The sequence below is a fragment of the Nonomuraea muscovyensis genome, from assembly GCF_014207745.1.
Taxonomy (GTDB): Bacteria; Actinomycetota; Actinomycetes; order Streptosporangiales; family Streptosporangiaceae; genus Nonomuraea; species Nonomuraea muscovyensis.
Genome location: NZ_JACHJB010000003.1, coordinates 281,381 through 389,898, shown reverse-complemented (window position 1 = coordinate 389,898; position 108,518 = coordinate 281,381). Strand labels below are relative to the sequence as shown.

Below are 108,518 nucleotides of genomic sequence, written 5' to 3'. Positions count from 1 at the left end.
CCGTACGAGCGGCCCGGGCTGAGCTTCGCCCTGGGCGGGTTCGAGCTGCCGGTGGCCCGGCCGCCGGTGCTGGTGCGCGCCTTCAACGTGCTGCGCCAGTACGGCGAGGCGGAGGCGTGGCACTACTGGGACGTGCTGCGCGGGGCCCTGGCTCCCGGCGGCGTGCTGGTGGAGGGCACCTGTTCGGAGGTGGGCCACCGGGCCGTCTGGGTGGGCCTGTCGCGCGAGGGGCCGCGGACGCTGACCTTCTCGGCCCGGTTCGACGCCTTCGAGCGGCCGTCCGACCTGGCGGACCGGCTGCCCAAGACGCTGATCCACCGCAACGTCCCGGGTGAGCGGATCCACGCGTTCCTGCGCGACTTCGACCGCGCGTGGGCGGTGAGCGCCCCGTACGGCGCGCACGGGGCGCGCCAGCGGTGGCTGGCGGCGGTCACCGCGCTGAGCGGCTCGTGGCCCGTGCCGCGGCACCCGCCGCTGGGCGGGACGGCGCGCTGGCGGCTCGGTGAGCTGACGCTGCCCTGGGCGGCGGTCGCCCCTTGACGCCCCGGCCGCCGGCGTGAGGTCGATGTCACCTTTCCCGGATACGTGCTCGACAGGTCGTAGTACTACGCTGGTGCGTGTGAAGGGTCTTGGCGAGCTCGAACGCAGCATCATGGACATCCTCTGGGCGCAGAGCGGCGCGCTCACCGCCCGCGAGGTCGGCAAGCTCATCGCCGACCGCGACCTGGCCCCCACCACCATCATGACCGTGCTCGACCGGCTCACGCGCAAGGGGTTCCTCGAGCGCACCCGTGACGGCCGTGCGTGGCGCTACGCCCCGGCGGCGACCCGCGACGCGTACGTCGCCGAGCTTATGCTGGAAGCCTTGGACATGACGGGCGACCGGTCGGCCGCCCTGACCCGCTTCGCCCAGGCCGTGTCGGGGCGTGAGGCGGAGATCCTGCGCAGAGCCCTCACGGAGCTGGAGGACGAGTGATCACGGCAGCGGCGCTGGCAGCGCTCGCCACGGCGTGCGCGGTCGGCTCCTGGCGTTTCACGACCGCCCGGTGGACCTCCCAGGCGCCCCGGGTCGCGATCATCCTCTGGCAGTCCCTCGGTGTGACCTGGGGTCTGGCCACCACCGGCGCGATGCTGGCCTACGCCGTCGAGCCGTACGGGATGGGGGTCCTGTCGGGGCTGATCGCCTTCGCCGACGGCCGGACGCCGCGTGAGCCGTGGGACGCGCTCCACGTGCTCGCCATGGTCGCCGGGCTGACGGCGCTGACTGTGCTCGTCGCGGTCCTGCTCACCGCGGGCGTGCAGGCGTTGCGGGCGCGCCGCCGCCACCGCATGCTGCTCGCGCTGATCTCCCACGACAACCCGGTGCTGCCCGGCGTGCGGGTGCTCGACCATCCGGGCGCGGCGGCCTACTGCGTGCCGGGGCTGCGCTCGCAGGTGGTGGTCAGCGAGGGGGCGCTGAAGCTGCTGTCGCAGGACGAGATGGCGGCCGTGCTGGCGCACGAGGCCGCGCACGTGCGCGAGCGCCACGACCTGGTGCTCCTGCCGTTCGCCGCGCTGCGCCGGGCGCTGCCCTGGTCCAAGGTGGTGTGCGACGCCCAGGCCCAGGTGGAGCTGCTGGTCGAGATGGCCGCCGACGACCGCGCCCGCCGCTACTGCAGCCCGCGCAGGCTGGCGACGGCGCTGCTGAGGTTCGGCACGGCCGGCGCCATGCCGACCCCGCACGGGATGCTCGGCGTGCACGCCAACAGCCTCATGGCCAGGGTCGACAGGCTCGTGAAGCCGGCTCCCGAGCTGCCGATGCGGCTGCGCTACGGGATGCTCGCCCTTTCCGTGACATTGCTCACGTCCGCGCCGTTCCTGTGGGTCTACCAGCTCTGACTGCTTGCAACTGTTAGCCATTGCGTTTGCAATTGCAAGCAGTGCGAGGCAGACTGGAGGCATGGCACTACCGAAGGTCGGCTCGATCGGCGAGTACATCCGCGAGCAGCGGCAGCAGGCGAAGATCTCGCTGCGCCAGCTCGCCGCCGCGGCGGGGGTCTCCAACCCCTACCTGAGCCAGGTCGAGCGCGGTCTGCGCAAGCCGAGCGCCGAGATCCTCAACCAGATCGCCAAGGGTCTGCACATCTCGGCGCAGGCGCTCTACGTGCAGGCCGGCCTCATCGAGGACCGTGAGACGCCGAGCGACGTCGTCACCGCCATCAGGGCCGACACGCATCTCACCGAGCGGCAACGCCAGGTGTTGATCGATATCTACGAGTCGTTCCGCAAGGAGAAGCGCGCCGAGGATGAGCAGACCTCCCAGAACGCTCATCCTCGGAGCGACTCCGTCACGGACGACGAGCAGCCGCTGCCGAAGGATTTCCTCGCCGCCCTAGAGCCCTACGCGGCACCCGACGACAACGGCACCGTCACCCAGGAAACCAAGGAAGGTTAACCCATGACGCTCGCCACTGAGGTCAAGAAGCTCACCGACTCCAAGCCGTTCTACGCCGTCGCCGGTGTGGGCGACTACGCGGTCGAGAAGCTGCGCGAGCTGCCCGAGCAGCTCCAGAAGCTCCAGGCCCGCCGCGTCGACCTGGCCAAGGAGCTGCCTGTCAAGGCGCGCTCCTACGCCGACCTGGCCGAGGGCTTCGCCAAGGAGTTCCCGGAGAAGGCCCGCGAGGTCGCCGACCAGCTCAGCCAGCGCGCCACCCTGGCCTACGAGGACTTCGCCACCCGCGGCCGCAAGGTCGTCAGCCAGGTGAGCGGCGAGGCCGCGCTGGAGCTGGAGGAGGTGTCGGAGGCCGCCGAGCCGCCCGTCGCCACCCCGGTGACCCCCGTGAAGAAGACCCGCACCCCCAAGGCCGCGCCCAAGGCCCGGGCCTGACCCTCTCGCCGTGAGGCCCGTCCCCTGCCGGGGGGCGGGCCTTTCGTCGTCCGCGGGGTGCCCGCCGGACGGGACGGGCCACTAGGCTGGGGTCCGTCATCGCGAGCGTCGGGCGGAGCGAACTCATGGACCTGATCAACGGCGGGCTCAACCTTCTCTTCTTGCTGCTCGCCATCGGCATCTTCGGCATGGCGGTCTACGCGCTGGTGCACGCGCTGCGGGTGCCCGACAACGCGTTCATCTCGGCGGGCAAGCTGAAGAAGAACATCTGGCTGATCATCCTGGCGCTCGCCACCCTGTTCTCGGCCGGCGGGGCGTGGTCGTTCCTGCAGGCGTTCCTCATGCTGGGCGGGATGCAGTTCATCGGCCTCGGCGCGGTCAACATCTTCTCGATCGCCGCGGTGATCGCCGCCGTCGTCTACATCGTGGACGTCAAGCCCGCCGTGAAGGGCATGGGCGGCCGCGGCGGCAGCAGCGGCCCCTACGGCCCCTGGTAGGCCTGCCCGGCGACCGGCGCGGGCGCCCCTGCCGTCGGCCGGAGAGTCGCCCATCAGGGTGTCACCACCTCCATGTCCCCGGAGTCGCTGGTCAGCTGGATCGTCTGCCGGGCCGAGGGGGCGCTCACGGCCCTGATGTCCTTCTTGCCGGAGTCCGTCCTGGCCACGATGTTGTACGGCCCCTCGGGCACGTGGATCACGGTCCTCCCCGAATCCGTGGTGGTCGTGACCCGGTCGGGCCGCCCGGCGAAGGCCAGTTTCACAGCGCCCGAGTCGGTCCTCGTGACGACCTGCCTGCCCGTCAGCCCGCCGGCCTCGACCGCCCCGGAGTCGGTGGTGGCCTCCAGGTCGCCCGACAGGTTCTTCAGCGTCAGGTCCCCCGAGTCGGACCCCACCTTGACGCGGAGTCCCTTGGGCACCTCCACCCGGTAGCTCACGTCGCAGGACGTGCCGATGGCGCCCCACCCCCACGTGGCGGGACAGGCGAACGTCAGTTCCAGCGTGTCACCCCGCACCTTGTGGCTGGTCTGCGGCTTGTTCCTGCGCCAGCTCAGCCGCTCCGTCACGCGGATGCCCCGACGATCCGACTCGGCCACTTCGACGGTCCCGGAGTCGGCTTCGACGTGCAGCCCCGCCACCTTGCCGGCGACGTCGTACGACACGACGTCCGCATCCAGCGAGCCGCCGGCGCCGCACCCGGTCAACACCGCCACGAGTCCGAGAAGGCTGGTGGTCACGGCCGTTCTCTGCATCTTCATGGTGTCCAATTCTGAGTGATCCGGCCGTCCTGCCCGGTTCGAGGACCGGCTCACCGAGAACACTCAGAGGTAACCCCCCGGTCGAGATGCCACACAAGCGAACGACAACGAGGGGACACGCCGACATGAGCAAGCCGATTCTCGAACCAGCGGCACAGGAGATCGCGGACGCCACGTCCAACCCGCCCTTCCTCTACGAGCTGGGCCCGGAGGGTGCCCGCAAGGTCCTCGACGACATCCAGGCCGCACCGGTCGACAAGCTCGACGTCGACGACAAGTGGATCACCGTGCCCGCCGAGGTGGGCGACGTGCGGGTACGCATCGTCAAGCCGGCCGGGGCGACCGGTGCGCTGCCCGCCGTCCTGTACGTCCACGGTGGGGGGTGGATCCTCGGGAACGCCGGCACCCACGACCGGCTCGTCCGGGAGCTCGCCGTGGGCGCCGACACCGCGATCGTCTTCGTCGAGTACGAGCGCTCACCCGAGGCGAGGTATCCGGTCGCGATCGAGCAGGCCTACGCGACCGCCCAGTGGATCACCCGGAACGGCGCCGACGAGGGGCTCGACAGCTCACGCCTGGCGGTCGCGGGCGACTCGGTCGGCGGCAACATGGCAGCCGCGCTGGCCATCCTCGCCAAGCGGCGCGGCGACGTGACCTTCGTGCACCAGTCGCTCTACTACCCGGTGACCGACGCCGCCCAGGACACCGAGAGCTACCGGGAGTTCGCCGACGGCCCCTTCCTGACGGCCAAGGCCATGGCGTGGTTCTGGGACGCGTACACGACCGACCCGGCGCAGCGGGCGCAGAGCACCGCCTCGCCGCTGCGCGCCGGCCTGGAGGAGCTGGCCGGGCTGCCGCCCGCCCTGGTGATCGTGGACGAGAACGACGTGCTGCGGGACGAGGGCGAGGCCTACGCCCGCCGGCTGGCCGAGGCCGGGGTCCCGACGACCAGCGTGCGCTACAACGGCATCATCCACGACTTCATGATGCTCAACCCCGTCCGCCCGACCAACGCGGCCACGGCCGCCGTCGAGCAGGCGATCCGCACCCTCCGCAAGGCGCTGGGGACGGACTAGCCCGGTCCGGTGACCGTCTGTCGCCCGCCCGAGCCGACCTCCACAGCGGCCTGAGGACCGCTGGACGGGGGAACGGTTCGGGCGGCCTCGAAGCCGTGAAGCAGGGATTCGAGGGCGAAGTCGAACCGGGACCTCGCATCGGATTTCGCGACGGCCGCGAAGAAGAGCGGGTAAGCGTCGATCGTCAGGCCCCGCGACCGGCCGGGCGGGCAGTCCGGCCTGGGGCCCGGGTGTGCGGCGGCGTGTCCCAGGACGAATGCGGCCAGGGAGTGAAGCACGTCGTAGGCCCGTGTCAGCTCGAACCCCGCCGAGCGGAGCGACTCCAGCATGGCCTCCATCGTCCGCAGGTTGTGCGGGGTCATCGCGGGCCGGGAGGCGACCAGGGCGACCAGGTTCGGGTGGGCGGAGAGTGCGGCCAGGAACGCATGGGCGTACGCGCGGAGGCTCTCCTGCCAGGACGAGGCGCCGGGAGGTGGGGCGGTTTCGGATATGAGCTGTTCGACCATCCCGTCCAGGAGGGCGTTCTTGTTCGGGACATGGTGGTACAGCGTCATGGCCTCCACGCCGAGTTCGGCGGCGATCCGGCGCATGGACAGCGCCGTGAGGCCCTCCTGGTCGGCGAGGCGTACCGCTGCCTGAAGGATGGCCTGCCGGGTCAGCCCGGCCCGTTGCCCCCGCCCTCGGTTCGCTGTCACGACGTCCCCTGCTTGACGATTCTTATGGCGTAAGAATAGCGTGCCCTCAAAACGTACGTTGTAAGAATCGTGGGGGTCGCCATCATGCTCGATCGGGCCGTCAAGGCCTTCAAGAGTTGGCAGTACCGCGGGGGCCGGCCGCGCCGGTGGGCCCGGATCGAGAACCGGCTGTGGGCCCTCGCCTTCGCCGCGGGCATCATGCCGAACAGAGCGGCCATGCTCGAGATCCGCGGCCGCAAGTCGGGCCGCCTCATCTCCTTTCCGGTCGCCATCGCCGAGCACGACGGTGAGCGCTATCTCGTCGCCATGCTCGGCGAGAAGACGAACTGGGCCCTCAACGCGCGGGCCGGAGACGGGCGGGCGGTGCTGCGCCACGGGCGTCGCGAGGAGATCCGGCTGACGGAGGAGCTCTCCGACCGGCGCGCCGCGATCCTCCGCCGCTATCTGCAGGTGGCGCCCGGCGCGCGTCCCCACTTCCCCATCGACCGCCACGCCGCGCTGGAGGAGTTCGAGCGCATCGTCGACCGCTACCCTGTCTTCCGCATCACCTCCCCCGAGAATCGATCCTCTGCCACCTCGCCGTGACGCGGGCCCGGACCGCGCCGTGCAGGCGAATCCACGACCCCCTGATCCGAACTCGGAACAGGCCTCAGCCGGTGGAGAAGGCGGGCATCGACGCCTCGGCCGAGGGCATCCACCGGCTGCTGTGGGTGATGAACCCGGCCAAGCTCGACGCGTACGCACAATCCAGGACGCGAGGGCACGGCCGGTCCTGACGGCGGGCCGCCGCCCCGTGCGGGCCTCCGCCGCCGGGCCCGCTGTCCTACCGAACCGATACGCTTTGCGGCCATGACGGGAATCAGGCGCGTGCTCGCCGTCGTGGGCGCAGCCGTTCTGGCACTGACCTCCGCGCCCGCGATGGCGGGGGCCGGGATCACGGACGAGATCACCATGACCCTCCGCAAGGACGGCACGCTCCACGTGGTCGAGAAGATCACGGGCGGTTCGGGTGAGCTGAAGCGGACGTTCCTCACCCGGACCCGTCACGACGACGGCAACGACCGGCTCTACCGGATCGCCAACGTCAAGGGCGGCAAGCTGGCCGGCGACGTGCTCACCGTGACCGCCCCGGCCACCGTCGAGTACGACGTCAAGGGCGCGGTGACACCGGCCGGCCAGGCGCAGGAGCTGCGCTGGTTCGCGGTCAACGGCTGGAACACCCCCGTCGCCAAGGCCACCGTCGAGGTGAGCGGCCCCGGCCAGGTGCAGAACCTGTCGTGCTTCGCCGGCGACCTGACCTCCGTCATCGGCTGCACCGCCGCCTCCATGGACCACGGCGCCACCGAGGCCGTCTTCGAGCAGGACAACCTGGCGGCCGGCCAGGCGCTCACCGTCATCGTCGGCTACCCCGAGGGTTCCTCGTCCGGCGCGCCGATCCTCGAACGGCGCTTCTCGCTGGCCACCGCGTTCACCCTCGACACCGTCACCGGCGGCGCGCTCGCCGCGCTCCTGGCGCTCATGCTCGGCGGCCTCGGCCTGCTCTACTGGACGCGGGGGCGCGACGCCCGGGTCATCGACCACGAGAAGGGCGTGGTCGCGCCCGTCCAGAACGGCCATTTCAGCCCGCCCGACGGAGTGCGGCCGGGCCAGATCGGCACCCTGGTCGACGAGCAGGCCGACGTGATCGACGTGACGGCGACCATCGTGGACCTGGCCGTCCGCGGTTACCTCCGCATCGACGAGCAGCCCCGGCAGACCTACGACGCGCCCGACTGGGTGCTGGTCAAGCTGCCCACCGCGCCCCCCGGCTCGCTGCTGCCGTACGAGCAGGCGCTCCACGACGCGATCTTCGACGGGCGGGACGCGGTGCCGCTGTCGCAGCTGTCCGGCTCCTTCACCAGCCACCTGGGCGAGGTGCGCGACGCCCTCTACGACGACGTGGTGCGGCAGGGCTGGTTCGCGCGCCGCCCCGACACCGAGCGCACCCGGTGGACCACGCTCGGCGTGGTGCTCATCGTCGCGGGCCTGCTCGCCACGGCGGCGCTGGCCTGGATGACGACGTACGGGCTGATCGGGCTCGCGGTGGTCATCGGGGGCGGGGCGCTGGCCGTGGGCGGGCAGTACATGCCGGCCAAGACCGCCAAGGGGTCGGCCGCGCTGGCGCACACCCTGGCGTTCCGCGAGTATCTCTTCTCCGGCGACCTGGGCGAGGTGCCGGAGCAGCACCGCGTCGAGCTGTTCTCCCGCTACCTGCCGTACGCGGTGATCTTCGACGGGGTGGAGCACTGGTCGCGGGTGGTCGCCTCGGTCACCGGCAACGGGCGCCAGGCCGACAACCTCTACTGGTACCACGGGCCCGCCGAGTGGGACCTGTCGAAGTTCGCGGGGTCGATGCGCACCTTCACCACCACGACGTCGGGGGCCATCTCGGCGACGCGCCAGTTCAGGAGTCTGTGACCCACTCGGCGACGCCGCTGGACGCGGCGGGGCCCGGCGGCGGATGCTGTGGCTGGTGGCAGGTGCGGCGACCGGCCGGCGGCAGGTCGGCGGCAGGTGGTGCGGCGGGCGGCCGGGTGGGTAGCCGTCCAGGTGCGGGGCTGCCGGTCCGCGGCGCGCGGCCGCGGCCGCGGGGCCGGTGCGAAAGGACCTAGGGGTGCGCGACGAAGAGCTTCTCACAGCCGCCGCGATCGGCGACGCCGCCGCCGTGCGCGAGGCCGTGACCGAGGGCGCCGACGTGGAGGCGCGCGACGCCCGGCGGCGCACCCCGCTGCTGCTCGCCGCCGCCGCCGACCACGTCGAGGTGGCGCAGATCCTGGTCTCCGCCGGAGCCGACCCCAACGCCCTCGACTCCCAGCACGACACGCCGTGGCTGGTGACCGGGGTGACCGGCAGCGTGGCCATGATGCGGGTGCTGCTGCCCGCCGGCCCCGACCTGACCATCACCAACCGCTACGGCGGCGTCTCGCTCATCCCCGCCTGCGAACGCGGCCACGTCGACTACGTGCGCGAGGTGCTCAGGACCGGCATCGACGTCGACCACGTCAACGACCTGGGGTTGACCGCCCTGCTGGAGGCCGTCGTCCTAGGTGACGGGTCGGAGCCGTACCAGGAGATCGTCCGGCTGCTGCTGGCCGCCGGGGCCGACCCGCACCTGGCCGACGGCCACGGCGTGACCCCGTTCGAGCACGCGGTCGGCCGCGGACAGATGCGGATCGCCGCCCTCCTCCGGGACGCCACCGGCCCCCGCGCGTGACCCGATCGATGGTTGCGTCAGGCGCGCTGGAGGCGGATCTCTCCGACGACCCCGCCGCCGCCCAGGACCGGCGTGGCCGGCGGGTCCGGCACCTCGACGCCGAGCGATCCCAGGGCCGCCACCGTCACCGGGGTGCGTGCCCGCGACGCGCCGTCCTCGACCTTGACGACGCCCGCGCGACCGTCCCCGAGCGCGAACGCCTCGAACCCCTCCGCGCCGGCCTTCAGCATCAGCCCCGGCACGGCCCTCATCAGCGCCGTCTCCGGGCGGTGCGTGCCCGACGTCCACTCCGGGTGGGCCGTCATCGCCTCGTAGACGCGCCGCTCGGACGAGCCCGCCTCCCCCAGCGGGAACGCCCGGAAGGCCCTGGCCGTGCCGGCCATCGACACGAAGTGCAGCGGCGCGCCGCAGCCGTCCACGCCCGTGGCCGCCACCCGCTCGCCGGTCAGCTCCTCGACCGTGGCGCGGATCGCGCGCTGCAACGGGTGCGCGGGCTCCAGGTAGGTGGCGATCGGCCAGTCGTTGGCGGCGCAGGTGGCGAGCATGGCGGCGTGCTTGCCGGAACAGTTCATGTGGACGCGGGCCCGCTGGGTGACCGTGCGGTCCTCCGGGTAGTCCTCGGGACACAGCAGCGCCGACTCGTCCAGCCCGGCCCCGGCCAGGATCTTTCGGGCGCCGTCCAGGTGGAACGGCTCGCCGGAGTGCGACGCGCAGGCCAGCGCGAGCAACTCGCCCTCCAGGTCCAGCCCGCTGCGCAGCATGCCCAGCACCTGCAGGGGTTTCATCGACGAACGCGGCGACGCCGGAACGTGCACCGCCCCGTGCGCCTCCACCGGCCGGCCGTCCGCGTCGACGGTCAGCATCCGGACCTGGTGCCGCGACTCCACGAACCCGGACCGGACAACCTCCACCACCAGTGACATTTCTCGCCCCTTTCCGGCATGAGTCTACGAAGGCCGCCGGCTGCGCCAGAATGGGATCCCATGCGAGCAGTGGTACAGCGGGTCACGTCGGCTTCCGTGGTGGTGGACGGCCGGACGGTCGGGGCCGTCGACGAGCCCGGCCTCCTGGTGCTGGTCGGCGTCACCCACACCGACTCGCCCGCCGAGGCGCGCAAGCTCGCCGCCAAACTGTGGGGTCTGCGGATCCTGCACGGCGAGAAGTCCTGCTCCGACGTGGGGGCGCCGCTGCTGGTCGTCAGCCAGTTCACCCTGTACGGCGACGCCCGCAAGGGCCGCCGCCCCACCTGGCAGGCCGCCGCCCCGGGCCCCGTCGCCGAGCCGCTGGTGGACGCGGTGGTGGCCGAGCTGAGGGCTCTCGGGGCACACGTGGAGACGGGCAGCTTCGGGGCGGACATGAAGGTGTCACTCGTCAACGACGGGCCGATCACCCTCGTCGTGGACGTCTGACCCCGGCCCGCCACCATCCGGGCGGCGGGCGTAGATCATCAGACCCATGCGGCGGGCGTCTTCCCGGAGATCCTCAGCCCCGTGCGGCGGGTGGCGCCCTCCTCGGCCGTGCCGTGACGGCCGAGGCCCTAGCGCACCCGACGCCGCAGCGACGGGTCGATCTGGACGTTGCGGCCCGCGTCCGGCGGCACGATGACCTCCTGGCCGGCGGCGACGCCGCCGGCCAGAAGCGGGGCGTCGACCGGGACCGTGCGCTTGAGCACGACGAGCGCGATCGGGCCGAGCTCGTGGTGGCGGGCGGACGAGCCGACGACGCCCACCTCCTGTCCCTCGAACAGCACCGGCGCCCCGTGCGGCGGCAGCGTGTCGACGCTGCCGTCGAGGTGCAGGAAGGTCAGCCGGCGCGGCGGGTGGCCGAGATTGTGCACCCGGGCCACCGTCTCCTGGCCGCGGTAGCAGCCCTTGGTCAGGTGCACGGCGGTGCCGATCAGGCCCACCTCGTGGGGGATGGTCTTGTGGTCGGTGTCGAAGCCGAGCCGTGGCCGGTGCTGCTCGATGCGCAGCGCCTCGTACGCCCACAGCCCCGCCAGCGGCCGGCCCAGGTGCTCGGCCAGCTCGGCGCGCGGCACCAGGAAGTCTTCGGCGGCCGAGGAGAGCACCGCCAGGTCGTCGGCGCGCGAGACCTCGACGCGCAGCATGAACCGCATCCGGTCGAGATAGGCGACGAGGCTGTCGGCGGTGCCCGGCTCGACGTGGGCCAGCACGCTCTCCCCGTCGTCGACCAGCGTCAGATGGTGGAGGATGCGGCCCTGCAGGTCGAGGTCGAGCGTCTGGGTCCACTCACCGGGCGCGAGGGTGTCGAGCTTCTGGGAGGTCAGGTCGTTGAGCCATTTCAGCCGGTCTGCCCCGGAGATGCGGACCACCTCGCGGTTGCTGCGGTCGACGACCGCCTCCCCCTTGGCCAGCGCGCGCTGCTCGGCGAACAGGTCGCCGTAGTGCGCGGCTACGTCGGCGTCCGGAGCTTCGGCGGGGACGGCGCCGGGGAGATCGAGCAGAGGGCTACGCATGTCCTCCAGGTTATCCGCCCGGCCGCACGTCGCCGCCCCGCCCACCGCCTCTCGCCGCCGCATCGGGGCCGGAAGGCGGTCAGCGGCAGGAGCGGCAGCGGCCGAAGACGGTCAGGTGGTGCACGTCGGCGACGAAGCCCAGCTCGTCGTCGAGCCCCCTGACCAGCCCCTCGGCCAGCTCGGGCCGCACCTCGCCGACCTCGCCGCAGCCCCGGCACACCAGGTGGACGTGGTCGGCCTCGGCCGCCAGGTGGTAGGTCGGCGCGCCGTGGCTGAGATGCGTGTGCGTCACCATGCCGAGCTCCTCCAGGAGCTCCAGCGTGCGGTAGACGGTCGAGATGTTGACCCCGCGCGCGGTCTCGCGGACCTTGGCGCAGATCTCCTCCGGCGTGCCGTGTTCGAGCTCCTTGACCGCTTCGAGCACCAACTGCCGCTGGGGAGTCACCCGGTAGCCCTTGGCACGGAGTTCCTCGTGCCACTGCGTGTCGGTCATGTCCCGAGTCTACGGCCGCGGGATATTCGCTTGCCCGGATCGAAGGGCACCGCATAACGTCATGGATACGGCCGGGACGCGGCCAAGAAGGTACCGGGCCGCAAGCGTGGACTGGCTGTGGATGTGCTGTCCAGACCGCCCTGGCCGATCAAGGCTTCAAGAGCAGCGTGGCGGCCCACGGCGCCACCCACGGCATCGACGTGCAGATCGTCGAGCGCAACCCCGCCGAGGTCGGGTTCGTCCCTCAGCCCAAGCGGCGGGTGGTGGAGCAGACCTACGGCACGATGTCGCTGCATCGGCGCCTGGTGCGCGACTACGAACACGATCCGGCCAGCTCCGAATCGCGGGTGTACTCGGCGATGACCGACGTGATGACCCGCCGGCTGACCGGCACCTCCACCCCCACCTGGCGCTCAGCGTGAACGCCTCGGATCCCGGCATGTGGCGGCTGGACCGGATCGACGCCCGCGAGAATACCCTGACCAGCCAGATCGAACAGACACGAGACCAGATCGAGGAACTGACCGGCCGCCTGCGGGAACTCGACCAGGACCTCGATCACCTCCGGATCACCCGCAAGACCCTGCTCGTCCTGGCCGGCGAGCCCGATCCGGCACCCCCGCCGCCACCAGCGCCCGTGGTCCCCGATCACCCCGCCTACCAGCAGATCCTCACCCTCATGAGCGGCGCAGGCCAGCCCACACGAGCGCAACCTCTGCCTGGCCCTGGACCTTCCCCTGGAGCGCAAGAACATCGAGAACACCCGAGCCAAGCTCAAACGCCTGGTCAGCCTGGGCATTCTGGTGGAGACCGAGCCGGGATTGTTCGCTCAACCGCGTCCGTGACCCGGCGACAAGCCCGTGACCAGCCCTGCTCATGCAGTACAAGCGATCAAAGGGGCATCCACTCACGAATCGCCCTCTCAGAGGTGTCGGAGCGTGTATTCCGTGTTGGCGTATGCGCCGCCCTGCAGATCGTGCTCCACTGTGTCCCCTTCCGGCGAAATACGCGGTGTGAAGGCTTCCGCGTCGTCCACGGGCGTGTATCCCAGAGCCGACCCGGCCCCCACGTCCCAGAACCGGCGCGTATTGGCGGAAACGGCATAGACGGCCGCGAAGTTGATGTCTGGGGCGGTGAGAGCGGCGCGGACGAAGCCAAGGCAGTCGCGCGGGCTCAGCCAGGTGGCAAGATGACGTCGCTCGGTCGGCGCGTCTTCAAAGCTCCCAATGCGCAGGCACACCACGGACAGACCGAACTTGTCCGCATACAGACGCCCCAGAGCCTCAACCGCTACCTTGCTCACCCCATAGAGACCGTCCGGACGCGGCGGCATCTCGACCGTGATGGTCGTCGAGACCGGATAGAAGCCGGTGAGCCGGTTACTGCTCGCGAGCACGACCCGTCCCACCCCTTGCCGACGTGCACCCTCCAGCACGTTATGAGTTCCCCCAACATTGCCTTCCAGCAGTTCCGGCAGCGGCGCCTCATCCGGGACCCCGCCCAGATGCACCACCGCATCCGCACCTTCCAAGGCCGCTGTCACCGCCTCAGCGTCGCGCAGATCAAGCTGCCGCACCTCCTCGGCTGGCGACTGCGCGGCGAGGCCAACCCGATCGACGAGCACCAGGCGTTCCGCTTCACCGCGCAGACCAACCCGCACCACCGACCCAATTCGCCCGGCCGCACCAGTGACCACCACAGTCCCAAAACTTGTTCCCATGACTGCAATTCTGGCTCACTCCACCGACAGCACGGCCGCAGAAAGTCGCGTCGAGACAGAACAGGAACGCCAACAGACAGGGATCTACATCACCTCGACTATCCGGGAATCGCGACACGCTGCGCAACCACCGAGGCGAAACCGGTCTCGGCAAACGTTCTGCTCAATCGCTACACGAGCTGATCCGCACACGGTCACGTCCACGGACGTGGTGTATGAGTCGATCTTTGCGTGATCCTGTTTTTGCAGGTTTAGCGGTAAGTGTCTGTGGGAGCGAGTTCTGCGTGGGTGTGTCGCCGGGCAGGACGCGTAGGCGGGCTTTGTTCTCCGGGTGTCCGGTCTGTCTGAAGGAGATGTCCCGCGAGGAGTTGATCGCTCTGGCGCGGGCGCTCGTGGCCGGGAACACCGGGCAGCGCGAGCGGGTGGAGAGGAGTCGGCACGTTCGTACAAGTGCTGCCGTGATCCGCCGGAGCATCCTGGGGACGGACGACGCGTTCCGACGAGAGGAGCACGATGCTCAATCTGTCGATCGTTCTGGAAGACAGCGCCCGCAACGCGCCGGACCGGACCGCCCTGGTCCTCGGTGACCTGCGCCTGTCGTACGCCGTGGTGGACTCCGTCGCCAACCAAGTGGCCAACCTGCTGGTAGCGCGGGGGCTCGGCAGGGGCGACAAGGTGGCGCTGCTCTGCCCGAACCTGCCCTACTTCCCGTTCGTCTACTTCGGCATTCTCAAGGCCGGGGCAACCGTGGTCCCGCTCAGCGTGCTGCTGCAGCCGCGCGAGATCATCTATCACCTGACCGACAGCGACGCCAAGGCACTCTTCTGCTTCGAGGGCACCGATGAGCTGCCCATGGGGGCGCGTGGGCGGGAGGGTTTCGACGGCACGCAGGGCTGTGAGCACTTCTTCGTCCTGCCCGCCACGCCGCTGGCCACCGAGTCGGAGTACGGCGAGTCGTTCTGGGCAGCGCTGGACGGGATGCCCGGGGAATTCGAGACGGTACGAACCGGGCCGGAGGACATCGCGGCCATCCTCTACACCTCCGGCACCACCGGCCGGCCCAAGGGCGCCGAGCTCACTCACGCGAACCTGCTGATCAACGCCATGGTCAGCGACCAGATGTTCCCCGCCGATCCCGAGGGTGACGTCTCGCTCGCCGTACTGCCTCTCTTCCACTCCTTCGGCCAGACCTCGGTCATGAACGTGAGCCTGCGCCGCCGCGCCACCCTGGTGCTCCTGCCGCGCTTCGAGCCCGGCCAGGCGCTGGAGCTCATGCGCAGGGAGAAGGTGACCATGTTCGCCGGGGTGCCCACCATGTACTGGGCGATGCTGTCGAAGATTCACGCGGACGAGGCCGAGGTGCCCCCGACGCTACAGGTGGCGGTGTCGGGGGCGGCCGCCTGCCCGGTCGGGGTGCTCAAGGATTTCGAGGCCACGTTCGGCATCGCGATCCTGGAGGGTTACGGCCTGTCGGAGACGTCGCCCGCGGCCTGCTTCAACCAGCTCAGCCGACCCACCAAGCCCGGCACCATCGGCTTCCCGCTCTGGGGGGTGGAGATGCGGCTGGTGGACAGCGACTGGAACACCATCCAGGGCGAGGGGCCTGGCGAGATCGCCATCCGCGGTCACAACGTCATGAAGGGCTACCACGGGCGGCCCGAGGAGACCGCAGAGGTCCTGCGAGACGGGTGGTTCCGCACCGGCGACATCGCCACCCGCGACCAGGAGGGCTACTACGCCATCGTCGACCGCACCAAGGACATGATCATCCGGGGTGGGTTCAACGTCTACCCACGCGAGGTGGAGGAGGTGCTGATGACGCATCCGGCGGTCTCGCTGGCGGCGGTGGTCGGCGTGCCGCACGGCTCGTACGGGGAGGAGGTCAAGGCGTACGTCGTCCCGTCGACCGGCGCGATGGCGAGTGAGAGCGAGCTCGTCGCCTGGTGCCGGGAGAACATGGCGGCCTACAAGTACCCGCGGACCATCGAGTTCCGTGAGAGCCTGCCGATGACCGCGACCGGCAAAATCCTCAAGCGTGAGCTGCGCTAGGCACGCGCCGGAATCAGGGTAACCAGTCGATCGCGGCGGCGAGCTCGGAGGGCGCGTTGCCGAAGGTGCGCCGGAAGGCCCGGGTGAAGTGCGGGCCGTCGGTGAACCCCGCCGTGTGCGCGGCCGCCGTCAACGTATCCCCGGCGGCCACCCGGTCGATGGCCCGCCGCAGGCGCAGCCACCCCACGTACGGCCGTAGCGGGATCCCCACGTGCGCGCTGAACAGGTGCGCGAGCCGGCTCGGCGACAGGTGGACCGCGTCCGCAACCGCCCGCAGCCTTACTCGTCCTCCTGCCAGGAGCTCGGGAATGACGGAGATCGCCGCCTCCACCGCCGGGTGCGGCGGGACGCCGCCGGAGCCGCCGGGGCCGACGAGGCCGCTCCACGCCTCGACGGCACGCAGCGCGCTCGCAGCCTCGGCCGAGCGCGCGTGACCGACCGGCGGCTCGGTGAACATGAGCGGCCGCGTTCCCACGCGGCTCGCCGGCTGCGAGCTCACGGGGGCGATCGGCAGAGGGCCGTGACCGGTCCGCGCGGCGGACGGCGACCAGGACGAAGCCCCCAGCCCGGTGCCGGAGCGCGCGATCAGGGACCGGCCCGGCAAACTGCGCGGATCCAGGTGGGCGAGCAGGGCGTCGCGAGCGCCGGTCAGCACCGTGTGGCCAGTGTCGGGCGGGATGACGGCGATGCTCGTGGTCAGCCGCTCGCCGTGAGCATCGGCCATGGTGAATGGCTCGGAGGCGACGATGAGCTGGACCGCGTGATGCACATGCAGGTCGTTGCCGCCGACCGCGCCGCCGTACAGCATGAGACCGGGCCGAAGGAGACACCAGCCGCGCCAGGTATGCGACATCACTCCACCCTTCTTCCAAGGGTCAGCAGACTGCGCCCGGCCGCCGCCGTACCCGCGCCGGCTACGGGCTCGATCTTCCCCTACAAGACGGCTGGCCGGCTACATGAAGAACCCCGGGGTCACCCGCGGTACGACTCGATACGCGAGCCCCTGAACTTGAAGTGTCGTTTACGCGGCTTCCTCATCTTGCCGGCGCGTAGCCGGTAGGTGCCGCCGGGGAAGCTGGCGGTGAGCTCAAGCCATCCGCCGATGGCCTCCACATAACGGGCCACCACATCCACTGACGAGACTTCGCCACGCTCGATCTGCGAGACACGCGCCTTGGTCACACCCATCAGGACGGCAACCTCGTTTTGCGTCAGAGCGGCGCTGGGCAAGCTGCCAGGCGTCGAGGAAATCGTCAACCACGCGCCGGGTCTCGGCAAGGGACTCTTCCCCTCCGGCCTGCTCAACGTGCTTGGCACGGTTCCACTCTTTGAACGTCAAGCCGTGGTCCGTCGACGAGGCACGGACGTTCCTGGAGTCGGCGCGCAACCGCGAAGACCTGATGTACCCGGCCTACGTCCTGGTCCTCGTCCTCGGCCTCCGACTCGGCGAAGCGCTCGGCCTGCGCTGGGACGACGTCGACCTCGACCAGGCCGAGATGACGATCGGCTGGCAACTCCAGCGAGTCGCCGGCAAGCTGCTACACCGCCGCACCAAGACCGACGCTGATCATTGGCGGGCTGCTACCACGGCGCTACCACCGGCCCGACAAGGGAGTTCAGGCCCACCCGGACCGGTGCCTGATTTAAACGGCTTGCCCCGGGTTGGATCCGGTGCATATCGTGCAAACACGCGGAAAGGAGGTGGTCCAAACAATGGTGATTCATAGTTGGGCTAGCGAGGTGGTTGTCCGCTGACGACGCGGACGCCCCGTCTCGCGCCGTTCGGCGAATACGAGGCAACCACCGGGGCCCCCGGCAGCTGGAGGGCGGGAACCCATCCCGACCATGGTCCATCCAGCCCGCCTGTCCGACAGGCGGAAGCTTGCCCGGGGCCCTTTTTCATGCCCCTTTGCCGGCCCGCCCCTGAGGTCTCCGCCGCGCGGCTCAGCCCGTCGCGGGCCCGTACGCGGCGATGATGACGCCGGTGCCGGTCGTCACGGAGTCGGCCGGCCGGAGGGCGGCCGGTCCACCGCCGGTCCACAGCCGGCGGCCGGACCCCAGCACCAGCGGATGGATCAGGAGCACCAGCTCGTCGACGCGGTCGCGCGCGAGCAGCGACCGGACGAGCGTCCCGCTGCCGACCACCACCAGGTTCTCAGCCCCCCTTGAGCCCGGCCACGGCGTCCGCGGCGTCGCCCTTGAGCAGGATGGAGTGCTGCCAGGGCAGCGGCTCGGCCAGCGTGGTGGACGCCACGTACTTCCGGACACGGTCGAGCGCCCGTCACCTCCTGCATGGCCGGGTCGTGGCCCCGGCTCGCCCAGCCGCCGTGCTCGAACCCGTCACGCGGATCCTCGTCGGGTGGCCCGCAGCCTGCATCACACCGTCGAGCGTCAGGTGCTCGATCACGATGACCTTGCCCATGCGGTCCTCTTCCCGTGGTCGTCGCCGGGGTGGTCCCGGCCGTCGCTTCTCCACGGACGGCGGGCCGCCGGATCGACAGCGCGGAACGGGAAGATCAGCGCAGGACGGGAAGGTCAGTGTTCGCCGCGGGCGGGGATGCCCAGGGCGGCGCAGGACTCGCGGTAGAGCCGCACCACGGCCATGCGGACCTGCGGCCGCTCGGTCAGCGTCTCGCCCCACGGCACCCGCACCACCTCGCCGCCGTCGATCGTGAACTCGATCGCCTCCGCGTCCACCCCGCTGGTCAGCGCACGGGTCGCGCCGGGCCGCCCGCCCAGCCCCCGGACGATGACCAGCGCGTCGTCGCCGTGGTCGTCGTTCATGTGGCGCTTGACGGCCTCGACGACGTCGGCCGTGAACGGGCCGCTCACGCGACCTTCTTCAGCTCGGCCGACATGTGGGAGGTCAGCGGGTGCCCCATCGCCGCCATGTCGTAGGCCCACATGAGGTTGCCCTTGACCAGCCCGTAGAGCCGGCGGCCCGCAGTGTATTCCTTGGCCGTGACCGTACGCGCCACGACGTCCGTCTGGAGCTCGATCTTGTGGAAGACGACCTCGCCGACGTAGATCTCCACGATCCCGGTCGGATGCGCGAGCGTCACCTCGAGTTGCCGGCCGGGCAGCGAACGCCAGTAGCCGGACTCGGTGGCCAGCGGCCTGACCCGGTCGCCGGCCTGGTCGAGCAGCCAGGTGCGGCTCACGTAGCTGAGGAACGGCTTGCCGTTGTGGCCGAACTCGATCTCCTGGCCGAAGTTGAAGCTCTCGATCGTCGGGTAGCCCCCGACCCCCGCGCCTTCCCACCTGCCGATGAGAAAAGCGATCGGCTCGAGATCGGGATGCATCTCAGGTTCTTCCATACCGCCCCACCCTAGTGGCGTCCCCGGCGGCCCGCAGGGCTCCGCCCACAGGTGCGGACACCTGGGGCAACGCGGGCGCGGCCGGAGCATTAGGGTGGCGGGCATGGCACGATCACTGGTGATCAAGGTGACCGCGGGGGCCGACGCCCCGGAGCGCTGCAACCAGGCGTTCACGGTCGCGGCGGCCGCGCTCGCGAGCGGGGTTCCCGTCTCCCTCTGGCTGACCGGCGAGGCCTCGTGGTTCGCGCTGCCGGGCCGGGCCAAGGAGTTCGGCCTGCCGCACGCCGCCCCGCTCACCGACCTGCTCGACGCCGTCCTCGCGGGCGGCCGGGTGACGGTGTGCACCCAGTGCGCGGCCCGGCGTGACATCACGGTCGACGACCTCATCGAGGGCGTCCGGATCGCCGGCGCGCCCACGTTCGTCGAGGAGGCCGTGGCCGAGGGCGCGCAGGCCCTGGTCTACTGACCGTCCCTTGATCCCGGAGCGCCACCTCTCCGGGATCCAGGGACGGCCCGTCCCGCCGGCGGTGACGACCCGTCCACGAGGCGTGCAGCGGCCGACCCGCACGGGCGTCAGGGCTTCGGGGCGTACTTCTTGGGCAGCTTGAGCCCGCGGTCGGCCATGACCTGCCGCAGCCGGTCGGGATAGTCGGTGATGATGCCGTCCACGCCGTCGTCGATCAGCTTGTTCATGGTCGGCTCGTCGTCGATCGTCCACGGGATCACCTTGATGCCGAGGTCGTGCGCCTGGTCCACCATGGCCTTGGTGACGTAGGGCTGGTAGCCGGGGTCGGTCACCTTGCCGTTCTGCGGGAAGCCGTGCACCGGGGAGAAGGCGTCCGCGCCGAACGACTTGACGGCCTTGAGCGGGTCGCCGCCGAAGTCGTCGACGTCGATGCCGCCCAGCCACGGCGAGGCGCCCGGCCGGCCGGTCTGCAGGAAGTCGCGGTTGGTGAGCGCGACGAGCGGCAGCCGCGGCTCCACCTCGCGCATCCGCATCAGCGCGCCCCAGTCGAAGCTCTGGACGGTGACCTGGTTCAGCAGCCGCGCCCGCCGGATCTCCGCCGCCGTCACCTGGACGAACTGCTCCCTGGGCGCGGTCTCGTGCGGCGCGCCGGCCTCCACCTTGGTCTCCACGTTGAGCCGCACGCCGTGTGCCCGGTAGCGGTTGACCAGGTCGAACACCTCGCGCAGGGTCGCCATCGGGGCGCCGGGGACCGCCCGCTGGCCGGGGAACTCCGCCAGCGTCAGGGAGCCGCAGTCCATCGTGCGGACCTGCCGCAGGGTGAGGGTGTTGACGTACTTGCCGACGTACGGGAACTCGGGGTCGCCGGCGACGGCGGGCGCGGTGTCCCGGCACTTGCGGTCGCTGATCCGGCGGTCGTGGGTGACCACCGCCTGGCCGTCCTCGGTGATCTGCACGTCCAGTTCCAGCGTGCTCACCCCGAGCTCCAGCGCGTTGGCGAAGGCCGGCAGCGTGCTCTCCACCACGAGCCCCAGCCCGCCTCGGTGGGCCTGCAGGTCCAGGGTGTTCCGGGAGGCGTCGTGGAACTCGTCCGCGTGGGCGACGCCCGGCAGGGTCAGGGCGGCGCCCAGAATCGCGGTCGCGGCGGTGATGCGGAGTGTGCTCATGGTGCTTCCTTCGGTCCGTGTGATTGGCATGTCACACGACCGCCGGGACGGGCGGGCGTACGCGAGCTGAGCGGGAGGGGAAGGTTACGTGATCGGCTGAGCCCGCCGACGTAGCCTGACGAGCGGAGGTGAGGCGGTTGGCGCTGGGCGGGACGGCCGGCGCGGGCGACGGTGAAGCAGCGGGCGCGGACGAGGCGGCGGACGCGGGGCGGACGCGGGGGCGGAGTGGAGGCGGTCCGCGAGGTCTGCGAGCGCGGCCTGGACGCGTCCCCGGACACGGTCGTCGGCCTGGACGTCCCGGGCCTGAAGATCCTCGCCAGGGACGGCCTGGCGGTCGCGTGGGGGCTCGACCACGTCCGGGTCGAGCACCCCGGCGGCCGGAGCACCGACACCTGGTCACGCGGGACGCGGGTCTTCGAGCGGCGGGACGGAGGGTGGGTGATGGTCCACAAGCACCTGTCCGTGCCGCTCGACCCGGCCACCGGCGCCGCGCGCACCGACCTGCGCCCCTGACGGTGTCGCCGGGCCGGGTCGCCGGGCCCGGCGCCGTTCGCGACGAGACCGGACGAGGACCCGGACGGGCCACGGACAGACGGGCCCTAGCGGGGCAGGACGGCGTTGAAGCGTTCCTGGCGGAGCTGCTCGTAGCGGGTGTCGTCGAGCGGCGGCAGGTCGCCGACCCGCCAGCTCAGCAGGAGGTCGGCGAGCGCCGGGTTGCGGGCCAGCGCCGGGCCGTGCAGGTAGGTGCCGATCACGTGGCCCGCGTAGCAGCCCTCGAAGCCGTCGCCGTTGCCCGTGCCGACGATCGTCCGCGACAGCGGCTTGACGCCCGGCCCGAGGCTGGTGACGCCCATGTGGTTCTCGAAACCCGTCAGCGTCGGCAGGCCGAGCGCCGTGTCGACCTCGGCGACCAGCTCGCCGACCGCGCGGGCCTGGCCCCGGAAGCTGGCGATGTCGAGCAGGCCGATGCCGTCGACCGGCTGCCCCTCCTCGCCGCCGAACGTGCTGCCCATGATCTGGTAGCCGGCGCACACCGCCAGCATGGAGGCGCCGCGGGCGATGGCGCGGTGCAGCCCGCCGTCCTTGCGCAGCCGCTGGGCGGCGAGGATCTGCGGGCGGTCCTCGCCGCCGCCGATGAGGTAGACGTCGCCGGAGTCGGGCACCGGGTCGGCCGAGCGCACGTGGACGATCTCGGCCTCGATGCCGCGCCGCCGGGCCCGCTGCTCCAGGACGAGCGCGTTGCCCTGGTCGCCGTACGTGCTCAGCAGGTCGGGATAGATCCAGACGATGCGAAGGGCGCTGTCAGACGGCACGACCGAACTCCGATCGGATCTGCTGGAAGGCGGTGTAGTTGGCGATCACGTCGACCCGGCCGGGCGGCTGCATGGCCAGCGCCTCGGAGAACGTCTCGCAGAGCACGAACGGCACGTCGGCCACGTCGAGCCGGAGAGCCAGGTCGAGCCGGCGCTCACCGGTGACGAACACCGGCCGGCCGCGCAGGATGCGGTAGTCGACGTCCCACAGCCAGGAGGTGTCGCGCCCGTCGGGCCCCTGCGCGTTGACCGACAGGATGACGGGCAGCCGCGGGTCGGCGACGTCGAACGCCTCCAGCCAGCCGGCGGGGTTCTTGGACAGCAGGAGCCGCGCGTGGCGGCCGTCGCGCTCGACCATGGTGTAGCGGCCGGCGACGGAGGTGACCTCGCGCAGCCGGGGCAGCGCCCGCTCCACCGGCAGCCCGAACGCCTCGGCCACGGCCAGCGCCATCACGGCGTTGGACCGGTTGGCCAGGCCGGGGAGCTGGATGTCGAGCAGCCACCGCTGCCCGCGCGGGTCGATGACGGCCTCGTCGTCGACGATCCACTGCGGCTCCGGCCGGTGGAAGGTGCACTCGCGGCACGCCCAGTCGGCGTCCTTGCGGTCGAGGGGGCCGCCGCACTCGGGGCAGCACCAGGAGTCTTCCTTCCACCGCTGGCCGCCCGCGACCCAGGTCACCTTGGCCGCGGTCGAGGCGCCCCAGGTGACGAGCGGGTCGTCGCAGTTGGCGATGACGTGGGTGGGCCTGCCGGACAGCGCCCGCCGCCACTTCTGGGCGAGCAGCCAGATCTCGGCCGCCCGGTCCATCTGGTCGCGGCTGAGGTTCATCAGGCAGACGACGCCGGCGCCGGTGGTGTCGAGCACCTCGGGCAGGTATTTCTCGTCGACCTCGAGCACGCCGTAGGGGGCGTCCTTGTGCTGGGACAGCGCCGAGACGTGGCCGGCCGGCATGTTGGCGCCGAACACGTTGGTGGCGACCTCGCCGAGATCCAGCAACGCCGAGGTGATGAGCCGCGTCGTGGTGGTCTTGCCGTTGGTGGCGCTGACCAGGGCCAGCTTGCGGTCGCGGGCCAGCTTGCGCAGCAGGTCGGGCTCAAGCATCAGGCCGACCCGCCCGCCGATCACCGAACCGTCGCCGCGCCCGGTCATCCTGGACAGTGTGGCGGCACTGCGGCCCAGGGCGCTCGCGAGCTGGGCTCGCAGGGGAAGCTGGGTCATGGCAATGGATCCTAGTCGGCCCGGGCCATGCCGACTCACCCCGCAACGCCCGAACACTTCCCCGTAACACCCGAAGCCTTCCCCGTGACACCCGAAGCCTTGCCCGTCACGCCCGGACGCGGCTACCCCGGCTCAGCGAAGGTGATCTCCGGCGCGCCCTCCTCCTCGAACGGCAGCACGAAGCGGGCCGGCCACGACAGCACCCCTTCGAGCCAGCCCGCGCCCATGGTCTGGCCGACGTGCCGCAGGCGGGCCGAGGGGTCGAGCCCGATCGCCACGGTCATGACGTCGCGCTGCAGGCTCTCGCTCTCGTCGTCGCCGAGGATGACCCGCCAGGCCAGCGCCCGGTTGTGCTCGATCTCCATGGACAGGGGGTGGTGCCGCAACGCCTTGGCCCGGTGCCCGAGCAGCTCGCTCTGCCCGTTCGCGGCCGGGGAGGGCTGAGCCGGCTCCCCCGCCGTCACCGGCTCGGGGGCGTCCTGCTGCGCTGCCGGGCCGAACAGGGCGTACTCCAGGGGCGGCGCCGGGGCGCGCAGGCCGGGTGCGGGCCGGTCGTACGGGAAGAGCCTGTCGACCTCGTGCAGCCAGCGCACCTGCGGGACGACCCACCGGGACCCGGGCCGCTCGCCCCCGCTGTCGAGGCGGCCGAGCAGGCGGGTGGCGCTCTCGGCGGCCTTCTCGGTGAGCAGCGCGGGGTCGATCCAGCTCCGCAGCGACCAGGCGCGTCGCCGTACGGAGCGTTCGACGAGGGTGGCGAGCAGACACTCGCGGCGCCGCGCCGGCAGCTCGGACCAGGCGGCGGCGAGCGCGCGGGGCACACCCGGCAGCGGCCGGTTGGTGACGAACGCGAGCACGACCGTGTCGCACCAGATGCGCAGCCACGCCCAGTCGGGGGCGTCGGCCAGCACGTCGGCCTCGCGCAGCTCGACCAGCGTGCACGCCTGGCCGGTGCGGCACTGACTGCCGCAGGCGGCCGAGCGGCGCCCGCGGATCGGCGGCGGCGGGCCGTCGGCCAGCCGTTCGCGCGACTCGCCGAGCGGCACCCGGACCCGCAGCGGCCGGTCCATGCCGTCGGCGAACACCGCGGCGCAGCCGGGCTGGAGCGAGACGACCTGGCGGGACTGCTCGGGGCTGAGGTTCATGGCGGCGCCGACGAGCTGCCGGTCGTCCTCGGCCGGCAGGCGGTGCACCACCTTCAGCGCGGTGTTCTTCACCACGTCGGGGACGAGCTTGGTGGGGATCTGCTCGGCCACGACGATGCCCTCGCCGTACGCCCTGATCTCGGCGAGCATGCCGGCCAGCAGCTCGACGGCGTGGGTGGCGGCCCGGCCGGCGCCGCGGTCGCGCAGCAGCCGGTGCGCCTCCTCGATGACGATGACGTGCCGCAGGTCGGGCGACTTCTCCGTGCGGGCCCGCATCCGCAGGTGCTCCACGATCCGGATGATCAGCGTGCCCATGAGGAACGCCTTGTCCTCGTCGTTGGCCACGTCCTCGATGGCGAGCACGACGTTGCGCTCCAGCAGGCCGCCGATGTCGGCGGGGTGGCCGCCCTCGAAGAAGCGCCCGGCCGAGCCGACCCGCAGCGAGCGCAGCCGCAGCGAGATGAACCCCTCGACGTCCGCCTGCACCTCGCGCCCGTAGCCGATCTCCTTGATCACGTCCATCGCGTGCTGCTGGAGCTGTTCCAGGGTCGGCACGCTCGGCGGCACCTTGGAGCCGGGCACGGCGCCGCCGGTGACGACGTCCCAGCCGGTGGCCTCGTAGACCCGCTGCAGCGACAGCGACATGATCTGCGGGAACGGCTCCTCGGCGTCGAAGGCCGCCATGAAAAGCGCCCGGACCATGTCGATGTGCGCCTGCACGGGGTAGCCCGGCTCGGGCTCCAGCGGGTTGATGCTGAACGGCACGCCGCCGGGGGCCGACGGGTTGATCACGGTCACCGGCCCGTACGCCTCGACGCGGCCGGCCATGGCGGCGTACTCCGACTTGGCCGGTTCGATGGCGAGCCACGGGATGCGGGCGCGGCTGAGCTGTTCGAGCAGGTGCCTGACGGTCTGCGACTTGCCGGAGCCGGTGGCGCCGGTGACGAACGCGTGCCGGTTGAGCGTGGCGAGCGGCACCCGGAACGAGCCGACGCCCCGGTCCTGCCCGTCGAGGATCTCGCCCAGGTCCAGCTCGCCGTCGTCGGCCTCGGAGGTCACGTCGAAGAAGCCGGCGTCGAGCACCCGCACGCCCGGCACCTCGCGCCGGGGCAGCCCCGCCAACGCCGCGAGCGCGCCCGCCGTGGCGGCGAACGGCGCCGCGGCCCCGTCGGCCGGGTCCTGCATGGTGATGGCGAGCGCCTCGGCGAGCGGGTAGACGGCGCCCTGGGCGCTGCGCAGCCGGTAGGGGTGGTGGCTCATCTCGACCGAGCCGACGAGCACGGGCGCGATCTGCCGCAGCTCGTCGGCGGTCGCCCCGCCGGCCAGCACCCGGACGTTCCACAGCCCCGCCTCGCGGAAGGCGTCGAGCTCCTGCATGCGGCGCTCGGCCCGCTCGGCGTCGAAGCGGGAGCGCTCGGAGGCGTCGCCGTACTGCCGCAGCACGTTGAGCTGGGTGCGCAGGTGGGCCACCTCGGCGTCGAGCAGGTCGGTCGGCTCGGCCACGACCAGCCACGCGAACGGCCGCGACATCAGCGTGATCAGCGTCGACTCGAACAGCGTGGGCCGCTTCAGCTCGTCCGGGTCGAACTCCCGCCTGCCGCCGAGCGGTGGCGCCTGGCGGCCCGGGCACGGCGTCCACACCAGGTCGGCCAGGTCGGCCAGGTACTCCTCGCCGAGCTGCACGCCGCGCGCGCCGCCGGGGAAGAGCAGCGGCTGCGGCCCGGAGGGCGCGCCGAGGGCGCCGGTCGACCGCCGCGGCTGCCGGGGCGGCGACAGCGGCCCGGCGTTCGTGATCAGCTCAAGGGGCGCGCCCGAGCCGCGCGACAGCCAGCCGATGGCGAACGGCCGGTCACGCTGGGCGGCGGACAGCACGGCGGGCAGCACGGTGACGAAGTCCCACTCCGCCGACGAGCTTCGCGAGGGTGCCGCGATGGATTGGATCCGGTACCAGGGCCCGCTCAGCGAGACACTCGGCTGCATTTCATCCCCCCACAGACGGTTCTTTAGTAAAGTCCGCCGACCGTCAGCCCGTCACCTTGACATTGACCATGTCATTACCCGCCCTTGCGGTACTCGGGGGGCAGGCGTCACGTCCGGTCCTTGCGCCAGTCGAGGCGCGGCGGCGGGGGGCCGAGGTTGGGCGGGGCCTCCTCGCCGCCCTCGGGCGCCTGTCTCGGGTCGAGGGAGAGCACGGCCTCGCGCAGGTCCTCCAGCTCGCCGAGGGTGGTCCTGGGGAAGGTGAGGATCGCCGGGTTGGCGTCGGCCAGCCGCACCCGCCTGCCCTGGGCGGTGGCGTCGGTGACGATGACGGACGTGGTGGGGAGCTGCTGGAGCTGGTGCGGCTCGACGAGGAACTCCCGCGAGCGCTGCAGCACCCGTTCCTTCTCGCCGATCTTGTCGGCGGTCCTGCCCCACTCGGTGGACTCGGTGATGTCCTCGGCCAGGTCGGTGGCGCCCTCGCCGTGCCCCTCCGCCTTGCCGTCCACCTGGGAGATGGTGGAGGTGTAGCCGCCGTCGAGGCCGGGGAGCGAGTCGCTGATCGTCTCGGTGAGCTGGGCCAGCTCCAGACGGTGCTCGGTGCCGACGTGCTCGCTGGCGACCCGGGCGTCCTCGGCGTTGCCGAGCCGCATGAACGCCACCGCCGCGTGCCCCCTGCCGAGCCGTTCGCGGACGGTCGGGGTGAGCGAGCGGTAGGTGAGCACCAGTCCCGTGCGGGAGGTCTCGCAGGCGTCCATGAGCCGATCGAGCACGTCGCCGCGGAGCTTGTCCGCGCCCGCCACGATGATCGTGTGGTACCAGGGCCGGTCGGAGGCGGGCGACTGGCGCAGGATGTGGGTGAGGGCGGTCGCGACGTACGTGCCGAGCACCCGGTTGCCGAACACGCCCGCCTGCCGGTCCATGCTCACCACCCGCAGCCGGGCGGGCGGCAGCCGGACGGCCTGTGTGCCGAGCGTCTCCAGCTTGCGCAGTTGCGACTCCAGCGCCCAGGCCCGCTCGATGACGACCCGGTCGCTCACCCCGCGCCCGAACAGCGTGCCGATGCGCTCCAGCTGGGTCGCGGTGATGAGGCCGTACCTCAGATCGTCGCGGGGGTCGCCGACCTGGGCGAGCGCCCGCAGCGCGGCGGTGACCTGGCTGATCGTGGCGTTCTCGCCGAGCACCTCCAGCACCCGTTCGAGGATCGCGTTGTCGAAGCTCAGGTCGCGGGTGGAGCGGTGTTCCTCGCTGACGCTCACCACGTGGGCGAGCACGTCGGCGAACGCCTCGGGCTTGAGCGTGGCGCCCAGGTCGAGGCGGGGCAGGTCGGTGGGCAGCACCCACACGAGGGGGTCGTCGCCGCCCCTGCGGGCCAGCTCGATGAGGTCCTTGGCGATCGCGCCCTCGGACAGGTCGAGCACGGTCAGGTGGCCGCCGCTGTAGAGGCGGGTCGCTCCGATCAGCGTGACGAGCGCCGACCAGCCGGGCAGCGTGCCGCCCGCCACGTCGATGCGGTCGACGTCGTCGGGCACGGCCACGGCGTACCAGGTGAGCTGGCGGTCGTGGCGTTCCTTGACCTCCTGCCACTCGCGGTAGCGCTGGGCGTGCTCCTCCTGGGCGCGGAACAACTCCTTGTCACGTTCCTGCCGCCGCCGGTCCTCGCGCGCCTGCTGCTCCTGGATGCGGTAGCGGACCGCCCGGTCGCCCTGGACCAGCGCGTAGCTGCAGATGAGCGCCACGCCGCCGGCGGCCACCAGGCCGAGTAGGGCGAAGGACCAGTCGAGGTAGCCGGCGACGGCCAGCACGACGAGCAGCACGGTCAGCGCCAGCATGAACCGCCGGAAGATCCGCATGGGCCGGTTGAGCAGGTCCTGCTGCAGGCGCTCGCGGCGCACCAGGTCGGGGTCTGGCCCCTGGGCGGGCGCCTCCTCGGCCGGGGAGGGGCGCTTCGGCGGGGGGCCGGGATCGGGATGCAGCAGGATGTACTGCCAGCCCAGGTAGATGCGGTCCGCCTGGAGCTGCGCATGCTCGGGATGCACGTCCACCACGTGACCCTCCGGCCGCGATATGTCGTTAGTAGTAGGAGGGCTCGAATCCTCCGCTCCGTGACAGCGTAAGAGCTACGTGCCCTACTGCGGCAGGGTTCTCGGCAATTACACCGGCCGGAAGGGAGTTTTGCGGCAGATGGTGCAACTGTGACCCGTTACCATCCATACCCATGACCGAACCCTCCGGCGGCAGCGACAGGCAGGGGCGCCCGGTGGTGGTGCCCGCCCTGGGCCTGGTGGCGGTCACGGCCATCGGTGTCACCGCCTTGATGGGCGGCCTGCGGGAGGCTCCGGACGAACCGCCGGCGCTGGCCAAGGGCGCGGTGCTCGACCAGGGCCGCTACTCCACGCGTTTCGTCCAGTCGCGGGTGAGGGTCGTGCCGGGCGACTCGCCGTTCAGCGAGGACAGACGGTTCGTGGAGCTGGTCTTCGAGGTGACCAACAAGGGAGACGAGACCACGTCGGTCGGGCTTCCCCCGACGAAGGAGGAGCACGCCGCCTTCGGCGAGAGCTTCGCCAGCTCGCTGGTGAAGATCTCCCCCGCCTTCCCCGCGGACGCCGGCCCGTCCGTCTTCGCCGTGGCCAAGGGGGGCGAGACCCGCCAGCTCCATCCGGGGGTCAAGAGCACGGTCATCGTCCGCTACCGGCTCGGGGCCGGCGACAAGCCGCCGGCGAAGTTCACCCTGGACGTCGCGGGGTTCGCGTACGAGCCAGGCTTCAACGACCCCACCGAGCGCTGGCAGAAAGTCACCGAGGAGGCCGCAGGCAAGATCGTGCCCGAGGTGAAGGCCCGGGTGACGCTGCCCGTCGAGGAGGGTGAGCCGGCATGACCGCCACCCGGGAGTCGCCCGCGCGGGCCGACGGGCGCCGCGGCAGGCGGGCCGGCCGCGGCGGTTCGCCGGTGCTCAACGCCGTGGTCGGGCTGCTGCTGGCGGGCGGCGCCGTCGGACTGCAGTCGCTGGCCCTGTCCGAGAACGACGCGTCGGCTCCGCTGACGTACGTGGGCGACAAGGGCCGGCAGGTGGACGCGCGGCGCTTCACCGTCCGGCTCGACTCGGTCGCCGTGGCCAAGGCGATCAAGGTCAGCGCCACCAAGACCGTCGAGACGGACCACCTGTTCCTGGTCGTGCGGGCGTCGGCCAAGTCGAGTTTGCGCCCCTACCACCTGGCCCAGCCGGTGCTGATGGACGCCGAGGGTCACAAGTTCACCGCCACGGACCGGGTGGACTCCGCAAGGACGCTGGCCGACAAGTGGGTGCAGCCGGACATCTGGGTGAGCGGGCCGTTCTTCTTCGAGGTGCCCGCCTCGGCGCTGCCGGACGCCAAGGTCGTCTTCGCGCTGCCCGGGTCGGCGATACCGGTCGAGCCGTACGCGCCGGAGGCCGAGATCGACCTGGGGCTGGACGAACAGGCCGCCCGCAAGCTCGCCGCCGCCCCCCAGGACGTCTACTCCCTCGTGGAGAAGTGATCGAACCATGAGCACAGAGGAGCGCGACTGGTTCGCGCCGCGGAACACCGGACCTCGCGACGGTGCCGGCCGGACACCGCCGCCTCCCCCGGCGGCCACCCCGCCGCCCTGGCAGGCACGGTCCCGCACGCCGTACCCCGACCAGCAGGTCTGGCCGCCGCTGTCGCGGGAGGGCGTCACCCAGCCGATCCCGGCCGTGCGGGACGCCGCGCCTCCCCTGCCGCGTCCCGCCGTCCCACCCACGGCTCCGCCTCCGCCTCCGCCTCCGGTGCCGGTGCCGGTGCCGGTGCCGGTGCCGGAGGCGGTCCAGGAGCCTCCGCCGCCTGCCCGGGAGGCCGCACCCCGGCGGCGCGGACGCGCGGCGCTGGTCGCCGCCGGCGCCGTGGTGAGCGTGTTCGCGGCCGTCACCGCGCACACCGTGGACGGATACCTCTTCTACGAGCAGGTGTCCACGCAGCAGGACACCAGGGAGGTCGTGGTGCCCGCCGGCCAGGTGGGAAAGGTCCACGACATCGAGTGGAAGGCCACGGTCTCCCGGACGAAGGCTCCCGCGGGCAGCCGGCACGGCGCCGACGTCGCCTGGATGAAGATCGAGATCATCCAGGAGGTGCTGTCCGACGGCAGCGCCACCATGACCGGCATGCCCGACGACCTCAGGCTGCACGACCGGGCGGGACGGAGCTGGGCCGTCGAGCTGGGCGCCGGCGACCGGCCGTCGGACCGCCTGGAGGTGGGCCAGGAGTACGCGCTGGCGGGCCTCGCGGTGGTGCCCGTGGCGGTGGCGGACCAGGTGGAGCTGGCGTTCACGCCCAGCGCCTACCGCTCCGACACGCCGACGAAGGATCTGTTCAAACGGCCGACTACTCCGCAGCCGCCCCGGACGACCCTGCGCTTCCGGCGGTGAACGCCTCACCGCGCAGCCGGGCCCGGGTGGCCGCGAGGTCGAACGCCGCCGCCAGCAGCGCCATGGTGGCCGTCGTCACGAGCAGGTCGCGGCCGAACGACACCGGCGCGTCCAGGTAGAACCACGCCCACTCGACCTGCGATCCGATCAGCGTCCGCACCGCCCGGTCGGCGTACTGCGCGCCCACGGTGAGGGCCACGTAACACAGGCACATCATCCCGAACAGCGGCGCGCCGCCCTTGACGATCAGGCGCAGGGAGTTGACCAGCGGCACCCAGCGCTCCTGGAAGCCGCCCGTGACCCGGTCCACCGACTTCTTGGTGAGGTCGTGGCTGCCTTCCAGGCGGTCGACACCGCGCTCGAAGCGGGTGCCCCGGACCATGGTGCGGGTGTCGTCGGCGAACGTGCCGAAGACGAGCATCGCCACGGTCAGCCAGACGAGCGGCAGGGCGACCGCGCTCAGCAGGATCGGCCACACGTCGCCCCAGGCGGTGGTGACGGCCTCGAAGCCCGGCACGTTCTTCTCGGCGTTCGCCAGCGCCTCCTCCGTACCGGACACGACCGCGCGGTGCTCCACCCACTCGGACCTCGCCTGGGCGAGCGTGAAGGTGGCGTTGAGCCCGTAGAAGACGAAGGCGAACTCGGAGAAGGCGGCGGCGAACCCGTACAGCCCGCCGCGACCGTTCTCCACCAGCTTGGCGAACAGCGTCTTCAGCCCGAAGGCGGCGACCATCGTGCCGAGGGACACCCGCCAGTCGATGTCGATGAAGCCCCGCCCGACCTGGGTCTCCGCACCGAAGAAGGCGGCGTCGGTGAGCTCGAAGATGTGGTGGAACAGATCCATCTGCACCAGGTCGCGCGCGTCCTCCACCTGGAAGCCCCAGGCCAGGTAGAGGACGGCGAAGGCCGGGGCGACGCGGTCGAGCGCCGTGAAGAACGGCTCGTCCGCCGCCCCCTCGGCCGCGCGGGCGCGCATCTCCCACAGGGCGCCGCGCAGGGTGTGCAGCATGCCGGTGATGACGGTCATCGCCGTCAGGACGACGAGCGTGAGCAGCGTCGTCATGATGACGAGGCGGACCTGCCGGAAGTCGCCGTAGGCCACCTCCGTCGCGGCGTACAGCAGGCCGAAGCGGACCACCTCGCCCGCCGAGAACCACAGGGCCAGCGCTAGTCCGCACCTGCCGAGCAGGCGCAGCGCGTGCAGGGGGAGCGAGAACGGCGACGGCATCCTCTGGGCCGGCGAAGGCGCAGGTCGAGGCGGTGCCGCCACACCAGACGAACCTGACATTTGGTGAATGGTAGCGGTCTGCCCTGAACGCCGCAGCACCCGGCGTCCGCGCGTCTCACGCCGCGCCGCACGTCACAGGTCGCGGCGGGCCCGTCCGGCGAACGTGCGGGCGGGCCACGGAACGCCTTCCTGGCGGTGACAAAGGGCGCACCTGGGGCCGACATCGGCCCGTGGTTGCGCGACGATGGCGGCATGGAACCACGGCCGGCACTCGGCGCCGACCCTCGCGCGGTCGGTGAGCGGCTGCGGCGGCTGCGGCAGTCTCATGGCGTGTCACTGGCCGAGCTCGCCCGGCGGGCCGGCATCGGGGAGGCCACGCTGTCCGGCGTGGAGGCCGGCGCGGGCGACCCGACGCTGGAGACGCTGTGGGCCATCACGGCCCAGCTCGGTGTGCCCATCGGAGCGGTCCTCGACCCGCCTGCGCAGCCGCGCCGCGTCCGCGGGTCGGCGGTGGAGATGGTGCTGCTCCAGTCGTTCGAGGACGAGACGGTCACCTACGAGCTCTACCGGCTGCGCGTCCCGCCCGGCCCCGGCCGGACCGCGCCCGGCCACGACAAGGGAGCGAGCGAGCACGTCACGGTCTTCAGCGGGAGGCTGACCGCCGGGCCGGTGGACGCGCCGCTGACGGCCGGCCCTGGAGATCACGTTTCGTGGGGCGCGGACGTGCCGCACTGCTACCGGACGCTCGGCCCCGACGACGTCCACGCCTGCCTGCTGCTGCGGCGACCCGCCCTGCGCTGACCCGCCCGCTACGCGGCCAGGCCGGTGGGCCGGCAGGTGCGGCAGGGGCGGTAGCCGGCGGAGCGGGCCTCGGCGAGGGTGCGGAAGCCGTGCCGGTGCGCCGGCGTGATCCGGCGGGCGTTGTGGCAGGCGGGCAGGCACACCACCCCGGTCGTGTCACTGGCCAGATAGAACACCCGCTCCCGGGCCAGCCGCCGCAGGCGGTCCAGGTCCACGCCCTCGGCCAGCAGCAGCCGTTCCTTGGCCGCCGCCCCGAAGACGTACTCCCCCGCCACCCCGTCGGAGCGCGTCACCCGATGGCACGGCACGAGCAGCGGCACCGGGTTGCCGGCCAGCGCCGATCCCACCGCGCGCACCGCGCCGGGCCGGCCGACCTGGGCGGCGACCCACGCGTACGGCCGGACCTCGCCGCGCGGGATGCCCCGGACGGCCAGCAGCACCTCCCGCTGGAAGTCGGTCGTGCCGCGCAGGTCCAGGCTGAGCCCCGACAGGCGGCCGGTGCGCAGGGCGGGCAGCAGCCCGGCGGGCGGCCGGGTGGCGGGCAGCAGCGGGCGGCCGAAACGCCGCCTGAAGGCGGCCGCGAAGCTCCGGCTCACGGCCCCGCCCTCCCGCGGCCCGCCCGGCTCGCCGCCGTCGATCCCCCGGGCCACGTCCGGCTCGCCGCCGTCCATCCCCCGGTCCCCATCCGGCCCTGCGTCGTCGTCCTCGCGGACGTAGGCGATGCCCTGGTCGGTGAACGCGACAAGCACCTCGCCGAGCGGCCCGGCGGCCCGCACCCAGCGCGCCGCGATCCGGTCGAGCAGCCCGTCGGGCGCGTCGGTGGCCAGCGCGGCGAGTCCGGCGAGCAGCGGATCGGGGCTCATCGGGCACCTCCTAGCGCGCGCAGCCGCTTCAGCCCGCGCGAAACGTGCGACTTGACCGTGCCCTGCGGCATGTTCAGCACCTCGGCGATCTCGCTGACCGGCAGGTCCACCACGTGCCGGAGCACCACGGCCACGCGCTGCTCCTCCGGCAGCAGGGCGAGCAGCCCGGCCAGTTCGTCGCCGGTCTCGCGGCGCTCGGCTGCCTCCTCGACGCCCTCGCGCGGGTCGACGGTGTCGACGGGCTCGTCCTGCAGGTCGGGCGGCGGCTTGCGGGACTTGGCGCGGGCGCAGTTGCGCCAGATGTTCATGAGGATCGTCAGCAGCCACGCCCGGGGCCGCAGTTCGGCGATGCGGCCGTGGTCGTAGCCGGCCACGGCCCGGTAGGCGCGCAGGAACGTCTCGGCCGTGAGGTCCTCGGCATCGGCCCAGCGGCCGCTCAGCCGCAGCGCGGTCGAGAACACCACGCCGCGGTGCGCGCCGTACAGCTCGGCGAACCCCTCGTCGAGATCGTCGAGCAGCGCCTTGCGCACCGGATCGAGACAGGCGATGTCACTCACATCCATACAACACCACCGAAGCCAGACCGGTTGCACCCGCATCCGCACCCGTCCGGAGACGCGGGGAACCGCCGCGCACGCCGCGAACGGCGCACGCCGCGAACGCGAAAGGCCCGCGCCGGTTCCGGCGCGAGCCTGTCGCCTGCCTGCCGCGATGACGTCAGACGGCGACCGCGAGCTGGGCCACCTCGCCGAGCCTGGCCTCGACCTGAACGTCCTTGGTGACGCCGCCGCCCGCGATGATGCGGACGGTCCAGTCACCGGGAGCGGCGAAGAAGCGGAAGATGCCCTCGTCGGACACCACGACCTCGCCGGTGAACTCGCCGGAGTGGTCGAGCAGGCGCGCGTAGGCCGTGTCGGCCCCGGTCACCACGCCCTGGATGACCGCCTGGTTGGCCAGGTCGATCCCGGCGGGCAGCGCGATCGTCTGCTCCGGCGCTGCGCATCCCTGAGTCGTCGTCATCAGCGGGCCTCTCCCAGCTCGATCGGCACGCCCACGAGCGAGCCGTACTCGGTCCACGAACCGTCGTAGTTCTTCACGTTGGACTGTTCGAGCAGCTCGTGCAGCACGAACCACGTGTGCGCCGAGCGCTCGCCGATGCGGCAGTAGGCGATGGTGTCCTTGCCGAAGTCGACGCCGGCGGCGCCGTAGAGGGCGCGCAGGTCGTCGTCGGTCTTGAACGTGCCGTCGTCGTTGGCCGCCTTGGACCACGGGATGTTGCGGGCGGTGGGGACGTGGCCGCCGCGCTGGGCCGCCTCCTGCGGGACGTGGGCCGGGGCGAGCAGCTTGCCGGTGAACTCGTCGGGCGAGCGCACGTCGACCAGGTTGAGCTTGCCGATGGCCTGGACCACCTCGTCGCGGAAGGCGCGGATCGAGGAGTCCTGCTCCTGGGCGACGTACTGGGTGCGGGGGCGCTCGGCCACGTCCTTGACCAGCTCGCGGGAGTCGAGCTCCCACTTCTTGCGGCCACCGTCGAGCAACTTGACGTTGTCGTGGCCGTAGAGCTTGAAGTACCAGTAGGCGTAGGCGGCGAACCAGTTGTTGTTACCGCCGTAGAGCACCACGGTGTCGTCGTTGGAGATGCCGCGCTCGGACAGCAGCGTCTCGAAACCGGTCTTGTCCACGAAGTCGCGGCGGACGGGATCCTGGAGGTCCTGCCTCCAGTCGATCTTCACGGCGCCACGGATGTGGCCCTTGTCATAGGCGCTGGTGTCCTCGTCGACCTCGACGAGAACGACACCGGGGGTGTCGAGGTTGGCCTCGACCCAGTCGGCATCCACCAGGGCGGCGGAGCGGCTCATTGGTGAACCTCCATTTTGGCGGCGGGCAGTAGACGGCGAAGGAGCAGGTACGTTTCGCAGCCGAGGCAGAATCCGAAGGCTGCGTTGAGGAAGGCGGCCAGGAGTGCCCCGGCCGTGGCCACGAGGGCCAGCGGCGCGATCCCGGCGACGTGTCCGGCCAGACCCGCGACCGCGAAGACGAGCCCCACTCCCTGCGCGAAGCGCGGCGGGCGGGCGTCCTCGGTCTCCTTCGGGGCGCTCCTGACGAGCGCCTTGAAGAACATCACGTACGGCGAGCGGCCGGCCAGCCCGAGCGCGAACACCGCGGCCTGGGCGGCCAGCAGCCACGCGCTGCCCGTCACGAGGACGAGGGCCAGGACCAGGGTGGTGACGGCCGCGCCGAAGCGCAGCGCTCTGGGGTCGGCACGCATCTGAGGGATGCTCCTGAAGGGTCGGGTTTGGGGCGGATCGAAGGTCCGCGCGAGACCGTCCTCAGGCAGCGCGACAGAGCGCGGTGGCGACGCGGCAGAAATCAACCGCGCGCCGCTTCGTCAGCAGCTCTGTCGATGGGTTCATGGCGATGACACTACTCGCCGTCTCGCCATCTGTCACATCTCGTCCGCTTGCTGAGACGGTGAATGAGACGGATCGTGAGACAACCCCTGGTCGGGCGCGGGTGGCGCCGGCGCGTCGTGGGAGATGGGGGCAGGGGCGGCGGTGGGGACCGCGGCCGCGAGGGCGGTGAGGACCTCGGCCTTGCGCGGCTGTCCCGAGGCCCGCTTGACGACGCTCCCGGCCGCGTCGAGGACGAGGACGGTCGGCGTGCGCGTGATGTCGAGCCCGCGCACCAGGTCCAGCCGCGACTCGGCGTCGATCTCGACGTGCGCGACGCCGGGGACGAGCGCGCTGACGTCGGCCAGGACGCGCCGGGTCGCCCGGCACGGCTGGCAGAAGGCCGTGGAGAACTGCACGAGCGTGGCCCGCTCGCCGAGCGGCGCGCCGAGGACCGTCTCGGTGATCCGGTCACCCGCCTGCTCGCGCATGCGTCCGTCGCGGCGCAGCCGTACCACCCCGATCACCGTTCCGAGTGCCAGCGTCGCCAGCACCACCCACACGCCTGTCATCGCGTGAGGTGCAACCACGGCCGTCCCGGATTGCTTCCCGGGACTCCCCGGACAGGCGCCTCGCGCCTCAGTCGCGGGCGGTCGCCGGGACGCGGACGAGCAGCCGGCCGGAGTCGTCCACGACGTCGAAGTGCCTGACGGCGGACAGAGGCACCGACGTGTCCAGCACGTGTCCCTTCGCGTCGGCGTAGCCCGGGGGCGTGATGGTCCAGCTCTCGGTGACGTCACGCTCGCCGTCCCGCCCGACGACGACCATCCGGCACACCGTCCCGGCCGCGACCCCCGAGACCCGCACCGACAGCTCGGTCCCGGCGCCGGCCGACGCGGCCCGCGCCGTGGCCAGCACCGTCACCGTGGTCCGGCCGTCGCCGCTCTCGCCCGTGAACGTGCGCCCGGCCGCCTTCTGCTGCGCGGGCGACTTGCTGGGGGTCGGCCGGGGTTCGCTCTTGAGCTGCTGGTCGGGGGCGTCCGAGGCGATGAGCGGGTTGGCCTCCTCCGGCCCGCCCGTGTCGGCCTCCTGCGAGGCGTCCGCGCGGGTGCGGGCGTCCTGCGGCGCGCTGGACGCGACTGATCGGGGAGCGGAGGCCGTGGAGCTCTCCTGCCGCGCCTGCCCCCCGACGGCCGTCCAGACCGTGCCGCCGAGGGCGATCACCGCCGCCGAGGCGGCCACGGCCTGCAGGACGCGGCGCGTCCTGCGCTTCTTCGCGCGCGCCTCGCTCAGCAACCGGTCGAGCACCTGGCGCGGCGGCCCGGCCACCAGCGCGACGTCGTGCTCGGACACCTTGCCGAGGAACGCCGAGACCCCCTCCAGCTCCAGCAGTTCGGCGCCGCACGCTTCGCACGTGGCCAGGTGCAGGTCGATCTCCAGCGCCTCGTCCGGGTCGAGCGCGCCCAGCGCGTGGGCGCCCAGCGCCAGCCGCACCTCCTCGCACGTCGTCATGGCGCCAGCCCCCGCTCCTGCAGCGCGAGCTTGAGCGCCCGCAGCGCGTAGTAGGTGCGTGACTTGACCGTGCCGGGCGGAATGCCGAGCGTGGCCGCCGCCTCCTTCACCGATCGCCCCCGGTAGTAGACCTCCAACAGCACCTCGCGGTGCTCCGGCCGCAGCGCGGCCAGCGCCTCGGCCACCGCCCACGACTCGACGGCCCGCTCCAGCTCGTCGTCGGCGGGGACGACGGCCAGCGCCTCGTCGCCGGTCTCCTGTGGGCGCGACCTGCGCGCGCGGTGCTGGTCGACCACGAGGTTGCGGGCCACGGTGAACAACCACGCGCGGATGGGGCGGTCGGCGAGCGCCTCGGGGTGCCGCCACGCCCGCAGCAGCGTCTCCTGCACCACATCCTCCGCCCGTCCGGAATCACCGGTCAGCCGCAGCACGTAACCGTAGAGTGGCCCGGCGTGCTCGTCGAAAAGGGTCCGCACGAGCTCCTCGTCGGCGGTTCCTGCTGGACTCACACCCTCATCACGTACGGCTGGGCGCAGTGGTTCACCGTCATCCACGGAACGGCACGTCAGTCGCTTCGGCCGTGAACTCCAGACCGTCGGCCACGTTCCTCACCCCCGTCACCTTGACGTCGAACGGCAGGTCGCCCTTGAAGGGGATGGTGTAGTTCACCAGGCGCGCGAGCGAGTCGGGCACGCCCTCGATCCGCTCCGCCGTGAGCCTGATGCCGCCGTCGGCGACGTCGACCCGCAGCTCGGCGTTGAACTTCACCGGATTGGCCCCCACCGCGACCTCGCCCGACGCGACGAGCCGCCTGCCGTTGCCACTGACCTTCACGCCGTCCGGCGCGTACTTGTCGATCGTCGCCTGGGTCAGGGTGCCGCGCACGGTCAGCCGCCCCGCCCTGATGTCGGGCCGGTTCTGGATGATGTCGGCCAGCGGCGCGGTCACGTCGTTGGCGACGCCCCGCAGGTCCTGCACCGGCACACCCCCGTAGGTCAGGGTGCCCAGGTCGAACCGTACCTCGGGATAGCGCCCCGCCACGGCCTGGGTCAGGAACGGGACCCCCTCGATCGTCACGGTCGGCTTCCCGCTGAGGTCGGCGGCGGCCGCGATCCTGTTGGACAGATCTCGCTCCACGCCCGCGACCGCCACGCGATCGACGGCGACGAGGAGGACGACCAGGATGAACAGGAAAACGATCAGCTTGCGCATCGGGCTCCCTGGTCTCAGACGGGTTCATGAGCTTATCGGCTGATCCGGCTCATTCCCCGGCGAAGCCGTCGATCACCCACCCGCGAAAGGCGGCAGTATCTCGACCGTCACACCGTCGCCGAGGACCACCTCGTCATGGGGCCGTCTGCCCACCGGAGTGCCGTCCACGAGAAACGACGAACGGCTCACGACACGCGCGAGTTCGGCGCGATCACGTGTGATTTTCGTCATGAGTTCGCCCAGCGTGGCCGCCTCGAAGGATTCCTCCGCCATGCCGGCCGCCGCCTTCGCCGCGGCCCAATACCTGACTTTTCCCCTAGCCATGGCTCCCTCATACTCGGCCCCACGCCGTTGTGCGGCATCGTTAACACAGTTGTCGCAGATGACCTGCAGTTCATCTGCCGGACGCCCCATGGACGCGCTTTTCCCTTGATATATCCTCGCCTACAGGACCTGGGCGATGTAGCCCCCGGGTCCTTGCGTGTTTGAGGAGGCCGAATGAGCAACCTGCTCCTGCTGACCAATGCCCTCGAGCCATCTTCCGAGGTGCTGCCGGCACTGGGGCTGCTGCTCCACTCGGTCCGCGTCTCCCCGGCGGAGGCCTCCGCTCTCATCGACACCCCACCGGCCGACGCCGTGCTCGTCGACGCCCGCAAGGAGCTGGCGCACGCCAAGAGCCTGTGCCGGCTGATCCGCACGACGGGCATCGACTGTCCGCTGCTGGTGATCGTCACCGAGGGTGGGCTGGCCGCGATGACCGCCGAGTGGGGCGTGGACGACGTGCTCCTCGACAGCGCGGGGCCGGCCGAGGTGGAGGCGCGGCTGCGCATCGCCGTCGGCCGCATGTCGCAGTCCGGCGCGGAGGACGTGCCCGACGAGATCCGCAGCGGCGACCTGTCGATCGACGAGGCCACCTACACGGCCCGGTTGCGCGGCCGGGTGCTCGACCTGACGTTCAAGGAGTTCGAGCTGCTGAAGTACCTCGCGCAGCACCCGGGGCGCGTCTTCACCCGGGCCCAGCTGCTGCAGGAGGTCTGGGGCTACGACTACTTCGGCGGCACGCGGACCGTGGACGTGCACGTGCGGCGGCTACGGGCCAAACTGGGCACCGAGTACGAGTCGCTCATCGGCACGGTGCGCAACGTCGGCTACCGCTTCGTGCCCGACCGCACCGATCCCGCCCACGTGTGAGGAACTCTTCCGTCCTTACGGATCCGTCCTTACGGATTCAACGGCTTTCACGGCTTTTACGGCACCGCCGGGCCGGCCGCCACCCTCCGCACGGGGCTGAGGACCTCCAGGAGGACGCCCGCTGACCGGATGGTGGCGGGCCGCCGTCACGGCGCCCTGCGGGCCACCTGAGGGGTTTCCCACGTTCGCGGCCGGCGGTGCGCGCGTCACGGCGGGGCACCGGCTCCACCGGAGGAGCGTGTCCCTGGACAGGGCCCAGCCCCCTACGGTGACTGGGCCCTCCCGTGCTCTGCCGTACGACCGGAAGCCGGTCAGTCCACCACGGTGATGCGGTTCGTGGCGGGCGGGGCGGCCGGGCTGTGCTCGCCCAGGTAGGCGACGAAGGCGTCGATGTCCAGCGGCCCGCTCCACGCGTCGGTGCCGTCCCGGAAGGCGAGGAACGCGTCACCGCCGCCCACCAGGAAGTTGTTGGCCGCGACGCGGATCGCCTGGGTGTCCGTGACGGGGGTGCCGTCGATACGGAGGTCGGAGACCTTGGAGCCCCAGGCGGCGGACCGGCTGTAGGTGTAGGTCAGGTTCGCCGAGGGCTGCAGGATCTTGGTGAACGCCTGGTTGTTGGGGCCCCCGGTGAACTGCTGTTCCAGCACCGTCTTGAGCTGGGCGCCCGTCAGCGTGACCACCTGCATGAGGTTGTTGAACGGCTGGACGGTGAACGCCTCGCCGTAGGTGACGACGCCGTCGCCCTCGCCCGCCGGCGAGCCGGCGTAGGTGAGGGGAGCGCGGACGCCGCCCGGGTTCATGAGGGCGATCTGGGCGTTGCCCCCGGCCTTGGTGGCGGCCAGCTGCGCATCGGCGATGAGGTCGCCCAGCGGCGTCTCCCCGCTCGGCGCGGCCGTGTTGGGGATGTCGGCGGTGATCCGGCCGACCGGCTTGTCGGCGACCTCGGCGACGCGTTCCTTCCACAGGTCCACGAAGTCGGAGATATCGCGATCCGGGGTGACGGTTCGCGTCACGACGTGGTTGTCCGCCACGACCGACGAGCGGACGATGTCGAGCGTCCGCACGTCCACCTTCATGTCCACCTGCGTGATGACCCGGCCGAACGAGCCGCCCTGCGAGTAGAGGCGGTCACGGCCCGACGGGTCCTTGACCGTGCACAGGTAGGCCTGGTGCGAGTGGCCGCTGAGCACCATGTCGATCTCCGGGGCGACCTGGGTGGCGATCCGGTTGCCCACGCCCGGGACGGCGCTGCACGCGTCGGGCGACTGGCCCGCGGTGACCTGGTCGCCCTCGTGCACCAGCACGACCTGGGCCTTCACGCCCACCAGCTTGAGTACCCGGGAGGCGAGGTTCGCGGCCTTGACCTCGTCGGCGAACGTGAGGTCCTTGATGCCCTCGGCCGTGACGATGTTCGGGGTGGAGGTGGTGACCAGGCCGATGAAGCCGATCGGCACGCCGCTCATCCACTTGACGCTCACCGGCGGCAGCGCGGGCACGCCCCAGCCGGACATCAGCTTCTCGACCGCCGCCTGGTTCCCCAGGGCGGCGAGCGCGTCGGTCTTCTCGTTCGGATTCTTGAACAGGACGTTCGCGCCGACGTAGTCGAACCGCGCGCCCTTCCACTGCCCGGCGGGCGAGCAGCCGTCCACCGGGTGGCAGCCGCCCTTCATGATGCGGCGCAGCTCGTCGTAGCCCTCGTCGAACTCGTGGTTGCCGACCGCGGCCACCTTGAGCCCGATCTTGCCCAGGAACTCGACCGACGGCTCGTCATGGTAGGCCGCGGAGATCAGCGGGGTGGCGCCGATGAGGTCGCCCTGGGCGACGGCGATGGTGTTGCGGTCGGTGTGGGCCTTCATGTGGGCGGCGACATAGGCGGCGCCGCCCGCGTTCACTGTCTGGCCGTGCTCGTCGACCATCCGTCCGGAGGAGCCGGTCGGGGGCTCCAGGTGGCCGTGGAAGTCGTTGAGGGAGAGCAGGCGGACGGGCACCGTCCGGGGCGCGTTGCTCGCGTCCGCCGGAACGGTGGCGAGTAAGGCCGTGCCCGTGGCGACGGCTCCGGCCAACGCGAGCCGGAGGAGGGAACGAGAGGTCATGGCCCAAGACGTTACGGCGGCACGCTTGGCGGCCAATGTCGCAAAGGTAATGATTCGTCCGCCGACCCCATGGCACTATTTGCCAGTCGTACGCCTAGAGTTCGAGCTGTGACCGCGCACGTGAAGATCGAACAACGGCTCGATGACCAGGAAATCGCCGAGGTGCTGCGTCTCGTCGAGGCGGCGACGCAGGCCGACGGCGTCCGCCCGCTGAACGAGCACGTCATGCTCCATCTGCGCTACGGCGGCGACCCGCGCGCCCGCTCGGTCCTCCTCCGCGACGGGGAGTCCCTGGCGGGCTACGCGCACGTGGACCCGACCGACGAGGTCGAGGGACCCAGCGGAGAGCTGGTCGTCCACCCGTCGTTCCGGCGGCGCGGGCACGGCGGACGGCTGCTGCGCGCCGTCCTCGACCTGGCGGGCGGCCGACTGCGGCTGTGGGCCCACGGCGACCACGAGGCCGCCGGCGCGCTGGCCACCTCGCAGGGGCTGCGCCGGGTGCGCTCGCTGTGGCAGATGCGCCGGTCGCTGTTCGCGCCCCTCGACCCCTGCGCGCTGCCCGACGGGGTGCGGCTGCGCACGTTCACGCCCGGCCAGGACGAGGAGGCGTGGCTCAAGGTGAACGCCGCCGCCTTCGCCCACCACCCGGAGCAGGGCGCGTGGACGCTCGACGACCTGCGCCAGCGCGAGGCCGAGCCGTGGTTCGACCCCGCCGGGTTCTTCCTGGCCGTGCGCGGCGAGCGGATCGTCGGGTTCCACTGGACGAAGATCCACGGGTCCTCCGAGCACGGGCACGAGCCGCTCGGCGAGGTGTACGTGGTGGGAGTGGACCCCTCCCAGCAGGGCACCGGCCTCGGCCGGGCGCTCACCCTGGCCGGCCTGAACCACCTGCGCTCGCGTGGCCTCGCTCAGGCGATGCTGTACGTGGACGAGGCCAACACGGCCGCCATCAGGCTGTACGGGTCACTCGGCTTCAACCGGTGGGACGTCGACGTGATGTACGCCGCCGTCCCACCCGCCGGAGCCTAGCTCTCGATCAACCAGTGGAGGGCGAAGTAGGACAGGGCGGCCACCAGGGCGGCGGCCGGGATCGTCAGGACCCAGGCCGTGACGATGTTGCCCGCCACGCCCCACCGCACCGCCGACAGCCGCTTGGTGGAGCCCACACCCATGATCGCGCTGGTGATGGTGTGGGTGGTGGAGATGGGGGCGCCGAACCCGATCGCCGCCCCGTACAGGACGATCGCCGCCGCGCTCTCGGCGGCGAACCCCTGCGGCGGGTCGAGCGCGATGATCCGGCGGCCCAGCGTCCGCATGATCCGCCAGCCGCCCGCGTACGTGCCGAGGGAGATCGCCGTCGCTGCGGCCAGGATGACCCACTGCGGGATGGGGTCGTCCTCCCCCGCGTAGCCGCCGACCACGAGCGCCAGGAAGATCACACCCATCGTCTTCTGCGCGTCCTGCAGGCCGTGCCCGAGCGCCATGGCGGCGGCCGAGACGGTCTGCGCGTAGCGGAAGCCGCGGTTGGTCTTGCCGGGCTGCGCGTTGCGGAAGATCCAATAAATTGCGATCATGATCACAGCGCCCAGGAGGAACCCGGTCAACGGCGACAGGATCATCGGGATGACGACCTTCTCCACCACGCCGTCCCAGTGGACGAGGCTGGCCGAGGCCAGCGCGGAGCCGACGAGGCCGCCGATCAGCGCGTGACTGGAGGAGGATGGCAGTCCGAAATACCAGGTGATGATGTTCCAGACGATCGCGCCGATCAGGGCCGATGCCACGATGACCAGCCCGTGGGAGCCCTTCGGGGCGTCGATGATCCCCTTTCCGACGGTGGAGGCGACCTGGGTGCCGAGGTGGGCACCGATGAAGTTCATCGCCGCGGCCATGAACAGCGCCGCTCTGGGGGTGAGAGCGCGCGTCGAGACCGAGGTCGCGATGGCGTTCGCCGCGTCGTGGAAGCCGTTGGTGTAGTCGAAGACGAGCGCCACGACGACCACGCCGATGACGAGGGCGAGCGTGAGGTCCACGGGGCCTAGCTTTCCTTGACCGCGATCGACTCGACGGTGTTGGCCACGTGCTCGAAGGCGTCGGCGGCCTCTTCGAGGGCGTCGATGACCTCCTTCATCTTCATGACCGTCAACGCGTCGTACTCACCGCTGAACAGTTTGGCCAGCAGGCGCCGGTAGACCTGGTCACCCTGGTTCTCCAGGCGGTTGACCTCGATCCAGTACTCGTTGAGGTTCTTCATCGACCGCAGCCGCGGCATCGCCTCGGCCGTCAGCTCGGCGGCCCGCTCCAGCACCTCGACCTGCCGCACGACGTCCTTGGGGAGGTGGTCGAGCTGGTACAGGACGATGAGGTCGGAGGCGGCCTCCATGGCGTCCATCACATCGTCGAGGTTGGAGGCGAGGCGGTAGATGTCCTCGCGGTCGAACGGCGTGATGAAGCTCTCGTTCAGCCGGTTCATGATCGCATGGGTGCGTTCGTCACCGGCGTGCTCGCAGGCGCGCATCTTCTCGGCCAGGGCTTCCCTGTCCGACCCGTCACTGATGATCTCGACCAGCAGACGGGATGCCGTGACCAGGTTGTTCGCCGAGTCGGCGAACAGGTCGTAGTAGCTGTCCTCACGTGGCGTGAGACGCAGGCGCACGTCGTTCTCCAGATGTGCGGGGATGGTCCGTGGAAAGAGTACGGGTTACCAGGAGAAATGCGAACTTCGTGTCCCCTTCGCCTACTGGCTACCCTCCGTACGCCGCGCGACACGGGGATGCCCGGTAGTTTCGGAGCCTTTTGGCCCGCGGACCGGCCGCCGGCGCCCCTCAGATTACGGTGCGGTGAAAATCCTTGAAGGACCGGGACGGCGTCGGGCCGCGCTGCCCCTGGTAGCGGGACCCGTACCTGGCCGAACCGTACGGGTGCTCGGCGGGCGAACTGAGCCTGAACACGCACAGCTGCCCGATCTTCATCCCCGGCCACAGCTTGATCGGCAACGTGGCCACGTTCGACAGCTCCAGCGTGACGTGCCCGCTGAAGCCCGGGTCGATGAACCCCGCGGTGGAGTGCGTGAGCAGCCCCAGCCGCCCCAGCGAACTCTTGCCCTCCAGCCGGGACGCCAGGTCCGCCGGCAACGTGATGACCTCGTACGTCGAGGCCAGCACGAACTCCCCCGGATGCAGGATGAACGGCTCGTCCCCGTCGGGCTCGACCATGCGGGTGAGGTCGGGTTGCTCGACCGCCGGGTCGATGTGCGGGTACCTGTGGTTCTCGAAAACCCGGAAGTACCGGTCGAGCCGTACGTCGATGCTGGACGGCTGAAGCATCTCCCGGTCGAACGGATCGAGCGCCAGCCGCCCGGAGTCGATCTCGGCGAGGATGTCACGGTCGGAGAGCAGCACGTTGAGCAACCTACCGCGTACCCGCCCGCCCGGCTCGCCGACCCGGGCACACCGCGCCCCACCGCAGATCGTGATCGAACATCGGCAGGACGGTGCTGAACTCGGCCAGGTTTCCGCTACAGTGGTTGTCGCGGCTTCGGCCGATGCGGGTGTAGTTCAATGGCAGAACATCAGCTTCCCAAGCTGACAGCGCGGGTTCGATTCCCGTCACCCGCTCTCACTGCGAGAAGCCAGGTCAGGGATTGCTTCCCGACCTGGCTTCTGATCTTTCAGGGCGCATTTTCGATCTTCCGTGCCCGTTGCGTGCCCGATCCGATTGGATCTTGCTTGCTCAGGGCCTGTTCGGCGAGCTTGCCGAGAGCGTCGGCGATGGCCCGATCCCGCTCCACCGCGGTGTGCTGATAGATCAACGCGGCCCGGGTCGTGGAGTGGCCCATGCGGGTCATCAGGTCGCGGAGCGTGGCCCCGGACTGGGCGGCGAGGGTGTTGCCGGTGTGACGCAGATCATGGAAGTGGAAGCCGGAGAGGCCAGCCTTCTTGAGCGCCGCCGTCCAGACGCGGGTGAAGTTCGCTCGCCGGAGCCGGGCACCCTTGGGACCGACGAAGACGTGTCCGTCGCCGGTCTGCTCGGCGTAGGTCTCCACGTGCTCCCGTAGGTGTGGGAGGAGCATGGCCGGCACGCTGACCACGCGCTTGCCCGCCTCCGACTTGGGCGGGCCGATGGTGACCGAGCCGTCCTTGAGTTCGGTCGTGGTGCCGACGACGCGGATCGTGCCCGCCTCCAGGTCCACGTTCCTCCGCTGGAGCGCGGCCAGCTCGCCCCATCGCAGGCTCGCGAAGGTGGCCAGCAGGATCAGCATCCGGAACCGCGCGGTTTGATCGCGTCGGCCAGGACGAAGACCTGCTTCATGGTCAGCACCGGCCGTTCCGGGAAGTCCTCCCTGCCCGCTCCCTTGATCTTGCACGGATTGGTCTTGATCAATATCCGTCCTCTACTGCCGTGTTGAAGATCGCCTTCAGGAGTCGGTACGCCTTCGCCACCGTGACTGGCCCGATGCCCTCGTCCAGGCGTGCCTTCCGCCACTTCCGGATGTGCGCCTCCTTGATCTCGCTCATGGTGCGGTTGCCGAAAGTCGGCACGAGGTGGATCCGGTGAAGCCCCTCGTAGAGCTGAAGAGTCTTGGGCCGCAGTCCCGGGCGTTCCTCGACCCAAGCCGTGCCGTACTCCTTGAAGCCGACCTTGCCGAGATCCGGGTTCAGCCAGTCCCCCGCGTGGATCTCGGCCTCTTTCTTGGTCAGCCAGATCTCGGCCTCACGCTTGGTGGCGAACGTGTTCGGTACCGTGCGGTTACGCCGTCAGGCCCGGGATACCTGGCTTGGAATCGGCCCGAGGGGAGCTTGCGTACTGGCCGGCCGCATCCAGGCCGAAGCCATCATGGGGCCGCCTCTGCTGATCAACGCGGTCAAGAGCCAGATCCCCATCGTCGGACAGGTCTACCGAGTGACAAGGGGAGCCGACCGCACCGAAGCACTGACCTTCGCCAGCGAACTCCTCGAATTCTGCGGCTGGCTCCACCAGGACATCGGCGACTTCACCCACGCCATGATGTGGACCAACAAGGCCCTCGACTACGCCATGGAGCTCGGCGACCAGCGGACGACTTCCTACATCCTCATGCGGAAGAGTCTCATCGCCATCGAGTCCGGCGACCACGGCCACGGCCTGGGCCTGGCGAACGCAGCCATGTCCCGTGCCGACGCCCTCACGCCCCGGCTCCGAGCCGTCGTGCTCAGAACCCGCGCGATAGCGCACGCCCACCTCGGGAAGCCGCGGACTCCGCCGCAGATTCCGAGACAGCCCTCACCGAGGCGACCGCGGGACTGACCCAGGACGAGAACGACTGCGCCCCCTACTGCACCCCCGCCTACGTCGCCATGGAGACCGGAGCCACCCGCCTGCTGCTGGGCCAAGCCAACAGCGCCATCCCGGTACTCGAGTCCAGCCGATCCCGATGGTCACTCACCAGCCAGCCCCGCGACCATGCCCTGCTCCTCACCCGCACCGCCACCGCCTACGCCATGGCAGGCGAACGCGACCAGGCATGCTCAATGATCGAAGAAACCATCCCCCGCCTCCAGGCCCTCCGATCCAGCCGAGTCGCCGGCCAGCTCACCACCCTCCGAGCCCACATGAGGCAATGGGCGGCAGACCCTCGCGTGAAAGACTTGCTGACCAGACTCGACATCACCGCAGAGTCGTTCTCACTGCCAGCACCCGAGCCGCGAGGAGACCAGTGACCAACCCACTGCTACCCACCGCGACCACCACCGACGAACGACAGCGCGACGCCCAGGTCGCCATCCTGCCCGTGGGCAGCTTCGAGCAGCACGGCGACCACCTGCCCCTCAGCACCGACACCATCATCGCCACACTGATCAGCCAGAGCATCGCCGACGCCTACCCGGTCATGCTCCTCCCGCCCATAACGATCTCCTGCTCCCACGAACACGCCGCCTGGACCGGCACCGTCAGCATCTCCGCCCGCACCCTGCACGCCGTCATCACCGACATCCACGGCTCCCTCAACGGCCCGAACGCCCTCGTGATCGTCAACGCCCACGGCGGCAACTACGTCCTGAGCAACGTCGTCCAGGAAGCCAGCGCCACCGGCCGGGCCATGGCCCTCTTCCCGACTCGGGAAGACTGGCAGGAGGCCCGGAACGCCGCGCACCTGACCAGCTCCATGCACGAGGACATGCACGCCGGAGAGATCGAAACCTCGATCCTGCTGCACGCCTACCCAGACGTCATACGCCCCGGCTATGAGAACGCCGACCACACCGCCGACGACCGGCGCCACCTGCTGACCGAAGGCATGCCCGCCTACACCAAGAACGGCGTCATCGGCCGCCCCTCACTCGCCACTGCCGAAAAAGGGCAAGGCCGTCCTCGACTCCCTCACCACCAGCTTCGCCCACGTGATGAACCTGCTCGCCAAGCACTGCTGAATTGTTCTCATAGGGATCAAGCGGCGGCGCGCCGCGCCGCCGTACAGCGGCCCGTCGCTTGCCCGCCGCTCGGGCATGCGGCCTGGGGGCCGGTCCCGGGCGGCAGCAGCACGGACCGCCACGCCGATCGTGGCGCCCGCCGTACTGAGCAAGCTCACCGACCCCAGCGTCACGCCGCCGCACGAATGCAGCCCTACGATCGCCACGCGTGGGCTGGCCTCAGGTAGTGGCTGGGGGCGATCGACGATCCGGTGCTTCGTTCCTCAGCACCGGCTCACCGGATAGCGGTGTCCTCAGGTCGCGAAGCCAAGCATGTGGCTGCTGACTCGGTCGTGTCGTCGTAGGTAGACAGCGAGACAGCGGATCGTCTGTGCGCCCTTTCGGGATTTGACTGCTGCCCATACTCTGCGCCCTAGCAAGAACGATCATGCATCGAAAGCGGGGCATCATGCTGCCTGGGTCAGCACCGCAGGAGGTCCGCTAGGGCCTGTGTTGAGTCGTGATCATTGGAGGCTGCGCATCCAGATCACTGCTCCTCGCAGGTGGAGGCCAGCAAGATCGCTCTCGGGCATCTTGTCGTAGCGGCCTCGCGATGCCGTGCCACGCCTTCAGCCCAGGACGCGGAACACAGCGAAGCTCCCGGTCGGCGATCTGCTGGCTGGCAGGCCGTCGGCCGGGAGCTTCGGTGTGGTCTTCTACCGGGCTGGGCTGGCGTTCTCCGCCAGAACCCGGTGAGGAGCTGAATGCCCTACGGGTCAGCTCAGCAGCCGTACCACCCGGCGTAGGCGTCCCACTTGCCGTCCTTGGTGAATTCTGCGCTCTTGCCCTTGTTGATCGTGGTGCACTTCGAGTCGGGCATAAAGGCCCCCCTCCAGTCCACCTTGAGCTTCTTCTTGCTGGCGCAGTTGTTCGTGATCTTCACCCAGTGGTGATAGTACTTTCCGAAGGCGGTCTCCTCGTAGAAGGTCCTCCCATGCTGGACCTTGACGCAGGAGGGCGCGGCGTTGGCCGCCGGAGCGGCGGCGGCCGGTGTGGCGACAGTCATGGTGAGCACAGCTGCCGCCACAGCTGCCGCCACAGCTGCGGCTCGGATGAAGGCACGGGAATCCATCGTTCTCCTTGGGGATATCGCGGCGATTTTGGATGCTGCCGGTTGGGCAGCAAGAAACGCCCGCCACATGCGGGTTGTTGACACGGCCAACGCTAGCGAGGGGCGGTATATCACGGGTATGGCAGTGATTCGGGCAAGGCCAGGCCGGATACCCGCTTCGTCGACCTCAACCACGCTCAACCGCTACACGCACGCGTCGCCCGAGGGTCTGTAGTGCCGAGTCAACAATCGCCTCTGGAGTGGACCTCCAGCTCAGGGAGGGGGAAGTGCTCAAGATCGGCGGGTCCTAATGGGGCCGAGGCGGGCGGGGTGCGCGCAGTGCGTTTCAATCCCAGGTCGGAGAACTGATCCTCGTGCCAGATGCGTGCCAGAACGAACGGCAGGTCAAGGTCATTCAGGGCCACTCACGGCCACTCGTCGCGGTCTGACCAGGACCCCCGTTCTCCCCGCTCAGGACACCAAGATCAGTAGCCGGTTCCCAAGCTGACAGCGCGGGTTCGATTCCCGTCACCCGCTCTCAGAGCGAAGGCCCAGGTCAGGAAGAGAATCCCGACCCGGGCCTTGATTAGTTCCTGGAAGCTAGGATCTTCTCGGGCCATTAGCGGGCCATTAGCCCACGGGAGCCAGCGCGCCAGGAGGGTCCTCTTCGCCGCCGGCCGTGACGCGCTCGTGTCCACTCAGGTGCTTGTCGATCGCTACCGTGATCGCCCTGTCCGCGCCCCTGACCGCGTGCTGGTAGATCATCGCGGCCCGGACGTTGTCGTGCCCCATCCGGGCCATCAGATCCTTGAGCCCGGCCCCCGACTCGGCCGCGATCATGTTTCCGGTGTGTCGGAGATCGTGAAAGTGGAGCCCGTCCACGCCGATGGTCTGGACGGCGTACGGCCACGCCGCGAGTTTGTCAAGGGCGGCGCTCCGCGCAGCCACGCGGCCCGCGCACGCCCGCACGCTGCGCGTGCGGCCTGGGGGCCGTTCTCGCGCGCGACGCGCACGGGCCGCGCTCAACTCAGCACTGCCCTATGCCTCAAACACTCGCCAGTCCTCTGCCCACCAGCCGTCACCGCTGCTGTCCTGCACTACCGACACGATCACGTCATCGACAATCTCAATGACAGCCGTCTCCCAGAGCCCGCCGAAGTCGTGGCTACCGCAATGGGGACACCCCTCCAGGATGCCCTGAGCGAGCACACGGTGATGGCCGGGTTCACCCTCCACGGCCCATATGTACTCCCAGCTCAGACGCTGACCCACCTCATAGTCAATCTGGTCTGTCGCGCCGAACCGAAACTGCGCCGTCCAGATACCTGCTACTCCGCAGTTCGGGCAAGTGAGCGGATCAGGCAGCTTCACCCTGTTGAACAACCCCATAGCTCATGCTCCAGCAAGCCCTCTCACCCGCCAACCTCTTTTCGCCTCCGGCGGGGGCGCTTCAGCTCCGGAATGATCGCCGCGTGCTCCACACGTCCGCGGGTGACTGAGGTGGAAGCCTGATCATCCCGCCCGCCATCGCCCCGGGACAAGCCGAGCAGACCAGGGCCACGGGTCAAGGGTCGTTCGTCCAGTGGGGCGCTCCACCCTTGACCCGTGGCCCTGGCCCGCTTCCCCTTCGGGCGGGTCGACGGCAGACGTGATGATCAGGGCGCGAGCGTACGCGTCGTCAACGCGTGAACTCACTTCGCAGGTACCCGTGGAAGAGGGAGAACGGGCTGTATTTTGATCGCTCTTCTTGGCGCAGGAACAGGTAGCCAGCGACGACCTGGCCGGAGAAGTGATCGTTGCTGACAGCGAAGGTCACAGCATCCGCTTTGTCGCTCGGGCGGTCCTCGATACCGATGACAAGACCACCGTCCATCGTCACCGGAAGGTTGATCCGGCCGACGGGCTTGAAGAGAAGCTCGATGTGAGGTGCGGTCGGGTCAAACTCCGTCCGTATGACAAGCTCGCTATGCGAGGGCACGTAGCTCCACAGCCTGAAGCGGCGATCCGGGAAGCTGAGAGGAAGAGAGAGCTGGCCGGGGAAGCGATCGTGGCTCACGGCGAGAGCCCACCACGGCCAGGCCCGTGAGGCAAGACCTCGGGGCGTGATGGTCGGGCCATTAACCAGGGTGACGAGCGGTCAACCACGGTCACTCACGACCTCGCTGACATCCCCTGCGACCAGCAACGCCCTGCAAGAGGGACCGTGATCGATGCAGTTCCCAAGCTGACAGCGCGGGTTCGATTCCCGTCACCCGCTCCATTTTCCCGACCTCCGTTCGTGACGAGGTCAGCCGAACCAAGGCTGCGCCAGCAGCACCACTCGATCGGCCTCGACATCGAACCCGAGTACCGGATCGCTCCGATCCCAGTCCCCCTCTGGCGACATCATCACCGGCTTGCCCAGCCGCCGCCCGATCGTCGTGATGAACTCGCACAGGATGTCCAGCCGCTCCTGTCCCTGAAGCTCTCGCAGGTCGACATCGAAGTCGATCCCGTTGTCCTCCAGGAACCGGAAGATCGCCAGTACATCAGGCGCAGGCCAAACGCGAAGCTCCGGGCACTCGGCATCCACAGGTCGGGATAGCACCTGCTCGGCGCGGGGCAACGACATGACGACGTCGCCTTCGCGATACTCGCTTCTCCAGCCATGGGTTTCGATCAAATCGAGGACCATTTGCCAGTCCTCAACCGAGGTGTCCGTAATCCAGACCTCCGGCAGCCTCCCCATAAGGTCAGGATCGAAGAAGCTCCTGACCTTATCCCACACCAATTCCGACACCCCGCCATGCTGCCCGCTGATGCGAGCCACCGCACCTCGCGCAGATCGAGCCATCATGATCGCGTGCCAGATGCTTGCCAGAACAGACGGGGAACCGCGGTCACCCACGGACAACCGGCCCGCCCTGACCTGCACACCCGTTTCCCCAGCTCAGCACGGCAAGATCAGCAGCCGGTTCCCAAGCTGACAGCGCGGGTTCGATTCCCGTCACCCGTTCCACCCGAAAGGCCCAGGTCAGGAACATGATTCCGACCCCGGCCTTGATCGTTCCTGGTGCGGTTTCGATACCTTGCGATGTCGAACGCCGCTCCGGTGAGATCAGCTCGCCTCCCGCAGCGGCTGGAACCGGACGCTCAGCCGCATCTCCAGAGCCTCCGCCAGCCGCTCCAGCATCGGAATGGTGGGCATCGTCCCGCCCGCTTCAAATCGCGCCACCGCCGGCTGCTTCAGCCCCGTGCGTTCGGCCAGCTCCGCCTGAGTCAGCCCGAGTTGCTCACGCCGCAGCCGCACCGCCTCGCCCAGCTCGAACCGGATCCTGGCCGCCTCGTATGCCGCTCCGGCACCGGGGCGGCTCATGATCTCAGCCTTCTTGTCCGCCCAGGCTCTGCGCTCCCCCATGCCGCTCACTCCTCATCTACGGTGTGGGCCTCAGCGATGCACCGCTGCATGGCCCGCCACGCACGCTCGATCTCGGCGGACTCTCGCATCCGCTGCTTGCGGAACACCGTCAGCATGATGATCCGCCGCCCCGGAGCGATCCAGTAGGTGATCCGTACCGACTCCCGGTGCAGATGGAACCGCAGCTCCCGGAGCTTGCCGCGGAGTTGACGAGTGTAGGGCTCGTCGAGCAGGACACCACGCTCGCTCAGCAGATCGACGTAGAACGCCGCCGTCTCCTGATCCTCCTGATCGAGCGTGTCAAACCACTCCTCGACCTCCGGCTCCAGTTCCACCTCTCCCCAGTTCATAACACGGACGTTATAGTGAGAGCAAGAGCCGGGTCTCGCGAACGTGAAACCGGGCTTCTCTGGTGATCAATCCTTCCCCGTGGGAGCATCTGCGGCCACGCACGGGATCACTAGGCCATTGGCGGGCCATTAGACAGGGTGACGAGGGGACAACCACGGTCACTCACGACCGGCCGAACGCCCAGCTCACGCGCCTCACAAGGCACGAGCCATGCACTTCCCAAGCTGACAGCGCGGGTTCGATTCCCGTCACCCGCTCTCAGAGTGAAGGCCCAGGTCAGGAAAGATTCCCAATCCGGGCCTTGATTGTTTCCGGAGACTTTCCGATCTTCCGTGCAACCGGCGTGCAACTAGCTCACGGGAGCGAGCACGCCTGCCGAGCCCTCGTCGTCCTCGTCGTCGGCCCTGCCGATGTGCCGGTCGATCGCGTCCGTGATCGCTTTGTCGGCACCACGTACGGCGTGCTGGTAGATCATCGCGGCGCGTACGTTGTCGTGTCCCATCCGGGCCATCAGGTCCTTGAGCCCCGCGCCCGACTCGGCCGCCAGCATGTTTCCCGTGTGACGAAGATCATGGAAGTGCTGGCCGGGCATGCCCACGTCCCTCACCACGTCCACCCAGCGCGTACGAGTGTTGAAGCCGCTACGACGAAGCGGCCCGCCCTTCGCCCCGGGGAAGAGCAGCGCGCCCGGTTCGTTGCCGACGTAGGTGTTCAGGTGCTCTCGCAGCGCGGGGATGATCGCCTGCGGGATGCCGACCACGCGCCGCCCCGCCTTGGACTTCGGAGGCCCGAGAACCAGCTCACCCGTGGAACGCTCGACGAAGGCCGCCCGGACCCGAACCGTCGCCCCTCCAGGTCGAGGTCACTACGGCGGAGCGCGCTCATCTCACCCCATCGCAGGCTCGCGAAGGTAGCGAGGAGGACCAGGGCGCGGAACCGGCGATTCTGGGTGCTGTCGGCCCGGCCGGCCATCCCCATCGCCCACAGCGCCCGCTCGGCATCGCCCCTGCCGGCGAAGACCTCGGGATGCGTGCGCATCTCGCCGTGCTGCTGGAACCGGAGCCGGTAGGCACCGTTCTTGAGCTTGCGAACGTTTCCGACCGGGCGACGGCCGACGCGGTCGGCCAGCTCGAAGACCTGGGCAACGGTGAGCACGGGGCGTTCCTCGGGATGCTCGTCGCCGGCCCCGCGAATGCGGCACGGGTTGCGCGGGATGATGCGGTCTTCCTCGGCCGCCGTCATCAGCACGGCCCGCAGCAGCCGGTACGCCTTGGCCGCCATCGACACCGAGACGCCGTTGCCGAGCAAGTCCGCTCGCCACTGCCGGATCATCGCCGTGGACAGCTTCCCGAGCTGAGCCGCGCCCAGGTACGGGGTGATGTGCTTGTTGAGCAGCCACGTATAGAGATCAACAGTGCGCGGACGCAGCCCAGGGCGCTGTGAGATCCAGGTCTCGGTGTAGCCCCGGGCGTGCGGCCTGGGGGCCGGTCCCGGACGGCAGCGGGACACCGGGCCGGCCACCGCACGCCGGCCCCGCCGTACCAGCCGAACGCACCGACCAGGATTGCCGCGCCGCCGCGCAGATGCAGTCCTACGATCGCCATTGCATGGCTGGACGCCGTACGTGCTCGGGGGCGATCGACGATCCAGGGTTCGTTCCTCACCCTGGCTCACCGAGCAGCGTGGTTGATCTCTTGGAGGGCACGATGAGCGGCATGCCGAAGGATCCGCCTGAGCCGATGAAGCATCACTTGCGTCAGCGCATGAATGACCACGCTCGTTCGCGCTGGCAGTTGTCCGGGGTCGACGTGCATTTCCGTGGCGGATTCGCTTATGTCGAGGCGCGTCTGCACGGCGGTGCCCACGCGCGATTGTGCCGCCTGGGCTTTAAAGGCCTCCTGCACACCTGGGGCTTCGCGATTTACCTTCCTGACGAGGGCATCTATCAGGACAGTCTCCTGCCGAGTGGCCATCCTTCAGGCACGCCCGAGGAAGCTCTCGACTGTGCGTGCGCCTTCCAGTTCACTGCCCCCGACGCTCACACCACACCACCACCGCCCTCAACGAACCGAGGCGACGCAGGACTAGGCAGGAACGTCTGATCCACAGGGCTTAGCTTCTCCGGGGCGTCCGGCGGACCCGTGCAATATGCGTGCAATGATCTTGCTAGTGGTGGCGCTCTGGCAGGGAGGACCCGCAGGTCCAGAGCATTGAGTTGAGAGGAACAGGCACGAGCTGTAAAGCCGTACCTACGGCCTTACACTCAGGTGCTATGGCGATCGACACGTCGGGTGATCTCTGGCGGGGTGAGAACTTCGAGGATCTTGCCGACTTTCTCCGCGAGTACCGGCCGGGCGGCTACGCCGTCGAGCGGGTGAGTGAGGCAGCGTGCGCTGGATGCGCCGGTAAGAGTTTCAACGTCATGGCCGATGACGTTGAAGGATGCGTACAACGTGTCTGTGTCGTATGCGGGGACGCCTCCTTTATTGCTGACAGTGCCGACTGCATGGATGAGGCCGGCCTTGGTGAATGTGCCTGCCCATGTGGGGGCGAGAAGTTCGCTGTAGCAGTTGGGTTCGCATTCCGCGGTGACGGTGAAGTCCGCTGGGTCAGCGTTGGCTTGCGCTGCCTGGAAGACGGAAACCTGGGCGTATACGCAGATTGGAAGATCGACTACAGTCCCACAGCTCACCTGTTGGAACTGACCTGACCTCGTTAGATGGGACTGCGGCGTGCCCGTTGCTTTCTACCGCGCCTACGGGCCCAATGCCACCACGCAGGGACCCGCGTTCGGCGAAGTGAAGAAGGAAGCGGTCGAAGGCGTCCGCTACGCCCTTCAGGCGCTGCCGGCCGGGGCACAGCCGATGAGGGTGCTCATCCCCGAAATTCACAGATACGCCGGTCGACACCAACGAGGGTGATGTGAAGTTCGCCGCAGCACATACGGTCTGGCAGGCGCTCGGGCATGAACCCGAACACCGGCCATGGATCAGAGAGGATGACGTGGTGGTCTTTCCCGAATGACCGCCTCCTGCGGAAGCGCTCCAACTCCGGGATGACCGCGCCAAGGATGTTCCTGGTATCACCGATCTGTCAGTGGCCGAGGCAGGGCAGGGTACCGGCCGCGCCGCCGAGGGCGACCTTCTGCCCGGCGACCATGATGACGCCGCTGTTGCTGGCGACCCGCTGCACGGTGATCGGCTCGATCGAGGGCCGAGGCGGCGGACCGGCCGGCCGCGCGTCTCGCAAGTGCCGCACCCGGTCCCAGCCGATCGGATTGGGACGGGTGCGCAGCAACTCCCGCGTGTCGGGGTCGAAGAACATCAGGATGTGTTCCTCGATCCGGACGGTGACCCGACGGCCGTTGAGAATCTCGGCCGCCGGCACGATGCGTCCGGCCAGGCTGACCGTGCCGGAGCGGCTGACCGTCCGGTCGACCTCCACGGGTGTGCTCACCACCGCCGGCCTGTGAGTGGCTGGGGTAGGGGCCTGCTCATCCCGTCCGCCGTCGACCACAAGCTGAGCGGACCAGGGCCAGGCGGGCGAGGAACGCGCGGGCCGTGCATTGCGCTCCTGGCTGATGCCAAGAGGCACATAATCACCCGTGCTCCCTCCTCCGCTACGGTGTCATCGCTGGCTCAATCCCAATAGTTGAACATCAGTTCGCCGAGGGTCTCGGGCTTCCAATAGGCGATCTGTCGGCGTTCTGCACCGTCGAGGTACGAGGTGTCGATCAAGTCGATAGGGGTCTCCAGTTCACTTCTCGTCAGAAGACGGAAGGTGCCCGAAGATGTCAACGCCACCTCAAGATCACTCCAGTCGTCGACGAAGACCACGTGACCTACCGGAACCCGAGCGAGCGCGATGTACGGCAAGTGCATATGCCCGAGCACTGCGGCGCTCAGCTCTCCACTCCTGATCACGGCCGTGTGGAAGTCCGGTGTGACCCCAGGCGGCGTGATCTCCAGAACCCTGCCGCGCACAAGTCGGGCCGCCTGGTGACAGACGGAGGCGAAGACTCGCGGATCCATCGATGGAAGCTGTTCCGTTCCCTGATCTCGGAACCCTGTAGCACCTCGTGGCGGGCGAATCACGCCGGATCCTCGTTCGATCGGCATCGACGCTCCCGGTTGCCAGTTCATGGATGACCTCAGCATAAGGATCCGGTTCGTGTCAGGGTCTCCATCGCTGTGGGCATCGTCGGGCCGTTGGACAGGGTGACGAGGGGTCAGTCACGGTTACTCACGACCGGTCGAACGCCCAGATCAGCCGCCCGACGAGCCGTGATCGATGCACTTCCCAAGTTGACAGCGCGGGTTCGATTCCCGTCACCCGCTTCACTTCATACTGTGACAGGCCTACCTCTCATGTGTGCGTGAAGGTTGTCACCCTTCCTCTGTAGTCTCTAGAGGACAAGGAAGGAGCGGGTATGACCGCGCAACCGCAGGACTTCATCTCCATCGGCGCGCCTCTGCCTGAGAAGAACCTGCGGGCCATCCGTGCCGCGCTGGTCGTCCCAGAAGATCGCGAGGCTTTCGACGTCGGGCTCAAGGCCGTGCTCGACGAGGTCAGGGTGAGTTTGGATCTTGGAGCGCTGAACGCTTTCATGCACCGCTGGTGGATCTCCGCGTGTGACACCGCAAAGGATCCGGAGGGGCGCCGTCAGATGCACGTCCGCTCCCAGCAGGCTCTGGCCGGCGAACCCGTTCCTCATGGGAGGCCATGGCGGGAAATCCTGGCTGCTCGTGGGATCGATGTCTGAGTGTTCAAGCTCATCATCGATCCCGTAGCCGAGGAACAGATCGCCGCGCTACCTGATCACGCACTGCATCCGCTCGCGAATCTGTTCGCGCTGCTGGAGATCGCGCCTTGGAGCGGAGACCCGTACAACTCCGCGCATCCCCGGGCGAACATGCTTACGCACCCGTTCGGAGAGCGCGGCCTTGCCACGTACGTGGTCCTGGACCCGCAGCGCGAGGTCTACCTTGTCCGCATTGAATGGCCGTAAGCCCGTGCCCGCTGCGTGCCCGTTCTCGTAGCGACCAGCGGGAAGTCACGGGGACTCACGGTCACTCGACCGGCACATGCCCAGGTCACCCTTCTCCCAGGGCACACGGCGTGATCTTGAACGGCTTCCCAAGCTGACAGCGCGGGTTCGATTCCCGTCACCCGCTCCATACACGAAGGCCCAGGTAGGGAGAGAATCCCGACCTGGGCCTTGATCATTTCTGTGGTCTTTTCGATCTTCCGTGTTACCGGCGTGCAACCAGCCCACGGAGCGAGCATGCCTGCCGAGCCCTCGTCGTCCTCGTCGTCGGTCCTGCCGATGTGCCGGTCGATCGCGTCCGTGATCGCTTTGCCGGCACCCCGTACGGCGTGCTGATAGATCATCGCGGCGCGTACGTTGTCGTGCCCCATCCGGGCCATCAGGTCCTTGAGCCCCGCCCCCGACTCGGCCGCCAGCATGTTCCCCCTGTGACGAAGATCATGGAAGTGCAGGCCAGGCATGCCCATGTCCCTCACCCCGTCCACTCAGCGCGTACGGGTGTTGAACCCGCTACGACGAAGCGGCCCGCCCTTGGATGCCCCTGGAATCCTCTCCGATTCTGTTGCTGGGTCAGCCTGCGTAACAGCCCGCCATCACACTCCGCCGTCTAGTGAACTCGCTCCCCCCGTTGAACTCGCCACATATCCGGCAGGTGGACATTCCCATATAGGCCATCCACGGCATGCCGTGCTGAAGGTACGAAATGACGAGATCCCGTCTTCTCATCCCACCCCCCATCCACAAGCGCCGCTGGGTGCGGCCAACCTGGCTCAGCGTCGCTTCGCCAATAGCCGATCTGACGTAGATCCATCGAGCTCTCCATTCCTGCCGGTAGGCCACGCACGATATGCCCCCGGCGGGGACTGGGGCTCCAGGATGTTCGCCAGATCCAAGAGCGGGGCTCGTGAGTGACTGAGATGGAAGCCTGATCATCCCGATTCCCGTCGCCCGCTCCACACACGAAGGCCCAGGTCAGGGAGAAATTCCCGACCGGGCGGTGGAGGTGATCGACGATCCGGCGCTTCGTTCCTCAGCGCCGGATCACCGGATAGCTGGTCTCCTCCGGTCGCGTGGCCCCGGTTTGTGGCACTGTCGGTCAAAAATGGACCGCGCATCGTCGGTAGCTGCTCAAGCCCCGAGCCACCTCAGGGCGTCACAGGGGTTCCCTGGATCAGCACACATTGACTCTTTGTATCCGCTACTTTACTCTCCGTAGAGATTGCATGACTCGGAAAGCAAAGGATCGCAATGCGGATCTCCCGTACCCTCTCAGTCGCCGTAGCAGGAGCCCTTACGGTTGGCGGCGCGTTCACCGCCCCCCTGTCCGTCGACGCCGCCACACCCGGATCCCTGCACAGCACCAAATCCGCGACCATGGCCAGGGCAAATTTCACCGTCATCACGGAAGTTCAGAACGCAATGGACCATCCAGCATGGATTTATATCGGAGAGAACAACTCCTGGTTCGGTCCAATCGATGCCCATAGCACAAAAACCAGCGACATACGGGTTCCCTGGGTCGGCAACGCAGACGAGATGTCGAAGAGCATCAGAGTCCACAAGGAGGGCCTTACCTGTCCGTCTAGCGAACCTTGCCGCCCACATAAATTTCATCTCTACTACGTCTTTCAAGATTACTGGCAGCCAAACGACCAGGTCAAGTACACCGGTAACGGCATCTACGACTATGCCCAGCCCATACCTGGCCCCAGCACCGACGGCGGCAATAAGCGTCTCATCATCGCCCCCGACCGGCCATACATGTAGCAACGCGATAAGCCGGGCAGGACGGCGGTGTCCTGAAGAGATCTAGACCTTGGGCCGTCTGTGGGCCGTCCGGAAGCGACCAACGATGGCGGACGACGACCAGACCTGATGGCTTGCAAACGAGGTCAACGCGCTGAACATGCGGGTGCCGCAGGTCCTGCCATCTGGAGATCCCTCCCTGAAGAAGCTGGGCCGCCTGAGCGTAGGCATTGGCCGGCGTGCCCGTTGCGTGCCCGTACGGTCGGCGATCGGCGGGGATTCACGGCGACTCTCGGTCACTCGACCCGCATATGCCGAGGTCAGCGCTTTCGCAGCTCAGTGAGCATGATCTTGAAAGACTTCCCAAGCTGACAGCGCGGGTTCGATTCCCGTCACCCGCTCTCAGAGCGAGAGCCCCGGTAGACCGATGGACTCGGTGCCTGGGCTTTGGTCTTGTCAGGGCTCATTGATCTCCGCGTGCCGCTAGATCCGCGATCGCTCGACCGGGGCGAGTACACCAGGCGGTTTATCTCGTCGTCTTCCGGTGCCCGTTCATGCCCGATCGGGTGCTGCTCGATCGCCGCCGTGATCACCTTGCCGGCACTTCTGACAGCCTGTTGATAGCTCGGCGATCAGGAAATCTACACGGAGGCACGGAGACCCGGCGACTACGTGATCTGGCTGAGCAGAGTGCGAAGCACAGCTCAGACCTTGATGACGATGACGTCTCCGCGGCACAGGGCAGTGAGGTCATCAGGGTCGGAGGTGAGGATCGTGACGGGGCCAGGGGCGGCGAGGGCGGTGGCGCTGAGCATGGCATCGATGGCGTACCTGTGCCCGTGCAGGCCGACGTCGGACAGGAGCGTGGCGGCGTGGCGGGCGATCTGTTCGGTGACCGGTTCGACGACAAGACGGGACAGTGTCCATTCCAGGGCCGGCCGGTTGATGCGGGGGGTGGACCACCTCGACGAGGGTGGCGGCGGAGGTGATGACGCGGAGGTCGTCGGCTCGGGCGAGGGCGAGCCATGCGGTGACCGTGCGGTCGCGCTGAACGGCCTTGGCCACTGCCTCGCTGGCGAGGACGAGGGTGCCGCCGGGGCGGCGAGAGAACGGGTCACGCGGCGCCCGCCCCACCGTCCTGCCGGGCCTGGTGGAGCTGGTCGCGCAGTGCTTGGACCTCGTCGTCGGTGATGGGGCCGTGCTCGGCCTCGGCGACCTGGATGAGTTCGTTGAGGTTGTCGCGCTCGATCTGGCGGGCGACGGCGACGGCGGCGGCGGCGACGTAGGCGGACAGGAAGGGCCGCTCCGGGTCCGGGCGGCCTCCGCGATGTCGCGCGGCATAGTGATCGAGACTTGCCAGTAGGCTCGCTCGTGCCCTCTATCCTCCCCTTCGTGGAGGTGACCGCGTGGTCGCGCCGGGGACCGCCGCCGGTGATGCTGACGTCCACGCGCGTCCGGGAAGCTTCGAACCAGACTCCGGACGCGACTCCTGCCCGAGGGTTGCTTCCACGGGAGTGGTGGGCCTGGTCACAGGCGTGGCATCGGGAAATGGAGACGGCCACCGCGTGATCCTTCGAGTAGCAAAGATCAAGATTCGAAGGAGAACCAGGCGATGGCCGTACCCAACAGTGTGACGCCCGCGCAGTGGCTGGCGCGGCGGATCGAGACCGGCGACCCGGATCTGTTGCGATCCATGGTGAAGACCATGGCCGCGACGTTGATGTCGGCCGAAGCCGACAGCCTGTGCTCTGTCGAGTCCGCGCGACAGCGCCGGTCAACCGTCGGACGTCATGGCCTGCGGGCCCACGCACGGATGTGCGACACGTCCGTGACCTCCCATTCCGGCTCCTCCTTGAGGACGAAGCGGCGGAGGAACTCGAGCGTGAACTGGGACACAAGCCGGGTGACCCGCTCTCCGTCCGCGGAGCCGAGACGGTCGAGGTGCCGCTTGCCGGGAATCAGGGTCAGGTCGGTGAAGTCGCGGTGCATCGTGCCCTTGATCTTGATCCGGACGATGTCCTCGCGCAGGCCCATATCGGCGAAGTCCTCGTAGAAGAAGTCGTTGTAGTAGTACTGGTCGGCTGCCCCCTCGCGGTAGTCCGCGACGTTGGCCTGGTCGGCGGAGAGCGCGAGGATCGGCACGCGGGACGGACGGCCGAACAGGTCGCTCCCGTAGTGCACCCCGTCGAGGTTGACGGCGGCGCGGGCCCGCGGATCGGCGTGAGCCGCGCTCACGGCGGCCGACCCTCCGAGGGACATGCCGGCGTAGGCCAACCTCGACAGGTCGCAAGCGGCCACGAGGTCGTCTGCCGGCGCGCCTTGGAGCGCGTCGGCGACCGCGATCATGCGGTCGCGCCAGTCCCTGGCGACGGAGACCACTTCGCCGGTCGCCCACAACTCGTTGAACCACGCGAAGCGGGCGTCGATGTCATTGCCCGCCCGCATGAAACGCTCGATCCGGGCGAAGAGGTCAGCGGCGGCGCTCAGGAACGTCTGGTCGGTGTCGAGCGTCGATCCGTCGGGGCGGGCGGCGAACCCGCCGCCCCGTTGGAGCACGCTGACGACCACGAATCCGTGTGAGGCGAGTTCCTCCATGAGCGCGGTGTTCTGGGCGGGATACAGGTCCGCGCCGTGGGAGAACACGATCACCGGGTGGCGTCCCGGCAGGACCGGTGCGTCGGCGTGACTGTTCGTGGTCGCGTCGGAGAGGAGGGCCGTGGACGTCGCCGCGTCCCAGCCCGGATTGCGCCGGGCCGTCCACGCGAGGAGGAGTTCTCGCTCGGGCCCGACCGCGTAGGCGCGCGGCGGAGTGGCGGTCCCGGCGGGCGCCGGATACCACGCCCGGGTCAGGAGCTGGGAACCGAGCTCCAGATCCCGGACTCCGACGGCGTGCGTACCCGTGGGCGTCGGCAGCCGGATCATCGGCCTCTCCTCACGCAGTCGAAGACGGAGGTCACGTAGGCGATGCTCTGCCGCGTGCCGATGACGCCCGGGGTGTTCGCGTTGTCCATCCTGTTCATCACGTAGGCGATGGTCAGGTTGCGGTCGAGGTCGTTGACGACTATCGAGCCACCCCATCCGCCCCAGAAACAGATCTTGGATTCGGGCAGGTAGGGCAGCACCTCGGGCATGGTCAGGCCGAAGCCGACACCGAACCGCCGCGGCGCGCCGAGTACGAGGTCGACCCCGCTGGCCTGCTCGTCGAAGATCAGCTCGATCGTCTCCGGGCTCAGCAGGCGGTGACCCCGCGCGACGCCGCCGTGCGAAATCGCCGACTGGATGAGGGCGAGTGCGCGAGCGTTCGTGTGCCCGTTGCCCGAGCCGATGTCCGCGGCGCGCCACTCGTCGGTCCAGCTCGCGGCGGCGTCGGGGGCCGGCGAGGTCAACGCCCTGAACGTCACACCGGCGGGATCGAGCGCCGTGAGGTCGACCGGCCGTGGCGGCGGGGGGACGACGTCGGCGACCCGGCCGTAGTCCGCGCGTGGCACGCCGATGCTGAAGTCGGCGTCCAGCGCGGAGGCGATGTCGTGGGCGACGAACTCCTTGAGCGAGCGGCCGGTGATCCGGCGGAGCACCTCGCCGACAAGGTGGCCCTGGCTGAGCGCGTGGTAGCCGGAGGCGGTGCCGGGCTCCCACCAGGGCGCCTGGGCCGCGAGCCGCGCGGTGGAACGGTCCCAGTCGTAGAGGTCGTCGAGCGTGACCGGCTGGTCCCAGGCCGGAAGCCCGGAGGTGTGGGCCAGGAGGTGCCGGACCTCTATGTCCTGTTTGCCGGCAGCGGCGAACTCCGGCCAGTAGGTCGCGACCTTCTCTCGCACGTCGAGCAGGCCGCGGTCGACGAGCATCAGCGCGGCGAGCGCCATCACGGTCTTGGTCGAGGACCACACACAGGTGATGGTGTCCTCGGCCCACGGTGTCGTCCTGGCCTCGTCCGTCCAGCCACCCCAGATGTCGACGACCAGTTCGCCCTCGTGCACGACGGCGATCGACGCACCGAGTTCGCCGTCCGAGTCGAGCCGCCCGGCGAACTCTTCGGCGAGCCGCGCGAACCTGCTCGTGTACGTGCCTCCGAGGTCAGCCACGGTCCGCTCCTCGTGGGTCCGTCAGCCAGATCAGGCCGTCGCCGAGGCGGCTCCGCCACCATGTCTCGTCGTGGCCTCCGGCGAACTCACGGTAGACGTAGTCGTAGCCCTTGAGGGTGAGCACGTCGCGAAAGTGCCTGCTGGCGTGGATCTGGTGCGGAGTCGCGGGCGGCGGTCCCGTCTCGAACGCCCCGACGTCCTGGTAGATCCGGATCGGGGCCCGCTCCGCCCGCGTGTACTCCCCGATGATGGCGGGCGTCCTGGACCTGGCGCCGATCGCGCGAGGGCCGGAGCCGGCGAGCTGGAAGTACTCCCGCAGGGTGTCCGGATCCCACCAGACCGACCCCGAAAGCATGAGCACGTTGCCGAAGACCTCCGGGTGCCGCAGACCGGTGTAGGCCGCGCACAGTCCGCCCAGGCTGCAGCCGGCGATGACGGTTCTGGCCGGATCGGCGGTCAGGCGGTACGCCTCCCGCGCCCACGGCAGCAGTCCCTCGGCGAGGAAGCGGGAGAAGTCCGCGTCGCACGTCAGCTCGGCGTTACGGTCGAGCTGCCCGACGAGGATCGCCGCTGTGGGTTCGATCCGACCGTCGGCGTGCAGATTGTCCAGGACCGTCACGGCGCTGTGCTGGGCGTGACCGTCGAGGACCACCAGGACGCCGAGCGGGTCGGCGAGGTGGTCGTAGCCCGGCGGCGTGTACACCCACACCTCCCGGCCGTCGCCGAGGACCGCACCGGTCACGGTCCCGCGGGGCGTGTCCGGCCGCCGGTCGGCCCAGGAGAGCGGCTCGGCACCGGGACAGACCAGGACCGACTCCGGGGAGCCGAGCACGCTGTAGTCGTGCGGTTCGCGCACGCGAGCGTGCTCGTCGCCGATCCGCTCACTGCCGGACCCGGCGAAGACCTCGAAGTGGTAGGTCGTCCGCACATCCGACTTCACCGGCCACGTGGCGAACCACGTGGAGGTGCCCGGCGCCAGGGACAGGGCGCGGGCCTCCGGAGGGAGCGAACTGACCGCCTCGTTCACGACGACCCGCTCGACCGGCCGGTCGGCGTACCAGAGGAAGGTCACCAGGCACGCGTCCGGATCATCCGGATGGGGCTCGATCAGCGGTGTGCCGACCGATCGCAGGTCGGCCCACAGTGCCGCCTCGGCCGCGAGTGGGTCGTCCGACTCCAGCAGAGCCCTGATGCGCGGGCCGTCTTCCATACCGTGCCAGCCTCTCCTGGTCGTGACGCCTTCCGACTCCACGAACCCAAGCACAGCCGTGCGAACGGATGACCGATCGCTAGGGATCGGCCATCGCGGCCCGCGAGATGACGGAATCGTGCCAGGGGTCGAGCGGAACCACCCCGATCGACCGCCCATCCGTGTCGAGGATGCGACCCATACGTTTGACCGTCCGAAGCGTGACCATCCGGTCGCAAACCTCCATGGCGGGGATGGCCGCGGTCATACGCGCCTCGGCGCTCTGGATGTCCGACATCCCGCGCAGCCACTGGCTGACGAAGAGGTTGGCCCGCGCGGCGATGGCGAACGTGCCGCGGTTCTCCGGCAACGCCGCCAGCGCCCGGCCAGCGGATTCGAGGACTCCGGCGGGCACGCGCGTGAGGTAGTTGACGAGGATCGGCCAGCCCGCCGCCTCAGGGGTGACGTCACATCGCATCGAGATGAGGCCCGCGGCCCGCATCGCCGCGAGTCTCCGGGTCGTCGTCGAGGGGCTTTCCCCGAGTTGCTGCGCGAGGACGGCAGCCGGGGCCCGGGCGTCCAGGCTGAGTGCGCGGAACAGGGCCCGGTGCCGCTCGGAGACGGCGATCGGCCGAGATCCGGGGTCGGGCCGCCGATCCAGGTGCTTGATCTCGTCGCGGTCCAGGGCGTCGAGGCGCCAGGAACTGCCCTCGCCGTACATCTGGGTGATCGGGTAGAGCTCGGTGCGCAGCACGCCGGGAAGCGCACCGATCTGGTCGATCACGAGGTCGGCCAGCGCGTGCGGGGAGTCGGCCATCAGCGTCAGGACGAGGCTGCGACCCGACGCGGCGATCGCGATCGACGCGACTCGCGGATTGACCCGCAGGGCGGCGATGACGGCCGGCCGATCGCCGGGACGGCATTCCAGGTCGAGGTACGCGGGCGAAAGCCGGCGCATGAGGCTCGGCCCCGGCGTGACCAGTACGGACACGAGCCCGCGGTCGACGAGCCGCTGCCAGCGACGCGCGGCGGTGATCGGGTGCAGGCCGCAGGCCGGTCCGACGATCGTCCAGGGCGCGCGGGGGGCGAGCTGGACGGCGTGGATCAGTCGGAGGTCGTGCTCGTCGAGCTCCTGGCGCACGAATCCTTCACCTCCAGCGACGAAATGCCGATCCACTGATGATTTCGGTTCACCGCCACCATAAATGGCGGTAATCAGACAATGATGCTGACTGAGCTGCGCCGATCCCTGCACGCCGATCCCGAGTTGGGGCTGGAGCTCCCCCGCACCCAACAGCGGGTACTGAACGCTCTGGCTGGGCTCCCGCTGGAGGTGACCCGCGGAACGACGCTGAGCTCCGTGACCGCCGTGCTGCGGGGACGACGTCGGGGAAGCGGCGGCGCGCCGGTCGTCCTGCTACGTGCGGACATGGACGCGTTGCCGATCACCGAGCAGGCGGACGTCCCCTACAGGTCCCGCAATCCGGGGGCGATGCACGCGTGCGGACACGACCTGCACACGGCGATGCTCGTGGGGGCGGCGCACCTGCTGTGCGCCGCCCGGGACGATCTGCCCGGCGACGTGGTCCTGATGTTCCAGCCGGGTGAGGAAGGACACGACGGGGCCGCGAAGATGATCGCCGAAGGGGTCCTGGAAGCGGCGGGGCCTCAGCCGGTCGCGGCGTACGCGCTGCATGTGCAGTCCGTACGGCCGAGCGGCATGTTCGCCACTCGTTCTGGCCCGATCCTGTCAGGTCACGCGCGGATGCGGGTCACCGTGCACGGCAAGGGCGGCCATGGCGCGGCGCCTCATCGCGCCCTGGATCCGGTGACCACGATGGCGGAGATGATCACGGCGGTGCAGAGCCTGGTGACGCGCAGGTTCGACGCGTTCGATCCGGTGATCGTGACTGTCGGCCACGTGTCGGCCGGCTCGCACGGCACGGCCATCCCCTCGTCCGCGTACTTCGAGGCCACGATCCGCAGCTACTCCGAGCGCCACCGGGCCGAGGCCAGGCGACTCCTGACCGAGCTGATCAACGGCATCGCCGCCGCTCACGGCACGACGGCCGGCCTCGGCTTCGACGCCGAACTCCCGGTAACCGTCACGGACGACGCCGAGACCGGCTTCGCGGCCGGCGTCGTCCGTGACCTCCACGGCGCGGAGCGGTTCGACACGATGCCGCATCCTCACCCTGCCTCGGAGGACTTCTCCCGCGTCCTGGCCCGGGTCCCCGGCGCGTTCGTGTTCCTCGGCGCCCGCCCGGCCGGACTCGATCCCGGCGAAGCCCACGAGAACCACTCCCCTTTCGCGAGGTTCGACGACGGGGTGCTGCACGATGGCGCGCAACTGCTCGCCGAACTCGCCGCGCGCCGGCTCAACGAGGCCGCGGCGACTGCACCGTCATCGAGTCGGGTACGGCCAGGGCCGAGGTGAGACCGGCGTCCACGGGCAGGACCACTCCGGTGATCCACCGGGAGCGTCCGCCTGCGAGGAAGAGCACGGCCTCACCGACGTCCCATCCCGTGCCCTCGGTCCGCAGCGGCGCCGCCAGCCTGCGGCGCTCACGGTCGTCCTCGCTCAGCCCCTGGGCGTAGACGTTGGGCGTGTACATGTAGCCCGGCGCGACGGCGTTGACGCGGATGCCGTCCGGCCCGTGCGCAGCGGCCATACTCCTGGTCAGGTTGACGATCGCCCCCTTGGCCGTGCTGTAGGCGAGGGATGGATGACCGCCGATCAGCCCGGCGGCCGAGGACAGGTTGACGATCGAGCCGCCGCCGACCGCGCGCATCCGCGGTATCGCGAACCGCGACATGAGCATCATCGAGGTGACGTTGACCCGCAGGCAGGCGTCCCAGGCGTCGAGATCGACGTCGACCGCGGTGCCGGGCGGCCCGGCGACACCGACGTTGTTCACCAGCACGTCGACGCGGCCCCAGGTCTCGACCGCGCGTCGCACGATCGCGGCGCAGTCGTCGGGGAGGGACACGTCGCCCCGCACGCACAGGCACTCCCCGCCGCGTTCGGCGATCAGTTCCTGCGTCTCGGCCATGTTCCGGTCGGCGATGTCCACGATGACGACCCGCGCGCCCGACTCCGCGAGCCGTACCGCGGCCGCTCGGCCGTTGCCGATCCCGGCGGCGAGGGAGCCGCCTCCCGTGACGATCGCGACCTTGCCGTCGAGCTCTTCCATCCTCACACCCGCCTCTCGCGCCCGGCCCAGTACGGCTCACGGACGGCCTTCTTCAGGACCTTCCCGTTGGCGCTGCGCGGCAGCGAGCGCACGAAGTCGACGGTCTTCGGCGCCCGGATGCCACCCAGGCGCTGCCTGCACAGGGCGATGAGCTCGCCTTCGGTCACCTGTTCGCCCGGATTGAGCTCGACGACCGCCTTGACGGCCTCGCCCCAGTCGTCATGCGGCACGCCGACGACCACGCAGTCCTGGACCGCGGGATGCGCCCAGATGACCTGCTCGACCTCGCTCGGGTAGACGTTGAATCCGCCAGAGATGATCATGTCCTTCTCACGGTCGGTGATGTGCAGGTAGCCGCCCTCGTCGAGGAAGCCGATGTCGCCGGTGCGCAGCCAGCCGTCGACCACGGTCTCCTCCGTGAGATCGGGCGCGTTGTAGTAGCCCTTCATCACCAGGTCGCCCCGGACGCAGATCTCACCCGGCACCCCGCTCTCGACCGGGCGGCCCGCGGCGTCGCGGATCTCGACACTGATCAGCGGGTACGGCCGGCCGCAGGAGGAGAGCCGCTCGGGCGGAGCGAGCTCGCCGTCGACGAAGTGCTCCTCGGGCCGCAGGAATGAGATGGCCGCGGGCGCCTCCATCTGCCCGTAGCACTCCATCAGCACCGGGCCGAACACCCCGATCGCGCGGGCGAGCTTCTCCGTCGACATGGGCGCGGCGCCGTACAGCAGGTAGCGCAGCGATGGGAAGCCGTCGCGGTCGATCCCGGGCAGCTCCAGCATGCGGTAGATCACGGTCGGAGGCAGGAACAGCTCGGTGATCCCGTGCCGTGAAATCGCCTCCCGTACGGCAGCCGGTTCGGCCCTGTCCAGGATGACCACGGTGCCGCCGCGCGCGGTGACCGGCATGGTCAGCAACCCCGACGCATGGGTCATGGGTGCGGCGGCGAGGTTCACGATGGGCTCGTCGGCCCGGTAGGAGAGCGCCAGCATCTGGTGGGCGAACGACGCCGCGAAGCTCCGGTGGGTGTTCATCACACCCTTCGGCAGGCCCGTGGTCCCGCCGGTCGGGGCCACCGCGACCACGTCGTCCAGGTCGTACCGGACCGCGGGCGGCCTGTCGTCCGCGCCCTCGACGAAGTCGGCCGGCGAGTCGATGCGGACGTACCGTCGCACCCCTGACAGCATCGGCCGGAGCTGCTCCACCACCGGCTCCAGCGAGCTGTGGAAGAACACGACCTCGCAGTCGAACCTGTCGAGCAGGAGGCGGTTGTCATCCATCGGGGCGGCCGGGTTCAACGGCACCCACGTCATACCGGCGCGCCAGATCCCCAGCACGCAGATCCACGCGACCGGGTCGTTGGGTGACAGGACGGCCGCTTTGGTCCCGTGGGCGAACCCCTGGGCGAGCAGCGCGTTCGCGATCCGGCACGAGAGCCGACCGGCCTGCTCGTAGGTCCAGGTGCGCTCGTGCATGACGTACGCCGCCCCGGACGGGTTCTGCCGCCAGCCCCGGTCGAAGAAGTCGATGATCGCCATGCCCTCACCCGCCCAGCACGGTGATCGCGGCGACCGCTTCTTCTCCTGCGAGGAACCCGCCGCCGTTCTCGGCGACCCCGATCCGCGCACCGGCCACCTGCCGCGCGCCGGCCTCGCCTCGAAGCTGCGTGACCAGCTCATACACCTGCCCGAGCCCGGTCGCCCCCAGCGGATGGCCCTTCGACTCCAGGCCACCCGAGGGGTTGACCGGCAGGCGTCCGCCGAGCGACGTGACACCCGACTCGGCCGCGTGGCCGCCCTCACCCATCGCGCACAGCCCGAGCAGCTCGGTCTGTGCGATCTCCGCGAACGCGGTCGCGTCGTGCACCTCGGCCACGTTCACGTCCTCGGGCCCCACTCCCGCCTGCTCCCACGCCCGCTGTGCGAGCAGCCTCGTGATCGCCCGGTCGTGGTCGCCGAGCGCGCGGGTGTCGCCCGTGCCGACGACGCTGGCCAGCACGCGCACCGAGCGCCGCGAGCCGAGCCGAGCCAGCGCCCGGCCGCCGACCACCACGGCCGCTGCGGCGCCGTCGGTGGTAGGCGAGCACATCGGCACCGTCAGCGGGTACGACAGCGCTCGCCCCGCCAGCACCTCTTCCACGGTCATCGCGACCCGGTAGTGCGCCTTCTCGTTGTGCACCGCGTGCTGGTGGTTCTTCGCCGCCACCGCCGCGATCTGGCGCTGCGTGGTCCCGAAGGCCGCCATGTGAGAGCGGGCCATGGCGGCGTAGATGTCCATGAAGACACTCCGGCTACCCACCGCGGAGTCGTCGACGTCTCCGCCGAGCTCGGCGAGCACCCGCGCCAGTTCCTCCGGGGCCGACACGTCGTACCCGCCCTCGAAGACCTTCATGGTCCTTGCCCGGTCGCCGACATTCATCCGCTCCACGCCGACAGCCAGCGCGATCTCCGCGGCGCCCGCGCGGACGTGGTTCACCGCCAGGTGCAACGCCGTCGCCCCGGTGGCGCACGCGTTCTCCACGTTGAACACCGGAATGCGCCGCGCCCCCAGAGCCCGCAGAGCGATCTGGCCGCCCACCATCAGCTGGCCCTCCAGCGCGCCCTGCGCGGTATTGCCGTAGAACGCGGCCTCCACCTCGTCCAGGGTCAACCCGGCGTCGTCCAGCGCGCCGGTCACCGCCTCACGTACCAGATCCCGCACGTCGCGGTCGGGATGGACACCGAACGCCGTCATGCCGGCCCCGGCGATCCACACGGGTTCACTCACCTCGACCAACTCCTTCGATCACCAGCCATGCTGGCGCTCCGACGAATCGGGCGTCGAGGTCGAAACCACCGACCATGGTTGTGCGATGGTCCAATCAGTCGAGGGCGCCGAACTCCAGGGCCCACGCCAGTTCGACGATCACCTCGGTGGACGCCAGCGATGCCCCGGTGAGCTCGGTGAACCTGTTCAGGCGATGGCGCAGCGTGTTGACGTGCACGACGAGGGCGGCCGCGGTGCGGGCGATGTTCTGCCCGTTGTCGAGATACGCGCGCAGCGTCACCTCCAACTGCCGGCCGAACTCCCCGTGCTCGCGCAGCGGCGTGAGGTACCGCTCCACCAGGTAGGCCCCGACCTCGGGGGCGTTCGCGGCGGCGACCCGCCACGAGAGGTCCTCCAGGGCGAACACACCCTCGGTATGCAGGCGCGTGGCCGCTTCCAGCACGTTGGTATGGAACGACTCGGCTTGCCGGGCCAGCGGCAGCCGCGCCCCCACGCCGACCACCAGCCCCGGCACGGGCGCGGGCCTGCGCGCCACGACTCCGGCGCACTCGCCGCCGAGCACGGCGATCAGCGCCGGCCTGCCGGGCGCGCTGCCCCGGCGTTCGAGGAGGCGCCGCAGTTCCTCGACGCCACCCCTGCTCTCGCCCCGCGCGCGCACCGCGGCGTACCGCCCGAACTCGTCCAGCCCATAGGCGGCGCAGCGGCGGCCGAGGTCAGCTTGGCCGATTGTGCCGGTCAGCAGTTCGCGGACGAACTCCTCGCGCAGGTGGGAGTCGCGCAGGGCCTGCTCGACGGTCCATTCCTGATACCAGCGCATGACCTGGTGCGTGAACGCGTCGCCCAGCGACCACAGCAGCCGCGAGCCGTCGAGCATCAACTCCGGCGCGACCCCTTCGGCGAAGGCGATCTCGATGAACCGCCGCTGGATCACCCCGATGTTCGCGCGGTAGCCCCACAGCATGTCCTCGATCGGCACGCCCTGCCGCGCCCGCTCACGTGTGATGCCGGACTCTGGCAGCTCCTCCGGCGAGAGCTCCCGCCCGGATCGCAGCGCGCGCACCGCCGTGTCGAGGTTGCGCCGCGCCGACTCCGCCAGCGCGGCTGACGGGATCGGCGCGTACGACGCCAGCTCCCCCAGCAGAACGAGCGTGCGCTCCAACAGCAGGTCGCCGTCACCCGCGAGCCGCCGCACGGCAAGGTCGAACGCCTCACGCGTCATGGGAGCACGTCTGGGCGTCGAACAACTCGCGCGCCGCGCCCACGGCATACGGAGCCCGACCTTTCGACCGCCACCCGGCAGCCGTCCACCTGCCTCACCGCCACCGACTCGATCAAGCCCTGATGACCCTTGAAGGGTTTGCCGATCGGTTCGCCGCCGGCCAGGTCCCATACCCCCACCGTGTGATCTCCTTCGCCGCCACCGACTGGACCGGTCCTTGGTGGCCGTTGAGGAGTTTGCCGACGGGAGTGCCGGTGGCCAGGTCCGACACCAGCACCGTACCGGTGTGGCCGCCGGAGACCACCACCGGACGACCGTCCGCCGGACAGTCCTGTTCCACGTCAGCCACTTACGGTCCAGGCGTAAGGCACAGCCCATCGCCGGACACTCCCGCCTCCGACTCCGGGATGCGGTCGACCCCTTGCACATTGGAGCGTCAGACGGTTCTTTGACCGCTCAGTCGGGAAGCTCCCGCTCCACTTCAAGCGGTGACCCGTTTGGCTTCTCGCGTGTTCACGAAGGATCTCACTCTCCCTCTGCAGCCTCAGGGGGCGGGGAAGGGAACAGATCGCGAGGCTTTCGACACGGGGCCGAAGGCGGTGCTCGACGAGGTCAGGGTGAGCCTCGCGGAGCGCTGAACGCATTCGTACACCGCTGGTGGATCTCTGCGTGCGACTCCGTCAAGGATCCCGAAGGTCGCCGCCGAATTGCTCGCCCACGAAGACCAGGCCGTTAGGTGCCTCTTCGCCGAACCGCTGGAGGGTGCCACCTCAGGTCACCGATGATGACCTCCGGCAGGGTGACGACCCGTACACCCGCGTCGGTCTTGGGCCGCCCTGTGACGAGTTCGCCGGTCTTCATCTCGGAGACCGACGCTTCTATCCGAACCGTCCGGGCTTCCAGGTCGAGACTGTGCCGCCGGAGCGCTGCCGGCTCACCCCACCCCGTGCTGCACACCGGAGCCGGGGCCGGTCTCCCGCGCAACCCACGCCAGATAGTCGGCGCTTCCCGCTCGTACCGGAACAGCGATGATCTCCGGCACATCGTAGGAGTGCGCCTCCCGCACGCTCGCGGCCAGATCGTCGAAGAGATCAGCGGTGGTCTTGAGCAACAGCAACCACTCTTCAGCCTCTTCGACCTTGCCCTCCCACCAGTATGTCGATGTGATCGGCCCGACCACCTGAGCACAAGCAGCCAGGCGCCGCTCCACCACGACCCGGCAGATCCTCGCCGCCTCGCCCCGATCACCAGCGGTCACATGAACCTCGATGTAGTCGGCCACGCCTCTTACCCTGCCGAACTGTTCCTGTAGAGATCAAGGCGGCGGCGCGGCGCGCCGCCGTACCCAACCGACTCGCCGTCCCTGTGCCGCGCCGCCGCGACCGTATGCTGCCGGGATGGATGTGATCGCGATGCTCCAATGGCTCCTGGACCGCGATGTGAGCGCCCTGCTCAGGGTAGACGCCGAACGTGGGAGCGTTCGGCCCTGGACCTTTCACGCGAGCGGCGGGCCCCAAAGTAATCGATGGGTCGTTCGAGCCGACGCCGACTCCGCCGAAGAATGCCTCCGGCAGGCTCGCAAGGCGCTCAAAGCTCATGGCTGGATCTACCCGAGTGACACCTCCTGAGGTGGAGCCCTCCAGCACCGCCCTCACGATCGCCTGATGGTGGCTGATCACCGTGGGGAGACGGGGCGATCGACGGTCCGGACCGGCCATCCACCGTGTCCTGTGCCGAACAACGTGATCCCTCCCGGCCCACAGCCAACGTCAAGGGTCGCTTCCGGGGCCTTGCCGGCGACATTCGACGTTGGTGGGTGTCGGCCCGCAGACCACGACGTCAGAACCACGGCGAGTCAGCGGCGCCCGTACGTCAGCCGCCGTAGCGCCGCCTCGGCCGGTCCCCTTCGCCCACCGGGTGCCAGCAGCGCGGCGAGCACCACGGTGGCCAGCCAGGCGACCACGGCGATGCCGGACGCCGCGGCGTCGCCGACACGTGTGCCGAGCCCTCCCGCGTACGGCGCGAACACCGCCACGAAGATCACTGACTGGAGGAGATAGCAGGTCAGCGACCACTGGCCGCACGCGGCGAGGGACCTGACGACCGGGCCGGGATACCCGCGCCGCATCCGGCTGACGACCAGTCCGATGATCGCCGCGTACGCGAGCCCGCCGGCGATGCCCGTCACGCTGTGCAGTGCGTACGCGGACACGGCCACCAGGTCCGACGGCGTCCAGACGCGGGTGTCGATCAGCATCAGCGGCAGCCCGCCGGCGACGGCCAGCCCTGCGCCCACGACGGCGACCCGGGAGAGCAGGTCCCGGTGTGAGAGAGGGTCCTCCAGCAGGCGGCGGCGAGCCGCCCAGATCCCGAACAGGAAGGCCGGCACCACGCTGGCGGCGAAGTACGTGGGCGTCATCCCGGACCACCCGATGAGCCGCATCACGGTCGCCACGATCGGGTCCGCCATGGCGGCGGGCGTGTCGCCCTTCGGTGCGGAGATGGTGAGCAGCCCGAAGCCGAACAGCACCACGACGTGCAGCACGAGCCCGATGACGGCGGCCTGCAGCACGGATCGGTCCGCGCGCCGGATGAATCCGACGAATACGAGCCCGATCAGCCCGTACGCGCCGAGGATGTCACCGAAGAACAGCAGCAGCGCATGACAGAACCCGAACGCCAGCAGCCACAGGCTCCGGCGGCGCAACACCTTGCGCACCTGCGGCCAACTCCTGTCCATGGCGAGCTGCCGGTTGGCGAGCTGTACCAGGCCGTAGCCGAACAGGGCGGCGAACATGGGCAGCGCGCGCCCGTCCACCAGCAGGATCTGCACCCCGGCGACCAGCCGGTCCAGGGCACCGCCGTCGAGAGCGTAGCCGCGGAAGCCCGTTTCGTGGCCTGACAGGTACATGTGCGCGTGCGCCAACGCGATGAGCAGCAACATCAGCCCGCGCGAGAGATCGGGCGCCAGCACGCGCTGGGTGATGGGAGTGGCCCTGTGGACGGGAGCGGGTGGGGCGATGGACATGGCTGTCCCCTTGAATTAGATACACGACTGTAGCTGATACTCAAGGTAGGATACAGCCGTGTAGCTAAGCAAGGGGGTGGCAATGGGCGAACACCATGCCCGGACTCGCCGGCGCGGCGAAGAGCTGATCAAGGCCATCCACGACGCCGCACTGGAAGAGGTGGTGGAGGTGGGTGCGGGGCGGTTGACCATGGACGCCATCGCCCGGCGCGCGGCAACACCCCGCACCACCCTGTACCGCCGCTGGTCGGACCCGATCGAAGTGCTCCTGGACGCCCTCTACCACCAGCACCCGGTCGAGGAGCCGACGCCCGGCGCCGACGACCTGCGCGGCGACCTCATCCGTGCCCTGCGCCTCATGGCCGAGTGGGCCCTCAGCCCGGCGGGCCGCGCGGTCGCCGCCATCCTCACCGATCCGAAGAGCGCCGCGCTGATGTCCGAGGCGCTGTTCGAGCGGGTCTTCGCCAACCGGGGCGGCACGTTCACCCGTACCGTGCTGCAGCACTACGCCGACCGGGGCCGCTTCCCGGTCGAGTTGCTCACCCCGGTCGTGGCCGACATCGGCGAGGCTCTCGTCACCAAGCGCCTGATCGACACCGGGACAGCGCCCAGCGACGAGGACCTTTCGGCCATCGTCGACCAGGCGATCCTGCCCGCCATCGGGCTCGGCCCGAGAGGACCACGAGCAGCGCGCGCATGAGCTCAGAAACCGAGATCGCCGAGGCTGGTCGTCCAGGTCGACGTGAACTACCGCGCCCTCATCGCCGGGCCAGTAGCCAGGGTGATACGCGGGCGCCACGCGGGGCATCGCCGTAACGCGCCCCGCCGTACCAACACACACCGCCGACCGCCGGCGCGCCGCTTCATCAGATCAGCAGGTCCATGATGCCCTGAGCCGCCACCAAGGCCATGCTCCCCCAAAGAGCTATTCGAATCCCGCGCGCCAGTTGTCGCCTGTCAGTCACTCCCTTGTTCCGCCCGATCCAACGGGCAGCGATCACCTGCACAACAAGGAGCAGAATCAAGACCCAGACCGGAAACAACCATCCTGGAGGCCACATGCCGAGGAACATCAACGCCACCAGGTGAGGTGGAATTGCGAGGAGAAAGAAAGGGAAAACCAGCACGTTCCACAAAAAGACTGCGATCACCAGCAACAGTGCACCGTACCCCAGGCCGAGAAACACCCGGACAGGCCTCCACCACATAGAGCACCCTTCACCGCCTTCACCCAGGATGAGCGGACTCAGTCTCCGGTCGATCACTTGAGCGTTGCGAAACCGCGCCTCAGGCTCGATGACCGCGGGGTGTTCTCGCCAGTAGTAGCTGAAGTGGAAGCCTGATCATCCCGCCCACCATCGACCCGGGACAAGCCGAGCGGGCCAGGGCCACGGGATGATCAGGACGGGGAGGTGCGCGCGGCGCGCAAGAACGACCAGTTCAGCGTTACCCCTGCCCATGAGGCCATGATCTTGAAAGACTTCCCAAAGCTGACAGCGCACGGGTTCGCTTCCTGCCACTCGCTCCACGAACGAAAAACCAGGTCGGGGGCAGATTTCCGACCTGGCTTTGATCTTCCGGGGGCTCGCATTCGGTCAGCCAGGCCATCGAATAATCCAGTAGCCGGCCCCGCTGGACTCTACTAGCGTGACAAGGTGCTCAGCTACAACGATCTTGTCGAACAGGCCCTGCACGCATCCCTGCGCGGATGGGACTTCAGCTGGCTATGCGACAGGACGAGTGGCGGGGACCCGTCATGGCGATACACCGAGCGGGCCTCAGCGCTTCTCTCAGCGGCACCGCGACTGCTCGACCAAGACACCGGCGGCGGCGAAGTCCTGGCCTCCCTCGCTCCACTGCCTCGCCACACTGTCGCAATGGAAGCATGGCAGCCAAACATCCCCATCGCCGCCAAGCGGCTTCGACCGCTCAATGCCACCGTTCTCGGCGGTACGGCGGATGCCATCCCCATGAGCGAAGCCACCTTCGATCTCGTGCTCAACAGGCACGGCGCGTTGAACGCTGCCGAGGTCGCCCGAGTTCTCACCCCCGGCGGCCGACTTCTCACCCAACAAGTCGGCACCCGCAATGATGTGGAGCTGAACATCGCCCTTGGCGCGCCTTACCCCGATCCAGAGGCATGGACGCTGGCCGTCGCAGTAGATCGCCTTCGCCGCTACGGGTTTCGGGTCCTGGACGCTCGCGAAGAGATGATCGACTACGTCTTCCATGACATAGGTGCCGTGGTCTTCCACCTACGAGCCGTCCCGTGGCACATTCGCGACTTCGATCTCAAACGCTATGAGCGGCCGCTACGGAGTCTCCATGAGCGCATCTGCTCAGAGGGAGCATTCACCGCTCGTAACCACCGCTTTCTCATCGAGGCCGCACTGCCTGGCATTTGACGGCCAAGCGTCCCACATGCCGGATGACGACCCGCAACGATCACGCCTCCTGCGGGGCACTCCGACTCCGGTGATCGCCGAAGCACGTACGCAGGGCCGCAGGTGGCAGAGGTGGAAGCCTGATCCATCCCACCCGCCATGATCAGGGCGCGAGCGTATGCGTCGTCAACGCGTGAACTCACTTCGCAGGTAGCCATGGAAGAGGGCGAACGGGCTGTATTTTGATCGCTCTTCTTGACGCAGGAAGAGGTAGCCAGCGACGACCTGGCCGGAGAAGTGAGCGTTGCCGACAGCGAAGGTCACAGCATCCACTTTGCCGCTCGGATCCCCGATACCGATGACAAGACCACCGTCCATCATCACCGGAAGGTTGATCTGGCGGACGGGCTTGAAGAGCAGCTCGATTGCGGCGCGGTCGGGTCGAACTCCAACCCGTCAGCATCCGGACCGGTGACGGCGCTCCCAGACGCCGGCCTTCCTGCCTTTCACCCAGACAGGTGGCAACCACATGCACGATTCCTCCTCTTCACCGATGGCGCTCACTGCCTCATCTTGCGACGAGACCTCGAAGTAGCCGTCATAGAAGGGATCGGCGAAGTCCCGGCCAATCGACTCCGCGAGCCACGACGCGAAGGTGATGTCCTGAGGAAAGAGCGCGTGATCCAAGCAGCACAGGTTGGGATCCCATCCCCACATGGCGCCCTCAGGATCACGGCAATCCAGCACTGACGCGATTGCACACCCCCAGTCCAGCAACTGGATCATGCCCGCCCGACGTCCGTAGGACTCGGTTCTAAACGAGACAGCCGATTCGGTGATGTCCGCGAAGATATCGCTTCCCCAGAAGTCGTAGCCCCGTACACCGATGATGCCACCCCGGGGACCGAAACCTCCGTTTCCCACCTCCAGATACAACTGCCGTAGCAGCGAAGGGAGCGGGTAACCAATGGCCTCTTCAGCCTCAGCGACCACCTCGAACGAGGCCACCGGTAGTACATCGGGCCCAGCGTTCGACCGTATCGCTTCGAAGATCTCATCTTCGGTCATGATCTGCACTCCGCGCGTGGGGACCGCTGGAGGGTGAGCCAAGAGTCGTCCACGTCCATAAAGCTGCATGCTGCCAGCATCGGTCGACAATGCCACAACACAGAAGCTCGACCCGATCTGACCTCGACCTTTTGTTCGCAGGTCAGCGTCTCAAGATCATTCCCAAGCTGACAGCGCGGGCTTCCGCACGGCGTAGCCCGGTGAGCAGCGTGCGGCGTCCCTCGCCCCACCGATTTCGTTCGGACGAACGCCTAACGGTTGACCGAACCGTAACCACAGTGACAGGCGTTCACCTGACAAGCCCGCGTTCCTGCCATCCGTAGGCTCGCATCCAGGGCGCAAAGGGGCGAAGCACGCCTTCTTGCCGAATGCCTGCCATGTCAGGGGCGGTAGGCTCGTCCGCTCTGGAGGTTCGCCGATGTCCACCCCCTACCCGCCATCCCACGGACCCGGCGCGTCCGGGTATCCGGGCAGCCAGCACGGCGCGCAGGCCTGGCCTCCCGGCGGCCTTCCACCTCCCGCACAGGGCGGACCGGCACCAGGCGGAACAGGATCGGGCGTACGGTGGCCTCCCGGTCCAGGCGGGCAGCAGCCCCACCCGCAGGGCGGCCCCGGAGGGCAGTGGCCTTCTCCCCAGCGAAACGGCAACGGAAGTGGGGGGAAGGGGCCGCTGATCGCCGTCGTCGTCGCCGTGGTCAGCGTCGTCCTGATCGGCGGACTGGCAGGGGGCTGGCTGCTCCTGAGCCGTGACGAAGCCGGCCCGCCCGCCGGCCCGACCTCCGACCGGGGCAATCCGGTCCGGTCGGCCACGGCCAAGGAGGCGAAGACCACCGAGGCGGTGAAACTCCGAACGATCACCGGCGACCAGCTTTGCGCTGCCGTACCGGACGATCTCCGTAGGAGCCTGGTCGCCGATGCCGAATACGGCGGGAGGGACGCATCCACTGGGGCCGCCACCGACACCGAGAAGCGGGCGGCCTGCAGCTGGACAAACAGCAAGATGGACGTCGGCAACGGCGTCCTCGGCTATCGCGCGCTGAGCATCTCCGTGGCAGCCAAGAGCGCAGAGACGCGCAACGCCGTCGAATACGCCACGGACCGCTTCGACCAGGACAAGAAGGCGCACGAGCGGCGGGTGAACGTCCGGAATGGCAAGCGGATCGACGGCAGGACCTCAGGCTCGGCGTTCGGCGAGCTCAAGGCGCTGAAGTACGGCGACGCCTCCTACAGCCAGAGCTCGATCGGGATGAGCGGCCTCAAAACGGAGGTGTTCGTCCGGCAGGGGCCCTGGCAGATCAAGGTCACCTACGGCGGCGACAACCGGACCGGCGCCAAGTACCCTTCCGGAGACGAGACGAGGGTCACGGCCGGGAAGGTCGCCGAGCTCATCACGGCGGAGATGGCCAAGAGCGCCGACAAGGTGAAGCTCACCGGGCCCTGCGGCATCGTCACCGCCAAACAGATCGAGTCGGCGTTCTTCCCCGCCGCCGGCGGACCGTCCGTCAGCACCAGTGACGGCCGCATCGAGCAGACCACCTGCACCTGGTCGGTCAAGGAGGTCGTCAAGCACCGACCTGGGCAGGAGTTCACCGCACGCGGCGGCGAACTGGGCTTCCGCGTGGTCGACTGGGGTGGCGGCGACACCGGATCGACGTTCCAGTTCGATCGCGATGCCAAGAAGTACGACCGCTACCACGACAAGGGTGGCCTCACCGACGATCGCCTCCACGTTGTCTACGAACCCCGCCAGGAGCTCTCCGGGCTCGGCGAGAAGGCATTCGTCGTGGTCTCCAGCACCACCAAGCGTTACGACAAGAGCGCGCCCCCCATGAGGGAGATCCTCATCAAGGTCCTGGTCGGTGACCGGACGGTCGAGGTCACTTTCCGGGGGACGACGACCGGAGGCGGCCTCGTCGACGCCGCCGGCTACCGGGCACCGTTCTTCGAGTCGGCAGTCGCACAACCGGCCCTGACGAAGGTTGCCAAGACGTTCCTCGACGGCCTGAAATGACGTGAGGGTCGTGTTCTGCAGTGCGCGGACCAGGCGAGGGGGATGCCGGTGGCGTCGGTGATCAGGTGATGTTCGGGTCCTGGCCCGTCCCCCTTCGGGCGGATCGACGGCGGCCAGAGAGTTTCGCGTTCTTGAGGGCGGACCCGTGCCGCCCTGACTTTCGTCAGGTGTACGAGCTGACGATCGGCGGATGATCCACCCGGCTCATCCGCGACAGGCTCGCTCCCATGAACACACACTTCCCCGGACGGTGGATCGGCGGTGCGACGCTCATTCTGGGGCCGGTGGTCATGTGCGCCGGGTACCTGCTGCGCTACCTGAGCTCGACCACCACCCTCACCCCTCAGCAGCAGGCGTGGGCCGAGACGAAGCCGTTCGCCGCCTACGGCCAGTTCCTCGCCTACACCTCAGAACCCGGCCTGCTCACGCTCTCCTACGCGGTCTTCGCGCTGGGGGCGGTGCTGCTCTTCCCCGCCTTCATCGCCCTGGCCCAGCGGGTGGGGAGCGGCCTGGCGTTCTGGGGTGCCACGCTGCTGGTCGCCGGGCTCTTCGCCCGCCTGTACTTCACCGGTGCCGACCAGACTGCCTTCCAGCTCACCGAGTCCCTCGGACTGGACCACGCGGTGAACGCCGTCATGAAGGAGTACGTTGACATCTCCTACGGGCCATGGCGGGTTCCGGTCTGGGCCTCGGTCGGCCAGTACGCGGGCTCGCTCCTGCTGGCCATCGCAGCCTGGCGCTCCGGCATATTCGGCACCGCCCGGGCCTTGATGCTGCTGCTGGCGGGAGGCACCTGGATGGGCGTGCTGAAGGCTGCCTCGATCCCCGATGTACTGGTCACCGCCCTGCTCTGCGTGGCTCTGGTCCCGCTGGGCACGCAGGTGCTGCGTGAGCGGCCGCTGGCCCCCACCGGCCGGCCGAAGGTGTTGAGCTGGTGAGAGGGCCCCACGATGAGCGAGGATCTTGCCGTTTAACTCGTGCCGGCCAGTCATGCCGAGCTCGGAGAGGGCTGGGACAACCGGCTTGGCGGTTCGCCCACCTGGCTCCGGGACGAGGAGTATCCACTCGGGGATTGGACGTTCCTGTTCCAGCTTGAGGGCCGGGACGAGTTCTATGAGGTCAACTTCGGCGACGCCGGCGTTGGCTACGGATTTCTCAGCGCCGACGGCAAGGAAGGCCGCTTTGTGTGGCAGTGCGCATAGCGTTGGAAGTCTCTTATGTTGATCTGCCCCAAGCCACCGACAAGCCTGAGGTACTACCGCAAGGGCTTTGGGCCACGCGCGCCGACAGCGGACGAGTTCGGCCATCCGCCGTCGCTGCCGTGTTCCCGGCTCAGGACAGCAAGAGATGTGCCCGGGTTCTGTGGAGTCGGCTTGGTTGACTCTCACGCCAGGTGAGTGTTCGGGTAGAGCATCTCGTATTCGATGGGGTACGCATCCACAGGGCGCTGTGTCGTCGTCGTTGCCGGTTGTGGAAGATCGCCAGGTATTCGAAGATCGCGTTGGCCAGTTCGCCATTCGGAAGGCGACCGCGCTGGCATTGTCGTTCGATCACCGGATCATCGACTCGGTTCGCTGTTCCCCGCCGCGTGGGCGCGATGCTCGCGGATCCGCTCCGCATGCTCATTTGGAGCTGAGAAGACGACGGAAGGCCCGGATCGCGTTGATCCGGGCCCTCCGTCGTTCGGTGTCGCGTGTCAGCCGGTGACCGGGATGTTGGTCTTCACCGGCGTCGGGGTGGGTGCCGGCTTGGGGTCGTCCTGCGTCAGCGTGACCTTCTCGTCCCACTGGGTCCACTCGTGGATCACCGTCCCCGGGTCACCCTTGCCGGGGTGGGTGGGGGTCGGCGTCGACGGGGGCGTCCGCGTCGGCGTGGAGGTCGCCGTGGGGGTGGAAGTGGGGGTCGCCGTGGGGGTGGACGTCGGGGTGGACGTCGGCGTCGGCGTGACCGTGGGGGTGGGCGTCGGGGTGGGCGTCTGGGAAGGCGTCACCGTGGGCGTGGGCGTGGGCGTGGGCGTGGGCTCACACGTGACCCAGAACACCTTGTGCTCGGGAGCGCCGCGCTTCCCCGCGAAGGTCCAGAACAGCTTGTAGTGCCCGTTCGGCAGAGTCATGTCGACGGTACGGCCATGCCCGTCCTTGTTGAGCACGAGGGCGCCGCTCTTCACCGTGGTCTTGTCGCCCGTGGGCGGCCAGGACTTGATCTCCCAGCTCACCTGCTCGACCTCGTCGAAGTTGAACCCGACCAGATAGAACACGCAGACGTGCGGCTCGTTGCGCTGGTCGTCCTCCGGCGTCGTCCACTTATGGATCTTGACGTCGCCGTTGTCGCCGGGCGGCCCCGCTTGGACCGCTCCCGCTGAGGCCGAGTTGGAGATGGCGAACACCGAGAAGGCCGCCACTGCGAGCATGAGGACCGCTGTAGCACAGCGACGGACTGAGGAGAGTCTGGGGGGTGTCACGTGCGCACCTCGAGATGTTTGGGAGAGCTGGAGCCTCAAAGGACCCATCTGTGTAAAAATGTCACACCTGTTGGCCGCGCATCTTCAAACGTTCCAAAACGTTATTGATCGAGGCCAGGTAGTTACACGTTCGTGTCGCGTGTGTCATAAACCCCAGGAGCCGATCGTGCCGCTCGACGCCCCCTACCGACTCATCGGCGCCGTGCTCGTCGCCACGAGCCTTGTCGCCTCGACCCCCGCCGGCGTCGCCGCGTCGCCCGTCGCCCTGGCCTCCGCCGCCTCGATCACGGCGACCGCGCTCCCCCAGGCCACCACGTTCACCGAGCTGAGCGGCCTCCCCCAGGACACCGACACGTTCGGCAAGCTGAGCGGCGTCGTGGTGCACCCCACCCGCGCCGTGGCCGTCTACGCCTCGCCCGGCGGCAAGCCCGCTGCCACCCTGCCGGCGAAGCAACTCGGCAGCCAGACCTGGGTGCCGGTGGTGGAGGGGCGCAAGGGCTGGTACCGCGTGCTTCTGCCCAGCAAGCCCAACCACGTGACCGGCTGGATCAAGGCCGAGGGCCTGAAGAAGGCGCGCAGCCGTTACCGCGCCATCGTGAAGCTGGGCACCAGGCAGCTGACCGTGATGAACGCGAGCAAGAAGCTCGGCACCTGGACGGTGGCCGTCGGTGGCCCCGAGACGCCCACCCCGGCGGGCAGGACCTTCATGCTGGCCCTGATGTCGCCGAAGAAGAAGACCTACAGCCCGCTGATCCTGCCGCTCGGCACGCACTCGGCGACGCTCGACACCTTCGGCGGCGGTCCCGGCACGGTCGCCTTCCACGGCTGGCCGGACCGGAAGGTGTTCGGCAAGGCGGTCACGCACGGGTGCATCAGAGTGCCTGCTCGCGCGCTCAAGGTGCTCGCAGGACTGCCTCTGGGGACTCCGGTTCTGATCGCTCCCTGAGGATGAGGGACGGTGGCCAACGGGTCCATGCCATGCACCCGACGCGAGCTCGTGCATGTACCGGAAAGAGACGACGGCGGCGTCAGCGACGAGCAGGACGCTCGCGGTCGTGGTGTGCCGGATCCAGCCGTGGGAGCGCATGTCACCCTCCCACGGTTCCGGCGCGGAACTCGGTGGTCAAAGACCATGGGGATTTTGGTTGAATCAGCGCAATCGACGCGAGCTGTCTGTGTCGATTCGCCTACGCTGGTGATCATCGACAACACGGCCGCCGGCGGGCTGATTCCCGTCTTCGACCAGGTGTTCACCTCGATCTGGGAGCGGAGCAAGCCCGTATGACCATCGACCTCCGGACCCTCCTCCCCATCGCCGAGCGCGCCGCCACCATCGCCGCCGACATCATCCGTACCAAAGCCCCCGGCGTCGTCACCGCCAAGGGCGACCGCGACATGGCCACCGAAGTGGACTATGCCGTCGAACAGGCCGTACGGGATTTCCTGGCGCGGGAGACACCCGAGATCGCCTTCCTCGGAGAGGAAGACGGCCTCACGGGCGCCGGCGACGGCCTCACGTGGGTACTCGACCCCGTCGACGGCACCGCCAACTTCCTGCACGGCATCCCGCTCTGCGCCGTCTCCCTCGGTCTGATCGACAAGAACATCCCCAGCCTCGGCGTCATCGACCTGCCGTTCCTCGGCGCCCGCTACACCGCCGCCGAAGGCGCGGGCGCCCAAGCCAACGGCACCGAGATCCAGGTCAGCCACACCCGCGACCTGAACGACGCCATCGTCTCCATCGGCGACTACGCCGTCGGCACCGGCGCCCACGAACGCAACCGCCCCAGACTCGTCCTCACCCACGAACTCGCCGCCCGCGTCCAGCGCGTCCGCATGTTCGGATCAGCCGCCATCGACCTCGCGTGGGTGGCCGACGGCAAGACAGACGCCCTGATCATGCTCAGCAACAACCCCTGGGACACCGCCGCCGGCGTCCTCATCGCCCGCGAAGCCGGAGCCGCGGTCGTCGACCTCGACGGCAGCCCCCACACCACGGACTCCCGAGCCACCATCGCCGCTGGCCCCAAGCTTGTTGCCGAACTCGTGGAACTCGTCGCCGAGGCACACAGAGTCGCCCAGCGCAGCGCGCACACTGCCGAGTAGTTCTGGAAGGGATCAACGGCTCACCGGGCGACGGGCCCCGTCAGGATCACCGGTCACTGGCGTTCGGGAGACTGGAATCCGGGCGAGACCCTGGAGCTCCGGCGACGAGACGGCTACAGACTCACGGTCACCGGTGCTCAGCCTGGCGACGGGCGCGTGGATGGGCGCTGTGGAAAGCACTCGCGACCATGGCCGGCCTGTCCGGTCCCGACCCTGAGTGCTTCCGGAACCGGGTGCTCGGCCTTGTTCTTGAGGATCCGATCGTCGGCTGACTGCGGCGGGCCGGCAGGGCGGGGCGGGGCGGATGCCCGTCACTCGCTCTCACCATGAAGACACAGCTCAGCGGCGCTTGCCGACCCTCCGTTGCGAGCGTTCTCGCGGGCGGCACATACTGGAGGGGATGAAGCAATCCAGCGGCGCGTCCCGTCGTCACATGCCCACCAGTCCCTTCAAACCCCCGCCTCCGGCCCCACCTGCCGAGCAGTTCAGCGTGAACGACCAGGTCACACATGATCGGTATGGCCTTGGCGTCGTCACCGGCGTGGAAGACGATGCCGCCGTGGTCGTCGATTTCGGATCGCGGCAGGAACGCATCACGGCACCGTTCAAGAAGCTGTACAAACTCTGAGTCCGTCGGGCGGACCTCTACAGGTGCGACTCCGCATCATCGAGCACGCCCTCGTTCCCGATGCTCCGTGAGGAACGCCTCGACCCGTGAGAGAGGGGTCGACGGGACGCCTCGTCGTCACCGGGCCGAGGGCGAAGCGTCGCAACGATCTCGTCGATCAAGGCGTCGTCGAGGCGGGCAATGACGTACTCGGGCACGGTGTCTCCGGAGGAACATCAGCTCGAACAGGCGCCGAGCCGGCCCCGGGCGGTTCTCCCCGTCCGCGGTCGTCATGGTGCCGAACCACGTCCGGGCTGAACGCGTGTGCCGCACCCTGAACATCGGGCAGCAGAGACCTCCTCATCCGCTGCCCCACATCAGGCTGCGTGCTCTGTTCCGGAGCTGATCGTCGAACTGTCGGCCAGGGCGTCGGTCAGCAGGCGTCCGGGACGTAGGACAGGTTCAGCTCGTCGAGCAGCCCGTGGGCGAGGAGCCACCGCACGGCCGTCGCGGAGCCGGACATCTGGATGTCCCCGTCGGTCTGCTGCTTGAGTTCGCGCAGCCTGCCCGCGACGTCACCGGAGATGACGGTGGTGGTGTTCCAGTCCGTCTGCTTCAGGGTGTTCGACTTCTCGACGTCCAAGCCCATCCGGATCATCCCTCCTGCTCGCCTCGTGACGCGGAAGTCCCGGCGGGGAACCGGTGGCGAGGTCAGCGGAACACGTGGATGTTCTCGCGCACCCAGTCATCGTAGGTGCGAAGGGGCCGGCCGACGATGTCCTGCACGGACGGCCGCTGGTCGAGTGTCCACTGGACGAGTTCGGCGTATCGGGCGCCGTACTCCTCAAGGGCGTACAGCGTCACGTCGATCGCGCCGTCGGGCCAGCCGAGACGTCGCCAGATGGCCCGGCTCTCGTGCGGTGCGAGCTCTACCGTGTCGATGTCGCGGCCGAGTGCGGCGGCGATGCTCCGGATCCGCGAACGGGTGCTCAACGGCAGGCCCACCGCCTCGAGAACCGTCCCGGTGTGGCGGTCGCCGACCAGGGCCGCGGTCGCCACGGCGGCGAGGTCCTCCTCATGGATGAACGGGTAGTGGCCCTGGTCGAGGAAGGCCTCCCGGACCACGCCGTCGGCGCGGACCGTGTCGGGCCAGTCCGACCCTGTCGCCGGGTAGGTGCCCTCGACGGCGGCGCCCATCACGGCCGACGGCCGGATGTGCGTCCAGGCGAGGCCCGAGCCCTCCACCGCCTGCTCGATCGCCAGCCAGAACCAGGTCTCCGGCGGGTTCGCCTCCTCGTACTCCGGCCCGTGCGACGACAACAGGACGATCTTCCGGACGGCGGCGTCCCGCGCCAGCGTCAGGACGTCCTGGACCGTCGAAGGACGGGCGCCCGCGAGGAACACGGCCTCGACGCCGTCGAACGCCCGGGCGCACTCCAGCGGCCGGGTGATGGAGCCTTCGACGACCTCGACCGTGGCAGGCCAGTCACCGCACTGGTCCGGCTCGGCGATCACCCGCACCTGCCGGCCGACGGCGAGCAGTTGTCGTGCCAGGCACCGCCCGACGATCCCGGTCGGGCTGTTGCCTTCGTCCTTGCGCGGGCTGACAACGGTCAGCAGGCAGACGCCTTCGGATTCATCCCGCTCGAACCTGTCCACGGCAAGACCTTTCAACGCGTCAGCGGAGATCTTGCACCTGCACCTCGTGGCCGAGGGACAAGGCTGCGGATCGAGACGGCGAAGTTTACCCGGATCTCGCCGGCCGAGGAAGCCGACGTCTGCCCAGGGATGGCCGGCGAGGGGCGGACTCCTGGACGCCCCCGGCCCGGTCCGCGGACGCACGGCCGCTTCCTGACGGCGAGGATCGGCGGCGCGACCATACTTGATCATCGGCGTCATCGCTGGGGTGTGCCGAGCCCGCGAAAGGACCGCCTCCTTGCCGAACGACCCCCGGTTATCGAAACCGGCATTCCTGGCCTGGCTGGCGGCTACGGCGGTCGCCGCCATCCCGACGTGGGAGGAGTGGCGTTTCCGGCTCCGGCGTCCTGGCCGGGGTGTTCGTGTACTTCTGGGCGCAGCACACCCTGTGGGGACGGACACCGGGCAAGCGCCTGCTGCGCATCCGCCTCGTCTCGGCACAGACGACAGGACGGCCGACGGCGGGCAAGACGGCCCTCCGCACGCTGTTCTTCCCGCTCCTGATCCTCGAACCGAGGGTCGGGCCGCTCGCCCTTCTCGTGGACGGGCTGTGGGCGCTCCTCGACGCCGACGGCCGAACCCTGCACGACCGATGGGGGAACACCGAGGTCACCCGACGATACGGAGCTTCCAACGCTGAACCCGAGTCGTGACCTGGGGCGGGCGGATGGGTGGGCCGGGGTCGGTGCAGGCCGCGCTCGTGCCTCCCGGCACTGGCGAGTGCCGGCAACGACCTGATCGTGGAGCACGTCATCGAATTCCGGACCTGGCGCGATCCGGACGCGCAGACCCTGACCCCGCCGGAGGCGGGCCGGGTCAGGGCTGGGCGAGGTAGCTCGCCAGGGTGCCGCGGTTGCGCCGGAGGCCGTCGATGCGCTCGTCCATGGCCGCCAGCTCCCGGTCCATGATGGCCCGCAGGTCTGCGCACCAGTCGAACTCGGGCTGGTCACCCACCGTGCACGGCAGCACCACCCGGATCACCTCGGTGGTCAGGCCCGCGTTCAGCAGGGCGCGGACCTTGCGCACGGTGATCACCGCGTCCTCGTCGTAGGTGCGGTAACCGTTCGCGTCACGCGTGGACTCAAGGAGCCCCTGTGCCTCGTAGTAACGCAGCAACCGCGCGCTGACCCCGGTACGCCGGGACAACTCCCCGATCAGCATGTGACCCCGCCCCCTCTGGGGTTGACCTCCAACCGATGTCGAGCTTCAACGTCGCGCCGTGAGCATACATTTCGCGCTGGCCGGGCGGTCGTGGGCCGCGCGGGCGTGATCTCTCGTCAGCGTCGCGGGTGATCCGGGTGCCCACGATCGCGCCCGGTCGACGCCCCGGGTCACCGGAGTTCGGGGGACAGCAGCCCCATCATGAGGAAGTCGTACCGCTTTCCGGCTCTGCGGAACGCCTCCCTACGCCTGCCTTCCTCGACGAACCCGACCTGTTGGTAGGCCCGCACGGCCGCGGTGTTGTCTGCGACGACCCAGAGCATCACCCGGTGCAGGCCCATCTCCTCGAACGCGTACCGGCAGATCACCCGGAGGGCGTCGCTGCCGTAACCGCCGCCCCAGTGGTCGCGATCGCCGATGGCGATGCTCTGCAGGGTGACTTCTCCGTGGACGAAGTCGGTGTCGCCGAGGGCGACGTAGCCGATCAGCCTCCGGCCGTCGAGCGTCTCGATGCCGAGCACCATCTGCTCGAAGGTGTTGCGCGGCCGGTTCTGGCCCTTCTCGATGTTCTGCGCCAGGGAGATGGGTGGGGTGCTGTCCATCCACCGGCCCACCTCGGGGTCGTGGTACCACCGCCACATCGCCTCGCTGTCGGCCGGCTCAAGGGCGCGCAGGCGGACACGTCGTCCGGTCAGCATGAAACCTCCTCGGGGTCGGACGGCAAGACCTACCAAGGCGTCGTTTCCGGACGCAACGGGATTTCCACCGGCGTGTGCGGCGGAAGGCAGGAGCTCAGCACAAGGATGTACGCCGGGTTCGATCGCGGGGAGGAGGCGCCCGCCGGCCGCCGGGCGGCATCCTCGTCGGGTGACGATCGGGCTGCTTCTCACCCTCGCCGCGCTGGCGCTCGTCGACAGCATGAGCTTCGGGACCCTCGGTGTCCCCGTCTTCCTCCTGCTGGCCTCGGAGCGGTCGCAGGTGTCGCGGTTGCTGGTCTACCTCGCGACCGTGGCGCTGTTCTACTTCGTGGCGGGCGTCGCGCTCATGCTGGGGGTGTCCACGGTGGCGGGGAGCCTCGGCGACGCGCTGCACAGCCGGCCGGCGTACTGGGTCCAGCTCGTCCTGGGGGTGGGGCTGTTCGCCCTGAGCTTCCGCTTCGACCCCAAGCGGCGGACGAGGCTCGGCGAGCCCGGACACCGCTTCGAGCCACGGCCGGGCGGTCCGCGGGCCATGGTGCTGCTGGGGCTGACGGCCGGGCTGCTGGAGGTCGCGACGATGGTGCCGTATCTCGCCGCGATGGGCATCATGACGACCGCCGGGCTGCCGGCCGGGCAGTGGGTGCCGTTGCTGGCGGCGTACGTCGTCGTCATGATCGTCCCGTCGCTGGCGCTGCTGGCTCTCCGGGGCGTCGCCGGCGCGTGGCTGGAGCCGAGGCTGCGGCGGCTGCGGGCGTGGATGGCCGGGCACGCGGTGTCGGCGGTCGGCTGGACCCTGGCGATCGCGGGTTTCCTCATCGCCCGGGACGCGGCGTACTACCTTTTCTTCCGATGAACATGGCTCCGTGGATGGTCCTCGTCGGTCCCGCCGCCGCCGGGAAGAGCACCCTCGGCGCGGGACTGGCGGTGGCGAGCGGGCGGACTTTCGTCGATGTGGACGCGCTCGGCGAGGTCTACTACGGCGAGGTGGGCTGGAGCATGGAACGGCTGCGTGACCGGATCCGCGCCGTGGGCCGGGTGGTGCTGGTGCTGCCGTCCCCCGATCCGGAGCGGTCGGTCGAGATCCTGCGGCAGCGGAGCCTGGCGGCCAAGGGGACCGACTGGATCAGCGCGGACGGGCACGACTTCCTCCGCGAGTGGGTGCGTGATCCAGGAGTGCGCGTGCTCGCCACCATGGTGTTCCACACCGAGGGCGAGGGGCCTGAGCAGAGCGTCGGACGTCTCTTGACGATGTGCCGCTGAGCCGGCGCGACGGGACGCCGGTGATCAGGGGGATGGATCGGGTGGCCGCGGAGCGTCCTAGCCGCGCGGGGCGTACATGATGACCAGGACGCCGAGGAGGCAGATCGCCGAGCCGACGACGTCCCAGCGGTCGGGCCGGAACCCGTCCACCACCACGCCCCACAGCAGCGAGCCGGCCACGAACACGCCCCCGTAGGCGGCGAGGATGCGGCCGAAGTGCGGGTCGGGCTGGAACGTGGCGACGAACCCGTACAGGCCGAGCGCGATGACGCCGGCCCCGATCCACACCAGGCCCCGCTGCTCCCGCACCCCCTGCCAGACCAGCCAGGCCCCGCCGATCTCGGCGAGGGCGGCGACCACGAACAGCAGCAGGGAACGGGCGACAGTCACGGCTGCGACTGTAACGGCAGGGGACAGCCTGGGTCGGCGGCGCACGCCGCCAGGTCGTCGCAGCCGGCGTCCACCGCCTGGAGCAGTGTCTCGTGCACGGTCCGCAGGTCGGCGATCCGCTGCTCCACCTCGGCGAGCTTCGCCGCCGCCCGCACCCGCAGGCCTGTGCCATGGCGCCCGGAGCAGCAGCCCGTCCCACGGGCGGCCCCGACGGTAACCCCGGACCCGGGTACGGGGTGCAAGCCCTCTAGCAGAGGAGCCCGCCGTCCTCAGGAGCCGGTTCGCGGGTGGCGGCGATGCCGATGTCGTACCCGCGGACTCCGCCGGCCTCGTGCGCCGCCACGGACAGGAACGCCGTCGCGCCCCCGATGGCCTTGGTGTAGCAGACCCCCTCCGCCGCGGGGAACGGCCGCCAGCCCTCTTGGACGGCGGCACGCGCGTAGAAGGCGGTGAAGTCGCCGCCGGACTCGTAGAACCTGCTCGCGTACGGGAACGGGTCGTCGGGGAAGCAGCCGCCGTGGCGGGCGCGCTGGACGGCGCCCGCGGGGTGGGCGGCGAGGATCGGCTCGGCGGCCAGCACCGGGACCAGATCCTGCTCGGCGGCGCGGCAACCGGACGCGGTCACCGACCCGATGGCCGTCCAGCCGAGCCCGCCGGCCACCAGGGCCACCGCGACCAGGGCCACGACGGTCTTGCGCACGCGTGCCGGCGCCCCCGGAGGCGTCATGGGCCGGGACAGGGTCACGTGGGGACTCTACGGCCGGCGTTCCCGTTGATCAACAGTGGGGAACGCGTGGGTGCGGGCGAGGACGACCGTGGCGAGGACGGGGACGAGGAGCGCCAGGACGGTCCAGGGGAAGGTGGCGGGGCCGTGGAGGTCGAGGAGGAGGCCGCCGGCGACTCCGCCGCCCGCCATGGCGGCGTTCCACAGCGTGACCAGCATGGCCTGGGCGGTGTCGGCGGCGGCGCCGCCCGCGTGGCCGGCGGCGGTCTGCAGCAGGGTGGGGATGCCGCCCCAGCCGAGGCCCCACAGGGCGGCCGCGGCGTACACGAGGGCGGGGCTGCCGGTCGGAAGCACGAGGAGGGTGGCCGCCGCGGCGACGAGGAGGGTGCCGGCGACGGTGAGGGCGCGCAGCCGCCGGTCGATGTGCGCGCCGGTGATCCAGATGCTCGCCAGCGAGGCCGCCCCGAAGACGAGCAGCACCAGGTCGACGGAGGCGCCGAGGCCGAGGTGGTCGAGGAAGGTGGCGATATAGGTGTAGAGGACGGTGTGGGCCAGCACGAAGACGAGGGTGACGAACAGGATGGCGGCCACGCCGGGGACGGCGAGCGTGCGCAGGATCGGGTGACGGCCTTCGCGGGGCAGGCCGGGCTGGTCGGGGACGAGCGCGGCGATCCAGCCGACCAGGACGACGGCCAGCGCGGTCATCACCCAGAACGTCGTCCGCCAGCCGAGCGCCCCGCCGAGCCAGGTGCCGGCAGGCACGCCCAGCGACAGGGCGGCCGGGATGCCCGCCATGACGATCGCCATCGCCTTGCCCTGCAGGTGGGCGGGCGCCAGCCGGCGGGCGTACCCGGCCAGCAACGCCCAGATCACGCCCGCGGCCACGCCCGCGACGAACCTGGCGGCCAGCGTCAGGGGGAAGTGCGCCGAGACGGCCGTGACCGTGTTGGCCAGCGCGAACCCGGCCACGCCGGCCAGCAGCAGGCGCTTGCGCCGCCACCCGGCCGTGGCGGCGGTGAGCGGGATCGCCGAGACCGCCGTTCCGACGGCGTAGACGGTGACGAGTTGCCCGGTGGCGGACTCGCTGACGCCGAGGCCGGCGCTCATGGCGGGCAGGACGCCCGCGGGCAGCGCCTCGGTGAGTACGGTGACGAAGGCGGCCGTGGTCAGGGCGGCCAGGGCGGCCAGCGGCAGTGCCCGGGTGCCGGTGTCCGGGCGGGAGGCGGTGTCGTTGCTCATGCCGCGTATGCTCGAACCTTCACATCGATGTGAAGGTCAACACGGCTGGGTGTGAGGTGGGCCACATGCGGATCGGCGAGCTGGCGGAGCGCACCGGGACGGCGCGGCGGCTGCTGCGCTACTACGAGGAGCAGGGGCTGATCGCCGCCTGCCGGGCCGCCAACGGCTACCGCGAGTTCGACGAGCGCATGGTGGACCGGGTCCTGCAGATCAGGGGCCTACTGGACGCCGGGCTGCCGACGCGGATCATCAAGCAGATCCTGCCCTGCCTGGACAGCCCGCGGGTCATCCACTTCTCCGACGCGACACCGGAGATGATCGCCACGCTGGAGGTCCAGCGCGACCGGATGACGCAGCGCATCTCGTGCCTGACCCGCAACCGGGACGCCATCGCCGCCTACCTCGAGGAGGTACGCGGCGACGGGTGACGGCCCGGCCGGTTCGCGGGCTACGACCGGGGCTTGGTGCAGGTGCCGGGGATGTAGCCGGTCATGCCGTTGTAGGTGATGTACTGCCAGACGGCCGAGGTCTTGCCGCAGAGGGTGTAGCGCTCGCCGTCCTCGCCGTGGTGGCAGCTGAACGTCTTGTTCTTGAGGACGAGGCCGAGGGGCGTGGCGTTCACCTTGGGCTTCGTCCGGATCTTGATGTTCTCCTTGGCGATGGCGTACCCGCCGTACAGGCAGTAACGCCGGGCCGCCGCCTGCGCGGCGGGCTCGGCCGTCGCCGCCGGTGTGGCGGGCGAGGCGCCGGCCGGTGCGGCGGGCGCGAGGGTGCCGGCGGCGACGGCCGCGGCGAGCGTCAGCGTGCGCAATCCCTGCTTCATCGTCATCATGGTGTTTCCCCCGTGGTTCGCTCGAGCCGAGCAAGATCGCTCTAGAGGTATCAGGGAAGCGACGCCATTAACGGGACAATCCGGCCCAATGTGACTTAAACCACTCCGGCGGTGCAGCATGGCGTTTCGGGGACGTGACGGCGGGTAAGGCCGCGGGTAGCTTCCGAGTCGCCGGAAGATGCCTGATGACCAGGGGCTTCGAGATGTCCCGGATCACGCTGACGAGCGCCGCACGCGCAGCGCTCCACCCTGACGAAGTGGTCTTCTTCGACTGGCACGTCACCGGCCTGTGCTGCGCGGACGCCGGGGAGTTCTCGGTCAGGCCGCTGCGCCGGTCGCGGCTGCCCCGGCGGGCGCGCCGGCTCGGGGGCGGTCCGGTGTACGCCCACCCCGTCGCCTGGGTGCACCTCGTCGAGCTGCCGGTCACGGTCGACTGCCGCCCGCTGTGGCGCTGGCGGCGGTTCACGACCGATCTGCCGCCGGACGCCGGGCTGCGCTGCTGCCTCGGCCGTCCCGTCATGGGAGAACACCCCGGGAGGTAACCGGTGAACGTGCGTTCCATCATCATCTGGACGGCCGTGGCCCTCGTCGGCGCGACGGGCTGGGCGGTGCTGGCCCTGTCCCGGGGCGAGAACGTCAACGCGGTGTGGCTGCTCGCCGCCGCGCTGGGGTCGTACGCCATCGCCTACCGCTTCTACGCCCGGTTCATCCTGAAGAAGGTGCTGGGCGCCGACGACCGGCGGGCGACACCCGCCGAGCGGCTGAACAACGGCATCGACTACCACCCGACGGACCGGCGCATCCTGTTCGGCCACCACTTCGCGGCGATCGCGGGGGCCGGGCCGCTGGTGGGGCCGGTGCTGGCGGCGCAGATGGGCTACCTGCCGGGCACCATCTGGATCGTCGCCGGGGTGATCTTCGCCGGGGCGGTGCAGGACATGGTCATCCTGTTCTTCTCGATGCGGCGCGACGGCAAGAGCCTCGGCCAGATGGCCCGCGAGGAGATCGGCCCGGTGGGCGGGGCGGCGGCGCTCGTCGCGGTCTTCGCCATCATGATCATCCTGCTGGCCGTGCTGGCGCTGGTCGTCGTGGGAGCGCTGGCCAGGTCGCCCTGGGGCGTCTTCTCCATCGCGATGACCATTCCGATCGCCTTCTTCATGGGTTTCTACCTGCGGGTGCTGCGGCCCGGCCGGGTCGTGGAGACGACCGTGATCGGGGTCGCGCTGCTGATCCTGGCGATCATGGCCGGCGGGTGGGTGCAGGAGTCGAGCTGGGCGCCGGTGTTCACGCTGAGCCCGTCGGCGCTGGCGTTGTGGCTGGTCGCGTACGGGTTCGTCGCGGCCGTCCTGCCCGTGTGGATGCTGCTGGCGCCACGCGACTACCTGTCCACGTTCATGAAGATCGGCACGATCGCGCTGATCGCGGTGGGCGTGCTCGTCACGACGCCGCCGCTGCGCAACACCGCCTTCACCCCGTTCGCCTTCAGCGGTGACGGGCCGGTCTTCGCCGGGTCGCTGTTCCCGTTCGTGTTCATCATCATCGCGTGCGGGGCGCTGTCGGGGTTCCACGCGCTGATCTCGTCGGGTACGACCCCCAAGATGATCCAGAAGGAGCGCCAGGTCCGGCTGATCGGTTACGGCTCCATGCTGATGGAGTCGTTCGTCGCCGTCATGGCCATCACGGCAGCGTCGGTGCTGAGCCCCGGCCTCTACTTCGCGATGAACTCCCCCGCCGGGGTGGTGGGCGCGACCGTGCAGTCCGCCTCGGAGGCGGTCACCAACATGGGCTTCGTCATCACCCCCGAGCAACTCCAGGCCGCGGCGGCGTCCGTGCAGGAGGAGACGCTCGTGGCGCGCACCGGCGGCGCGCCGACGCTGGCCGTGGGCATCTCGCAGATCTTCTCGGGCTTCCTCGGCGGGACGGCGCTGCAGGCGTTCTGGTACCACTTCGCAATCATGTTCGAGGCGCTGTTCATCCTCACCACGGTCGACGCGGGCACCCGGGTCGGACGGTTCATGCTGCAGGACACGCTGGGCAACCTGTGGAAGCCGATCGCGCGGGTGAGCTGGTGGCCGGGTCTGATGGCGACCAGCGCGGTGGTCGTGGCAGCCTGGGGATACTTCCTCTACCAGGGCGTCAACGACCCGCTCGGCGGCATCAACCAGCTCTTCCCGCTGTTCGGCATCGCCAACCAGCTCCTCGCGGCGGTGGCGCTCACGGTGGCCACCACGCTGCTGATCAAGAGCGGGCGGCTGAAGTGGGCGTGGGTCACGGCGGTGCCGCTGGCCTGGGACGTGGCGGTCACGCTGACCGCGAGCTGGCAGAAGGTCTTCTCGGCCGATCCCGGGCTCGGCTTCTTCGCCCAGCGCGAGCGCTACCAGACCGCCCTGGAGCAGGGGCAGGTCCTGGCCCCGGCCAAGTCCGAGGCCGCGATGCGGCAGATCGTGGTCAACTCCACCGTGGACGGCGTCCTCGCGGCGCTGTTCGCCGTGCTGATCATCATCGTGCTGCTCGACGCGTTCCGGGTGTGGGTGAGGGCGATCCGGTCGCCTGAGCCGCTGCCGAGCACCGAGGCGCCGTTCGAGGAGTCGCGGATCCTCGCGCCGGCCGGGCTCCTCGCCAGCCGCGAGGAGAAGCAGTCGATGGCAGGGACCGCCGGCGGCCCCTAGGGCATGTCATGTCCACCCCGCCCCCGACGCCACTGGCACCGCGCTGCAGCAGCTGCGTGAGCACCTCGACGAACAATTCGACGAGGTCCACGCCCGCCTGACCAGCATGGAAGTGGCGGCCAACGACGAGCTCGCCGCCCGGCGGGCAGACTCCTAGATCACCGACCCGCAGGCAGCTGGGGACCTGCCGCCCCCGGGCCCTGCCACCTCACGCGGGCGACTGACGCGGTCATCTGCCGGTGCAGATGGGGGCGACCGCCATCAGGGCTGGCCAGGCGCGGTCGACGGCGATGTTCGTTTGGTCGACTCACGCGGAAAGCGCCCGTGACCATCACGGCTTGAGGGGCGCAACCGTCCAGGCCTTGGTGCCGTCGAGGCCCGCTCGACGAGCCTGGTGTCCGGCACGAGCCGGCGGCGTACTCCGGCTCGTCGGCCTGCCTCCGGCCGCCAGTCTCGCCTCATGAAATGCCGACAGATAACCACCAGACTACTTATAGTGATCGCGTGGAAACGGATGATCTGTGTACTCACCTGATCATTCTCGGCTTACGCCAACAAACCGCCCGCGTGTACGTGCAGCTACTCTCAATGCGGCAGGCGACCGAGGCGGCGCTCGCCGAGGCCCTGGACCTGCGACCCGAGCAGGCACGTGCCGCGTTGAAGGAGCTCACCACCTGGGGCCTGGTGGGCCGGCACGACGCCAGCGGCTTCCGCGCGGTGGTGCCCGAGGTCGGGCTCGACGCGCTGGTCAGGCGGCGGCAGGCCGACGTCGAGCGGGCGCGCATCGCCGTGGGCCACGCCTTCGAGACGCAACGCAGGACCACCCGCAGGGCCGAGGTCGACTCGCCGGTCGAGGTGGTGACCGGCCCGGCGGTGAAGCTGCGCATCCGGCAGCTCGTCAACAGCGTCCGGCACGAGATCCGGCGGCTCGACCGGCCGCCGCACCTGTTCGGGCCCGTCAACAGGGCGGAGATCGAGCAGCTGGCCCGCGGTGTGACCTACCGAGTGGTCTACGCGCGAGAGTCCCTGGAACTCCCCGACTACCTGGAGGAGAACGTCACGCCGTGCGTGGAGGCCGGGGAGCAGGCACGCGTCGCCGCGGAACTGCCGGTGAACATGACCATCCTCGACAAGGACCTCGCGTGGCTCACCAGGCCGGAGGATGGCCAGGACGGAACTCTGACGATCGTCTACCCGGGGGGCCTGCTGGAGGCGCTCGTCGGCCTGTTCGAGATCTGCTGGAAGACCGCCGTCCCCCTCCACCTGGCAGCCGGAACGGGACCGTCGATCCGCGCGGCGGACCGCAGGCTCCTCGTGCTGCTCAACGCGGGGGTCAGCGACACCCGGGCAGCCCAGAGCCTCGGGATGAGCCGCAGGACCTTCTACCGCCGGCTGGAGCAGCTGATGGCCCTGACGGCCACGACCAGCAGGTTCCAGCTGGCCGTCGCGGCGGCCCAGCGGGGCTGGCTGTAGACGTGCTCGACGGAAGGGAGCGCAAACGGTGACCCAGCAGCAGTCGCATGAGGAGTTACGCAGGTCCCTCGACGAGGCGCTGGACGCCGGGCCGTTCAGCGTCGCGCTGAGGCTGGCCATCCAGCTCGGTGGCCTGAGCCTCGACCGCCTCCAGCACCGCCTGCGCGAGCAGGGGATCTCGGTGAGCAGGACTGCGCTGAGCTACTGGCAGTCCGGCCGCACCCAGCCCGAACGAGCCGAGTCCATCCGGGCGCTGCGCGCCCTGGAGCAGGTGCTCGACGTGCCGGCCGGGTCGCTCGTCGGCCTGCTCGGGCCACCGCGCCCGCGCGGCCGGTGGACCGGGCCCCACACGCTCCGCCCGGTCCGGCCGGACCGGTCGTGGGCCAGGCCGGAGGGGCTGTTGCGGGTGCTGGCCCAGGTTGAGGCGACCCCCGAGACCATGGCGTACCTGCTGCAGCGGCGGCGCAGCACGCTGGTGCGGCTCGACGCGCACCGGCAGATCCGCTCGGTCTTCATGCAGGTGGTGATGGAGGCGCAGCGCCCCCACGTGCGCCGGGCGCTCATGGTCCACCACTTCCACATGGCCGGGGTGCCCGGCCCGGCCATCGAGCAGCCCCGGGGCTGGCGGCCCGGCAGGGTCAGGAGCGACCCGGAGACCGGCTTCGAGGTCCACGAGATGATCCTCGACCGTATCCTCCCGCAGGGCGCGACCGCGGTGGCGGAGTACACCCTCGCCTTCCCGCCCGGCCACCTCGACCCGCACACCGCACACCGGGTGGTGTCCGGGACGCGCGAGCTGACCATCGAGGTGGTCTTCGACCCGGCGGCGCTGCCCCCGCTGTGCCGCGGCTTCTACCAGCCGTCGATCGCGCACCCGCGGACCGCGACGGAGGAGCTGTGGATCGGCGGCACGGGCACCGCCACGTACACGCTCTTCGACCCCGAGCCCGGCATCCACGGCGTGGCCTGGTCGTGGGACTGACTACTCATGGAGGACCGCCGGCGAGGTGGCGTCGCGGCGCAGCAGCCGCGGCGCCCCCGTGCCGTCGGCCGGCACGGCGAACAGCGAGACGCGCCCCCCACCGTCAGGCCGGGCGTAGGCCACGGTCGCGCCGTCCACCCAGGCCGCCTGGTCGTCCACCTCCGCCCGCTCGGCGAGCGGGGTCTCGCGTCCGGTCCCCAGGTCCATGACGTGCAGCCGCCAGCGCGGGCCGGTCCGCTTCTTGTAGGCGATCCGCGTCCCGTCGGGCGACAGCGACGGGCACTCCACGTCGCGGGTCACCGCGGTGAGCCTGCGCGTGGCCAGGTCCCCGCGCAGCAGCCAGATCCGGCCGCCCGACCCCATCGTCGCGTAGAAGGTCCGGTCGTCGGCCGCGAACGTCACGCCCCAGAAGTTCCGGTCCTCCCGCTGGTACGGCCGGCCGTCGACTACTACGGAGAAGTCCTCCAGCGAACCGTGCAGCGTCCCGGACACCGTGTCGTAGATGCCGGTGGTGGTGGCGAACCCGCCCGGGTCGTAGGAGTCGCCGGAGCGGAAGACCGTCCAGGCCGCCAGGCGGCCGCTCGGGGAGACTCGCGCCCTGCTGGGCGTGCCGTCGATGCGGACCGGCTCGGCCATCTCCTTGTCGCCGCGCAGGAACGCCGCCTCGAAACCGGCGGGCACGGCGACGGTCCGCAGGCACACCGTGGTGCCCCCGGCGGTGTAGGCGCGCAGGCAGGTCCGGGCACGGCGGACCGGCGCCGCGCCCGCGTCCGTGACCGGCACCTGCGCGAGGGTCCGGTCGCGGTCCAGGAACACGAGGGTGCCCGGACCGGCCTCGGCCGCGGCCTGCGTGGCCGGCTGCTCGTTCCCGGCCATCGCCCAGGCCACGTAGCCGCCGCCCGCGCAAACCAGCGCCACGATCGAGCAGATGCCAGCGATGATCCGGCGGTGATGGGAGTTCACGACGAGATCTCCTCTCCGCGGGGCGGGAACGCGCAGGCCGGCACCAGCCCCGCCGCCAGCAGCGCGGCGAAGACCACGAAGGAGACGCCCAGGTCCCAGCCCGTGGCGAGCGCGCCGAAGGCGATCGTGCCGCCCATGCGGGCCAGCGCCTGACCGGTCTGGGTGATGGCCAGGCCGCTGGCGCGCAGGTGCTCGGGAAGGTAGGGCGCGAGGTGGGCCATCAGCACCCCGTCGGTGGCCGCGTAGAACAGCCCGTGCAGCAGCAGCACGCACGCGGCGGCGACCGGGCCCTGCCAGGCGGCGGCGAGCAGCCCGTAGGCCGCCGCGAGCAGCGCGTGGCCGGCGACGAACACCTTCCAGCCGCCGACCCGGTCGGCCAGCCTGCCCAGCGGCACCGCCGCGACGAGAAACACCAGCGAGGTGGCCAGGGGCAGCAGCGGCAGCGTGGCCGCGCCGAGCCCGGTCTGCCGCTGGACGCCGACGAAGACGAACGCGTCCCCGGCCGTGACCAGCCCGAGCATGGCCGCGTAGGCCGCCACGCGGCGCAGCGGGCGCCGCGCCAGCAGGCCCCAGCCGTCACGCAGGGACACCCGCGGCCGGGCGGCCGGGGCGATCCGCCGGTCGCGGACGAAGAAGGCCAGGGTCACCACCCCGATCATGGCCAGGCAGAAGCTGGTGACGAAGACCGCGTCGTAGGCGTCGCCGACCGCGGCCACCAGAGCGAACACCACCACTGGCCCGAGCAGCGCGCCCGCCGTGTCCAGCGCCCGATGGACGCCGAAGGCGGCGCCCAGCGCCTGCGCGGGCGTGGCGGCGGTGATGAGGGCATCGCGCGGGGCCGCCCGCAGCCCCTTGCCCGCCCGGTCGACGGCGACCGCCACGCCGATGCCGGAGACCGCCCCGCCGACGAGCGGGAACAGCAGCTTGCTCGCCGCCGACAGACCGTAGCCGGCCAGTGCCACCGCCTTGGGCCGCGCGGACCGGTCGGCCAGGTGGCCGCCCGCCAGCCGCAGCAGCGCGCTCGCGCCCGTGTAGAGGCCGTCGAGCAGTCCCAGCTGCACGAAGCCGGCACCGAGGCCGTACAGCAGGTACATGGGCAGGAACGCGGCGACCATCTCGGCGGAGATGTCGGTGAAGAAGCTCACCATGCCGAGGCCGACCACCGTGGCGGGCACGCGGGCGGATCTCAGCCGCCCGGCCGCCGCGGGCGTCCCGGTGGCCCTCATTGTGGACAGATACACGGTTCACCTTTCCTGGGCGGAGGGCTTGGCAGGCGGTGGGGTGCGGGACGGCGGAGCCGTCCCGCACCCCGGGGCGCCGGTCAGAAGGTCAGGCTCCAGCGGTTCAGGACGCCGTTGTCCTGGTCGAGCGTGTCCTTCACCCGGAGCCGCCACTGCCCGTTCGCGGCCGTGCCCGAGCCGTCCACGGCGGTGCTGACGGTGAGGTCGGTACCGTCCTCCTTGCTGTGCGCGGCCTTGATCGGGAAGATGTGCCCGCCCGGGGCGACCAGCTCGACGACGAGGTCACCGCGGTAGGGGTGGGAGATGCGCGCGTTGACCCGCAGCCCGGCCGGTGCGTTGCCCGACTGGCCGGTGACCTCGATGGGGCTCTCCACGCTGCTGCGGTCCGGCACCGGGAACTCGGTGTCGTTGCTGAAGGTGGTGTCACCGCCGCCGGACGAGGTGATCTGCACGTCGTCGATGGCGGCCTCGATGAGGCTCGCCGTCCCGACGTCGGCCGCCTCGGCGAGGATGCGGACGCTCTGCCCGGCGAAGGCGGACAGGTCGGCGGTGAGCGTCCGCCACTGGCCGTCCAGGTCGGTGGCGGCGGTGCCGGTCCGTGAGAGCACCGTGGCGGTCGAATTGGCGCCGACGACCTTGACGCGGAGATAGTCGTCGGGGCCAGAGTTGTCGCGGTGCGCGAAGGTGTGCGACAGCGTCAGCGTGGACGCGCCGGCGGGCAGCGTGATGGCCGGGGATCGGACGGTGGTGACGCCGCCGTCCACGTCGTCGGCGCCCGGCCCGGACCCGGCCAGCCTGCCGGTGACCAGGGCGTTGACGCCGCTGACCGTGGTGCCGAGCTGCTTGACGCCCGACTCGGCGGTCTCCTCCGGGTCGCCGCGCTCCCAGCGGCCGCTGGTGGCGGTGTCGGAGCTGGCGGGGTTGACGGTCCAGCCGCGCTCGGCCTCGAAGTCGTCGGCGAAGACGGTCGTGCCGCCCCCGTCGCTGCCGATGGTGAGCCGGACGGTGGTGGTCTTGCTGAGCGAGCCGGAGGTGCCGGTCACGGTCAGGGTGTGGGAGCCGGCGGGCGTGCCCGCGGCCACCGAGACGTTGAGCGTGGCGTTCGCGGTCGCGCCGTCGGCCACCGTCACCGACGAGGGCGTGACCGTGGCGGTGACGCCGGAGGGCTGGCCCGAGACGGCGAGCTGGACGGTGCCGGCGAAGCCGTTCTGGCCGGCCACCTGGACGGTGGAGGTGCCCGAGGCGCCGGGGGCGACGTTGAGCGAGGAGGGCTGGGCGCTCAGCGAAATGTCCGGCGTGGTCGGGCCCGCCTTGTGGCAGGTCGCGGTGCCGCTGTCGGTGAATGTGCGGCCGGCGATCGACACGAAGTCGAACCGGTAGCCGGTGCTGGACAGGGTCAGCTTGAGCACGCCGTGCGTGTTGGCGTTCTTGGCCTGGAGGTTGGCCGGGTTGCTGGTGCTGAGCGAGTAGAAGCTGCGGCCGCCCGTGCCGACGAGGATCTCGCGGATACCGTTCGGGGTGGCGTTGCCCAGATGGTCCTGCAGGGCCCACCGCTGGTAGTTGTGGTCGTGGCCGGCCAGCATGAGGTCGGCCTTGTGGTCGTAGAGGGCCTTCCACAGCGGCCGAGTGCCCGTGGACGGGCTGTGGTTGCCGACGTTGTACAGCGGGTGGTGCAGGTAAGCCGCGGTACACGGCTTGGCGTTGGCGGCGAGGTCCTGGCGCAGCCACTGCTCCTGGGCCGAGCCGGCGCTCATCGAGATGTTGCTGTTGAGCGCGATGAAGTGCCAGTCGCCGATGTCCCAGCTGTAGTAGCCCTTGCCGCGGGCGCCGGCGCGGGCGCCGAAGTAGTCGAAGTAGCCGGACGCGCCGCTGGTCTTGTACTCGTGGTTGCCGGGGATGGGGTAGGTCTTGTCGAAGAAGGGGCCCCAGGTCTGCTTGTAGGCGCCGTTGTACTCACTGAGCGTGCCGCTCTCGTAGGCGTTGTCGCCGGTGGTGAAGACGGCGGCGGGGTTGATGGCGGTGACGAGCTTGGCGGTGCTGGCGCACGCGCTGCCGCAGATGTCGCCCGCCCCGGCCACCACGACCTCGGCTGCCGCGAGGGGCTGGGCGCCGGCCTGGTAGCCGTCGACGGTGTACGCGCTGGCCGGGTCGCCGAAGCTGGGCTGCACGGTGACGCAGTCGCCTTGGAGGGCGCGGGTGGTGAACACCCGGTCGCGCCAGGCGTCGCCGGTGAAGCGGAAGCCGCCGCCGGCGGAGCCGGTCACGGTGAGGCTGTCCTTGCCGCGCAGGTCGAGCTTGGTGAAGCGCAGGCGCAGCCACTTGGCGCCGGAGCTGCACACCTGGCGGGCCGCGGCCTTGGCCGCCGAACCGGACACGTCGGCGCTGCCGGTGGTGGCGCCGGTCTCGGCGAGCTGCGGCACGGTGTCCTCGGCCGGCGCGGCCTGCGCCGTCGTGGCCTGGACCGTTCGCAGGTTCGTGGTAGGGGCCGGACGGCCCTCGACCTGGGTTGGCGCGGCCTGGGCTTGGGCCGGCCCCGGGCCGAGCGCGGCGAGCATCGCCAGGCACGCCGTGCCGGACAGGAGCCGGAAGCGTCTTTGAGGAGGGATCACGGACGGTGTTCCTCTCGGATGGGGGTCAAGAGTCGTGCGTCTCCGTGGGCCCCACGGCGATCGGAAAGCTACCTGCCGTACGCGCCGAGTCAACGGCCTTGTCGGACCTCGTGACAGCATTCAGTGAATGGGCGCGAGGCGCGCGGGCAGGTCAGCCGGAGTCTCCCCTGGCCAGCGGCCTCGTCAACGTGGGCCGTTCCGTGAATTGACGCCTCAGCGCCACACCTTATGTCCCAATTAGGGCATTTTTTGGCTGCTTACCGGCTGAATTGTGGCGCATTGCTGCCATTGGCACTGCTCCCCCCACAACCGGGGCGCCGGCGCAGGACCTTCACCCCATGAGACGACCCAGCCGCGCCTTAGCCGCCATCGCCGTGGCCGCCGCCACGCTCATGGCCACGACCGGCGCTGCACTGGCCCAGCCCCCCACTCCCCCGCCTGGCACGTTCATCGCCGCCGACCCCGCGATGGCCATCCCGGACCGCTACATCGTCGTCCTGAAGAACACCCAGGACCTGCGCTCCCGCGGCGTGGCGCCGATGGCCCGCGACCTCGCCGGCGAATACGGCGGAGCGGTCAAACACACCTACTCCGCCGCCCTCAAGGGCTTCACCGCCGAGCTGTCGAAGGACGATGCGCAGCGGCTGGCCGCGGACCCGGCGGTAGCGTACGTCGAGCAGGACCAGATGGCGACGATCGCCGAACGCCAGGACAACCCCCCGAGCTGGGGCCTCGACCGGATCGATCAGCGCGACCTGCCGCTGTCGCGCTCCTACACCTACACCGGCACCGCCGACGGCGTGAAGGTGTACGTGATCGACACCGGCATCCGCATCAGCCACACCGACTTCGGCGGCCGAGCCGACCACGGCCGGGACCTCTTCGACGGCGACAACGACGCCAGCGACTGCAACGGGCACGGCACCCACGTCGCCGGCACCATCGGTGGCACCAAGTACGGGGTGGCCAAGAAGGCCAGACTCGTCTCCGTGCGCGTGCTCGGCTGCGACGGCAGGGGCCCCGGCTCCGGCGTTCTCAACGGGGTCGAATGGATCATGGCCAACACCGCCGGCCCCGCGGTGGTCAACGTCAGCGTGAAGACCGGCGTGAGCAGCGCGCTGACCAGCGCGGTGCAGGCGTCGGTCGCCAAGGGCTACACCTACGTGGCCGCGGCGGCCAACGACAACGCCGACGCCTGCCAGGTCGGGCCGGCCTACATCCCCGAGGTCATCACCGTCGGGGCGACCAACAGCGACGACAGCCGGCGCAGCACCTCTAACTGGGGCAGGTGCCTCGACCTGTTCGCCCCCGGCGGCGATATCACCTCCGCGTGGCACACCGGTGACACCGCCAGCAACACGATCAGCGGCACGTCCATGGCCTCGCCGCACGTGGCGGGCGCCGCGGCGCTGCACCTGGGCGCCCATCCCGGCGCCACGCCCGCGCAGATCGCCGACGCCATCGTGGCGGCGGCGACCACGGGCAAGGTGACCAACCCGGGCACCGGCTCACCCAACCGGCTGCTGCACATCACGCCGGGCGCGACCGCCTGCGGCCCGTTCGCCGACTCCCAGGCCGCCACGCTGGCGGACCGGGCGACCGTCGAGCGTCCGGTCACGGTCAGCGGCTGCGCCGGCGCCGGCTCCGCCACGGCCAAGGTCACCGTGAACATCCGGCACACCTACCGCGGCGACCTCGTCCTGGACCTGCAGGCACCGGACGGGACGGCCTACCCGCTCAAGGGCGCCAAGTCCGACGACTCCGCCGCCGACCTGACGGCCGAGTACCCCGTCGACCTCAGCGCCGAGATCCGTGACGGCACCTGGCGGCTGCGCGTGCGCGACGCCTACAAGACCGACACCGGCGAGGTCGTCTCCTGGAGCATCGCCCCCTGACCGGTCCATTACCGGTCCACCGGCCGGGCCGGATGCCGGTGACCGGCCGCACCCGCCGCTACTAGGAGCGCTCGGCCGACATCTGGCGCAGGGCCTCCTGCCAGGTGGCGTGCCGCTCGAAGAGGTTGTGCAACCCGGTGCGGTACAGCAGCCGTTCCAGGCTGCCCCGCACGCCGCTGAGGACCAGGCGTCCGCCGCTGTTCTGGCTGTTGTTCAGCGCCACGATCAACTCGCTCATCCCGACGGAGTCGCAGAACGAGACATCGGTCATGTCCACGACGACCCGCTGCGACGGCAGCCGCGCGGCGGCTCGCAGTTGCTCGCGCAGCGCCGGCGCGGCGACCAGGTCGAGCTCGCCGCCGACGCGGACGACGGCCACGCCGTCGACGAGCGTGAGCGAGACGGTGAACGTGGGCGCGTGCTGATGCTGTGATGACATGATCCCGACCGAACCCCCTTGCTCTCACCCTCCCCCCACCCCCGGTTCCAAACGGGGGCCTTGCGGCATTTTCCCTGGTCATGGGCGAGCCCCGAACACCACAAGGTGCGAAAGCTACTTTTTCGGGCAGCTCACCGGAATGCCGTCGAGCTGGTTCGTACGGGGGCGGTCCTCATGACCGGCCCTCCGAGCGCCATGGGTGTCGAGGAGGAGTTCCACCTCGTCGACACCCGGACCCGGCGTCTCGTACCGGGCTCCGAAGCCGTGCTGGACCTGCTGCCCAAGGACTGCTTCACCAAGGAGCTGCACTGCTCGACGGTCGAGTCCAACAGCCGGCCGTGCCTGTGCCTGGGGGAGCTGGGGCGCGAGCTGTGCGCGCTGCGCGAGACGGTGATCGGCAGGGCCGCCGAGCTGGGCCTCGGCGTCGTGGCCGCCGGCAGCGTGCCGCTCGCCGACGTCGGGCAGGTGCGGATCTCCCCCGGTCCGCGCTACGCGCGGATGCTGCGCGACTACCAGCACCTCACCCGCGAGCAGCTCATCTGCGGGACCCACGTCCACGTCGAGCTGGCCGACCGCGACCTCGCCATCCTGGTCGCGCACCGCCTCGCGCCGTGGGCGCCGCCGCTGCTCGCGCTCAGCGCCAGCTCCCCGTACTGGCTGGGCGCCGACACCGGGTACGCGAGCTACCGCACGATGGTGTGGCGGCGCTGGCCCACCGCCGGGCCGATGGCCGGCTACGACTCCGCCGCCGCCTACGAGCGGATGATCGCCGGGCTCATCCGGTCGGGCGTGATCGGCGACCCCGGGATGATCTACTTCGACATCCGGCCGTCGGCCCACGTCCCCACCGTGGAGCTGCGGATCTGCGACTCCTGCCCGCGCGTGGACGACATCGTGCTGGTCGCGGGTCTGTTCCGGGCGCTGGTGTCGCGCGAGCTGGAGTCCGTGGGTCGGGAACCGCGCCGGGACGTGTGCCTGGAGGCGGTACGGGCGGCGACCTGGCAGGCGGCGCGGGCCGGCCTGGAGGGCGATCTGGTCGACCCGGTGCGCGGCGTGCCCGACCGGGCCTGCCGGGTGATCGGGCGGATGGTGGACGGCGTGCGGCCCCAGCTGGAGGAGTCCGGCGACTGGGCCCTGGTCTCCGGGCTGGCCCGCGACGCGCTGCGCAGGGGCAGCTCGGCCAGGCGGCAGCGGCAGGCGTACGCGCGCCGGGGCCGCCTGGCCGACGTGGTGGACCTGCTGCTCGCCGAGACGCGCTCCGGCTTCCCCACCTCGCGCCGGCCCGCGGCATGACACGGATCAGCTGACGGATCGAAGGAGAGGTATGTGCGGGCTGAGCGGCGAGATCAGGTTCGACGGGACGGCGGCGGGCGTTGGGGCCGTGGACCGGATGACGGAGGCGATGCGTGAACGGGGGCCGGACGGCTCGGGGCTGTGGTCGGCGGCCGCCCAGACCAGGCGAAACGTAACGCCTGCACCGCTGGAGGTCGCCGTCTTGGTGAGCTTGCCGTTCATGTAGGTCTTCCTGATGACGTTGTAGCGCTTCTTGACACCGAGGTTGAGCTGGATGGTGCGCTGGACGGAGAACGACCGGGAGATCGAGCAGGTGCCGCCGACGCCGGCGGAACAGCTCGCCGGCATCTTGTTGCGGTTCACGGCGCCGTTGTGGACGCTCGTCACCTTGATCGAGTACCTGATTTGGGGAATGCCGCCGATCGGGGCCCGCGCCCCGGCAGCAGCAGGGCGGGCACCTGGTAGGCGGTGCTCTCGCCCACCATCTACCGGCTCCACCATCCGACGCGCACGTCCACCCCCGGCGAGGCGTGCACGACCGGGTCCGCGCCGGGCGCGGGCAGACCGGCGGCGTGCAGCAGGGTCTGGTCCAGCCCGCAGAGCCGG

The 108,518-nt window shown here is 69.9% G+C and carries 123 protein-coding genes, 1 tRNA gene and 3 pseudogenes (2 of these 127 running past the window's edge); 50 read left to right on the top strand and 77 right to left on the bottom strand.

All coding sequences use genetic code 11. The features are described 5' to 3' along the window. The 6 genes from FHU36_RS33500 to FHU36_RS33475 all read left to right on the top strand — a co-directional run. Positions 1-540, top strand: the 3' portion of a protein-coding gene (locus FHU36_RS33500; RefSeq protein WP_185088093.1) for a class I SAM-dependent methyltransferase. Its footprint begins 249 nt before the window's first position; 540 of the gene's 789 nt are visible here — the last part of the coding sequence; its start codon lies beyond the left edge, outside the window; the stop codon is at positions 538-540. 79 nt (positions 541-619) lie between these two features. After that, complete coding sequence (locus FHU36_RS33495; protein WP_312892019.1) at positions 620-976, top strand: BlaI/MecI/CopY family transcriptional regulator; 357 nt, start codon at positions 620-622, stop codon at positions 974-976. Beyond that, positions 973-1,878 carry a M56 family metallopeptidase gene (locus FHU36_RS33490; RefSeq protein ID WP_185088092.1) on the top strand — a complete coding sequence of 302 codons (906 nt, stop codon included), beginning with the start codon at positions 973-975 and terminating at the stop codon, positions 1,876-1,878. Before FHU36_RS33495 ends, FHU36_RS33490 begins: the two co-directional genes overlap by 4 nt. A 61-nt stretch (positions 1,879-1,939) precedes the next feature. Next, positions 1,940-2,434, top strand: a complete 495-nt coding sequence (locus FHU36_RS33485) for a helix-turn-helix domain-containing protein (RefSeq protein WP_185088091.1) — start codon at positions 1,940-1,942, stop codon at positions 2,432-2,434. Positions 2,435-2,437: 3 nt separating this feature from the next. Beyond that, positions 2,438-2,866 carry a hypothetical protein gene (locus FHU36_RS33480; RefSeq protein WP_185088090.1) on the top strand — a complete coding sequence of 143 codons (429 nt, stop codon included), beginning with the start codon at positions 2,438-2,440 and terminating at the stop codon, positions 2,864-2,866. 125 nt (positions 2,867-2,991) lie between these two features. Then, positions 2,992-3,363 carry a DUF2516 family protein gene (locus tag FHU36_RS33475; RefSeq protein ID WP_185088089.1) on the top strand — a complete coding sequence of 124 codons (372 nt, stop codon included), beginning with the start codon at positions 2,992-2,994 and terminating at the stop codon, positions 3,361-3,363. A gap of 53 nt (positions 3,364-3,416) precedes the next feature. Here FHU36_RS33475 and FHU36_RS33470 read toward each other — a convergent pair whose 3' ends face one another. Beyond that, positions 3,417-4,121 carry a DUF4097 family beta strand repeat-containing protein gene (locus tag FHU36_RS33470; protein ID WP_185088088.1) on the bottom strand — a complete coding sequence of 235 codons (705 nt, stop codon included), beginning with the start codon at positions 4,119-4,121 and terminating at the stop codon, positions 3,417-3,419. Positions 4,122-4,246: 125 nt separating this feature from the next. Here FHU36_RS33470 and FHU36_RS33465 point away from each other — a divergent pair, with 125 nt between their 5' ends. Next, on the top strand, positions 4,247-5,197 hold the full coding sequence (locus FHU36_RS33465; RefSeq protein ID WP_185088087.1) for an alpha/beta hydrolase: 951 nt from the start codon (positions 4,247-4,249) through the stop codon (positions 5,195-5,197). On the opposite strand, the gene FHU36_RS33460 is transcribed toward FHU36_RS33465, so the two are convergent. Continuing rightward, the gene (locus tag FHU36_RS33460; protein WP_185088086.1) at positions 5,194-5,892 is read right to left on the bottom strand and encodes a TetR/AcrR family transcriptional regulator C-terminal domain-containing protein; all 699 of its coding nucleotides are present in this window, start codon (positions 5,890-5,892) and stop codon (positions 5,194-5,196) included. The two genes, FHU36_RS33465 and FHU36_RS33460, sit on opposite strands and share 4 nt — an antisense overlap. Before the next feature lie 69 nt (positions 5,893-5,961). Here FHU36_RS33460 and FHU36_RS33455 point away from each other — a divergent pair, with 69 nt between their 5' ends. The 3 genes from FHU36_RS33455 (at position 5,962) to FHU36_RS33445 (ending at position 9,145) form a co-directional block, all read left to right on the top strand. Then, on the top strand, positions 5,962-6,477 hold the full coding sequence (locus FHU36_RS33455; protein ID WP_312892018.1) for a nitroreductase/quinone reductase family protein: 516 nt from the start codon (positions 5,962-5,964) through the stop codon (positions 6,475-6,477). Between the two features lie 264 nt (positions 6,478-6,741). Next, positions 6,742-8,349, top strand: a complete 1,608-nt coding sequence (locus FHU36_RS33450; RefSeq protein WP_185088085.1) for a DUF2207 domain-containing protein — start codon at positions 6,742-6,744, stop codon at positions 8,347-8,349. Between the two features lie 196 nt (positions 8,350-8,545). Next, entirely contained in the window at positions 8,546-9,145 is a 600-nt protein-coding gene (locus tag FHU36_RS33445; protein WP_185088084.1) for an ankyrin repeat domain-containing protein, read from the top strand. 17 nt (positions 9,146-9,162) lie between these two features. On the opposite strand, the gene FHU36_RS33440 is transcribed toward FHU36_RS33445, so the two are convergent. After that, positions 9,163-10,068, bottom strand: coding sequence for an asparaginase (locus FHU36_RS33440; RefSeq protein WP_185088083.1), 906 nt, complete (start codon positions 10,066-10,068; stop codon positions 9,163-9,165). Positions 10,069-10,128: 60 nt separating this feature from the next. Here FHU36_RS33440 and dtd point away from each other — a divergent pair, with 60 nt between their 5' ends. Continuing rightward, complete coding sequence (gene dtd / locus FHU36_RS33435) at positions 10,129-10,554, top strand: D-aminoacyl-tRNA deacylase (RefSeq protein ID WP_185088082.1); 426 nt, start codon at positions 10,129-10,131, stop codon at positions 10,552-10,554. Positions 10,555-10,682: 128 nt separating this feature from the next. Here the strand turns inward: dtd and ygfZ are convergent, their stop codons facing one another. Both ygfZ and FHU36_RS33425 read right to left on the bottom strand, forming a co-directional pair. Next, complete coding sequence (gene ygfZ / locus FHU36_RS33430; protein ID WP_185088081.1) at positions 10,683-11,621, bottom strand: CAF17-like 4Fe-4S cluster assembly/insertion protein YgfZ; 939 nt, start codon at positions 11,619-11,621, stop codon at positions 10,683-10,685. Between the two features lie 79 nt (positions 11,622-11,700). Continuing rightward, positions 11,701-12,114, bottom strand: a complete 414-nt coding sequence (locus FHU36_RS33425; protein WP_185088080.1) for a Fur family transcriptional regulator — start codon at positions 12,112-12,114, stop codon at positions 11,701-11,703. A 167-nt stretch (positions 12,115-12,281) separates the two neighbouring features. On the opposite strand from FHU36_RS33425, the gene FHU36_RS33420 reads away from it, so the two are divergent. Then, on the top strand, positions 12,282-12,536 hold the full coding sequence (locus tag FHU36_RS33420) for a transposase (protein WP_221497072.1): 255 nt from the start codon (positions 12,282-12,284) through the stop codon (positions 12,534-12,536). A gap of 500 nt (positions 12,537-13,036) precedes the next feature. Here the strand turns inward: FHU36_RS33420 and FHU36_RS33415 are convergent, their stop codons facing one another. After that, positions 13,037-13,834 carry an NAD-dependent epimerase/dehydratase family protein gene (locus FHU36_RS33415; RefSeq protein ID WP_185088079.1) on the bottom strand — a complete coding sequence of 266 codons (798 nt, stop codon included), beginning with the start codon at positions 13,832-13,834 and terminating at the stop codon, positions 13,037-13,039. A 513-nt stretch (positions 13,835-14,347) separates the two neighbouring features. Between FHU36_RS33415 and FHU36_RS33410 the strand changes: the two genes are divergently transcribed. After that, positions 14,348-15,883 carry a long-chain-fatty-acid--CoA ligase gene (locus FHU36_RS33410; RefSeq protein ID WP_185088078.1) on the top strand — a complete coding sequence of 512 codons (1,536 nt, stop codon included), beginning with the start codon at positions 14,348-14,350 and terminating at the stop codon, positions 15,881-15,883. Positions 15,884-15,896: 13 nt separating this feature from the next. Here FHU36_RS33410 and FHU36_RS33405 read toward each other — a convergent pair whose 3' ends face one another. Further along, the gene (locus FHU36_RS33405; RefSeq protein WP_185088077.1) at positions 15,897-16,736 is read right to left on the bottom strand and encodes a helix-turn-helix transcriptional regulator; all 840 of its coding nucleotides are present in this window, start codon (positions 16,734-16,736) and stop codon (positions 15,897-15,899) included. 119 nt (positions 16,737-16,855) lie between these two features. After that, entirely contained in the window at positions 16,856-17,071 is a 216-nt protein-coding gene (locus FHU36_RS45130; RefSeq protein WP_246503032.1) for a helix-turn-helix domain-containing protein, read from the bottom strand. Between the two features lie 140 nt (positions 17,072-17,211). Between FHU36_RS45130 and FHU36_RS43860 the strand changes: the two genes are divergently transcribed. Next, positions 17,212-17,610, top strand: a complete 399-nt coding sequence (locus FHU36_RS43860; protein ID WP_221497071.1) for a site-specific integrase — start codon at positions 17,212-17,214, stop codon at positions 17,608-17,610. Positions 17,611-17,827: 217 nt separating this feature from the next. On the opposite strand, the gene FHU36_RS43855 is transcribed toward FHU36_RS43860, so the two are convergent. The 3 genes from FHU36_RS43855 to FHU36_RS33380 all read right to left on the bottom strand — a co-directional run bounded on the left by FHU36_RS43855 (position 17,828) and on the right by FHU36_RS33380 (position 19,185). Beyond that, on the bottom strand, positions 17,828-18,031 hold the full coding sequence (locus FHU36_RS43855) for a dihydrofolate reductase family protein (RefSeq protein WP_221497070.1): 204 nt from the start codon (positions 18,029-18,031) through the stop codon (positions 17,828-17,830). 387 nt (positions 18,032-18,418) lie between these two features. After that, positions 18,419-18,715 carry a DUF2470 domain-containing protein gene (locus FHU36_RS33385; RefSeq protein WP_312892017.1) on the bottom strand — a complete coding sequence of 99 codons (297 nt, stop codon included), beginning with the start codon at positions 18,713-18,715 and terminating at the stop codon, positions 18,419-18,421. After that, positions 18,712-19,185, bottom strand: a complete 474-nt coding sequence (locus tag FHU36_RS33380; protein WP_246503031.1) for a heme-binding beta-barrel domain-containing protein — start codon at positions 19,183-19,185, stop codon at positions 18,712-18,714. The genes FHU36_RS33385 and FHU36_RS33380 overlap by 4 nt, the downstream gene beginning before the upstream one ends. 118 nt (positions 19,186-19,303) lie before the next feature. Here FHU36_RS33380 and FHU36_RS33375 point away from each other — a divergent pair, with 118 nt between their 5' ends. After that, positions 19,304-19,666: a DsrE family protein gene (locus FHU36_RS33375; protein ID WP_185088075.1), complete on the top strand. Its 363-nt coding sequence runs from the start codon at positions 19,304-19,306 to the stop codon at positions 19,664-19,666. A 107-nt stretch (positions 19,667-19,773) separates the two neighbouring features. On the opposite strand, the gene FHU36_RS33370 is transcribed toward FHU36_RS33375, so the two are convergent. Continuing rightward, complete coding sequence (locus FHU36_RS33370; protein WP_185088074.1) at positions 19,774-20,832, bottom strand: glycerophosphodiester phosphodiesterase family protein; 1,059 nt, start codon at positions 20,830-20,832, stop codon at positions 19,774-19,776. Positions 20,833-21,057: 225 nt separating this feature from the next. Between FHU36_RS33370 and FHU36_RS33365 the strand changes: the two genes are divergently transcribed. Next, a complete protein-coding gene (locus tag FHU36_RS33365; RefSeq protein WP_221497069.1) occupies positions 21,058-21,345 on the top strand; it encodes a YybH family protein in 288 nt (95 codons plus the stop codon). Between the two features lie 86 nt (positions 21,346-21,431). Here the strand turns inward: FHU36_RS33365 and FHU36_RS33360 are convergent, their stop codons facing one another. The 4 genes from FHU36_RS33360 to FHU36_RS33345 all read right to left on the bottom strand — a co-directional run bounded on the left by FHU36_RS33360 (position 21,432) and on the right by FHU36_RS33345 (position 28,531). Then, complete coding sequence (locus tag FHU36_RS33360) at positions 21,432-22,145, bottom strand: type 1 glutamine amidotransferase (protein ID WP_185088072.1); 714 nt, start codon at positions 22,143-22,145, stop codon at positions 21,432-21,434. Next, on the bottom strand, positions 22,135-23,364 hold the full coding sequence (locus FHU36_RS33355) for a MurT ligase domain-containing protein (RefSeq protein ID WP_185088071.1): 1,230 nt from the start codon (positions 23,362-23,364) through the stop codon (positions 22,135-22,137). Before FHU36_RS33355 ends, FHU36_RS33360 begins: the two co-directional genes overlap by 11 nt. 122 nt (positions 23,365-23,486) lie before the next feature. After that, the gene (locus tag FHU36_RS33350; RefSeq protein ID WP_185088070.1) at positions 23,487-26,486 is read right to left on the bottom strand and encodes an ATP-binding protein; all 3,000 of its coding nucleotides are present in this window, start codon (positions 26,484-26,486) and stop codon (positions 23,487-23,489) included. A 107-nt stretch (positions 26,487-26,593) separates the two neighbouring features. Next, on the bottom strand, positions 26,594-28,531 hold the full coding sequence (locus FHU36_RS33345) for a hypothetical protein (RefSeq protein ID WP_185088069.1): 1,938 nt from the start codon (positions 28,529-28,531) through the stop codon (positions 26,594-26,596). 170 nt (positions 28,532-28,701) lie between these two features. Between FHU36_RS33345 and FHU36_RS33340 the strand changes: the two genes are divergently transcribed. From FHU36_RS33340 to FHU36_RS33330, 3 genes are read left to right on the top strand one after another with little or no spacing between them, the layout of a single operon-like run. Then, the gene (locus FHU36_RS33340) at positions 28,702-29,361 is read left to right on the top strand and encodes a hypothetical protein (RefSeq protein ID WP_185088068.1); all 660 of its coding nucleotides are present in this window, start codon (positions 28,702-28,704) and stop codon (positions 29,359-29,361) included. Further along, positions 29,358-29,999 (top strand): hypothetical protein, encoded by a 642-nt coding sequence (locus FHU36_RS33335; RefSeq protein ID WP_185088067.1) that lies wholly within the window; start codon positions 29,358-29,360, stop codon positions 29,997-29,999. Before FHU36_RS33340 ends, FHU36_RS33335 begins: the two co-directional genes overlap by 4 nt. A gap of 7 nt (positions 30,000-30,006) precedes the next feature. Then, a complete protein-coding gene (locus FHU36_RS33330) occupies positions 30,007-30,903 on the top strand; it encodes a hypothetical protein (RefSeq protein WP_185088066.1) in 897 nt (298 codons plus the stop codon). On the opposite strand, the gene FHU36_RS33325 is transcribed toward FHU36_RS33330, so the two are convergent. After that, positions 30,860-32,131 carry a hypothetical protein gene (locus tag FHU36_RS33325; RefSeq protein ID WP_185088065.1) on the bottom strand — a complete coding sequence of 424 codons (1,272 nt, stop codon included), beginning with the start codon at positions 32,129-32,131 and terminating at the stop codon, positions 30,860-30,862. The two genes, FHU36_RS33330 and FHU36_RS33325, sit on opposite strands and share 44 nt — an antisense overlap. A gap of 252 nt (positions 32,132-32,383) precedes the next feature. Here FHU36_RS33325 and FHU36_RS33320 point away from each other — a divergent pair, with 252 nt between their 5' ends. Next, positions 32,384-32,932, top strand: coding sequence for a helix-turn-helix domain-containing protein (locus FHU36_RS33320; RefSeq protein ID WP_185088064.1), 549 nt, complete (start codon positions 32,384-32,386; stop codon positions 32,930-32,932). A gap of 8 nt (positions 32,933-32,940) precedes the next feature. Here the strand turns inward: FHU36_RS33320 and FHU36_RS33315 are convergent, their stop codons facing one another. The 11 genes and pseudogenes from FHU36_RS33315 to FHU36_RS33270 form a co-directional block, all read right to left on the bottom strand. Beyond that, complete coding sequence (locus FHU36_RS33315; RefSeq protein WP_185088063.1) at positions 32,941-33,795, bottom strand: methylated-DNA--[protein]-cysteine S-methyltransferase; 855 nt, start codon at positions 33,793-33,795, stop codon at positions 32,941-32,943. Further along, a complete protein-coding gene (locus FHU36_RS33310; RefSeq protein WP_185088062.1) occupies positions 33,792-34,358 on the bottom strand; it encodes an RNA polymerase sigma factor in 567 nt (188 codons plus the stop codon). Before FHU36_RS33310 ends, FHU36_RS33315 begins: the two co-directional genes overlap by 4 nt. Positions 34,359-34,512: 154 nt before the next feature. Then, positions 34,513-34,815, bottom strand: coding sequence for a DUF1416 domain-containing protein (locus tag FHU36_RS33305; protein ID WP_185088061.1), 303 nt, complete (start codon positions 34,813-34,815; stop codon positions 34,513-34,515). After that, positions 34,815-35,654, bottom strand: coding sequence for a sulfurtransferase (locus tag FHU36_RS33300; RefSeq protein ID WP_185088060.1), 840 nt, complete (start codon positions 35,652-35,654; stop codon positions 34,815-34,817). Before FHU36_RS33300 ends, FHU36_RS33305 begins: the two co-directional genes overlap by 1 nt. Next, complete coding sequence (locus FHU36_RS33295; protein WP_185088059.1) at positions 35,651-36,064, bottom strand: DUF4395 domain-containing protein; 414 nt, start codon at positions 36,062-36,064, stop codon at positions 35,651-35,653. Before FHU36_RS33295 ends, FHU36_RS33300 begins: the two co-directional genes overlap by 4 nt. Before the next feature lie 61 nt (positions 36,065-36,125). Then, positions 36,126-36,209 (bottom strand): putative leader peptide, encoded by an 84-nt coding sequence (locus FHU36_RS46985; protein ID WP_350668905.1) that lies wholly within the window; start codon positions 36,207-36,209, stop codon positions 36,126-36,128. 146 nt (positions 36,210-36,355) lie between these two features. After that, positions 36,356-36,676, bottom strand: a pseudogene (locus tag FHU36_RS45125) (thioredoxin family protein); the annotation flags it as partial. A 148-nt stretch (positions 36,677-36,824) separates the two neighbouring features. After that, the gene (locus FHU36_RS33285) at positions 36,825-37,697 is read right to left on the bottom strand and encodes an anti-sigma factor family protein (RefSeq protein ID WP_185088057.1); all 873 of its coding nucleotides are present in this window, start codon (positions 37,695-37,697) and stop codon (positions 36,825-36,827) included. Beyond that, positions 37,694-38,206 (bottom strand): sigma-70 family RNA polymerase sigma factor, encoded by a 513-nt coding sequence (locus FHU36_RS33280; RefSeq protein ID WP_185088056.1) that lies wholly within the window; start codon positions 38,204-38,206, stop codon positions 37,694-37,696. Before FHU36_RS33280 ends, FHU36_RS33285 begins: the two co-directional genes overlap by 4 nt. Before the next feature lie 37 nt (positions 38,207-38,243). Continuing rightward, positions 38,244-38,909, bottom strand: a complete 666-nt coding sequence (locus FHU36_RS33275) for an LmeA family phospholipid-binding protein (protein ID WP_185088055.1) — start codon at positions 38,907-38,909, stop codon at positions 38,244-38,246. Positions 38,910-38,981: 72 nt separating this feature from the next. Next, positions 38,982-39,233, bottom strand: a complete 252-nt coding sequence (locus FHU36_RS33270) for a MoaD/ThiS family protein (RefSeq protein ID WP_185088871.1) — start codon at positions 39,231-39,233, stop codon at positions 38,982-38,984. 174 nt (positions 39,234-39,407) lie between these two features. Between FHU36_RS33270 and FHU36_RS33265 the strand changes: the two genes are divergently transcribed. Then, positions 39,408-40,100: a response regulator transcription factor gene (locus FHU36_RS33265; RefSeq protein ID WP_185088054.1), complete on the top strand. Its 693-nt coding sequence runs from the start codon at positions 39,408-39,410 to the stop codon at positions 40,098-40,100. A gap of 311 nt (positions 40,101-40,411) precedes the next feature. Here the strand turns inward: FHU36_RS33265 and FHU36_RS33260 are convergent, their stop codons facing one another. Further along, the gene (locus FHU36_RS33260; RefSeq protein ID WP_185088053.1) at positions 40,412-42,193 is read right to left on the bottom strand and encodes a bifunctional metallophosphatase/5'-nucleotidase; all 1,782 of its coding nucleotides are present in this window, start codon (positions 42,191-42,193) and stop codon (positions 40,412-40,414) included. 108 nt (positions 42,194-42,301) lie between these two features. Here FHU36_RS33260 and mshD point away from each other — a divergent pair, with 108 nt between their 5' ends. After that, complete coding sequence (mshD, locus tag FHU36_RS33255) at positions 42,302-43,222, top strand: mycothiol synthase (protein ID WP_312892015.1); 921 nt, start codon at positions 42,302-42,304, stop codon at positions 43,220-43,222. Here mshD and FHU36_RS33250 read toward each other — a convergent pair. From FHU36_RS33250 to dcd, 3 genes are all read right to left on the bottom strand, one after another. After that, entirely contained in the window at positions 43,219-44,226 is a 1,008-nt protein-coding gene (locus FHU36_RS33250) for an inorganic phosphate transporter (protein ID WP_185088051.1), read from the bottom strand. The two genes, mshD and FHU36_RS33250, sit on opposite strands and share 4 nt — an antisense overlap. A 5-nt stretch (positions 44,227-44,231) precedes the next feature. Next, on the bottom strand, positions 44,232-44,849 hold the full coding sequence (locus FHU36_RS33245) for a DUF47 domain-containing protein (RefSeq protein ID WP_101785785.1): 618 nt from the start codon (positions 44,847-44,849) through the stop codon (positions 44,232-44,234). Positions 44,850-45,018: 169 nt separating this feature from the next. After that, complete coding sequence (gene dcd / locus FHU36_RS33240; protein ID WP_185088050.1) at positions 45,019-45,594, bottom strand: dCTP deaminase; 576 nt, start codon at positions 45,592-45,594, stop codon at positions 45,019-45,021. Between the two features lie 145 nt (positions 45,595-45,739). Between dcd and FHU36_RS33235 the strand changes: the two genes are divergently transcribed. Next, positions 45,740-45,810 (top strand) — tRNA-Gly (locus FHU36_RS33235). A gap of 53 nt (positions 45,811-45,863) precedes the next feature. Here the strand turns inward: FHU36_RS33235 and FHU36_RS45120 are convergent. The 4 genes and pseudogenes from FHU36_RS45120 to FHU36_RS47095 all read right to left on the bottom strand — a co-directional run. Beyond that, complete coding sequence (locus FHU36_RS45120) at positions 45,864-46,454, bottom strand: tyrosine-type recombinase/integrase (protein WP_246503030.1); 591 nt, start codon at positions 46,452-46,454, stop codon at positions 45,864-45,866. Continuing rightward, on the bottom strand, positions 46,448-46,576 hold the full coding sequence (locus tag FHU36_RS45955) for a hypothetical protein (RefSeq protein ID WP_281394497.1): 129 nt from the start codon (positions 46,574-46,576) through the stop codon (positions 46,448-46,450). The genes FHU36_RS45120 and FHU36_RS45955 overlap by 7 nt, the downstream gene beginning before the upstream one ends. Beyond that, a complete protein-coding gene (locus tag FHU36_RS45115) occupies positions 46,573-46,785 on the bottom strand; it encodes a tyrosine-type recombinase/integrase (RefSeq protein ID WP_246503115.1) in 213 nt (70 codons plus the stop codon). Before FHU36_RS45115 ends, FHU36_RS45955 begins: the two co-directional genes overlap by 4 nt. Before the next feature lie 104 nt (positions 46,786-46,889). After that, positions 46,890-46,997, bottom strand: a pseudogene (locus FHU36_RS47095) (hypothetical protein); the annotation flags it as partial. 32 nt (positions 46,998-47,029) lie between these two features. Here FHU36_RS47095 and FHU36_RS33225 point away from each other — a divergent pair. Beyond that, positions 47,030-47,479, top strand: a complete 450-nt coding sequence (locus FHU36_RS33225; RefSeq protein ID WP_185088049.1) for an NsdA family TPR-like regulatory protein — start codon at positions 47,030-47,032, stop codon at positions 47,477-47,479. A 409-nt stretch (positions 47,480-47,888) separates the two neighbouring features. Next, positions 47,889-48,830, top strand: a complete 942-nt coding sequence (locus tag FHU36_RS33220; protein WP_312892014.1) for a creatininase family protein — start codon at positions 47,889-47,891, stop codon at positions 48,828-48,830. A gap of 533 nt (positions 48,831-49,363) precedes the next feature. Here the strand turns inward: FHU36_RS33220 and FHU36_RS33215 are convergent. The 9 genes from FHU36_RS33215 to FHU36_RS33175 form a co-directional block, all read right to left on the bottom strand. Then, positions 49,364-49,888 (bottom strand): alpha-amylase inhibitor, encoded by a 525-nt coding sequence (locus tag FHU36_RS33215; protein ID WP_185088048.1) that lies wholly within the window; start codon positions 49,886-49,888, stop codon positions 49,364-49,366. 435 nt (positions 49,889-50,323) lie between these two features. Then, positions 50,324-50,641 carry a tyrosine-type recombinase/integrase gene (locus FHU36_RS33210; RefSeq protein ID WP_312892013.1) on the bottom strand — a complete coding sequence of 106 codons (318 nt, stop codon included), beginning with the start codon at positions 50,639-50,641 and terminating at the stop codon, positions 50,324-50,326. 90 nt (positions 50,642-50,731) lie between these two features. Next, a complete protein-coding gene (locus FHU36_RS33205) occupies positions 50,732-51,082 on the bottom strand; it encodes a hypothetical protein (protein ID WP_185088046.1) in 351 nt (116 codons plus the stop codon). 289 nt (positions 51,083-51,371) lie between these two features. Beyond that, the gene (locus FHU36_RS33200; RefSeq protein ID WP_185088045.1) at positions 51,372-51,749 is read right to left on the bottom strand and encodes a hypothetical protein; all 378 of its coding nucleotides are present in this window, start codon (positions 51,747-51,749) and stop codon (positions 51,372-51,374) included. 231 nt (positions 51,750-51,980) lie between these two features. Continuing rightward, complete coding sequence (locus FHU36_RS33195) at positions 51,981-52,502, bottom strand: hypothetical protein (protein ID WP_312892012.1); 522 nt, start codon at positions 52,500-52,502, stop codon at positions 51,981-51,983. Between the two features lie 288 nt (positions 52,503-52,790). Beyond that, complete coding sequence (locus FHU36_RS33190) at positions 52,791-53,090, bottom strand: helix-turn-helix domain-containing protein (protein WP_185088044.1); 300 nt, start codon at positions 53,088-53,090, stop codon at positions 52,791-52,793. A gap of 5 nt (positions 53,091-53,095) precedes the next feature. After that, positions 53,096-53,440, bottom strand: a complete 345-nt coding sequence (locus tag FHU36_RS33185) for a type II toxin-antitoxin system RelE/ParE family toxin (protein ID WP_185088043.1) — start codon at positions 53,438-53,440, stop codon at positions 53,096-53,098. A gap of 350 nt (positions 53,441-53,790) precedes the next feature. Beyond that, entirely contained in the window at positions 53,791-54,201 is a 411-nt protein-coding gene (locus tag FHU36_RS33180) for a tyrosine-type recombinase/integrase (protein WP_185088042.1), read from the bottom strand. Beyond that, on the bottom strand, positions 54,153-54,950 hold the full coding sequence (locus tag FHU36_RS33175) for a tyrosine-type recombinase/integrase (RefSeq protein WP_221497066.1): 798 nt from the start codon (positions 54,948-54,950) through the stop codon (positions 54,153-54,155). Before FHU36_RS33175 ends, FHU36_RS33180 begins: the two co-directional genes overlap by 49 nt. Positions 54,951-55,147: 197 nt before the next feature. Between FHU36_RS33175 and FHU36_RS33170 the strand changes: the two genes are divergently transcribed. Further along, positions 55,148-55,543, top strand: a complete 396-nt coding sequence (locus tag FHU36_RS33170; RefSeq protein WP_185088041.1) for a hypothetical protein — start codon at positions 55,148-55,150, stop codon at positions 55,541-55,543. Between the two features lie 170 nt (positions 55,544-55,713). Further along, positions 55,714-56,151 carry a hypothetical protein gene (locus FHU36_RS33165; RefSeq protein ID WP_185088040.1) on the top strand — a complete coding sequence of 146 codons (438 nt, stop codon included), beginning with the start codon at positions 55,714-55,716 and terminating at the stop codon, positions 56,149-56,151. Between the two features lie 383 nt (positions 56,152-56,534). On the opposite strand, the gene FHU36_RS33160 is transcribed toward FHU36_RS33165, so the two are convergent. Both FHU36_RS33160 and FHU36_RS33155 read right to left on the bottom strand, forming a co-directional pair. Beyond that, positions 56,535-56,897 carry a hypothetical protein gene (locus FHU36_RS33160; RefSeq protein WP_185088039.1) on the bottom strand — a complete coding sequence of 121 codons (363 nt, stop codon included), beginning with the start codon at positions 56,895-56,897 and terminating at the stop codon, positions 56,535-56,537. Positions 56,898-57,079: 182 nt separating this feature from the next. Then, positions 57,080-57,583 (bottom strand): hypothetical protein, encoded by a 504-nt coding sequence (locus FHU36_RS33155; protein ID WP_185088038.1) that lies wholly within the window; start codon positions 57,581-57,583, stop codon positions 57,080-57,082. 287 nt (positions 57,584-57,870) lie between these two features. Between FHU36_RS33155 and FHU36_RS33150 the strand changes: the two genes are divergently transcribed. The 4 genes from FHU36_RS33150 (at position 57,871) to FHU36_RS33130 (ending at position 61,597) form a co-directional block, all read left to right on the top strand. After that, positions 57,871-58,203 carry a DUF6247 family protein gene (locus tag FHU36_RS33150; RefSeq protein WP_185088037.1) on the top strand — a complete coding sequence of 111 codons (333 nt, stop codon included), beginning with the start codon at positions 57,871-57,873 and terminating at the stop codon, positions 58,201-58,203. Then, a complete protein-coding gene (locus FHU36_RS33145; RefSeq protein ID WP_185088036.1) occupies positions 58,204-58,449 on the top strand; it encodes a hypothetical protein in 246 nt (81 codons plus the stop codon). Between the two features lie 1,287 nt (positions 58,450-59,736). Further along, entirely contained in the window at positions 59,737-60,255 is a 519-nt protein-coding gene (locus FHU36_RS33140) for a hypothetical protein (RefSeq protein WP_185088035.1), read from the top strand. A gap of 1,129 nt (positions 60,256-61,384) precedes the next feature. Next, positions 61,385-61,597 carry a hypothetical protein gene (locus FHU36_RS33130; RefSeq protein WP_185088034.1) on the top strand — a complete coding sequence of 71 codons (213 nt, stop codon included), beginning with the start codon at positions 61,385-61,387 and terminating at the stop codon, positions 61,595-61,597. Between the two features lie 425 nt (positions 61,598-62,022). On the opposite strand, the gene FHU36_RS33125 is transcribed toward FHU36_RS33130, so the two are convergent. The 4 genes from FHU36_RS33125 to FHU36_RS46615 all read right to left on the bottom strand — a co-directional run bounded on the left by FHU36_RS33125 (position 62,023) and on the right by FHU36_RS46615 (position 66,757). Then, positions 62,023-63,156 (bottom strand): alpha/beta hydrolase, encoded by a 1,134-nt coding sequence (locus FHU36_RS33125; RefSeq protein ID WP_185088033.1) that lies wholly within the window; start codon positions 63,154-63,156, stop codon positions 62,023-62,025. After that, positions 63,153-64,313: a serine hydrolase domain-containing protein gene (locus FHU36_RS33120; protein WP_185088032.1), complete on the bottom strand. Its 1,161-nt coding sequence runs from the start codon at positions 64,311-64,313 to the stop codon at positions 63,153-63,155. Before FHU36_RS33120 ends, FHU36_RS33125 begins: the two co-directional genes overlap by 4 nt. Next, entirely contained in the window at positions 64,306-65,523 is a 1,218-nt protein-coding gene (locus FHU36_RS33115) for an alpha/beta hydrolase-fold protein (protein ID WP_185088031.1), read from the bottom strand. The genes FHU36_RS33120 and FHU36_RS33115 overlap by 8 nt, the downstream gene beginning before the upstream one ends. Before the next feature lie 79 nt (positions 65,524-65,602). Continuing rightward, on the bottom strand, positions 65,603-66,757 hold the full coding sequence (locus tag FHU36_RS46615) for an Lrp/AsnC family transcriptional regulator (RefSeq protein ID WP_185088030.1): 1,155 nt from the start codon (positions 66,755-66,757) through the stop codon (positions 65,603-65,605). Here FHU36_RS46615 and FHU36_RS33105 point away from each other — a divergent pair. Then, a complete protein-coding gene (locus FHU36_RS33105; RefSeq protein ID WP_185088029.1) occupies positions 66,725-67,939 on the top strand; it encodes a M20 metallopeptidase family protein in 1,215 nt (404 codons plus the stop codon). The genes FHU36_RS46615 and FHU36_RS33105 overlap by 33 nt on opposite strands. On the opposite strand, the gene FHU36_RS33100 is transcribed toward FHU36_RS33105, so the two are convergent. From FHU36_RS33100 to FHU36_RS33075, 6 genes are all read right to left on the bottom strand, one after another. Next, positions 67,881-68,696, bottom strand: a complete 816-nt coding sequence (locus FHU36_RS33100) for an SDR family NAD(P)-dependent oxidoreductase (RefSeq protein ID WP_185088028.1) — start codon at positions 68,694-68,696, stop codon at positions 67,881-67,883. The two genes, FHU36_RS33105 and FHU36_RS33100, sit on opposite strands and share 59 nt — an antisense overlap. A 2-nt stretch (positions 68,697-68,698) precedes the next feature. Continuing rightward, positions 68,699-70,234, bottom strand: coding sequence for an AMP-binding protein (locus FHU36_RS33095; RefSeq protein WP_185088027.1), 1,536 nt, complete (start codon positions 70,232-70,234; stop codon positions 68,699-68,701). A 4-nt stretch (positions 70,235-70,238) separates the two neighbouring features. Next, positions 70,239-71,462 (bottom strand): thiolase family protein, encoded by a 1,224-nt coding sequence (locus tag FHU36_RS33090; RefSeq protein ID WP_185088026.1) that lies wholly within the window; start codon positions 71,460-71,462, stop codon positions 70,239-70,241. A gap of 94 nt (positions 71,463-71,556) precedes the next feature. Further along, on the bottom strand, positions 71,557-72,681 hold the full coding sequence (locus FHU36_RS33085) for a PucR family transcriptional regulator (RefSeq protein ID WP_185088025.1): 1,125 nt from the start codon (positions 72,679-72,681) through the stop codon (positions 71,557-71,559). A gap of 934 nt (positions 72,682-73,615) precedes the next feature. Next, the gene (gene cutA, locus FHU36_RS33080; protein ID WP_185088024.1) at positions 73,616-73,963 is read right to left on the bottom strand and encodes a divalent-cation tolerance protein CutA; all 348 of its coding nucleotides are present in this window, start codon (positions 73,961-73,963) and stop codon (positions 73,616-73,618) included. A 573-nt stretch (positions 73,964-74,536) separates the two neighbouring features. Continuing rightward, on the bottom strand, positions 74,537-75,709 hold the full coding sequence (locus FHU36_RS33075; RefSeq protein ID WP_185088023.1) for a DUF418 domain-containing protein: 1,173 nt from the start codon (positions 75,707-75,709) through the stop codon (positions 74,537-74,539). Between the two features lie 82 nt (positions 75,710-75,791). Here FHU36_RS33075 and FHU36_RS33070 point away from each other — a divergent pair, with 82 nt between their 5' ends. Beyond that, positions 75,792-76,409, top strand: a complete 618-nt coding sequence (locus FHU36_RS33070; RefSeq protein WP_185088022.1) for a TetR/AcrR family transcriptional regulator — start codon at positions 75,792-75,794, stop codon at positions 76,407-76,409. Between the two features lie 166 nt (positions 76,410-76,575). Here the strand turns inward: FHU36_RS33070 and FHU36_RS33065 are convergent, their stop codons facing one another. After that, complete coding sequence (locus tag FHU36_RS33065; protein ID WP_185088021.1) at positions 76,576-76,866, bottom strand: hypothetical protein; 291 nt, start codon at positions 76,864-76,866, stop codon at positions 76,576-76,578. Between the two features lie 498 nt (positions 76,867-77,364). On the opposite strand from FHU36_RS33065, the gene FHU36_RS33060 reads away from it, so the two are divergent. Continuing rightward, positions 77,365-78,114: a class I SAM-dependent methyltransferase gene (locus tag FHU36_RS33060; RefSeq protein WP_185088020.1), complete on the top strand. Its 750-nt coding sequence runs from the start codon at positions 77,365-77,367 to the stop codon at positions 78,112-78,114. A 165-nt stretch (positions 78,115-78,279) separates the two neighbouring features. Here FHU36_RS33060 and FHU36_RS33055 read toward each other — a convergent pair whose 3' ends face one another. After that, complete coding sequence (locus tag FHU36_RS33055; RefSeq protein WP_185088019.1) at positions 78,280-78,474, bottom strand: hypothetical protein; 195 nt, start codon at positions 78,472-78,474, stop codon at positions 78,280-78,282. Between the two features lie 75 nt (positions 78,475-78,549). Continuing rightward, the gene (locus FHU36_RS33050) at positions 78,550-79,161 is read right to left on the bottom strand and encodes an SMI1/KNR4 family protein (protein WP_185088018.1); all 612 of its coding nucleotides are present in this window, start codon (positions 79,159-79,161) and stop codon (positions 78,550-78,552) included. Between the two features lie 691 nt (positions 79,162-79,852). Here FHU36_RS33050 and FHU36_RS33045 point away from each other — a divergent pair. From FHU36_RS33045 to FHU36_RS33035, 3 genes are all read left to right on the top strand, one after another. Next, positions 79,853-81,172: a hypothetical protein gene (locus tag FHU36_RS33045; RefSeq protein ID WP_185088017.1), complete on the top strand. Its 1,320-nt coding sequence runs from the start codon at positions 79,853-79,855 to the stop codon at positions 81,170-81,172. Positions 81,173-81,399: 227 nt separating this feature from the next. Continuing rightward, the gene (locus FHU36_RS33040; RefSeq protein ID WP_185088016.1) at positions 81,400-82,110 is read left to right on the top strand and encodes a hypothetical protein; all 711 of its coding nucleotides are present in this window, start codon (positions 81,400-81,402) and stop codon (positions 82,108-82,110) included. 39 nt (positions 82,111-82,149) lie between these two features. Beyond that, positions 82,150-82,374 (top strand): YwqG family protein, encoded by a 225-nt coding sequence (locus FHU36_RS33035; RefSeq protein WP_185088015.1) that lies wholly within the window; start codon positions 82,150-82,152, stop codon positions 82,372-82,374. A 130-nt stretch (positions 82,375-82,504) separates the two neighbouring features. Here FHU36_RS33035 and FHU36_RS46980 read toward each other — a convergent pair. Both FHU36_RS46980 and FHU36_RS43850 read right to left on the bottom strand, forming a co-directional pair. Continuing rightward, a pseudogene (locus FHU36_RS46980) lies at positions 82,505-82,684 on the bottom strand (hypothetical protein); the annotation flags it as partial. A gap of 184 nt (positions 82,685-82,868) precedes the next feature. Further along, positions 82,869-83,582: a hypothetical protein gene (locus FHU36_RS43850; protein ID WP_221497065.1), complete on the bottom strand. Its 714-nt coding sequence runs from the start codon at positions 83,580-83,582 to the stop codon at positions 82,869-82,871. A 217-nt stretch (positions 83,583-83,799) separates the two neighbouring features. Between FHU36_RS43850 and FHU36_RS46610 the strand changes: the two genes are divergently transcribed. The 3 genes from FHU36_RS46610 to FHU36_RS33015 all read left to right on the top strand — a co-directional run bounded on the left by FHU36_RS46610 (position 83,800) and on the right by FHU36_RS33015 (position 86,367). Continuing rightward, complete coding sequence (locus FHU36_RS46610; RefSeq protein WP_312892011.1) at positions 83,800-84,579, top strand: protein-sorting L,D-transpeptidase LdtCP; 780 nt, start codon at positions 83,800-83,802, stop codon at positions 84,577-84,579. A gap of 335 nt (positions 84,580-84,914) precedes the next feature. Next, positions 84,915-85,739, top strand: a complete 825-nt coding sequence (locus FHU36_RS33020; protein WP_185088013.1) for an inositol monophosphatase family protein — start codon at positions 84,915-84,917, stop codon at positions 85,737-85,739. Positions 85,740-86,139: 400 nt separating this feature from the next. Further along, complete coding sequence (locus FHU36_RS33015) at positions 86,140-86,367, top strand: hypothetical protein (RefSeq protein WP_185088012.1); 228 nt, start codon at positions 86,140-86,142, stop codon at positions 86,365-86,367. Between the two features lie 412 nt (positions 86,368-86,779). Here the strand turns inward: FHU36_RS33015 and FHU36_RS33010 are convergent, their stop codons facing one another. Both FHU36_RS33010 and FHU36_RS33005 read right to left on the bottom strand, forming a co-directional pair. Beyond that, a complete protein-coding gene (locus tag FHU36_RS33010; protein WP_246503029.1) occupies positions 86,780-86,995 on the bottom strand; it encodes a dihydrofolate reductase family protein in 216 nt (71 codons plus the stop codon). A gap of 62 nt (positions 86,996-87,057) precedes the next feature. Further along, on the bottom strand, positions 87,058-88,005 hold the full coding sequence (locus FHU36_RS33005; protein WP_312892010.1) for an SDR family oxidoreductase: 948 nt from the start codon (positions 88,003-88,005) through the stop codon (positions 87,058-87,060). 395 nt (positions 88,006-88,400) lie between these two features. Between FHU36_RS33005 and FHU36_RS33000 the strand changes: the two genes are divergently transcribed. Beyond that, positions 88,401-88,697 (top strand): RDD family protein, encoded by a 297-nt coding sequence (locus FHU36_RS33000; protein WP_185088009.1) that lies wholly within the window; start codon positions 88,401-88,403, stop codon positions 88,695-88,697. Between the two features lie 163 nt (positions 88,698-88,860). Here FHU36_RS33000 and FHU36_RS32995 read toward each other — a convergent pair whose 3' ends face one another. Together FHU36_RS32995 and FHU36_RS32990 are read right to left on the bottom strand one after the other, a co-directional pair. Further along, positions 88,861-89,205, bottom strand: coding sequence for a MerR family transcriptional regulator (locus tag FHU36_RS32995; protein WP_185088008.1), 345 nt, complete (start codon positions 89,203-89,205; stop codon positions 88,861-88,863). 170 nt (positions 89,206-89,375) lie between these two features. After that, on the bottom strand, positions 89,376-89,903 hold the full coding sequence (locus tag FHU36_RS32990; RefSeq protein ID WP_185088007.1) for a GNAT family N-acetyltransferase: 528 nt from the start codon (positions 89,901-89,903) through the stop codon (positions 89,376-89,378). Positions 89,904-90,072: 169 nt separating this feature from the next. On the opposite strand from FHU36_RS32990, the gene FHU36_RS32985 reads away from it, so the two are divergent. Together FHU36_RS32985 and FHU36_RS32980 are read left to right on the top strand one after the other, a co-directional pair. Further along, positions 90,073-90,756 carry a GAP family protein gene (locus FHU36_RS32985; RefSeq protein ID WP_185088006.1) on the top strand — a complete coding sequence of 228 codons (684 nt, stop codon included), beginning with the start codon at positions 90,073-90,075 and terminating at the stop codon, positions 90,754-90,756. Continuing rightward, positions 90,753-91,163, top strand: coding sequence for a nucleoside/nucleotide kinase family protein (locus FHU36_RS32980; RefSeq protein WP_185088005.1), 411 nt, complete (start codon positions 90,753-90,755; stop codon positions 91,161-91,163). The genes FHU36_RS32985 and FHU36_RS32980 overlap by 4 nt, the downstream gene beginning before the upstream one ends. Before the next feature lie 57 nt (positions 91,164-91,220). Here FHU36_RS32980 and FHU36_RS32975 read toward each other — a convergent pair whose 3' ends face one another. The 4 genes from FHU36_RS32975 to FHU36_RS32960 form a co-directional block, all read right to left on the bottom strand. After that, on the bottom strand, positions 91,221-91,553 hold the full coding sequence (locus FHU36_RS32975) for a YnfA family protein (protein WP_185088004.1): 333 nt from the start codon (positions 91,551-91,553) through the stop codon (positions 91,221-91,223). After that, entirely contained in the window at positions 91,550-91,708 is a 159-nt protein-coding gene (locus tag FHU36_RS32970; protein ID WP_185088003.1) for a MerR family transcriptional regulator, read from the bottom strand. The genes FHU36_RS32975 and FHU36_RS32970 overlap by 4 nt, the downstream gene beginning before the upstream one ends. 92 nt (positions 91,709-91,800) lie before the next feature. Next, complete coding sequence (locus tag FHU36_RS32965; RefSeq protein ID WP_185088002.1) at positions 91,801-92,298, bottom strand: hypothetical protein; 498 nt, start codon at positions 92,296-92,298, stop codon at positions 91,801-91,803. Between the two features lie 9 nt (positions 92,299-92,307). Further along, positions 92,308-93,516, bottom strand: coding sequence for an MFS transporter (locus FHU36_RS32960; RefSeq protein ID WP_185088001.1), 1,209 nt, complete (start codon positions 93,514-93,516; stop codon positions 92,308-92,310). Positions 93,517-93,581: 65 nt separating this feature from the next. Between FHU36_RS32960 and FHU36_RS32955 the strand changes: the two genes are divergently transcribed. Beyond that, positions 93,582-93,944, top strand: a complete 363-nt coding sequence (locus tag FHU36_RS32955; protein ID WP_185088000.1) for a MerR family transcriptional regulator — start codon at positions 93,582-93,584, stop codon at positions 93,942-93,944. A gap of 20 nt (positions 93,945-93,964) precedes the next feature. Here FHU36_RS32955 and FHU36_RS32950 read toward each other — a convergent pair whose 3' ends face one another. Then, positions 93,965-94,339, bottom strand: a complete 375-nt coding sequence (locus FHU36_RS32950; RefSeq protein ID WP_185087999.1) for a hypothetical protein — start codon at positions 94,337-94,339, stop codon at positions 93,965-93,967. Between the two features lie 194 nt (positions 94,340-94,533). Here FHU36_RS32950 and FHU36_RS32945 point away from each other — a divergent pair, with 194 nt between their 5' ends. The 4 genes from FHU36_RS32945 (at position 94,534) to FHU36_RS32930 (ending at position 99,472) form a co-directional block, all read left to right on the top strand. Then, a complete protein-coding gene (locus FHU36_RS32945) occupies positions 94,534-94,890 on the top strand; it encodes a hypothetical protein (RefSeq protein ID WP_246503028.1) in 357 nt (118 codons plus the stop codon). Positions 94,891-94,893: 3 nt separating this feature from the next. After that, positions 94,894-97,017 carry a carbon starvation CstA family protein gene (locus FHU36_RS32940; protein ID WP_185087998.1) on the top strand — a complete coding sequence of 708 codons (2,124 nt, stop codon included), beginning with the start codon at positions 94,894-94,896 and terminating at the stop codon, positions 97,015-97,017. Positions 97,018-97,605: 588 nt separating this feature from the next. Further along, positions 97,606-98,490, top strand: coding sequence for a TrmB family transcriptional regulator (locus FHU36_RS32935; protein ID WP_185087997.1), 885 nt, complete (start codon positions 97,606-97,608; stop codon positions 98,488-98,490). Positions 98,491-98,518: 28 nt separating this feature from the next. Then, a complete protein-coding gene (locus tag FHU36_RS32930; RefSeq protein WP_185087996.1) occupies positions 98,519-99,472 on the top strand; it encodes a hypothetical protein in 954 nt (317 codons plus the stop codon). Here the strand turns inward: FHU36_RS32930 and FHU36_RS32925 are convergent, their stop codons facing one another. The 3 genes from FHU36_RS32925 to FHU36_RS32915 all read right to left on the bottom strand — a co-directional run bounded on the left by FHU36_RS32925 (position 99,473) and on the right by FHU36_RS32915 (position 104,285). Then, complete coding sequence (locus FHU36_RS32925) at positions 99,473-100,435, bottom strand: TolB-like translocation protein (RefSeq protein ID WP_221497064.1); 963 nt, start codon at positions 100,433-100,435, stop codon at positions 99,473-99,475. Beyond that, complete coding sequence (locus tag FHU36_RS32920; protein ID WP_185087995.1) at positions 100,432-101,676, bottom strand: MFS transporter; 1,245 nt, start codon at positions 101,674-101,676, stop codon at positions 100,432-100,434. The genes FHU36_RS32925 and FHU36_RS32920 overlap by 4 nt, the downstream gene beginning before the upstream one ends. Before the next feature lie 80 nt (positions 101,677-101,756). After that, positions 101,757-104,285, bottom strand: a complete 2,529-nt coding sequence (locus FHU36_RS32915) for a proprotein convertase P-domain-containing protein (RefSeq protein WP_185087994.1) — start codon at positions 104,283-104,285, stop codon at positions 101,757-101,759. Between the two features lie 338 nt (positions 104,286-104,623). Here FHU36_RS32915 and FHU36_RS32910 point away from each other — a divergent pair, with 338 nt between their 5' ends. After that, positions 104,624-106,180: a S8 family peptidase gene (locus FHU36_RS32910; protein WP_185087993.1), complete on the top strand. Its 1,557-nt coding sequence runs from the start codon at positions 104,624-104,626 to the stop codon at positions 106,178-106,180. A 61-nt stretch (positions 106,181-106,241) separates the two neighbouring features. On the opposite strand, the gene FHU36_RS32905 is transcribed toward FHU36_RS32910, so the two are convergent. Continuing rightward, the gene (locus FHU36_RS32905) at positions 106,242-106,619 is read right to left on the bottom strand and encodes an STAS domain-containing protein (protein WP_185087992.1); all 378 of its coding nucleotides are present in this window, start codon (positions 106,617-106,619) and stop codon (positions 106,242-106,244) included. Between the two features lie 174 nt (positions 106,620-106,793). Here FHU36_RS32905 and FHU36_RS32900 point away from each other — a divergent pair, with 174 nt between their 5' ends. After that, positions 106,794-107,912: a carboxylate-amine ligase gene (locus FHU36_RS32900; protein WP_185087991.1), complete on the top strand. Its 1,119-nt coding sequence runs from the start codon at positions 106,794-106,796 to the stop codon at positions 107,910-107,912. Positions 107,913-107,918: 6 nt separating this feature from the next. Here FHU36_RS32900 and FHU36_RS32895 read toward each other — a convergent pair whose 3' ends face one another. Together FHU36_RS32895 and FHU36_RS32890 are read right to left on the bottom strand one after the other, a co-directional pair. Then, positions 107,919-108,275, bottom strand: a complete 357-nt coding sequence (locus tag FHU36_RS32895; protein WP_185087990.1) for a hypothetical protein — start codon at positions 108,273-108,275, stop codon at positions 107,919-107,921. Positions 108,276-108,397: 122 nt separating this feature from the next. Further along, positions 108,398-108,518: the final stretch of a YqjF family protein gene (locus FHU36_RS32890; RefSeq protein WP_185087989.1), read on the bottom strand. The gene runs 596 nt beyond the window's last position; only the last 121 of its 717 coding nucleotides appear in the window; its start codon lies off the right edge, out of view; the stop codon is at positions 108,398-108,400.

What these genes read in the sequence shown, in the direction of transcription:
- FHU36_RS33485 (WP_185088091.1), top strand. Translation starts at nt 1,940, where the DNA reads ATGGCACTACCGAAGGTCGGCTCGATCGGCGAGTACATCCGCGAGCAG.
- FHU36_RS33480 (WP_185088090.1), top strand. Translation starts at nt 2,438, where the DNA reads ATGACGCTCGCCACTGAGGTCAAGAAGCTCACCGACTCCAAGCCGTTC.
- FHU36_RS33475 (WP_185088089.1), top strand. Translation starts at nt 2,992, where the DNA reads ATGGACCTGATCAACGGCGGGCTCAACCTTCTCTTCTTGCTGCTCGCC.
- FHU36_RS33470 (WP_185088088.1), bottom strand. Translation starts at nt 4,121, where the DNA reads ATGAAGATGCAGAGAACGGCCGTGACCACCAGCCTTCTCGGACTCGTG.
- FHU36_RS33465 (WP_185088087.1), top strand. Translation starts at nt 4,247, where the DNA reads ATGAGCAAGCCGATTCTCGAACCAGCGGCACAGGAGATCGCGGACGCC.
- FHU36_RS33450 (WP_185088085.1), top strand. Translation starts at nt 6,742, where the DNA reads ATGACGGGAATCAGGCGCGTGCTCGCCGTCGTGGGCGCAGCCGTTCTG.
- FHU36_RS33440 (WP_185088083.1), bottom strand. Translation starts at nt 10,068, where the DNA reads ATGTCACTGGTGGTGGAGGTTGTCCGGTCCGGGTTCGTGGAGTCGCGG.
- dtd (WP_185088082.1), top strand. Translation starts at nt 10,129, where the DNA reads ATGCGAGCAGTGGTACAGCGGGTCACGTCGGCTTCCGTGGTGGTGGAC.
- ygfZ (WP_185088081.1), bottom strand. Translation starts at nt 11,621, where the DNA reads ATGCGTAGCCCTCTGCTCGATCTCCCCGGCGCCGTCCCCGCCGAAGCT.
- FHU36_RS33425 (WP_185088080.1), bottom strand. Translation starts at nt 12,114, where the DNA reads ATGACCGACACGCAGTGGCACGAGGAACTCCGTGCCAAGGGCTACCGG.
- FHU36_RS33415 (WP_185088079.1), bottom strand. Translation starts at nt 13,834, where the DNA reads ATGGGAACAAGTTTTGGGACTGTGGTGGTCACTGGTGCGGCCGGGCGA.
- FHU36_RS33410 (WP_185088078.1), top strand. Translation starts at nt 14,348, where the DNA reads ATGCTCAATCTGTCGATCGTTCTGGAAGACAGCGCCCGCAACGCGCCG.
- FHU36_RS33405 (WP_185088077.1), bottom strand. Translation starts at nt 16,736, where the DNA reads ATGTCGCATACCTGGCGCGGCTGGTGTCTCCTTCGGCCCGGTCTCATG.
- FHU36_RS45130 (WP_246503032.1), bottom strand. Translation starts at nt 17,071, where the DNA reads ATGGGTGTGACCAAGGCGCGTGTCTCGCAGATCGAGCGTGGCGAAGTC.
- FHU36_RS33380 (WP_246503031.1), bottom strand. Translation starts at nt 19,185, where the DNA reads ATGCATCCCGATCTCGAGCCGATCGCTTTTCTCATCGGCAGGTGGGAA.
- FHU36_RS33375 (WP_185088075.1), top strand. Translation starts at nt 19,304, where the DNA reads ATGGCACGATCACTGGTGATCAAGGTGACCGCGGGGGCCGACGCCCCG.
- FHU36_RS33370 (WP_185088074.1), bottom strand. Translation starts at nt 20,832, where the DNA reads ATGAGCACACTCCGCATCACCGCCGCGACCGCGATTCTGGGCGCCGCC.
- FHU36_RS33355 (WP_185088071.1), bottom strand. Translation starts at nt 23,364, where the DNA reads ATGACCCAGCTTCCCCTGCGAGCCCAGCTCGCGAGCGCCCTGGGCCGC.
- FHU36_RS33350 (WP_185088070.1), bottom strand. Translation starts at nt 26,486, where the DNA reads ATGCAGCCGAGTGTCTCGCTGAGCGGGCCCTGGTACCGGATCCAATCC.
- FHU36_RS33340 (WP_185088068.1), top strand. Translation starts at nt 28,702, where the DNA reads ATGACCGAACCCTCCGGCGGCAGCGACAGGCAGGGGCGCCCGGTGGTG.
- FHU36_RS33335 (WP_185088067.1), top strand. Translation starts at nt 29,358, where the DNA reads ATGACCGCCACCCGGGAGTCGCCCGCGCGGGCCGACGGGCGCCGCGGC.
- FHU36_RS33330 (WP_185088066.1), top strand. Translation starts at nt 30,007, where the DNA reads ATGAGCACAGAGGAGCGCGACTGGTTCGCGCCGCGGAACACCGGACCT.
- FHU36_RS33325 (WP_185088065.1), bottom strand. Translation starts at nt 32,131, where the DNA reads ATGCCGTCGCCGTTCTCGCTCCCCCTGCACGCGCTGCGCCTGCTCGGC.
- FHU36_RS33320 (WP_185088064.1), top strand. Translation starts at nt 32,384, where the DNA reads ATGGAACCACGGCCGGCACTCGGCGCCGACCCTCGCGCGGTCGGTGAG.
- FHU36_RS33315 (WP_185088063.1), bottom strand. Translation starts at nt 33,795, where the DNA reads ATGAGCCCCGATCCGCTGCTCGCCGGACTCGCCGCGCTGGCCACCGAC.
- FHU36_RS33310 (WP_185088062.1), bottom strand. Translation starts at nt 34,358, where the DNA reads ATGGATGTGAGTGACATCGCCTGTCTCGATCCGGTGCGCAAGGCGCTG.
- FHU36_RS33305 (WP_185088061.1), bottom strand. Translation starts at nt 34,815, where the DNA reads ATGACGACGACTCAGGGATGCGCAGCGCCGGAGCAGACGATCGCGCTG.
- FHU36_RS33300 (WP_185088060.1), bottom strand. Translation starts at nt 35,654, where the DNA reads ATGAGCCGCTCCGCCGCCCTGGTGGATGCCGACTGGGTCGAGGCCAAC.
- FHU36_RS33295 (WP_185088059.1), bottom strand. Translation starts at nt 36,064, where the DNA reads ATGCGTGCCGACCCCAGAGCGCTGCGCTTCGGCGCGGCCGTCACCACC.
- FHU36_RS46985 (WP_350668905.1), bottom strand. Translation starts at nt 36,209, where the DNA reads ATGAACCCATCGACAGAGCTGCTGACGAAGCGGCGCGCGGTTGATTTC.
- FHU36_RS33285 (WP_185088057.1), bottom strand. Translation starts at nt 37,697, where the DNA reads ATGACGACGTGCGAGGAGGTGCGGCTGGCGCTGGGCGCCCACGCGCTG.
- FHU36_RS33275 (WP_185088055.1), bottom strand. Translation starts at nt 38,909, where the DNA reads ATGCGCAAGCTGATCGTTTTCCTGTTCATCCTGGTCGTCCTCCTCGTC.
- FHU36_RS33270 (WP_185088871.1), bottom strand. Translation starts at nt 39,233, where the DNA reads ATGGCTAGGGGAAAAGTCAGGTATTGGGCCGCGGCGAAGGCGGCGGCC.
- FHU36_RS33265 (WP_185088054.1), top strand. Translation starts at nt 39,408, where the DNA reads ATGAGCAACCTGCTCCTGCTGACCAATGCCCTCGAGCCATCTTCCGAG.
- FHU36_RS33260 (WP_185088053.1), bottom strand. Translation starts at nt 42,193, where the DNA reads ATGACCTCTCGTTCCCTCCTCCGGCTCGCGTTGGCCGGAGCCGTCGCC.
- FHU36_RS45120 (WP_246503030.1), bottom strand. Translation starts at nt 46,454, where the DNA reads ATGCTGATCCTGCTGGCCACCTTCGCGAGCCTGCGATGGGGCGAGCTG.
- FHU36_RS33225 (WP_185088049.1), top strand. Translation starts at nt 47,030, where the DNA reads ATGGGGCCGCCTCTGCTGATCAACGCGGTCAAGAGCCAGATCCCCATC.
- FHU36_RS33205 (WP_185088046.1), bottom strand. Translation starts at nt 51,082, where the DNA reads ATGGGGTTGTTCAACAGGGTGAAGCTGCCTGATCCGCTCACTTGCCCG.
- FHU36_RS33190 (WP_185088044.1), bottom strand. Translation starts at nt 53,090, where the DNA reads ATGGGGGAGCGCAGAGCCTGGGCGGACAAGAAGGCTGAGATCATGAGC.
- FHU36_RS33185 (WP_185088043.1), bottom strand. Translation starts at nt 53,440, where the DNA reads ATGAACTGGGGAGAGGTGGAACTGGAGCCGGAGGTCGAGGAGTGGTTT.
- FHU36_RS33170 (WP_185088041.1), top strand. Translation starts at nt 55,148, where the DNA reads ATGAGCGGCATGCCGAAGGATCCGCCTGAGCCGATGAAGCATCACTTG.
- FHU36_RS33165 (WP_185088040.1), top strand. Translation starts at nt 55,714, where the DNA reads ATGGCGATCGACACGTCGGGTGATCTCTGGCGGGGTGAGAACTTCGAG.
- FHU36_RS33155 (WP_185088038.1), bottom strand. Translation starts at nt 57,583, where the DNA reads ATGAACTGGCAACCGGGAGCGTCGATGCCGATCGAACGAGGATCCGGC.
- FHU36_RS33150 (WP_185088037.1), top strand. Translation starts at nt 57,871, where the DNA reads ATGACCGCGCAACCGCAGGACTTCATCTCCATCGGCGCGCCTCTGCCT.
- FHU36_RS33140 (WP_185088035.1), top strand. Translation starts at nt 59,737, where the DNA reads ATGCGGATCTCCCGTACCCTCTCAGTCGCCGTAGCAGGAGCCCTTACG.
- FHU36_RS33125 (WP_185088033.1), bottom strand. Translation starts at nt 63,156, where the DNA reads ATGATCCGGCTGCCGACGCCCACGGGTACGCACGCCGTCGGAGTCCGG.
- FHU36_RS33115 (WP_185088031.1), bottom strand. Translation starts at nt 65,523, where the DNA reads ATGGAAGACGGCCCGCGCATCAGGGCTCTGCTGGAGTCGGACGACCCA.
- FHU36_RS33105 (WP_185088029.1), top strand. Translation starts at nt 66,725, where the DNA reads ATGATGCTGACTGAGCTGCGCCGATCCCTGCACGCCGATCCCGAGTTG.
- FHU36_RS33100 (WP_185088028.1), bottom strand. Translation starts at nt 68,696, where the DNA reads ATGGAAGAGCTCGACGGCAAGGTCGCGATCGTCACGGGAGGCGGCTCC.
- FHU36_RS33095 (WP_185088027.1), bottom strand. Translation starts at nt 70,234, where the DNA reads ATGGCGATCATCGACTTCTTCGACCGGGGCTGGCGGCAGAACCCGTCC.
- FHU36_RS33085 (WP_185088025.1), bottom strand. Translation starts at nt 72,681, where the DNA reads ATGACGCGTGAGGCGTTCGACCTTGCCGTGCGGCGGCTCGCGGGTGAC.
- FHU36_RS33075 (WP_185088023.1), bottom strand. Translation starts at nt 75,709, where the DNA reads ATGTCCATCGCCCCACCCGCTCCCGTCCACAGGGCCACTCCCATCACC.
- FHU36_RS33070 (WP_185088022.1), top strand. Translation starts at nt 75,792, where the DNA reads ATGGGCGAACACCATGCCCGGACTCGCCGGCGCGGCGAAGAGCTGATC.
- FHU36_RS33055 (WP_185088019.1), bottom strand. Translation starts at nt 78,474, where the DNA reads ATGATGGACGGTGGTCTTGTCATCGGTATCGGGGATCCGAGCGGCAAA.
- FHU36_RS33050 (WP_185088018.1), bottom strand. Translation starts at nt 79,161, where the DNA reads ATGACCGAAGATGAGATCTTCGAAGCGATACGGTCGAACGCTGGGCCC.
- FHU36_RS33040 (WP_185088016.1), top strand. Translation starts at nt 81,400, where the DNA reads ATGAACACACACTTCCCCGGACGGTGGATCGGCGGTGCGACGCTCATT.
- FHU36_RS43850 (WP_221497065.1), bottom strand. Translation starts at nt 83,582, where the DNA reads ATGCTCGCAGTGGCGGCCTTCTCGGTGTTCGCCATCTCCAACTCGGCC.
- FHU36_RS33020 (WP_185088013.1), top strand. Translation starts at nt 84,915, where the DNA reads ATGACCATCGACCTCCGGACCCTCCTCCCCATCGCCGAGCGCGCCGCC.
- FHU36_RS33015 (WP_185088012.1), top strand. Translation starts at nt 86,140, where the DNA reads ATGAAGCAATCCAGCGGCGCGTCCCGTCGTCACATGCCCACCAGTCCC.
- FHU36_RS33010 (WP_246503029.1), bottom strand. Translation starts at nt 86,995, where the DNA reads ATGGGCTTGGACGTCGAGAAGTCGAACACCCTGAAGCAGACGGACTGG.
- FHU36_RS32995 (WP_185088008.1), bottom strand. Translation starts at nt 89,205, where the DNA reads ATGCTGATCGGGGAGTTGTCCCGGCGTACCGGGGTCAGCGCGCGGTTG.
- FHU36_RS32990 (WP_185088007.1), bottom strand. Translation starts at nt 89,903, where the DNA reads ATGCTGACCGGACGACGTGTCCGCCTGCGCGCCCTTGAGCCGGCCGAC.
- FHU36_RS32980 (WP_185088005.1), top strand. Translation starts at nt 90,753, where the DNA reads ATGAACATGGCTCCGTGGATGGTCCTCGTCGGTCCCGCCGCCGCCGGG.
- FHU36_RS32960 (WP_185088001.1), bottom strand. Translation starts at nt 93,516, where the DNA reads ATGAGCAACGACACCGCCTCCCGCCCGGACACCGGCACCCGGGCACTG.
- FHU36_RS32955 (WP_185088000.1), top strand. Translation starts at nt 93,582, where the DNA reads ATGCGGATCGGCGAGCTGGCGGAGCGCACCGGGACGGCGCGGCGGCTG.
- FHU36_RS32950 (WP_185087999.1), bottom strand. Translation starts at nt 94,339, where the DNA reads ATGAAGCAGGGATTGCGCACGCTGACGCTCGCCGCGGCCGTCGCCGCC.
- FHU36_RS32945 (WP_246503028.1), top strand. Translation starts at nt 94,534, where the DNA reads ATGACCAGGGGCTTCGAGATGTCCCGGATCACGCTGACGAGCGCCGCA.
- FHU36_RS32935 (WP_185087997.1), top strand. Translation starts at nt 97,606, where the DNA reads ATGCGGCAGGCGACCGAGGCGGCGCTCGCCGAGGCCCTGGACCTGCGA.
- FHU36_RS32910 (WP_185087993.1), top strand. Translation starts at nt 104,624, where the DNA reads ATGAGACGACCCAGCCGCGCCTTAGCCGCCATCGCCGTGGCCGCCGCC.
- FHU36_RS32905 (WP_185087992.1), bottom strand. Translation starts at nt 106,619, where the DNA reads ATGTCATCACAGCATCAGCACGCGCCCACGTTCACCGTCTCGCTCACG.
- FHU36_RS32900 (WP_185087991.1), top strand. Translation starts at nt 106,794, where the DNA reads ATGACCGGCCCTCCGAGCGCCATGGGTGTCGAGGAGGAGTTCCACCTC.